This is a genomic window from Ralstonia flaminis, assembly GCF_958415495.1.
In the GTDB taxonomy this organism is placed as follows: Bacteria; Pseudomonadota; Gammaproteobacteria; order Burkholderiales; family Burkholderiaceae; genus Ralstonia; species Ralstonia flaminis.
Map to the genome: position 1 here is coordinate 170,028 of NZ_CATZLL010000008.1, position 99,686 is coordinate 269,713.

Sequence of the window (99,686 nt, forward strand, 5' to 3'; positions counted from 1 at the left end):
CTGCGCCAGATGCTTGGCGCGCAGTACGACCCGCGTCAGTTCGAAGGCCCGCAGATGCGTCGTGATGTGCTCGACGGCATCATTCAGCAGCGTGTGCTGTCCAATGAGGTCGCGCGTGCCAACCTGAGCGTCTCGAACGATAAGATTCGCGACACGATTCTGCAAATCCCGGCCGTGGCAGCGCTGCGCAAGCCGGATGGTTCGTTCGACGAGCAGGCCTACGTGCAACTGCTGGCTGCGCAGAACATGACGCCCGAGCAGTTGGAAAACAACCTGCGCTTTGAGCTCGCGCAGCAGCAGATTCCGCAGTCGATCGTGTCGACGGCTTTTGTGCCCAAGTCATTGGTGGACCACCTCATCCAGGTGCGTGACCAGCAGCGCGAAGTACAGGCCCTGGTGTTCAAGCCGACCGACTACGCTGCCAAGGTCACCGTTGACGACAAGGCCATCCAGGCCTACTACGACGCGCACCAGCAAGAGTTCTCGGTGCCGGAGCAGGTCAAGGCCGAGTACGTCGTGTTCTCGGGCGAAGACATGATGAAGCAGATTCCGGTCACGCCCGAGCAGATCAAGGAGTACTACGATCAGAACGCCGCGCGCTTCAAGACCCAGGAAGAACGCCGCGCTGCGCACATCCTGATCAAGCTGCCGGACAACGCGAAGCCTGCCGACAAGGACGCCGCCAAGAAGAAGGCCGAAGAAGTGTTGGCTGAAGTGCGCAAGAACCCGGCGAGCTTCGCTGAACTGGCCAAGAAGTACTCGGGCGATCCGGGCTCGGCCGCGCAAGGCGGTGAACTGGGCTTCCTGGCCAAGGGCGCGACCGTTCCGCCGTTCGAGAACGCATTGTTTGCGCTCAAGCAGCCGGGCGACATCAGCGATGTCGTGCAGAGCGACTTCGGTTTCCACATCATCAAGCTTGAGGAAGTGAAGGGCGGTGGTGTGCAGCCGCTGGAAGCCGTCAAGCCGGAACTGGAGCGCGAAGTGCGCACGCAACTGGCCAACAAGAAGTACACCGAACTGGCCGACGCGTTCTCCAACGCAGTTGAAGATCAGTCTGACAGCCTGAAGCCGGTGGCCGACAAGCTCAAGCTGCAAATCCAAACCGCTGACAACGTCACGCGCACGCCAAGCCCTGCGCAGTCGGGCAGCCCGATCGGCAACGAGAAGGTGCTCAAGGCGCTGTTTGCCGATGACGTCATCAAGAACCATCGCAATACGGCAGCCATCCAGGTTGGTCCGACCACGCTGGTGGCAGCACGTGCGGCGGAGTATCGCCCGGCGACGGTCAAGAAGCTGGCTGATGTGCGTGAACAGGTCAAGGCCAAGGTAATTGCTGAGCAGGCAGCTGCGCTGGCCAAGAAGGCCGGTGAAGAGAAGCTGGCTGCAGTCAAGCAGAGCAACAGCGCAGATGGCTTCAGCGCTGCGCAGGCGGTGTCGCGTCAGCAGGCTCAGGGCACGCCGGCGCCGGCGCTCACAGCCATCCTGCGTGCCGATGCCACCAAGCTGCCGACCACCATCGGTGTTGATCTGGGCGCCCAAGGCTATGCGCTGTACCGCATCAACAAGGTGCTGCCGCCAGCCAATGTGGATGAAGCCCGCCGCGCTGCCGATGCACAGCAGTTGGCGCAAGCCGCTGGCCAGACCGACTTCAATGCCTACTACGAAGCGTTGAAGGCCCGCTCGAAGGTGAAGATCAACAGCAGCGTGATCGACGCTGCCAAGCCGTCCAGTTCGGGAGATGACTGAGCTAGACGCATCATCGCTGGCCAGACAAAAAGCCCCCTCAATTGAGGGGGCTTTTTTATGCCTACAGGCGCACGGTCAGTTCAATGGTTTACCGATACGCGCGAGACGTGGCAGATACCAGCGGTCCGGATCGAATGACACGGCTACGTGCGAGGCGCGCGCAATCAGGTTCTTGCGTGGGACAAACCCGAAGTAGCGCGAGTCGTGGCTGTTGTCGCGGTTGTCGCCGAGCATCAGGTAGTGGTCTGTCGGCACGGTGATTGGGCCAAAGTTGCGTAGCGCGGCCACGTCAGGCAAGACCATCACAGGGTGCGCCTGCCCCGGCAGGGCCTCAGACCAGAGTTCGTGTGGCAAGGCTGCAGTGGCTTGTGGCAATGCACCGGGGGCAACGTCGGGAGCGACGTGTATGCGATGCGCTGATGGTTGATGAAAAGCGCTTCGCCGCGCATCTCGACAACATCGCCGGGCAGACCAATCAGGCGCTTGACGAGTTTCGTGCCATCTTCGGGCGATGAGAACACGACGACATCGCCGCGCCTTGGCTCGTCGCCACGCTTGAGCCAGACGGTCGTGGCAGGCACACGTATACCGTAGGCCAGCCGGTTCATCAGAATATAGTCGCCCTCGATGAGCGTTGGATTCATCGAGCCGCTGGGGACCACTGCCCAGTCGGCAATGCAGGCCCGGAAGGCAAACAGCAGCGACATGCCGACCAGGAACCGTTTGTTATCTCGCGCCGCACGCAGCGCGCCGGTCAAAAGCTTCATGGCATTCCCCCGTATGAGATGCGGCTGTGATGCGCGTCGAGCTTCTAGCGAGCAAGTCGGCGCGGGTGGGCCGTCACCGTCCGACCCGCGCCTTCAGCAGAGGTTCCAGTTTGGGCCAGACGTTCTCGAGCATCGTCGGTTGAGCCGCGGCGATCGGGTGAATGCGGTCCTCCTGGAACCAGTCGGGACGTTGTGCCACGCCCTCTAGCAGGAAGGGCACCAGTGGCAGCTTGTACTGCTGCGCCAGCTTGCCGTACATGGCGAAGAACCGGTCGCTGTAGTCGGGCCCATAGTTGGGCGGAATGCGCATGCCGACCAGTAGCACCTTGGCGCCTGCCGCCTGTGAGGCATCGATCATTGCCTTCAGATTGGCCTCGCTGGAGGCGAGTGACAGGCCGCGTAGTGCGTCATTGCCGCCTAGCTCCACGATTACCACAGAGGGCTTCTCGCGCGCCAGCACGGCGGGCAGGCGTGAGCGGCCACCGGCCGTGGTATCGCCGCTGATGCTTGCATTGGCGACGCTATAATCGGGCTTCCGTTCTTTGAGGCGCTTGTCGAGCAGTGCGACCCAGCCAGTGCCTTGCGCCAGGCCGTATCCCGCCGACAGGCTATCGCCCAGCACCACCACGCGATGCGCTACGGGCGCGCCTTGTGCCGCTGCTTGCGCGACGGGCAGTATGCCCATCACAGAGCAGCTGAGTACCGCTACCAGTGCCTTCAAGCTGCGCCTTCTACTACCTACCTGTCCAATCATGTCGTCTTCCGCTAACTGGGTGATTGAAGTCGATTCGCTGCACAAGACCGTGCGCGATGCCACCGGTGAGTTGCCTATTCTGAGCGATGTTGGCTTCCGTGTGGAGGCGGGCGAGACGCTGGCCATCGTTGGCGCGTCGGGCTCGGGCAAATCGACGTTGCTGGGGTTGCTGGCAGGGTTGGACCTGCCGAGCGCTGGCAAGGTCAAGCTGCTGGGTCATGACTTGTTCGGGCTGGATGAGGATGGCCGCGCAGCCGTCCGCGGCAGTCACGTGGGCTTTGTGTTTCAGTCGTTCCAGTTGCTGCCGCATCTGACTGCGTTGGAGAACGTGATGCTGCCGCTCGAACTGCAAGGCGATGTGGGCGCTGCGGAAATGCGCCGTCGCGCCACGACGCTGCTGGAACGTGTCGGCCTCGGTGCGCGGCTTTCCCACTATCCGAAGACGCTGTCGGGCGGCGAGCAGCAGCGTGTGGCACTGGCCCGCGCATTCGTGACCGAGCCGGACATCCTGTTTGCGGATGAGCCGACCGGCAGCCTGGACACCGCCACCGGTGAAGCGGTCATCGCCTTGATGTTCGAGCTCAATCAGAGCGCTGGCTCTACGCTGGTGCTGGTCACGCATGACCGCTCTGTGGCGGCACGCTGCAACCGCATCCTCACCATTGAAGCGGGTCACCTGGTCGGCGACGAGTCCGTCACCGAGCTTTGATCGCTTTGATCGATTAGAGCGCTGTCTTGGCGCGGTGGATCAGCGCAGCTGTCGATGCGTCATGCGCTACCGAGGCCGGGGCGCCTTCCAGCTCCGCCTGGATTGGCTTGGCGAGCTTCTTGCCCAACTCCACGCCCCACTGGTCGAACGAGTTGATGTTCCACACCGCGCCTTGCACAAAGGTCCGGTGCTCAGCGCAGGCGATCAACGCGCCAAATGATGCAGCATCGAGACGCTCCATCACGATGGTCGTGCTCGGGCGGTTGCCCTCAAACACCATGTGCGGCACCAACGCCTCGTCAGTCACACCGCCCGCACGGACTTCATCCGCGGTGCGGCCGCGCAGCAGTGCTTCGCCCTGAGCAAAGCAGTTGGCCAGCAGCTTGGCATGGTGGCCGGGCAGATTGCGCACCGGCTCCAGTGTGGTGATGAAATCCACCGGCACGATCTGCGAGCCTTGGTGGATCAGTTGGAAGTACGCATGCTGGCCATTGGTGCCCGCCGTGCCCCAGACGATGGGGCCGGTGTCAGTATCAATGGCAGCGCCCGTGCGCTGGACCGACTTGCCGTTGCTCTCCATCTCCAGTTGCTGCATGAAGTCGGTCAGCAGTTCCAGCGGCGCGCAGTAGGGCACCGTGCAGGCGCTTGCTGCGTTGAAAAAGCCGCGATACCACACCGACAACATCCCGAGAATGAGCGGCAGGTTCTCGCGCGGCGCGGCTGTGGCGAAATGGCGGTCCATTGCGCGCGCGCCGTCGAGCATCGCTTCGAACTGCTGCGGCCCGATCGCCAGCACGATCGACAGACCCACCGCAGACCACAGCGAGAATCGCCCGCCCACCCAGTCCCAGAAGGTGAACATGTGGTCTGGGTCAATGCCGAACTGGGCGACGGCTTCGCGGTTGGTGGAGACCGCAACGAAGTGGTGCTTGAGCTGATCTTCCGCCACGCCGTGCTCGACAAACCAGCGGCGCATGCTATGCGCGTTGGCCATCGTCTCAAGCGTGGTGAACGTCTTGGAGCAGACGATGGCGAGCGTGGTGTCAGGGTTCAGGTGGTCAAGCGTCTCGGCCAGATCTGTGCCGTCGACGTTCGAGACGAAATGCACGCGCACCTGTGGCACGGCCAGATGGTCGAGCGCGCGGCACACCATACGGGGGCCAAGATCTGAGCCGCCAATGCCGATGTTGACGATGTCCGTGATGCGTTGGCCGGAGTGGCCTGTCCAGGCGCCGCTGTGCACGCGGTTGGCGAAATCGTGCATCTGGGCACGCACGCGCAGCACCTCGGGCATGACGGGTTCGCCGTCGGCACGGTAGTCGTCTTCTGCGCGGCCACGCAAGGCGACGTGCAAGACAGAGCGGTGCTCGGTGTTGTTGATGCGGTCGCCGCGCAGCATGGCGTCGCGCAGCGTGAGCACGCCCGCTTCATCGGCCAATTGCAGCAGCAGGGCGAGCGTGTCGGATGTGATGCGGTTTTTTGAGTAGTCGACCGTTAGGCCAGCAGCTTCCAGGGTGAAGGCGCGCACCCGTTCCTCGGCGTCCGGCGCGGCAAACCAATCGCGCATATGGGCGGCGCGGATGGTTTGGGCATGTTGCGTCAGGGATTGCCAGGCAGGAAAGGCTGTGGGCATGCGGTATGACATTGAGTAGCAAAAACGAATGCGCAGTATAACGGCGCAACATGGCGCCTTTCTATCCGCGCGTGTCTGACGCCAGCAGTGCGTTGAGTGCGCGTCGCGCCGGGGCGCACAGTTCACTCGCATGCAGGCCGATCGGGCCCTCGCCCGAAGCGACCAGATCGTCCGCCGCCCGGCCATGTAGCCAGACGGCGGACAGCGCCGCCTCGCGCGCCGCCACGCCCTGCGCAAGCAACGCGCCCACCATGCCGGTGAGCACGTCGCCCGTGCCGCCCGAGGCCAGACCGCCGTTGCCCGTCGGGTTGACGGCGGGTGGCATGCCCGGTGCCGCAATCACTGTGCCTGAACCCTTGAGCACGACAACGGCACCCGTCCGGTTGACGAGCGCCTTGGCGGCGGCCAAGCGGTCGCGCTGGACGGCTTGGGCGTCGAGCTGCAGCAGGCGCGCGGCCTCAAGCGGATGGGGTGTTAGCACCACGGGCACGCCGCTTTGCGCCAACTGCGTCAGATGCGTGAGCAGCGCGGGCACTTTGGCAAACAGGTTCAGTGCATCAGCATCGAACACGGCGGGGATGCGCGACGACAGCATCCGATCCAGCAGATGGTCGAGCGCTGCCTCAGCATCCTTGGCAGTGCTCATGCCTGGGCCCACGGCCAGCGCTTGCATGCTGTCCAGGTCGAGCGCGCCCCACGCATGCAGCATCAGTTCGGGCTGAGCGGAGTCCACACGCGGTGCATCCGCCGCCAACGACACGACGTGCACTTTGCCCGCGCCCAGGTACAGCGCCCCACGCGCAGTCAGCAGCGGAGCGCCCACCATGCCATGTGCGCCTCCGACGATCGCCACGCTGCCATACGACCCTTTGTGACCATCGTGCCTGCGACGCGGCAGATGGGCGAGCCAGCGCGCGGGCGTGTTGACGAGCGCTTCCGCTTCAATCACACCGTCGTACGCAGGTTGTGCGGCCTGTAGATCGGCCAGCGCGATGTCGCCGGTGGCATCGCGGCCGCCGCCGGTCAGCAAGCCCGGTTTGACCGCGAGGAACGTGAGCGTGGCATGTGCATGCACTACGGGTGATCCTGGCGCCGGCGGTTGGCCCGTATCGCCATTCAGTCCGGAGGGAATGTCGAGCGCATAAATCGGCAGGCCGCTGGCATTGAGCGTATCGACTAGCGCCGCATGCAGCCCGGCCAGCGGCCGCGCGAGCCCGATGCCGAACAGCCCATCGACGATGGCCGTGGTTGTGGCCGGCACGGAAGCAGGTGTGTGCAGAAGCTCAATCGGCACGTTGGCAGCGCGCGCCTCGGTCCACGCGCGGCGGGCGTCGTCGGGCAGCTTGGCCGGATCGGCGGCCAGCCACACGGTGACGGCACGGCCCGCCAGGTGCAGCACAGTGGCTGCGACGAGGGCATCGCCACCGTTGTTGCCAGGGCCAGCGATAAAGAGCAGATGGCCGTGTGGCACACGCGTCTGAAGCCAGTCTGCGGCAGCCTCGCCGGCTCGGGCCATCAGGGTGAAGGGGGTGAGGGAGCGGTAAGCAGCGGCTTCCAACGCGCGAACGCCTGCTGTGCCGAAGAGCTGGTCGGCGCCGTGATGCGCGGCCAAAACGCCGCTGATCAGGATTTCACGCCAGGTCGGATGTGCGGACATGATGGGTCTAACCGGGGCAGACATGACGATCTATTCTCTTACAATAGCCCGCGTCTCCGACTGTTTCCGATCCTTTTTCCCTGAGTTGCGCATGTCTAAATCGCCCTCCACCCCGAAAACCGATCTGCCGGAAGCCGCCGCCAATGAAGGAGGCAAGGGCGGGCCGATCGTGTCTTCCTCGCATCTGGTGTCGGCGCGCAGCCCGGAGTTGTCGGAGTTCGAGTTTGCGCTCAACACCGCCTACAACGCCTACAACCGCTGGTGCGTGCGCTGCATGGCCGCCGCAGGCGTGCGCGACCTGACTTTCCTCGATGTGCTGGTGGTGCATCACGTCAACCACCGCGGCCGCGCCAAGCGGCTGGCCGACATCTGCTTTGTGTTGAACGTGGAAGATACCCACCTCGTCACGTATTCCCTCAAGAAGCTGCAGGGGATGGAACTGGTGGAGGGCACGCGCAGCGGCAAGGAAGTCACCTACACCACCACATCTGCCGGTGAAAAGGCCTGCGCCCGCTACCGCGAGATCCGCGAGCAGTGCCTGACCAGCAACATCTCGCCCGGTGGCGAGGAAAATGCGGAAATTGGCGAGCTGGCACGCCTGCTGCGCGTGCTGACAGGGCTGTACGAACAGGCCGCCCGCTCGGCAACATCGCTGTAAAACGCTGGTTTCAGCCTCGGCAAGGGCATTTTGGGGCGCTTTGAGGCTCGGTAAGCGGGGCAGGGCAAGGTACAATGTCGGCTTTCTCGCGCGTGCCCCCGCGCACGCCGGGAAACCCTCCTTCCAGCTACTGCCTGCCTTGCCCACCATGGCGCATTTCTCGTGCTTTCCCGGCGCTCTCGCGCTGTCCGCTTTCCGCCAGCAACGCCTGCTTTCCACCCTCAAGCGCATCGATCCTGATATCGAAGCCGTCAGCGCTCAGTACCTGCACTTCGTGGCCGCTGACACGCCACTCTCGGCCGATGAATCCGCCCGTGTACAAGCGCTGCTGACCTACGGCTCGCCCGCACCGGCGGATGTCGAGGGCGACCGCTTTGTGGTCATTCCGCGCTTTGGCACCATCTCGCCATGGGCCAGCAAGGCGACCGAAATCGCCCGCCACTGCGCGCTGCCGCAAATCCACCGCATCGAACGCGGCGTGGAATTCACCGTCACGTGCAAGAAGGGCCTCATCCGCAGCTTGACGGGTACTGCCAAGCATCTGGACGACGCCACCCGCGCCGCCGTGGCCGCGCATCTGCACGACCGCATGACCGAAACCGTGATCGACTCGCGCGAAGCCGGTTACGGCCTGTTCGACGTGTTGCCCGCCAAGGCGCTGCGCTTTGTGGACATCGGCGGCGGTCGCCAAGCATTGGAAGCCGCCAACATTGAGATGGGCCTGGCCCTGTCCGACGACGAAATCGACTACCTGGTCGACGCCTACCGCAAGCTCGAACGCAACCCGACCGACGTCGAGTTGATGATGTTCGCGCAGGCCAACAGCGAGCACTGCCGCCACAAGATCTTCAACGCCGACTGGACCATCGACGGCGAGCAGCAGGACAAGTCGCTCTTCGCGATGATCCGTAACACGCACCAACTCGCGCCGCAGGGCACGATCGTCGCTTACTCCGACAACGCCGCCGTAATGGAAGGGGGCATGGCCGAGCGCTGGTTCCCGCACGCCGGTACCGAGGCCGCGACGGGCGTGCCGCAATACGGCCGCCGCGAAGCCCTCACGCACACGCTGATGAAGGTGGAGACGCACAATCACCCGACGGCCATTTCGCCGTTCCCGGGGGCATCGACTGGCGCGGGCGGTGAAATCCGCGACGAAGGCGCAACCGGCCGCGGCGCCAAGCCCAAGGCGGGCCTGACGGGCTTTACCGTGTCGAACCTGCTGCTGCCGGACGCCGAGCAATCGTGGGAAAACGCGCGCGATACAGCCCAGCTCGTGGCACACCGCAATCCCGCTGAAGCCGCACCGGGGCCTGTCGGCAAGCCCGACCGCATCGCGTCGCCGCTGCAGATCATGATCGAAGGCCCGATCGGCGGCGCTGCGTTCAACAACGAATTCGGCCGGCCCAACCTGGGCGGCTACTTCCGCGTCTACGAGCAGAACGTGGGCGGCACGGTGCGTGGCTATCACAAGCCGATCATGATTGCCGGCGGCATCGGCAACATCGACGCCGGCCACACGCACAAGCACGGCCTGCCGGCCGGTACGCTGCTGATCCAGCTTGGCGGCCCCGGCATGCGCATCGGCATGGGCGGTGGCGCCGCCAGCTCGATGGCCACCGGCACCAACACCGCAGACCTGGACTTCGATTCCGTCCAGCGCGGCAACCCCGAAATGCAGCGCCGCGCCCAGGAAGTCATCAACGCGTGCTGGGCACTGGGTGAAGACAACCCGATCCTGTCGATTCACGACGTGGGTGCGGGCGGCATCTCCAACGCCTTCCCGGAAATCGTGGACGGCGCGGGGAAGGGCGCACGCTTCGATCTGCGCCAGGTGCATCTGGAAGAGTCGGGCCTCTCGCCGGCAGAAATCTGGTGCAACGAATCGCAGGAGCGCTACACGCTGGCCATTGCCCCGGGCGATTTCCCGCGCTTCCAGGCCATGTGCGAGCGCGAGCGCGCGCCGTTCTCGGTGGTCGGTTTCGCCACGGATGAACAGCAACTGCAAGTGGTCGACAGCGATGCCCCAGTGGATGGTGCCGACCACTACCCGGTCAACATGCCGATGGACGTGCTGCTCGGCAAGCCGCCACGCATGCACCGCGACGTGCGCCGCGTGGCGCAGGAACTGCCGGACGTGGACGTCACCGGTCTGGACCTGGAAGTCGTCGCACGCGATGTGCTGCGCCACCCGACCGTTGCCAGCAAATCGTTCCTCATCACCATTGGCGACCGCACCGTCGGCGGCCTGAACACGCGCGACCAGATGGTCGGCCCGTGGCAGGTGCCGGTGGCTGACGTGGCCGTCACCACGCTCGACTTCAAGGGCTACGCCGGCGAGGCGATGACGATGGGCGAGCGCACGCCGCTGGCCGTCATCAATGCGCCCGCATCGGGCCGCATGGCGATTGGTGAGTCCATCACCAACATCGCCGCCGCGCCCATCGACTCGCTCACGCAACTGAAGCTGTCCGCCAACTGGATGGCGGCCTGCGGCGTGAACGGCGAAGACGCCCGCCTGTACGACACCGTCAAGGCCGTCGGCATGGAACTGTGCCCGGCGCTGGGTATCAGCATTCCGGTGGGCAAGGACTCGTTGTCGATGCGCACCAAGTGGGAAGACGAGGGCGCTGCGAAGGAAGTCGTGGCACCCGTGTCGCTCATCGTCTCGGCCTTCGCGCCGGTGACGGACGTGCGCAAGACGCTTACGCCGCAACTCAAGCAAGTCGAATCGGCCAACGCACCGGTCGACACCACGCTGATCCTCATCGACCTCGGCCGCGGCAAGAACCGCATGGGCGGCAGCATTCTGGCGCAGGTCACGCAGCAGATCGGCAACAGCGCGCCGGACGTGGACGACGCCGAAGACCTCAAGCGCTTCTTCGCGGCCATCCAGCAACTGAATGCCAGCGGTGCGCTGCTGGCCTACCACGACCGCTCCGACGGCGGCTTGTGGGCGACCGTCTGCGAAATGGCGTTTGCTGGCCACTGCGGCGTGTCGATCAACGTCGATATGCTCACGCTTGACGACGCAGCCGATCATGGCGATGCCAAGAACTGGGCGCAGCAGGTCTCCGGCCGCCGCGCCGACCTGACCTTGCGCGCGCTGTTTGCCGAAGAACTCGGCGCCGTCATTCAAGTGCCGCTGGCCCAGCGCGATGCGGTTTTCGCGGTGCTGCGTGAGCATGGCCTGTCTGGCTGCAGCCACGTGATCGGCGCGCCCAACGCCAACGGCCACATTGAAATCTGGCGCGATGCCAAGAAGGTGTTCAGTGCCTCACGCATCGAGCTGCAACGCACTTGGACGGATGTCTCCTGGCGCATCGCCAGCCTGCGCGACAACCCCGAGTGCACGCAGAGCGAGTACGACATCCTCCTGGATGCCGAAGACCCAGGCATTTCGCCCAAGCTCACGTTCGATATTGCGGAAGACGTGGCCGCGCCGTTCATCGCCACGGGCGCCCGCCCGCGCATGGCGATCCTGCGCGAGCAGGGCGTCAACTCGCAGGTGGAAATGGCCTACGCGATGGACAAGGCCGGCTTCGACACCTACGACGTCCACATGAGCGACCTGCTGGCAGGCCGCACGAACCTCGCCAGCTTCAAGGGCTTCGTCGCGTGCGGTGGCTTTAGCTACGGTGACGTGCTTGGCGCGGGTGAGGGCTGGGCGAAGACGATCCTCTTCAACAGCATGCTCGCCGAGCAGTTCGCGGCGTTCTTCAACCGAACCGATTCGATCGCGCTGGGCGTGTGCAACGGCTGCCAGATGATGGCGAACCTCGCCCCGATCATCCCGGGCGCCGGTGCATGGCCGAAGTTCACGCGCAACCAGTCGGAGCAGTACGAAGGCCGTCTGGTGACGGTGCAGGTGGAAGCGTCCCCATCGATCTTCTACGCGGGCATGGAGGGCAGCCGCATCCCCATCGTCGTCGCGCACGGCGAAGGCTATGCCGACTTCTCGCAACAAGGCGACATCGACAAGGTGGCTGTCGGCCTGCGCTATGTCGACAACCGCGGCCAGGTCACGCAAGCGTACCCGTTGAACCCGAACGGCTCGCCGCAGGGCATTGCCTCGGTGACGACGCACGACGGTCGATTCACCGCGCTGATGCCGCACCCGGAACGCGTGTTCCGCGCGGTGCAGATGAGCTGGCATCCGAAGGAATGGGAAGCCGCCGGCGACGGCAGCAGCCCGTGGATGCGCATGTTCCGCAACGCACGCAAGTGGATGGCCTGATGCATGGCTGAGCCGATCAATGCATCACCGGTGCGGCTGGCACGGGCATGGCATGCCGTGTTGGCCGCCGTCATTGTCGTTGCGTTGATCGTGCAAGTCACCTTGACCGCCAGCGGTGTGGGTAGCCAGGTCTCGCTTGCAACGCGACTTGTCCGCTTGTTCAGCTACTTCACCATCCAAAGCAACATCCTGGTTGCGGTGGCTGCCATCTCTCTCGTGATGGACCCTGCGCGAGACGGCAAATGGTGGCGCGTACTCAGGCTGGATGGCTTGCTCGGCATCGCAACGACGGGGCTGGTGTTTCACATCGTGCTCGCGCCGATCTCGAAGGCAACGGGGTTGGCGCGCTTGGCGTCAGACGGCTTTCACTACGTCTCGCCATGGATGGCGCTTGTCGGCTGGCTGCTGTTTGGTCCCCGGCCCCGCATCGGGTGGTCGACCGTGGCGCTATCGCTGATCTGGCCGGCGGCGTGGCTTGCGTACACCTTCATGCATGGCGCGTTGAGTGGGTGGTATCCCTATCCGTTCTTGAATGTGGCGAAGATCGGCTATCCGGCTGCTCTGGCAAATACGGCGGCCGTGTTGGCGGGGTCGGGTGTCCTCGTCTTGCTGTTCAAGTCGCTGGATCGCTGGGTGCCTGCGCCGTTGCTGTCGATGCGACGTTGGCGTGCGGTGGATGAGGGCAATGCGAACGCGTGAAGATGCGTCTGCCAGGCAGCAAAGGAAAAACGCGCCAAAGGGTAACCTTGGCGCGTTTTTCTTTGATGTTTCACCAGAGACCCCAGCGTGGCATGCGGTGTCATAGCTCTCGGCCGAGTTGACCGTTACCGCGCCCTGCATCCACACATCAGGACGCGTGTGTCGATGTCAGATTGAGTGCCACTGCTTGCGCCACTTCAATGCCATCGATGGCCGCCGAGTAGATACCACCGGCATACCCGGCGCCTTCGCCGGCCGGATACAGACCTTCGACGTTCATGCTTTGGTAATCGTCTTTGCGTCGAATCCGGATCGGTGATGACGTGCGCGTCTCCACGCCGGTGAGCACGGCATCGTGCATCGCGAAGCCCGTGATCTTCCTATCGATCTGGGGAAGTGCTTCACGGATGGCTTCGATCACGTAGTCAGGGAGCGCCGTGCTGAGATCGGTCGGGTTCACGCCCGGCTTGTACGACGGCTCCACGGTGCCGAGCGACGTCGATGGCCGGCCTGCGATGAAATCGCCGACCAACTGGCCCGGCGCGCGGTAATCGCCGCCGCCGAGTTCGAATGCCCGCTCTTCCCATTTGCGCTGGAACGCGATGCCCGCCAGTGGCCCGCCGGGATAGTCTTCCGGCGTGATGCCGACGACGATGCCCGCATTCGCGTTGCGCTCGGCCCGGGAGTACTGGCTCATGCCATTGGTGACCACGCGGCCCGGCTCGGAGGTTGCCGCGACCACCGTACCGCCAGGGCACATGCAAAAGCTGTAGACCGCCCGGCCATTGCTGCAGTGGTGGACCACCTTGTAGTCGGCCGCGCCGAGTTCCTTGTGGCCCGCAAACTTGCCGAAGCGGGCGCGATCGATCAGCCCCTGCGGATGTTCGATGCGAAAACCCAGTGAAAACGGCTTGGCTTCGATATAAACACCGCGATCGTGCAGCATCTGGAACGTGTCGCGGGCGCTGTGGCCAACGGCCAGCACGACGTGGTCGCACCGCAGCGTTTCACCGTTCGAGAGCTTGAGCGAGCGCACCTTGCCCTGATCGATTTCGATATCGTCAACCCGGGTTTCGAAACGCACTTCGCCGCCCAGTTCGTGGATGGTCGCGCGCATTTTTTCCACCATGCTGACGAGGCGGAACGTGCCGATGTGCGGCCGGCTCAGATACAGGATGTCTTCCGGTGCGCCCGCCTTGACGAACTCCTCGAGCACCTTGCGGCCGTAGTGGTGCGGATCCTTGATCTGGCTGTACAGCTTGCCGTCGGAAAACGTCCCAGCGCCGCCTTCGCCAAACTGCACGTTGGATTCCGGGTTGAGCACGGACTTGCGCCACAGGCCAAAGGTGTCCTTGGTGCGCTCGCGCACGGCCTTGCCACGTTCGAGGATGATGGGACGGAACCCCATCTGCGCGAGGATGAGCCCAGCAAACAAACCGCACGGCCCCATGCCGATCACCACCGGACGCGGGCGCGTCATGTGCTCGGGTGCCCGCGCGACAAAACGGTAGGTCATGTCCGGCGTCACCCCGCAATGCGGCGTGCCGGCGATCCGCTTGCGCACGGCCGCCTCGTCCTTGACTTCGACGTCGACGATATAGGTCAGCTTGATATCCGAGCGCTTGCGTGCATCGTGGGCACGGCGGAATACGGTGTAACGGACGAGCCCGTCTGCCGCTACGCCGAGATCTGCGAGGCGCGCGAGAACTGCGGCGTCAAGATCGTCTTCGGCATGGTCCAGAGGGAGTTTGACTTCACTTAAACGTAACATGGGTGCTGAGTGCGGTTGCCACGGGAATCGTGGCGAATCCGTATTTTATAGGTTCATCGGCTTCTCAAATGGAAAGGCGCTGACCTGTTCGATTTCTTCGATTCTTTGACGGGCGACTTCCTACGAACCCGACGGCCGCGCCTCCAAGTACGGACCCATCAACCCCTCCATCCAGTTCATAAACACTTGAACCCGCACGGGCAGATTCCGCCGGTTCGGATACACCAACGACACCGGCATCGGCGGCGGGCGCAGGTCGGGCAGCACCTCCACCAGCGTGCCATCTGCAATGGCCGATGACAGCCCGGCATACACCGGCGCCTGGATCATCCCCAGCCCCGCGCGGCACGCGGCGTCATAGCTCTCGGCCGAGCTGACCGTTACCGCGCCCTGCATCGGCCGGAACGCCAAGCGGCCATCCACCGTGTATTCCCACCCTGGCGATTTCGTCCCCAGCGTCTGCACGTAATGGACGATGCGATGGTGGTCGAGGTCTTCCAGCGTTTTCGGCATGCCGTAGCGGGCGATGTACGCGGGACTGGCGCAGTTGATTTGTGACACCTGGCCGAGAGGTCGTGCGATGAGGCTGCTGTCGGTGAGGGTGCCGATGCGCAGCACGCAATCGAAGCCTTCGCGCACTGGGTCCACGCGGCGGTCGGTGCTGGAGAGTTCGATTTCCAGCTCGGGGTGCGCATCCAGCAGGCTGGGCAGGGCGGGGATGACGATGCGGCGTGCGACACCCACCGGCATATCCACACGCAGCCGGCCGCGCAGCGCCTGCGGGCTCTGGCGGAACATCGTCTGCAGCTCGTCCATGTCGGCCAGGAGATCCTGGCAGCGCTCGTAGAAGGCCTGGCCGTCTTGCGTGAGCTGCACCTTACGGGTGGTCCGGTGCAGCAGGCGCGTACCGAGCGTGGTCTCCAACTGCTGCACCGCCACCGAGGCCGCCGGTTTGGGAATGCTGAGGGCTTCGGCCGCGCGCGTGAAGCTGGCGAGTTCAGCCACGCGCACAAAAATCTGCATGGCTTCGAGTTGGTTGGCGGGCATAGCGGGGTGGGTCGATTGTTATCTGTGAGCAAACACAGCAATAGGATAGGCGATATTTATTCTGTGTTTATCGCCCAATACCATGCTCTCACGGTGCTCGGCACCCCTCACTCACTGGAGAGCAAGATGACCCAATCCCACACCCCCATCGCCATCGTGACCGGCGGCAGCCGCGGCCTCGGCAAGAACATGGTGCAGAAGCTGGCCCAGCGCGGCACCGACGTGATCTTCACCTACCGCAGCAACCGCGCCGAAGCCGAGGCGCTGGTGGCTGAACTGACAGCGCTAGGACGGCGCGCCGCCGCGCTGCAACTCGACGCCGGCAAGATCGCCACCTTCCCCGCCTTTGCCGATGCCGTGCGCGGCGTGCTGGCGCAATGGAACGCCGAGCGCTTTGATTACCTCGTCAACAACGCCGGCGTGGGCGTGCACGCCAACCTGGCCGAGACGACCGAGGCCCAGTTCGACGAACTGATGAACGTGCACTTCAAGGGCGTGTTCTTCCTCACACAGATCCTGCTGCCGCTGATGGCCGACGGTGGGCGCATCGTGAATATCTCGTCGGGGCTGGCGCGCTTTGCGCTGCCGGGCTACGGCGCGTACGCGGCGATGAAGGGCGCGGTGGAAGTGCTGACGCGCTATCTGGCGAAGGAACTCGGCCCGCGCGGCATTGCCGTCAACGTGGTCGCCCCGGGCGCCATCGAGACCGACTTCGGCGGTGGGGCCGTGCGCGACAACGCGAATCTCAACGCCATGGTGGCCGCCAACACGGCGCTGGGCCGCGCCGGCGTGCCGGACGATATCGGTGGGGTGGTGGCGTCGCTGCTATCGCCGGATAACCGCTGGATCAACGCGCAGCGCATCGAGGCCTCGGGCGGCATGTTCCTTTAAGCGCCTCGAACTGCCTTGCGTGGAGGTCTGAGGTCCATTCGCGGGCCTCTGAGGTCCAACGGTGGACGTCCAATGGTCCATTGATGGAGCAAAAAGGTCCGCGCGCCGAGCTCGGAGGTCCGATGCCGGGGCTCTGAGGGGCAAAGCTGGACCTCAAAGGTCCGACGTCGGAGGTCGGGAGGTCCGGCGGTGCACCTAAAAGGTGCGCTTGTGAGGGTCTGAGGTCCAATGGTGGAGCTCAGACCGTCGGCTGCCGAGCTAAAAGGTCCATGTGTCGAGGTTTTGAGATGGACTCTGCGCGACGGCGTGTGCTGGTGGTCCATCCCCGGTATCGTCCCCTGCCGGGGCCGACTCACTTTTCTTTGTCTTGCCAAAGAAAAGTAAGCAAAAGAAAGGCGCGCCCGAGATGGCGACACCCTCCTTGGATTTTTGTCGCGGGGAGGGGAAGGAGCCAAACTCGCTGCGCTCAGACAAGGCTCCTTCCTTTTTCCTCCCCGCAACAAAAATCCAAGGCGCCATCAAGGGCAGGAACGTCAAAGGCCAAACCGGCGAGGAATCAGTCGGGTGGGTGAAGCAGGCCGGAAGAGGGCGCGGAGCAAGAGAGGGCTGTGGCAGCCAAGCATGGCGAATGAAGCCGAGAAGGCGGGCGGGCCAAAGGCAGTGCAAGACAAAGTGGAGCACTGGCACAAGAAGGGGTGCCTTGCCCTTGCCCTAGATGGCGCCTTGAATTTGTGTAAGCGGGCGGAAAAAAGACGGGGAACTGTCTGAGCGAAGCGAGTTTTCCCCGTCTCCGCCCGGTTACACAAATTCAAGGGATGGGTCGCCATCTCGGGCGCGCCTTTCTTTGCTTACTTTCTTTGGCAAGACAAAGAAAGTGAGTCAGCCCCGGCAGGGGATGAAACAAGGGATGGACCGGCAACGCTAGCGCATGGCGAAGTGCGGACAAGTAATCAAGCCACCGCCTTAGCCGCCGCCCGCCCGCGCAGCCACTCGAATGTCAGCAGCAGGCAGGTAGAAAACACAATCAGAATCGTCGCCAGCGCAGCAATCGTCGGCGAGATGTTCTCGCGGATGCCGGTGAACATCTGGCGCGGCAGCGTCACCTGATCTGCCCCGGCCAAAAAGAGCGTGACCACCACCTCATCGAACGAGGTGGCGAAGGCGAACAAGGCGCCCGAAATCACGCCCGGTGCAATCACGGGCAAGGTGATGCGGAAGAACGTCATGACCGGATTCGCCCCCAAAGACAGGCTCGCCCGCACCAAGTTGTGATTGAACCCTTGCAGCGTCGCCAGCACGGTCGTCACCACAAAGGGCACGCCCAGCGCCGCATGCGCGAGGATCAGGCCGATGTACGTGTTGGCAAGCCCCAGCGGCGCGAAGAACAGGTACATGCCCACGCCCACGACCACCACCGGCACGATCATCGGCGACACCAGCACCGCCATCAGCAGCCCTTTGCCGCGGAAGTCCGCCTTGTTCAGGCCAATGGCCGCCAGCGTGCCCAGCACGGTCGCCACCACCGTGGCAGCGGGCGCCACGATGAAGCTGTTCTTGGCCGCCATGCGCCACTCGTCTGAGGTGACGAGGTTCTGGTACCAGCGCAGCGAATAGCTCGGGATCGGGTACGAGAGGAAGGTGCTCGACGAGAACGACAGCGGCACGATCACCAGCACGGGCAGCACAAGGTAGAGCAGCGTGAGCACGGCCAGCCCGCGCAGCGTGAAGTACCAGATGCGCTCGACGAGCGAGGTGTGCGGGGCGAACATCGGTTTGGTGAGTTTCATAGTCGATGGGCTCCGTTCAACCAACGCGAACCTTGGGCCGCGTAAAGCGGCCGTACACCGCATACAGCACCAGCGTAGCGAGCAACAGCAGGGCGCCCAGCGCGCAGGCCATGCCCCAGTTGATGGTGACGTTGGTGAAGTAGGCCACGTAGTAGCTGACCATCTGGTCGTTCGGGCCACCCAGCAGCGCGGGGGTGATGTAGTAGCCCAGCGCCAGGATGAACACCAACAGCGCACCGGCGCCGATACCCGGATACGTCTGCGGCACGTACACGCGCCAGAACGCGGCAAACGGATGGCTGCCCAGCGACACGGCCGCGCGCTGATACGTGGGCGGAATCGACTTCATCACGCTGTAAAGCGGCAGGATCATGAACGGCAGCAGGATGTGCGTCATCGAGATGTACACGCCCACGCGGTTGAACAGCAGCGCCAGCGGCTCTTTGATGATCCCCAGGTCCATCAGGCCGTGGTTGATGAGGCCTTCTGTCTGCAGCAGCACGATCCACGCCGCTACACGTACGAGGATGGACGTCCAGAACGGGATCAGCACCAGCACCATGACCAGGTTGGCGCGGCGCTCCGGCAGCGAGGCGATCCAGTACGACAGCGGATACCCCAGCAGCAGTGCGAACAGCGTCACCATCGCGCTGATGACGAAGGTGCGGATGAACACCGTCACGTAGATCTGCTCGTCGGGGTCGGTGGCTTCGATATGGCCGAAGGCGTCTTGCCGGTGGTCCAGCGCAGCCAGCAGGTAGAACGGCGATGTGCGGCTGCTGTTCTTCGCGATGGCCTGCCAGTAGGTGACGTCGCCCCAGCGCTCGTCGAGTTCGAGCAGCTTGGCGCGCGTTTGTGCGGGCGTGAGTGTCAGCGCCTTGCCTTGGTCGTCGGCCAGCGGCATGGCGCGTGCGGTCTTGGCCACCAGCGAGCGGAAGCCGGGGATCTCGGTGTTCAGGCGGCGGGCCAGGGCGCCCATCGCCTCGCCTTCGCTCACGGTGGTCAGGTCGGCGGTGAGTGCAACGTAGGCGTCGTCGGCGGGTGGGGTTTTGCGGTCCCAGTTCTTGAGCGCGACCACTGTCTTGGGCAGTGCGTCGGCCACCTCGGGGTTCTGCACGGCGCGCGTGAGCAGAGCGCCGATCGGCACAACGAAGATCAGCAGCAGGAAGATGGCGAGCGGCGCTACCAGCGCCAGCGCCATGGCACGCCTGCGCGCCTCAGCGCTCTTCAGTTCGCGTTTGAGTTTGGCCGTCGATTCGGGAACCGATTCAGCCGCGATCGTCATGGTGTTCAATGCTGCCTCGCCGAGTGCTGCGGAGATTCATCCGGCGGATGCCGCGCCATGGTGGCTCGGCATCCGCGCAGGTCACTGCATTACGTTTTACTTCGACGCCCACGAGGCGAAGCGCTGTTCCAGCTCGTCGCCATGATCGGTCCAGAACTGCAGGTTCTGCAGCACGGCGTTCTTGGCGTTCTCGGGCGAGTTAGGCATGTTGGCCTGCGTCTTGGCATCCAGCGCCTTGATGGCCGCTACGTTGGCCGGGCCATACGCGATGTGCTTGGCGTATTCCTGCTGCGGCTTCTGCGAGAGCGTGTAGGCGATGTATTGCTCGGCCAGCGCCTTGTTGGGCGTGCCCTTGGGGATGGCCCAGTAGTCCAGGTCGTAGATGCTGCCGTTCCAGACCACCTTCAGGTTCTTGCCTTCGCGCTGGGCGGCGTCGATGCGGCCGTTGAACGCGGTGGACATCACCACATCACCCGCCACCAGGAACTGCGGCGGCTGCGCGCCGGCTTCCCACCACTGGATGTTCGCCTTCAACTGATCGAGCTTCTTGAACGCGCGGTTCTGGCCGTCCTTGGTGGCCAGCACCTTGTAGACATCCTTGGGCGGTACGCCATCGGCCATCAGTGCGAATTCCAGGTTGCCGCGCGCACCCTTGCGCATGCCGCGCTTGCCAGGGAATGTCTTCACGTCCCAAAAGTCGGCCCAGCCGGTGGGCGCGGTCTTGAGCTTGTCGGCGTTGTAGGCCATCGCGGTCGACCACACGAAAAAGCCCACGCCGCAGGTGCTTGGCGACTCGGGGATCAGGTCGCTCTTCTTGGCGATCTTGCTCCAGTCGAGCTTCTCGAACAGGCCTTCGTCGCAGCCGCGGCCGATGTCGCCGGACTCGACTTCCACCACGTCCCAGTTGACGTGCTTGGCTTCCACCATGGCCTTGATCTTGGCCTGCTCGCCGTTGTACTCGACCACGGTGACCTTGTTATTGGTCTGTGCTTCGAACGGCTTGTTGAAGGCGGCCTTCTGTGCGTCGCCATTGGCGCCGCCAAAGTTGACGACGGTGATCTCTGCAGCGTGCGCGCCGAATGCAATGGCGAACGCGCCGGCAAACAGGCTCAGACGCATCTTCGCGATGTGTTTCATCTTGGCTCCTCTTTTGGCTTTGGCTTGTAGTTACGGCTTGTGGTCGTGGCACGCAGCACGTCGGATGACATGCTGCGTGGTTCAGGCAAAAACGCGCAGGTGTTCCGGTGCGAACTCAAGCTGGATCGGGGCGCCCGGCGCAAAGCCTTCGAGCGCGCGCGTGCCCAGCGGCACCTTGACGAAACATTCGGGTTGGTCGGGCAGGGCGCAGCGCATGCGCACGTGGTCGCCAAAGTAGACGAGGCCGCGCGTCTGCCCGGTGATCGCATTGCCGGCCGCCGATGCACCTTCGGCCAGGCGCATGCGCTCGGGGCGGATGCACCCGGTGGCCGTGGCCCCCACGCTGGCACCGGCGATGTTGCGGCCCAGGATGCGGGCGCCATCATTGAGTTGCAGCTCGCAGTAGTCGCCGTCGATGCGGGTGACGGTGCCGCGCAGCGTGTTGCTGTCGCCGATGAAGTTGGCGACGAACTCGTTGCAGGGGCGTTCGTACAGGCTGTCGACGGTGTCGAGCTGCTGCACGATGCCCTTGTCGAACACGGCCACACGGTCGGACATGGTGAGCGCCTCGCCCTGGTCGTGCGTCACGTAGACGAAGGTCACGCCCAGCTTTTCATGCAGAGACTTCAGTTCGTACTGCATGTGTTCACGCAGTTGCTTGTCGAGCGCGCCCAGCGGTTCGTCCATCAGCACGAGCTTGGGCTCGAACACCAGCGCGCGGGCCAAGGCAATGCGCTGCTGCTGGCCGCCCGAGAGCTGCGCCGGATAGCGCTTGGCAAAGCCTTCCATGCGCACCATCTGCAGGGCCTTGTGCACGCGGTCTGCGCGCTCGCTGGCGGGGATCTTGCGCACGGTCAGCGGGTATTCCACGTTCTGCGCCACGGTCAGGTGTGGGAACAGCGCGTAGTTCTGGAACACCATGCCGATGTTGCGCTTGTGCGGCGGCACGTTATTGAGCAACGCGCCTTCCAGGCGGATCTCGCCGCCGGTCGGAAATTCGAACCCGGCCAGCATCATCAGGCAGGTGGTCTTGCCCGAGCCGGAGGGGCCGAGCAGGGTGAGGAACTCGCCCTGGTAGATGTCGAGGTCCAGGTGCTTGACCACCAGGGTCTCGCCGTCATACGTCTTGCGCACACCTCGAAAGCTGACGATCACGTCGTCTGTCTTCATTGCTGCCTCCTGCCGTTTCCCGCGCATGTCGAGCGGGTCAACATGTCGTGTTGTGACGAATTGTGGATGGACTATAGCGGCTCATTGTTTTGCAAAGTGGACCCAATTCTGGTTATTTGATAGAGCCAATTCTGAGCGCGAAACGTGCACCGCAAGCGGGCGAAAGGCCCTCCGGCACCACAATAGGGAAAAGCCCCAACGCCTTGCCCAGGCAAGCACGGCGGGGAGTTAGGGCGAATGACGCAATCGTTGGAGTGTAGGTCGCTGCCCGGGCAGATGCGGCGATGGTCGCCAGGGATCGGATGGAACCAATTCGCGTGCTGAGGCAGGTGGCGCGTACGCCTGGAAATGGTGCGCCGCGTTGTCACGGTAGCGGTGCATGGCGGCTGACGCAGCACGCGATGACGGCCCGACCATGTTGCCCCGCAGCAACCGGCCGTGCGATGCGCGATCAGACTGCCAGTTCGTCTGCCGGGGCCAGCGCCAGACACACACTCACGGTCAACCCACCGCCGGGCGTTTCGGACAGCGCCACCGTGCCGCCATGCACACGGGCGATCTCACGCACGATAGCCAGCCCCAGGCCGCTGCCATCCTGATCTTGCGCCGCGGCCGCAGCGGCACCGCGATAGAAACGGCCGAATACCGCATCACGCTCCGGTACGGCGATGCCGGGGCCGTCGTCCTCTACCTGCAACACGGCCTGGTCGCCCAGCATGACCATCGTCTGGCGTTTGACGCGCAGCGTGACACGGGCGCCGTGGCCTGCGTAGCGGATGGCGTTGTCGAGCAGGTTGCCGGTGAGCTCCTGCAGCCATTGCGGCTCGCCGGCAACCATCACGGGTTCACCTTCGAAGCCGAGGTCGATGCCGGCCTTGCGTGCCACCGGCGCGAGTTCGAGCGCGACATCGCCGGCCAACGTGTCCAGGCGCAGCGGTTGCAGTTGCGGGGCGTAGCCGCTGTCGGGCTCCAGCCTTGAGAGCGACAGGAGTTGCTGCACGCCCTTGGCCGCCTGGCGCACCGTGCCGTGCAACGGCTCAAGGTGGCGGCGGATGCGCTCACCGTCGGGCTCGCGCAGAGCGAGTTCCGATTGCGCCTGGATGACGGCCAGCGGCGTCTTCAGTTGATGTGCCGCGTCGGCAAAGAAGCGCTTGCGGGCCTGCACCATGCGCAGCAGGCGCGCCACGTACAGGTTGATCGCCTCGACCAGCGGTGCGACCTCGGCCGGCAAGCCATGCTGGGGCAAGGGGGCCAGTTCATCGGTGCCGCGGCCAGCCATGCTTTCGCTCAACTGCCGCAGCGGCCGCAGCCCGCGCCGCACGCCCAGCCAGACAATGCCCACGGCCAGCACCACCAGCAGCACCTCCTGCTGCAGCGAGCCCGCCAGGATCTCGTGGGCCAGCGCCTCGCGCGGCTCCAGCGTTTCGCCCACCAGCAGCCACACCAGTTGAATCTCCGAGGACTGCGCGTCGCGCACCGGCACAGGCTGGGCTGCCATGCGTACATGCATGTTGCGGAACGTGGTGTCGTAGAAGACGGTGCGGTACGGCATGGGTTGCCGCCCACCCGGCAAGGGCAGTTCGTTGTAACCGGTGAGCGTGTTGCCGGCGGTATCGGCAATCCGGTAGAAGATGCTGCTGCCGGTTTCCGACTCCAGAATTTCCAGCGCCAGGTAGGGCAGGTCGATGGCGAAGCGCCCCTCGCGCAGGCGTACGCCTTCGTGCATGGCCTTGAGCGAAGCGCCCAGCGTGCGGTCAAACGCGGCGTGCGCGGCGTTCATGGCGCGCGTGTAGGTCAGCCAGGCATCCAGCGCGAGCAGCCCTAACAGCGGCAACAGCAGCCAGAACGAGAGCTGCCGGCGCAGGCTCGGCGGGCTCATGAGGCCGCGTCTGCTGGCGCGCCCGGTGTGGCTTCCAGCAGATAGCCGAGCCCGCGCAGCATGACGATGGCCACACCGCTGCCGTCGAGCTTCTTGCGCAAGCGGTGCACGTAGATCTCGATGGCATCGGCGTTGACGGATTCGTTGATGCTGAAGATCTTTTCCGAGATGGCCGCCTTGTTGACGGCACGGCCGTCGCGCAGCATCAGCACTTCCAGCACGGCGCGCTCGCGGCCGGTGAGGGCGAGCAGTTCTCCATGGAGCGTGAAGGCCCCGCTGATGCCGTCGTAGTGCAGCGGGCCGCATTGCAGTTGCGTGCTCTCGTGACCGTGGCTGCGGCGGATGAGTGCGCGGGCGCGGGCTTCCACCTCAGTCAGGTCGAACGGCTTCGCAAGGTAATCGTCAGCGCCGAGGTTCAGGCCGCGCACGCGTTCTTCCACGGCACCGTGTGCGGTCAGGATCATCACCGGCAGGGGGTTCTTACGGGCACGCAGGCGGCGCAGCACCTCCAGCCCATCCAGGCGCGGCAGGCCGATATCGAGAATGGCCAGGGCGTAGTCCTGTGTGGTCAGCAGCAGATCGGCAGCGTGGCCGTCGTGCACGCAATCGACCGTGAAACCGGCCTGGCTCAGGGCTTCGTCCAGCGTGCTGGCCAGCTTCTGGTTGTCTTCGACCAACAGGATGCGCATATCGGACTTCTCTTAACAAGCCGCAGAGAAATACAGACATCCCCGCATGATTTGAAGCTAGGGGAAACCCCCGATGCCCTAGGCACCCCCTCCCAATTTCCCGGCAATCGAAAGTGAACTGAAAGTGCGCTCCTCATACGATCCGTGCCGCCCCAAGGCCCGTCACAGCGGCGCTTGCGGCAGGACAACGAATAAGGGAGACCTGATGAAAATGACTTCGATGGCGCTGGCGGCAGTTGCGTTTGCCACCGCCGGCACTGCAGCCGCACAATCCTCCAACGTGACCCTGTACGGGATCGTCGACTCGGGCGTCGAGTACGTGAACCACGCCGGCCCGAACGGCGGCGGCGTCACCCGTCTGGTATCGGGCGGCAAGAACACCTCGCGCTGGGGCATGCGCGGCACGGAAGACCTGGGCGGTGGCTTGAAGGCCGTGTTCAACCTGGAAAGCGGCATCGCGGTCGACACCGGTAAGCTCGACACCGACAACACGCTGTTCGACCGCCGTGCAGTGGTGGGTCTGGCGGGTGGCTTCGGCCAAGTGGTGGCGGGTCGCACCTTCACCACCACGTACGACTTCATGCTGCCGTACGACCCGATGGGCTACGCACCGAACTACTCGTGGGCCACGTCGTCCACCGCCACGGGCGACCGCAAGGACGGGTTGTTCTCGCGTTCGTCCAACGCCGTCCGCTATGACGGCACCTTCGGGGGCCTGAAGCTGGGCGCCACGGTGGGCTTTGGCGAGGCGGCGGGCAACTTCAAGAGCTCGTCCAAGTACGACCTGGGTATCGGCTACAGCGTGGGCGGCTTCTCGGCGGCAGCCACGTGGGACCGCCAGAACGGCGCGGGCACGAGCGTGACGCCGGCTGACACGACGGACTACATCCAGGGCATCCACGCCGGTGCCAGCTACGACTTCGGTGCGCTGAAGCTGTTCGCGGGCTACCGCAACTACAAGCGCGCGTTCACCACGACGGCGGCCACCCAGCGCAGCGATATGTACTGGGCAGGCGCCAGCTACGACTTCACGCCAGCGTTCACACTGTACGGCGCGGTGTACAAGCAGAACATCAAGGGCGTGAACAATTCGGCTGACCCGATCATGTTCTCGCTGCGTGGCCAGTACGCGCTGTCCAAGCGCACTACGGCGTATCTGTCGGCGGCCTACGCCAAGGCCCAGAACGGCCAGAACGTGAGCCTGTCGCGTGATGTGGTTGGCTACGGCAACAGCCAGGTCGGTGTGACGGCGGGTCTGCAGCACCGCTTCTGATCGGCGTTTCGATCGCACCAAACAGAGCGGGCACCTTCGGGTGCCCGTTTTTGTTTGACCGGTGGATCACCCGCGGTAGCGCAGGGCGTCAATCAACAGCGCAAATGCTGGTGAGGACTGCCGTCGGCTCGGGTAGTAGATGTGATAGCCCGGGAAGGTCGGGCACCAATCATCCAGCACGCGGACGAGCCGCCCGGCCGCCACGTGCGGCTCGGTCATGTCTGCCGGCAGCAGCGCCAGGCCAAAGCCGGCCAGCGCAGCACGCAGGCGCGGTGTACTGCTGTTGAAGATCAACTGGCCTTCCACGCGCACGTTCAAGGCCTGGCCGTCCTTCTCGAACTCCCAGACCAGCAGGCCGCCATGCGTGGGTAGCCGCAGGTTGATGCACGTGTGCGCGGTGAGATCGTGCGGGGTAGTGGGCTGCGGCCGGTTTGCAAAGTAGCTTGGCGCGCCGACCACCGCTGTACGCAGGTCCGGCCCGATGCGCACCGCAATCATGTCTTTGGCCACCTGGTCGCCCAGGCGCACACCGGCTTCGAAGCGCTCGGCCGCAATATCGGTGAGGCCGTAGTCGACGGAGATCTCGACCTGGATATCCGGATAGTTCGGTAGAAAGCGCTCCAGCACCGGCCAGAGCACGGTGTCGGCCGCATGTTCGGCGGTGGTGATGCGGATCGTGCCGGCGGGCTTGTCGCGCAGCTCGGTCAGGGCGGCCAATTCGGCTTCGATGTCGTCAAAGCGCGGGCCGATGGTTTGCAGCAGGCGTTCGCCAGCTTGCGTCGGCGACACGCTGCGTGTGGTGCGTGTCAGCAGGCGAAGGCCGAGCCGCGCTTCCAGCCCGCGAATCGTATGGCTCAGTGCCGATTGCGACACGCCCAACTGCGCCGCCGCACGCGTGAAGCTGCCTTCACGCGCCACGAGCACGAAGGCCTGCAGGTCATTGAAATTCTCGCGTGGCATGGGCGGCTCCGGGATTCATGAGATCGATTCATAGGCGCTTGCCGATTTTGCCATCTAATCAAAGCGCGGTGCGGTCCGTACATTGGCGTCATTCCAATCGAAACGACATCAACCATGGAAATCACACGCGGTGGCTCGCAAGCCTCCATCCAAGGACCGGCCAACTACTTCACCGGCTCGGTACGCGTCGACCCCTTGTTCGCGGCGAATGCGCCGGCCCGTGCTGTGGGCGTGAGCGTGACATTCGAGCCGGGTGCGCGTACTGCCTGGCACGTCCATCCGCTGGGCCAGACGCTGGTCGTGACGGCCGGCAGCGGCCTCGTACAACGTGAGGGCGGCCCGATCGAGACCATCTGCCCCGGCGACGTGGTATGGATCCCGCCCGGCGAACGGCACTGGCATGGCGCCGCCGCTACCACGGCCATGACGCATATCGCGATCCAAGAGGAGCTTGACGGCTCGACCGCCGACTTCATGGAGCACGTGAGCGACGAGCAATACCGCGCCGGGCAGGGAGCCCTGTAATGCAAGCCGAGGCGTATGCCCGCCGCAACGCCGTGCTTGCGATCGTGCTGGTCAGCTATCTGATGATCGTGCTGGACATCTCCATCGTGATTGCAGCCCTGCCGAAGTTGCGTGACGAACTGGGCTTCTCTGCCACCGGACTGTCGTGGGTACAGAACGCGTACACGCTGGCTTTGGGCGGCTTGCTGCTGCTTGGCGCGCGCGCCGGCGACATTCTTGGACGCCGCCGGATGTTCATCACGGGCCTGGCAGTGTTCTCATTGGCCTCGCTGGCGATCGGGTTGGCGCAGTCGGCCGCCTGGCTATTGGCAGCACGTGCCGTGCAGGGTGCGGGCTCGGCGATCCTGGCGCCGTCAACACTCGCGCTGCTGACCACGCATTTTTCTGAAGGTCCGGAGCGCACCCGTGCCGTGGGCTACTACGGCGCGGTGGCAGGCATCGGCTCCAGCATCGGGCTCGTACTGGGCGGGGTGCTTGCGGGTTGGCTCTCCTGGCGTGTCGGCTTCTTCATCAACCTGCCGATCGGGTTGGGGCTGTTGCTGGCTGCCCGACGCTGGCTGGATGAAACGCCACGGCATGCAGGGCGGTTCGATCTTGTTGGCGCGTTGAGTTCGACGCTGGGCATGAGCGCGCTGATCTACGGCATTGTCCGCTCGGCCAGCGCAAGCTGGAGCGATGCGCTGACGGTGACAACAGTGGTGGCAGGCGTGCTGCTGCTGGCGGGCTTTGTGTGGAACGAAGCGCGTGCGCCGCAGCCTATCATGCCGCTGCGCCTGTTTGCCCATCGCGAGCGGGCCGGGGCCTACGCGGTGCGCGTGCTGTTCCTGGGTGCCATGGTCGGTTTCTGGTTCTTCGCCACACAGTTTCTGCAAGGCGTGCTCGGCTACAGCCCCTTTGAAGCCGGTCTTGCCTTTCTGCCTGCAACGTTGGCGAATTTTGCGGCGGCCATGGCGGTGCCACGGCTTACACGGCGCATTGGCAACGGCCGCTTGCTGGCCTGTGGTCTGACGTTGGCGTTGATTGGTCTTGCATGGCTGAGCAACGTTGGCGCGGATACAGCATACGTGAGCGGGGTGGCGCTACCGATGCTGCTGATCGGGCTCGGGCAGGGCGCTTCCCTCAGTCCGTTGACGGTTGCGGGTATCACTGGTGTGGCGGCGGAAGACGCGGGCGCAGCGTCGGGCGTGGTCAACGTGGCGCACCAACTGGGCGGTTCGTTGGGGCTCGGGATTCTGGTGGTGGTGTTTGCGGCGGCAGGTGGTGTTGGCGATGCGCGGACACTGCTGGCGCATCGGATTGCGTCGTCGTTTGCCGCAGGCTCAGTGATGTTGGCGCTGGCGCTTGTTCTCGTCCTGATGCTGTTGGTGCGGCCGAGACTGGTGCCGGCGAGCGCGCAATGTGTGACCCGATAGCGGAAACCACAAAGAAAAACGGGCGTCTTCGGGTGCCCGTTTTTGCGTGACTGGAGCGCGCCGCTGAAAGCGCCATCAACCAAAGGCAGTGCGCGATTTCAGCATGCGCCTCAGGGCCTTGATGTCGTCAAACGCGGCAAGGTCCTGCTCGATGTTGCGAATATGCAGGTGGAGGACATCGATGTCGGTGGCGAGGTTTCGCAAGACGGCATCCGGAGACAACGCCCCGAACCGCTGGTACCCATAGGTGTACCGGAACGTTGTCTCGACACGGTGGATCTGCCGATCAAGCTCACCCACCTGGTCCTTCAGGATCTCGTTGTAGTGCGTCAGCCGGGCTTCGCTGAGGTGGTTGATCGAGCGCTGGTCGATGTGATCAAGCTCAAGCTGCAACTCCAGCAGGTGCAAAAGGTTGCCCTTGTCGTAGGCCTCGTTGACGCGCTGCATGAGCCGAGTCTTCCGATCGCGTTCCTGCGGATCGGTTTCCCGGTCAGGGTGCAAAGCGCTGGCGAGCTTGCGATAGACCTCGCGAATGGACAGGGTGATCTGCGCTTGCTCCGCTTCCTCGCGTGCTTCTGCTGCGAGCTGCTTGGGGGATTTTTCCCGGGCAGCCCGGCGTGCTTCGCGCTTGCTCGCGAGGGCAGCCTTTTTCGCTGCCTGTTGCTGGATGTGCGCCCGGGCGCGTTGCAGTACGGTGTCCTGCGAATGCGCATCCGCGTCATCCCCCAGATCGACACCGAGCATTGCCTCCAGCCGCGACTTCATTTCCGCGGCTTGCGCTGCAGCTTCACGATCGAAGTCCGTTCCGCTGTATTTGTTGTAGATGGCCTTGAGGCTGGCGTCTTCATCGATCAAGTTGCCGGCCAGATCGACGATGAGGGCGGATATCTTGCGGCGCTCGGGCTTGGTGAGTCCCTCGTGCTCATACGCCTGGTCCAGGGCGTGCACCATGCGGATCTGCAAGGCAACGCTGGTTCGCTTCAGCGGTACAAGCTCGCCGGCATAGCGCGTCTGAAATTGCGTTGTAGCGGCTTCCCAGTCAGCTAGCCGCTTGCGCCGATTCTCGATCTGCTTGATCAGCGCATTGAATGATCTCTGTCCTTTCGACAGCGTTGATGCGTCCTGCTGGTTCTGATTCTGATCGGGCGCAATGCTGATGGCCGGACGGCGTGCCTTGGTCATGGCAGGGGGTTCAAGAATGCGAAAGACGTCAGGATTGACAGAGCATTGTAGGCAGGCGACTTCACGGCGCCTCCATTGGCGCAAAGAAAACGGGCACCCGAAGGTGCCCGTTCTTCATGGTGCGTTGAAGCGCTACGTCGGCATCAACCGAGCAGCAGCGCGTCGTCGTCCACCTTGGCGCCGCGCGTTTCCTCGAACTTCTGCAGCAGGTGCGGCACGTCGAGCCCCTTGCGCTCCTCGCCTTGCACGTCGAGGATCACGTTGCCCTGGTGCAGCATCACCGTGCGGTCGCCGTAGTCGAGCGCCTGGCGCATGGAGTGCGTGACCATCATCGTCGTCAGCTTGGACTCCGAGACGATCTTGGCGGTCAGTTCCAGCACGAAGGCAGCCGTTTTCGGGTCCAGCGCGGCGGTGTGCTCGTCCAGCAGCAGGATGCGCGACGGTTGCAAGGATGCCATCAGCAGGCTCACCGCCTGGCGCTGGCCACCCGACAACAGACCAATGCGATCCGTCAGACGGTTCTCCAGGCCCAGGTCCAGTCGACGCAGTTGCTCGCGGAAGATCTCGCGCCACTTGCGGTTGGTCGCGAACTTGAAACCGCGACGCTGCCCGCGGCACATGGCCAGCGACATGTTCTCTTCGATGGTCAGGTTCTCGCAGGTGCCGGCCATCGGGTCCTGGAACACGCGGGCGACCTTGTCGGCGCGTTGCCAAGCGGTCTTGCGGGTGACGTCTTCACCGTTGATGGTGATGCTGCCCGAATCGACCAACTGGTCGCCGCTGATGGAGTTCAGGAACGTCGATTTGCCGGCGCCGTTCGAGCCGATCACGGCAACGAACTGGCCCGTGGGGATCTCCAGCGACAGGCCACGCAGCGCGCGGGTTTCGATGGGCGTACCCGGGTTGAAGGTGAGGGTGAGTCCTTGTGCGCTCAGCATGTCAGTTCCCCTTGGTCGCAGTCTTGGCGAACTTGCCGAACACCTTGCGGCGCACACCCGGCAGCACGAGGGCGATCACCACCAGCGCAGCGGTCACCATGTTCAGGTCTTGCGCCTGCAGACCGATGAAATCGCTGTTGAGCGCCAGGGCGATGAAAAAGCGATACAGGATCGCGCCCACCACCACGGCCAGCGTGGTCAGCACCAGGCGGCGTGCCGGCAGCACGGTCTCGCCGATGATGACGGCGGCCAGGCCGATCACGATGGTGCCGATACCCATCGACACGTCAGCGCCGCCTTGCGTCTGCGCATACAGCGCGCCGGCAAGAGCGACCAGTGCATTGGACAGCGCCATGCCGGCCAGTGTGGCGCGGCCGGTAGCCACGCCCTGGGCGCGCGCCATGCGCGGGTTGGCACCCGTTGCGCGCAGCGACAGACCGACTTGCGTCGAGAAGAACCAGTCCACCAGTAGCTTGACGATCACCACGACCACACCCAGCAACACCGGGCGGAAGACATAGTCGGGCATCCATTCCGGCTGCAGCAGCGAGAACACAGTCGGCTCGGAGATGAGTGGCACGTTCGGCTTGCCCATGATGCGCAGGTTGACCGAGTACAGCGCGATCATCATCAGGATACTGGCGAGCAGATCCATGATCTTCAGGCGCACGTTGAGCCAGCCGGTGACAAAACCGGCAAACGCACCGGCCAGCATGCCGCAGAAGGTCGACATGAACGGATCGTGGCCGCCCGCGATGAGCGTGGCAGCCACAGCGCCGCCCATGGGGAAGCTGCCGTCGACAGTGAGGTCAGGGAAGTTGAGGATGCGGAAGGAGATCAGCACCCCGAGCGCCACGAGACTGAAGATCAGGCCGATCTCCAGGGCGCCGAGTAACGAAAAAAGTGACATGACAGAGTAGGGCGAGGTGGTTGGGCACCACGCCTTAAGGCAAAGAAGGCGATGAACGGGGACGCTTGAGGGTAGAGCGCGAGCGCCCGGCCATTATGCGGCGGATAGCCGCGTTTGGGCTCGGGCCGCCATGACCCACGCCGGGTGGTCTCCCTTGGGCGGAAACCGACCCGGCGCCTTGCGGCTTACTTGATAACTTCCTTGGCGTCCTTCAGCAGGTCTGCCGACAGGGTCACGCCTTGCTTCTTGGCGGCGCCTTCGTTCACGAACAGTTCCAGGTTGGAGCTGCCGGCCGAGGCGATCGCGCCCGGCTTCTCACCCTTGAGGATGCGAGCGACAACGGCGCCGGTCTGCTTGCCCAGGTCGAAGTAGTTGATACCCAGCGCGGCGATGGCGCCACGCTTCACGCTGTCCGTATCACCGGCCACCAGCGGGATCTTCGCCTCGTTGGCCACCTTCACCAGCGACTCGTACGCCGACACCACGTTGTTGTCGGTGTTCGTGTAGATCACGTCAACCTTGCCGATCAGGTTCTTGGCCGACGGGGCGATGTCCACGGTGCGCGGTGCAGCCGATTCCACCAGCGTCATGCCTTGCGCCGTCAGCAGCTTCTTCAGCTCGTTGACGACCACGACCGAGTTGGCTTCACCCGGGTTGTAGACCATGCCCACGCGCTTGGCATTCGGCACCACGCGCTTGATCAGGGCAATCTGCTTGTCCAGCGGCAGCTTGTCCGACACGCCGGTCACGTTGGTGCCGGCCGGCTCCCAGCTCTTGACCAGTTGTGCGGCAACCGGATCGGTCACGCCGGAGTAGACCACCGGGATCGTCTTCGTAGCAGCCACGACAGCCTGTGCCGACGGCGTGGCGATGGCGATGATGGCGTCCGGCTTGTCACCGATGAACTTGCGGGCGATCTGCGCGGCGGTGGCGGTGCTGCCTTGGGCGCTCTGGTATTCCCACTTCAGGTTCTTGCCGGCATCGAAGCCTTCGGCCTTCAGTTGCTCCTTGGCGCCGTCGCGGATGGCATCGAGTGCCGGGTGCTCAACGATGGCGAGCACTTCGACCGACTTGGTGGCCTGGGCCAGTGCCGGCGGGGCTTGCAGAAGCGCCATCGGAATGGCGGCAAGCGCAGCGAGGCGGAAGGCGTGTTTGAAGCTGGACATACGGATCTCCTGTTTCCCTTTTGGGTGGTTTCGCTCTGACAGCGGGCGGGATGAGCCCGTGCCGGCGTGGTTGGTTTTCAGACGTTCTTGAGCGCACCGAAGCAGTGCAAAGCCGGCGCACGTGGGCGCACATTATGAGACAAATCTCACTGCTTTTCAGCAAACACTTCAGAAGCGCTTTGGGGCATACCTGATCGGCCGGGCAGGAGATTCGCGTTGCACGCGATCGATCTGGAGCCCAAAAATCAAAAAGGGGCACGAGGCCCCTTTTCTACTGCCCCCTGCGGGGCGGTGCTTACTGGATCTTCGCCTTTTCGCGCAGATCCTTCAGCATTGCCTGGAACTTGGTGCGTTGCCAGTTCTGGTCGCCCATCATCATTTCGAGCAGTTGCGGCTTGACCTCCTCGTACGACGGGATCTTCGCATCGCGCGTGTCGTCCAGGCGGATCACGTGCCAACCGAATTGCGTCTTCACCGGCGTTTGGGTGATCTCACCCTTCTTCAGGCCGGTGAGGGCTGCCGAGAACTCCGGCACGTAGGTGCCCGGATTCGCCCAGTCCAGATCACCGCCGTTGGCGCCCGATCCCTTGTCCTTCGATTGGGCCTTGGCGATGGCTTCGAAATTGCCACCGGCCTTCAGCTTGGCGATGATGGCCTTGGCGTCGGCTTCCTTGTCCACCAGGATGTGGTGAGCGTGGTATTCCTTGCCGTTGCCGAACTGGGCCTTGATCTTCTCGTACTGCTTCTGCAGTTCTTCTTCGGTGGCGGGGCTGTTCTTGACGTAGTCTTCGAACTCGGCAGCCACCAGCACGTTCAGGCGGGCAGAGGCGAGTTGCTCTTGCACGTCATCGCGCTCCAGCAGGCCACGCTTGGCGGCGTCCTGCTCGATCAGTTCGCGGTCGATCAGCATGTCGCGAGCACGGTTGCGCAGTTCCGGCGAGTCAGGCTGACCCGACTTCTTGATCAGCGCGTCCAGCTTGGCGCTCGGGATGGCTTTGCCGTTGACCACGGCAGCGTTCTGGGCCAGGGCAGGGGTAGCGGTGACAGCAGCGGTCGCAGCAAGGGCAACAGCCAGCAGGCTGGCGGTAAGGCTGGAAATCTTCATGGGATTGCGTTCGAGGGAAGGACTCAGACGTTTTCTTCGGGTGTGACCGCGCGGATCGCCAGGGCATGAATGGCGGTGGGCCACAGCGTGCGCAGCGCATCATACACCATGCGATGACGCGCAATGCGGCTCTTGCCTGCAAAGGCTGAACTGACGATATCGACGTTGTAATGCCCGCCACCGGAGGCCGCGCCGGCGTGGCCGGCATGCTTGGCACTGTCGTCTTCAACGACGAGGTGAGTGGGCTGGAAGGCCTCGCGCAGCAGGCGCTCGATTTCGCGCGGGTCTGCGGCCATCAGCGGTCGTCCCCGATGTTGGCGTCATTGGCGGCAGCGTCGGTGGCATTTGCTGGGCGCTCCTGCATATGGCGCGCGAGCCAGACGCTCTGCGCCAGGATGAACACCACCATCAGGCCCATCGAGCCGAACAGCTTGAAGTTGACCCAGACGTCGGTATCGAAGTGGTAGGCCACGTACAGGTTCAGGCAGCCCATGGCCAGGAAGAAAATCGCCCAGACTGCGTTCAGGCGGCCCCACATCGACTCGGGCAGCGACACCTGCTGCTCCATCATGGCGCGAATCAGGTTCTTGCGAACGAACACCACGCTGCCCAACAGCACGACGCCAAACAGCCAGTACAGCACCGTCGGCTTCCATTTGATGAAGGTGTCGTTGTGGAAGATGAGCGTAGCGCCGCCAAACACGCCGATGATGAGCAGCGACAGCCACTGCATGGCGTCCACCTTGCGGTGCTTGAACCACACCCAGGCGATCTGCAGCACGGTGGCGACCATTGCGACGGTGGTCGCCACATAAATACCGGCCACCTTGAAGGCAGCAAAGAACAGGATGACCGGGAACAGATCGAACAGGAATTTCATGCGGGAACGCGCTTATGCGGGCCTATACGGGCCATTAGGGAAGATCAATCGCCGAATTTTAGCGCAGCCGAGTTGATGCAATACCGCAGGCCGGTCGGGGCGGGGCCGTCTTCGAATACGTGGCCCAGATGTGCGCCGCAGTTCTTGCACTGCACTTCAATGCGCAGCATGCCGTGCGAACGGTCGGTTTTCTCGGCGATCACCTCGCCGTTGATGGGCTGGAAATAGCTCGGCCAGCCGCAACCGGCGTCGAACTTGGTCGACGATTCGAACAGCGGCGTGCCACAGCACACGCAGTTGTAGACGCCGCGTTCCCAGTGGTCCCAGTACTCGCCGGTGAAGGGGCGCTCGGTGGCGGCTTCGCGGGTGACGCGGTATTCGATGTCGGAGAGCTGGTCGCGCCATTCGGCGTTGGTTTTCTGGACAGTCATGGTGATGAGGCTCCTTGTTGGTCTCGTTGGCGGCTTCGTGGGCGGCCAACGTTGTTTTGTCGTGTTGCGGCGGTGATCCTGACAGGCGCGGATTAGAGCACGGCGTCAGTTCCTCTGCACCACGTGCACCGCATGTCGTATTACGACGAGCAGCTCACTTCCAGCGATGACGCCCAATCCGGTGCGGGCTGCGCGTAGTGCTCGAAGCCTGGGTGATCGTCAAACGGGCGGGCCAGCACGGCACGCAGGTTTTCGACCTCGGAGAAATCCTTCTCTTTGGCACGGCGGATGGCGATTTCGGCCAGGTGGTTGCGCAACACGTATTTCGGGTTGACGCGGTGCATGGCCGTCGCGCGCTCCGCATCCGATTGCGGCTCAGCCTGCAGGCGCTGGCGATACGCGGTCAGCCACACGTCGGCGGCGGCGCGGTCGAAGAAGAAGTCGCGCACCGTGCGCGCTTCTGCCGCGGCGGGTGTGTCGTTACGCCGCACATCGGCGAGGTGGCGGAAGAAGAGCGTGTAGTCCGTACGCTGGGTGTGCAGCAGCTTGAACAGATCGCCGAAGAGGGTTTCATCGGCATCCTGCGCGGTCGACAGGCCCAGCTTGGCGCGGTAGCGGGCGTGGAAGGCTGCGCCGTAGACGTCGCGGTAGGTGAGCAGCGTGTCTTGCGCGGCGTCGATGGCGGGCTGCGCTTGTGCTTCGTCGCTCAAGTCGACGAAAACGTCGGGATCTTCGCCAAACAGCGGCAGCAGGGCCTGCGCGAGGCAGAACAGATTCCAGTAGCCGATCTGCGGTTGCTGGGCGTAGGCGTAGCGACCGCCGGTGTCGGAGTGGTTGCAGATGTGGTTGGCGTTGAAGCCATCCAGGAAGCCGAACGGACCGTAGTCGAGCGTGAGGCCGAGGATCGACATGTTGTCGGTGTTCATGACGCCGTGGCAGAAGCCGACGGCCTGCCATTGCGCCATCAGCTCGGCGGTGCGGCGCGCGACTTCACGCAGCATCGCCAGGTAGGGCTGTGGTGCGGTGCGGCAGTCCGGGTAGAAGCGGTCGATGACGTAGTCGGCCAGGGCGCGCAATTCGGGCAGCTTCTCGTTGGCGCCAAAGTGCTCGAAGTGACCAAAGCGCACAAACGACGGCGCCAGGCGCGTGACGACGGCAGCAGTTTCGATCTCCTCGCGGCGCACCGGGGCATCGGTGCCGGTCACGCACAGCGCTCGCGTGGTGGGGATGCCGAGGCCTGCCATCGCTTCCGAGCACAGGAACTCGCGAATGGATGAGCGCAACACGGCGCGCCCGTCGCCCATGCGCGAATACGGCGTGCGGCCTGCGCCTTTGAGTTGGATTTCGCAGGGGCCGTCAGCGGTTTGCAACTCGGTCAGCAGCAGCGCGCGGCCGTCGCCCAGCTGACCGGCCCACACGCCGAACTGATGGCCCGAGTAGACGGTGGCGAGCGGATCGCTCCATGCGGCAATCGTGTTGCCCGTGAACACATCGAGGCCAGCAGGGGTATCGAGTTCTGCACGCGCAATGCCCAACGGTGTGGCCGCATCGGGTGAGAAGCCCACGAGATACGGCGTGCCCGCCGAGGACATCGGCATGGGGGGCAGGCGCGTCAGAAAACGTTCACCCAGTGCGGAGAATCCGGGCGCGGCGACGGGGCGGCTCGACCAGTCGAATGTGCTGATAAGGGAATCGTCAGGCAGGACAGCAGGGGAAGTCGGCATGGATCGGGCGATCGATTAGCACAGGAAACTGCGCAAAAACAGCGCTGAATCGTCAAGAGTTATGGATTCCGCGGTGCAGAAAAATGCGCTCTGCGTAGGGGAAAACGCCATGTTGAGACGCAGCAACGCTATCGCGTATTGTACTTGGCAGTAAAAAAAGCTGCAGCCTGCGAACCCTTGCACCACAACGGTTCGCAGGGTTTTTCAGATGGCCGGGTAAACATGGGGGCCGATGCGGCAGCGCACAACAACAACCCGTTGACGCGTTAGACGATCACGGGAACAATCGGCCAAAAAATAGAACGGTTGTTCAGTTTTTCTAGGAGACACCATGGCCCTGATGGGACAAATGATGAGCAACCCTTTGCTCATCTCGACCATCATCGAACATGCCGCGCGCAATTCCGGTTCGACTGAAGTCGTGTCGCGCCGTGTCGAGGGCGATATCCATCGCACCACGTACCGGCAAGTGCGGGATCGTCCCAAGCAACTGGCAAATGCGCTGGCCGCACTGGGTGTGCAGCCCGGCGAGCGCGTCGGTACGCTCGCCTGGAATGGCTATCGCCATCTTGAAATCTATTACGGCGTGTCCGGTTCGGGTTCGGTGTGCCACACCATCAACCCGCGGCTGTTTCCGGACCAGATCGCCTACATCGTCAACCACGCCGACGATCAGTACGTCTTCTTTGACCTGACCTTCGTGCCGCTCATCGAAGCCATTGCACCGCATTGCCCGAACGTGAAGGGCTGGGTGGCGATGACCGATCGCGCGCACATGCCCACCTCCAGCGTGCCGATGCTCTGTTACGAAGAGCTGCTGGATGCGCAGACTGCGGAGTACACCTGGCCACAGTTCGACGAGAACACGGCCTCCAGTCTTTGCTACACATCGGGAACGACGGGTAACCCGAAGGGTGCGCTGTATTCGCATCGCTCCACGGTGCTGCATTCGTACGCATCGGCGCTGCCGGATGCGCTGGGATGCTCGGCGCAGGACGTGATCCTGCCGGTGGTGCCGATGTTCCACGTCAATGCGTGGGGACTGCCGTATTCGGTGCCGCTGGTGGGTGCCAAGCTGGTTTTCCCGGGGCCGAAGCTGGACGGTGCTTCCATCTACGAACTGTTCGAGCAGGAGAAGGTGACCTTCTCTGCCGGTGTGCCGACCGTGTGGCTGGGGTTGCTGCAGCACGTGCAGGGCAACAACCTCAAGTTCTCGACGTTCCGACGTACCGTGATTGGCGGCTCGGCTGCGCCGCCGGCCATGATCCGCACGTTGAAATCGCTCGACGTGGAGGTCATCCACGCCTGGGGCATGACCGAGATGTCGCCGCTGGGCACAACCTGCAAGCTGATGGGCAAGCACACCGATCTGTCTGACGAAGCTAAGCAGCATGTGCTCGAACGCCAGGGGCGTGCCATCTATGGCGTCGACATGAAGATCGTCGATGCGGAAGGCCACGAGTTGCCGTGGGACGGGAAGGCGTTTGGCGACCTGTACGTGCGTGGGCCGTGGATCATCGACAGCTATTTCCGTGGCGATCATTCGCCGCTGGTGGACGGTTGGTTCCCCACGGGCGACGTTGCCAATATCGACGCCGACGGCTACATGCAGATCACCGATCGCAGCAAGGACGTGATCAAGTCCGGCGGCGAGTGGATTTCGTCCATCGACGTGGAGAACGTGGCCGCTGCGCACCCCGCCGTGCACATGGCAGCGTGCATTGCCTGCTACCACCCGAAGTGGGACGAGCGCCCGCTATTGGTGGTGATGAAGAAGCCGGGCACCGAACTCACGCGTGAGGAGATGCTCAAGTTCTTCGAGGGCAAGGTCGCCAAGTGGTGGATTCCGGATGACGTGGTGTTCGTCACCGAGATTCCGCTCACGGCCACCGGCAAGATGCAGAAGCTCAAGCTGCGCGAGCAGTTCAAGGACTATCAGTTCCCGGCTGCACAGGCCTAGCAGTCAGAACAGAAACCGCCGCCCGCGCACTGGCAACAAGCCGGGCGTGAGGACGGCGGACGTAAGACAACCGGATCAGGGCCAGCCGCCACGCACCTACCAGCAATAGGGGCGCGGCGGAATGAAGCCCGGGCGCGTTGCAACCTGGAGACGCAAGCAGCCGACGTGCCCATCAATGGCACGCGGGAGAGTGACTCGCCGGCGACTCCACCACCTGAAGGAGACACGCATGACGAAGTTCCGTCCGTTGATTGTGGCTGTGGCAAGTGTGGTGGCAATTGGTGGAGCGCTGGGGAGCGCCGCTGCATCCGCCGCTGAAACCGTCAAGATCGCCTGGATCGATCCGCTGTCTGGCCTCATGGGCGCACTGGGCCAGAACCAGTTGCGCAGCTGGCAGTACATCGCCGACATGGCCACGCAGAAGAACTGGGCTGGCGACGGCACCAAGTTCGAGGTGGTGGGGTTCGACAACAAGCTCTCGCCGCAGGAGAGCCTGACCGTGCTCAAGCAGGTGGCCGACCAGGGCATCCATTACATCGTGCAGGGCAACGGCTCGAGCGTTGGCATGGCGCTGGAAGATGCCGTGGCCAAGTACAACGAGCGTAATCCGGGCAAGGAAATCATCTACCTGAACTACGCGGCGGTCGATCCTGACATGACCAACAGCAAGTGCAACTACTGGCACTTCCGTCTGGACGCCAACTCCGACATGAAGATGGAAGCCCTGACCAGCTACCTGGCCAAGGACCCGAAGGTGAAGAAGGTCTACCTGATCAACCAGAACTATTCGTTCGGTCACCAGGTGGCGCGCGCGGCCAAGGAATACCTCAAGCGCAAGCGTCCGGACATCGAGATCGTGGGGGAAGACCTGCACCCGCTGGCGCAGGTGAAGGATTTCTCACCGTACGTCTCGAAGATCAAGTCGTCGGGCGCGGACACCGTCATCACCGGCAACTGGGGTAGCGATCTGGCTCTGCTGATCAAGGCAGGTAAGGATGCGGGCCTGAACGCCAACTTTTATACGTACTACGGTGCCACGACCGGTGTGCCGACCGCCATGGGCGCAGCCGGTGCCGACCACGTGAAATTTGTCGGTTACTGGAACGTCAACAACGACGGCTACAAGGGCGCAGACATCGTCGATGGCTTCAAGAAGAAGTACAACGACGACTTCTACCTGATGGCCTCGTACACCGGCATTGCCATGCTGGCCAAGGCCATCAAGCAGACCAAGTCAGCCGAGCCCGCCAAGGTTGCCAAAGCTTTTGAAGGCATGAAGGTCGACAGCCTGAACGGCACCTTCGAGATGCGCGCGTCTGACCACCAAGGTCAGCAGCCGCTCTACATCGCCACTTGGGAAAAGACCAACGGCAAGAACGTCAAGTACGACCAGGAAAACACCGGCTACGGTTGGAAGACCGACGCCGTGCTCGACCAGTACGTAGCGTCGCAGCCGACCTCCTGCCAAATGAAACGGCCGCAGTAAAACGGTAGATGGTGCGCCGAAGGGCCGCCCGATGCTATCGTGCGGCGATGTTTTAAACGGAGAAAGGCGTGGACCAGTGCCGCATTTTCGCGGAATGGTCCATGCCTTGCCGAGAGGGCTGTAGCGTGGAATTTCTAGTCATCAATCTCTTGAACGGCATCAGCTACGGGCTGCTGCTGTTCATGTTGTCTTCGGGCCTGACGCTGATCTTCAGCATGATGGGCGTTCTCAACTTTGCGCATGCCAGCTTCTACATGCTGGGGGCGTATTTCGCCTACGTTGTCAGCGGGTACCTGGGCTTCTGGACCGCGCTGATCGTGGCACCGCTGCTGGTGGGTGCATTGGGCGCGGTGGTCGAGCGTTTCGGCCTGCGTACTGTGCACCGCTACGGCCACGTTGCCGAGCTGCTGTTCACCTTCGGCCTGGCGTATCTCATTGAAGAAGGTGTGAAGCTGGTGTGGGGATTGCCCGCTGTGCCGTACCGCGTGCCGGAGGTGCTGGACGGCCCGCTGTTCACGCTGTTCACGTCGTCTTTCCCCAAGTACCGCGCCTTCATGATGCTGGTGTCGCTGCTGATGCTGGTGGGCATTTTCCTGCTGCTCACGCGCACGCGCATCGGCCTTGTCATTCAAGCCGCGCTCACGCATCCGGACATGGTGGAGGCGCTCGGCCACAACGTGCCGCGTGTGTTCATGCTGGTGTTTGGCGGCGGCTGTGCGCTGGCTGGGCTGGCTGGTGTGATCGGTGGCAACGCCTTCGTGACCGAGCCGTCGATGGCCGCAGCAGTGGGCTCCATCGTCTTCGTGGTGGCGGTGGTGGGCGGCATGGGATCGCTGGTCGGCGCCTTCATCGCATCGCTGCTGATCGGATGCATTCAGACCTTTGCCGTCACGCTGGATATTTCGGTGACGAGCGTGCTGCAGGCGATCGGTGTCACGCTCAATCCGGACGTACCGCTCATCTCGGTCTGGAACCTGACGATTGCGCAAGTCGCGCCGGTGCTGCCGTACCTGCTGCTGGTGCTGATGCTGATCTTCCGCCCGCGTGGGCTCATGGGTACGCGGGAGAGCTAAATGGAACGCACTATGCACCAACAAGCGCAACAACAAGGGGCGTTGCCCGCCAATGATCGTGCGCGCGCGATGAAGTTCAAGCCCGTCAACCTCGCCCGCTGGCTGATCTGGAGCACCACTGCGCTGGTGATGATTGTCCTGCCGCTGATCTGGCCGCAGGGTTTTGCCATCACGCTGCTCTCGCAGATGGGCATCATGATCATCTTCGCGCTGTCGTACAACATGCTGCTGGGGCAGTCCGGCATGCTGTCGTTCGGGCACGCGGTGTACGCTGGGCTGGGTGCTTTCATGGCAGTGCACCTGCTCAACAAGATTGGCGCCATGCAGACGCTAGGGGTTGCCGGGCCGCTGGCGGTGGCGCTACTCCCCATTGTCGGTGGCCTGGGCGGTGCGCTGTTCGGCGTGATCTTCGGCTACGTGACCACCAAGAAGGCCGGCACCACGTTTGCGATGATCACGATGGGTATCGGCGAGATGGTCTTTGCCAGCGCGCTTATGTTCCCGGACTTCTTCGGCGGCGAGGGCGGGGTGTCGACCAACCGCAGCATCGGTGATGCGCTTGCCGGCATTACCTTCGGGCCAGCGCGCCAGGTGTACTACCTGATCGCCGCGTGGTGCCTGATCTCGATGGCGCTGATGTACGCGTGGACGCAGACGCCGCTGGGCCGTATCGCCAACGCCGTGCGAGACAACCCCGAGCGTGTGGAGTTCATCGGCTACAACACGCAGCGCGTGCGCTTTCTGGTGGTGATCCTGTCTGCGTTCTTCGCGGGCATTGCTGGGGCGCTGTCGTGCATCAATTTTGAGATCGTGACGGCGGAGAACGTATCGGCCGTGCGCTCGGGGGCGGTGCTGTTGGCCGCGTTTATCGGTGGTATGGGCAGCTTTTTCGGTCCGATCATCGGTGCAGTGCTCACGGTGTTCTTTACCGTGGCGCTGTCGGGGATTACCAAGGCGTGGCTGCTGTATCTGGGCTTGTTCTTCGTGCTGATGGTCATGTATGCACCCGGTGGTATTGCCAGCCTGCTGGTGATGCATCTGCCGATTGCACGACGCGGCAAATTGAAGACGCTGCTGCCGGCCTACAGCGTGGCATTCGTGCCAGCGGTCATCCTGCTGGTGGCTCTGATTTCTACCGTCGAGATGATCTACGCCGTGCAGGACGAGGGCTCGGGCGGCGTGGTAACGCTGTTCGGCATGTCTGTCGAACCAACCACCTGGATGCCGTGGGTTGTGACCGCCGTGCTGTGGCTGGTGGGAGCCTTCGGCCTGCGTGCCGCAGTAAGCAAGCTGCGCACCGCCTGGGACAACGCCTTGCAGGAGCCGCAACCATGAGCCAACCGATTCCAGCACTCGAACTGCGCGACGTCCGCAAGCGTTTCGGCCAGACCGAGATCATCCGAGGCGTTAACCTCACAATCGGCAAAGGCGAGCGCCACGCGCTCATCGGCCCGAATGGTGCCGGCAAGTCGACCACCTTCAACCTGATCTCGGGCCGCTTCCCCGCCAGCTCGGGCAGCATGCGCCTGAATGGGGAAGAGATCAGCGGCCTTGCTCCGTTCGAGATCAACCGCAAGGGCCTGTCGCGCAGCTTCCAGATCACCAACATCTTTCATCGGCTGACGGTGTTCGAGAACCTGCGCTGCGCAGTGCTCTGGTCGCTCGGCTATAAGTATTCGTTCTGGCACAAGCTGGCGGAATTGCGCGATGCACGTGAACGCGCCGAGGAAGTGCTGGAGCAGATCGGCATGACGCACCGGCGCGATGCGGCTGCGGGCATGCTGACGTATGCCGAGCAGCGCGCGCTGGAGATCGGTATCACCATCGCCGGTGGAGCCGATGTGATCTTGCTGGACGAACCGACTGCCGGGATGAGCCGATCAGAATCCGACCATGCGGTCGACCTGATCCGCAAAGTGACGGTCGGCAAGACGCTGGTGATGGTCGAGCACGACATGAGCGTGGTGTTCGGCCTGGCCGATCGCATCTCGGTGCTGGTCTACGGTGAGGTGATTGCCACCGACACGCCCGAGGCCATTCGCAACAACCGCCGCGTGAAGGAGGCCTACCTCGGCACCACGCTGGATACCAACGAAACTGAGTCTGCAGGAGCGCATTGATGGCAACGAATACTCCAATGCTGGAGGTGCGCGACCTGCACGCGTACTACGGCAAGAGCCACATCCTGCACGGCGTCGACATGCACGTGGGCGAGGGCGAGATCGTCGCCCTGCTCGGGCGCAACGGGGTGGGGCGCTCGACCCTGGCGAAATCCATCATGGGGATGGTCAAGCACGAAGGCGAGATCCTGCTGCGCGGCAAGAACGTGAGCGGTCTGCGCACCTTCGAGGTGGCGCATCAAGGCATCGGTTACGTGCCGGAGAACCGCGACATCTTCCCGACGCTGACCGTGCGGCAGAACCTGCTGCTGGGCGAAAAGCGCAACCCGAGTCAACCGAAGCCGCGTTGGCAGCTGGAAGACATGTACCGCATGTTCCCCCGACTGCAGGAACGGGAAAACACGCCGGCAGGTGTGCTCTCCGGCGGCGAGCAGCAAATGCTGACGCTGTGCCGCACACTCATGGGCGATCCGGATTTCATCATCATCGATGAGCCGACTGAAGGGCTTGCACCGCTGATCGTGACGCTGGTGGGCGAGTACCTGAAAACGCTCAAGGAGCGGGGGATTTCGGTGCTGCTGGTAGAGCAGAAGCTGGCGATTGCCCTCGACATTTCACAGCGGGTGTATGTGATGGGGCATGGGCAGATTGTGTTTGAGGGAACGCCCCAACAGTTGAAGGCAGATGCGAAGGTCCGGCAGGAGTGGCTGGAGGTTTAAACCTCGTTCTCTGCGCCAAGCTTAAAGAGTGGCCCGCATGGATGACCGTGCGGGCTTTTTCTTTTGTCGAGCGGCAACCACCAGTTGACAAATCTCTCCTTGAAGTCGGTGCGAACGGTCATTACCACTTCGAGTGGGCCATGCGTTCGACATGGCTTTGTTCATCCGATCACATTCAATGGAGACATCATGCGTAGCAGCGTTCTTCGACAGCGGCTGTGCCGTGTAGCCGCGATTGCCCTGATCTCACTGACCGCTCCAGCGCTACATGCCGATGACGCAAGAGACAGCGGATGGGTAGCCACTTGGACAGCCAGCGCCGACCGCAACAACTACGCCACGACACCGCAGAGTTTTCCTGCCGCAACGACAATTCGGCAGATCGTCCATAGCAGTGTCGGCGGCGACCAACTGCGTATTCTGCTGACGAATGAATTTGGGACGGCGCCGGTGTCGGTCGGGGCGGTTCACGTGGCGCTATCCGCCGGTGGTGCAAAAATCTTTCCGAATACCGACCGGCCCGTGACATTCAGTGGAAAAACGAGTGCCACACTGGCTGCGGGCGCACCGCTGATCAGCGACCCGATCGACCTCCCGATCACGCCGTTGGCGGACGTTGCGATCAGCTTGTTCTTGCCCAATGCCACGAAGCTGGAGACGATCCATCAGCTTGGCAACCAGACGGCCTATATATCGAGCGGGGACAACACCGCCGCCCAGGATCAGCCATCATCGTCGACCCATACCAGCCGGTTCTATCTCTCGGGCCTGTTGGTCAAGGCGCGCAACAATCCACGCACCGTCGTCGCATTTGGTGATTCCATTACAGATGGCGCCTACTCCACGATCGACGCAAATCATCGTTGGCCAGACTATTTGTCTCGGCGGCTCAACAGTCATGGTCCATGGGGCGCGTTTGCCGTGCTCAACCAGGGCATTGCCGGAAATCGCATCCTTTCGGATCTGGCTGGCGTGAGTGCGCTTGCCCGGTTTGATCGCGACGTGTTGAGCCAGTCGGGCGTTCAGTGGGTGGTTCTGCTGGAGGGCGTCAACGATATTGGCTACCCCGGCACATCGCTGGAGCCCACGGCCCCCCTGGTGCCCGCATCAGACATCATCAACGGCTACCGGCAGCTGATTGCGCGTAGCCATCTGCGAGGCATCAAGGTCATGGGGGGCACTATCACGCCGTTCAAGGACGCCGCGTATAAGGGCTACTGGTCACCGCAAAAGGAATCCATCCGCCAAACCGTGAACCAATGGATCCGGATCAGCGGCGCCTTTGATGCCGTTGTTGATTTTGACGCGGCAGTGCGTGATCCGGCCAATCCTGCGGCGCTTCTGGCAGCGTACGACAGCGGGGATCACCTCCACCCCAATGACGCAGGCTACGCGGCGATGGCTAACGCCATCAATCTCTCGGTCCTGCGTGCGGTCGGGCCGTGATCACCGCCTAGTTGGCAGCCACCCCCGAGGCGGGAGCGCCAGCCTTGGGAGGCGCCGCATTGTGCTCGAGATGCTCGGTACTGAATTGCATGTCGGCATAACGCACAAACCGCGTCTTGAACTTCCAGCGGTAAGCCAGCCAGATCGCCACAAACACGACCACACCGCAATATGTCGCGACGAAGGCGCCAAAGTTATCGATCGGCGCGAGCAACGCCTTGGTGTTCTGCCCAAGAATGATCACCACACACACGATCGCAACCATGATCGGCCCGAACGGGAAGAACGGCGACCGGTATGCCAGTTGCTGGACTGAATGCCCTTGGCTGATGAACCCCTTGCGGAACCGATAGTGCGCTAGCGCAATGCCAAACCAGGCAATGAAGCACGTTACTGCAGACGTGTTCAGCAGCCACAGGTAGACCACCTGATCACCAAACAGCGAACTGAAGAAGCACAGCGCGCCCACCGCTGAGGTGGCGACCAGGGCGCGGTGCGGCACGCCGTTGCCTGACACCTTGGCAAACCAGCGCGGCGCCTGACCCTCAAGCGACAGGTCATACAGAATCCGCGTCGACACATACAGGCTCGACGTGCCTGACGACAACAGCGCGGTCAGTACCACCGCGTTCATCATTCCGGCAGCGAAAGCGAGTCCGGCATGCTGGAAGACGAGTGTGAATGGGCTCACGCCGATGTCTGTCGCTTCGTTGCGCAGCAAGTTCGGATCGGTATATGGCAGCACCACACCGATAACCAGGATCGCCAGCACGTAGAACAGAAGGATGCGCCAAAACGTCTGGCGAATGGCGCGAGGGATGGTCAGGGAGGGGTTCTCCGCCTCGCCGGCGGCCACACCGATGGTCTCGACGCCCTGGAACGAGAACCCGGCGATCATCGCCACGCCCACCATGGCTGGTACACCGCCCACGAATGGCGCGTCGCCCACGGTGAAGTTCTGCCAACCCGATTGCGGACCGCCGTGCATGATGCCGAAGATCATTGCCAATCCGATCAGCAGGAACACCACGATGGTTACGATCTTGATCATCGAGAACCAGTATTCCGCCTCACCGAAACCACGCACGGAGAAGGCGTTGATCCCGAACATAAGCAGCAGGAACGCGGCACTCCACACCATGCCGGGCACTTCCGGAAACCAGTACTTCATCACCAGTTGGGCAGCCGCGAGTTCAACGGCAACCGTTACGGCCAATGAGAACCAGTAGTTCCACCCCAGCGCAAAGCCGAAGCCTTCCTCTACATACAACCGGCTGTACGTCACGAACGAGCCCGACACCGGCAAATGCACGGCCAGCTCGCCCAGGCTCGTCATCAGGCAATAGACCATCACGCCGATCAACGTGTAGGTGAGCAGCGCGCCGCCGGGGCCCGCCGTCGCAATCGATGCACCGGAGGCCACGAACAGCCCCGTACCGATGGCGCCGCTCAGGGCGATCATCATGATGTGCCGCGAGCGCAGGCGTCGGCGCAGTTCGGATTGGGCTTCGAGGCCGGTGGGGGTAATGGGTGTGTGCATAGCGGGTGGCGCCAAAGTGGAGCGCGCAAATCAAAACGCCCGCCGAATGCAATGCAAACGGCAGGCGAGGCAAATGTTATTGCTGGGTGCGGGCGGCGACGGTCGGCAGTTCCGGGCCAGGGTCTTGCCCGGCCAGCGGATCACGCACCACGGGCGGGCGCGGAAAGTGCATGTCCTGGTAGCGGACGATGCCGCCACCGCGTACCAGCCGGTAGCCGATCCAGATCAAGAAGAAAACCGGAATACCAATGTACGTGGCAATGACCGCGGGCCAGTCGATCGTGCCGCTAGTGAACGCCTGATAGTTCTGACCCAGCGTGATGACCAGACACAGCCCAAACGCGAACAGCGGGCCGTATGGGAAGAACTTCGAGCGATACGGCAACTGCGCCGGATCATGCCCCTGCGCTACCAGCCCCTTGCGAAAGCGATAGTGGCTGATGGCAATGCCCAGCCACGCCACGAAGCCCGTCATGCCCGAGGTATTCAGCAGCCACAGATAGACCGTTTTGTCGCCGTACAGCGAGCTGAGGAAGCACAGCGCGCCCACGGCAGTCGTCGCCAGCAGCGCATTGCGTGGCACGCCATTCTTGGTGAGCTGGGCAAAGATGCGCGGCGCACGGCCCTCGGTCGCCAGGTTGTAGAGCATGCGCGTGGACGCATACATGCCCGAGTTGCCCGCTGACAGCACGGCGGTCAGGATCACCGCGTTCATCAGCCCGGCTGCAAACGCCAGACCGGCATGTTTGAACACCAGCGTGAACGGACTCACGCCAATGTTGGTGACTTCCGTTGAGAGCAGATTCGGATCGGTGTACGGCACCAGCACACCGATGATGAAGATCGCCAGCACGTAGAACAACAGGATGCGCCAGAACACCTGCTTGACCGCGCGCGGAATCGTCCGTGCAGGATCGGCCGACTCACCCGCTGCCACGCCGATCAGCTCCGTCCCCTGGAACGAGAACCCCGCAATCATCGCTACGCCGATCATCGCCGGTAGCCCGCCCACGAACGGCGCATCGCCCAGCGTCAGGTTCTGCAGGCCCGACTGCGGGCCGCCCTTCATGATCCCGAAGATCATCGCCAGACCGATGCCGATGAAGAAGATGACCGTGATCACCTTAATGAGCGCAAACCAGTATTCCGCCTCGCCAAAGCCACGTACCGAAATGGCGTTGAGCAGGAACATGATGAGCAGGAACACCGCGCTCCACAGCACACCCGGCACATCTGGAAACCAGTAGTGCATGACGAGTTGCGCGGCCGCCAGCTCCACGGCAATCGTCACCGCCCAGTTGTACCAGTAGTTCCAGCCCAGCGCGAAGCCAAAGCCCTCATCGACATAGAGCGCGCCGTAGGTGGCGAAAGAGCCTGAGACCGGCATGTAGGCTGCAAGCTCGCCCAGGCTGGTCATCAGGAAGTAGACCATGGCCCCGATCAGGATGTAGGCGGCGAGTGCCCCTCCGGGGCCCGCCTGCGAGACCGATGCACCCGAGGCCACGAACAGCCCGGTACCGATCGATCCGCCAATGGCGATCATGGTGAGATGGCGCGCGCGCAATGTGCGGCGCAAGCCCGGCGTCTCTGTGGACGGGGTAGCGTGTTCTGACATGGATGCAGAGTGGGCGATTCCGCTCGGATCACGAATGGAATCGACGAAATGTGACGAGACGTCCCCGCGCCTGATGGGCACCCGGCGGACGAAATGCGCGACTCTATCAAAACCGTCATGTGCCGGGCAAAAAATCGATGCTGCAGCACACGCGTTTGAACCTGCCGCAGCCCGCTGCATTGCCCGCCGGACGGCGCCGTGCAGCGCAAAAATAAAAATTGAACGACCGTGCTATTTTGTGTATTCTGTGTCGAGTCGCGGCCTTACCGCGCGTTAAAAAAACGATACTTGAGAGACAGTTCAACCGCGAGGCACGGCGCGCAGTTCTGGCGTCATTCGAGCCGGCCCTCGCATCACCAAAGGAACCAGCATGACAGCGGAGTACAAGGTCCAGGACGGCGTTGCCGTCATTACGCTCAGCAACCCGCCGGTCAACGGTCTCGGCCATTCCACGCGCCTGGGTATTGTCGAGGGCATGGTCAAGGCCAGTGATGACCCCAACGTCAAGGCGGTCGTGATCACCGGGGCTGGCAAGGCCTTCTCCGGCGGTGCAGACATCCGCGAGTTCAATACGCCCAAGGCAACGCAAGAGCCGACGCTGCACGCCGTCATCAAGGCGGTCGAGTCGAGCAGCAAGCCGGTCGTGGCCGCCATTCACTCGGTGGCGATGGGCGGCGGCCTGGAACTGGCGTTGGGCTGCCATTACCGTGTGGCCGCACCGGGCGCGCAGATCGCGCTGCCGGAAGTGAAGCTGGGCATTCTGCCGGGCGCCGGCGGCACGCAGCGTCTGCCACGCGCGATCGGCTTGGAGCCAGCGCTGAACATGATCGTCTCGGGCACCGCCATTCCGTCGGAAAAACTGGCCAAAAGCGGCCTGTTCGACCAGATGGTCGAGGGTGACCTGATGGCTGGCGCCATCGACTTTGCGCTGAAGGCCGCTGCCGAAGGCAAGCTGCCGAAGGTGCGTGATCGCAAGATCGAGCATGACAACCCCGAAGGCTTCCTGCAATTCGCTCGCAACACCGTGGCCGCTGTTGCCAAGAACTTTCCGGCACCGGGCAAGTGCGTGGACGCCGTGCAGGCCGCTGTGCAGAAGCGCTTTGACGATGGCATCAAGTTCGAGCGCGAGCTGTTTATCGAACTGGTGAATACGCCGGAATCGCGTGCACTGCGCCATGCCTTCTTCGGTGAGCGTGCTGCCAGCAAGATCCCCGATGTGCCGGAAGACACGCCGGTGCGCAAGGTGGAGAAGGTGGCCGTGATTGGCGCCGGCACCATGGGCGGCGGCATCTCTATGAACTTCCTGAACGCGGGCATTCCGGTCACCATGCTGGAAACCAAGCAGGAAGCGCTGGACCGCGGCGTTGCCACCATTCGCAAGAACTACGAGAACAGCGCCAAGAAGGGCAAGCTGACGCAGGAGAAGGTCGAGCAGCGCATGGCTCTGCTGACCCCGACGCTCTCGTACGACGATATCAAGGACGCCGACCTCGTCATCGAGGCCGTGTTTGAAGAAATGGGCGTCAAGGAAGTCGTGTTCAAGAAGCTGGACGAAGTCGTCAAGCAGGGCGCGATCCTGGCTTCGAACACTTCTACGCTGGACGTCGACAAGATCGCCAGCTTCACCAAGCGCCCGCAGGACGTGGTCGGCATGCACTTCTTCAGCCCGGCCAACGTGATGAAGCTGCTGGAAGTCGTGCGCGGCAAGGAAACCGCCAAGGACGTGCTGGCCACCGTCATGAAGCTGGCCAAGGCCATCAAGAAGACTGCAGTCGTCTCCGGCGTGTGCGACGGCTTTATCGGCAACCGCATGATCGAGCAATACAGCCGCCAGGCCGGCTACCTGCTGGACGAAGGCGCGCTGCCGGAGCAAGTCGACAAGGCCATCGAGAAGTTCGGCTTTGCGATGGGTCCGTTCCGCATGGGCGACCTGGCCGGTAACGACATCGGCTGGGCCATCCGCAAGCGCCGTGCCGTGGACAAGCCGGACATCGTGTACTCGAAGACGGCTGACCTGCTGTGCGAGATGGGCCGCTTCGGCCAGAAGACCGGCGGCGGCTGGTACGACTACAAGGCGGGCGACCGCAAGCCGTATCCGAACCAGCAAGTCAACGACATGATCGTCCAGCACTCGAAGGATCTGGGCATCACGCGCCGCAAGATTTCCGATGAGGAAATCGTCGAGCGCCTGGTATTTGCGCTGGTCAATGAAGGCGCGAAGATCCTGGAAGAGGGCATCGCCTCCAAGGCGTCCGACATCGACATGGTCTACCTGACCGGCTACGGCTTCCCGCTGTTCCGTGGTGGCCCGATGCTCTACGCAGACACCGTCGGCCTGTACAACGTCGCCCAGACCATGCACCGCTACAGCAAGGGCTACCACGGTGAAGCGTGGAAGGTTGCGCCGCTGCTGCAGAAGCTGGCCGATGAGGGCAAGGGCTTCAATGGGTAAATGAGCGGCTAATCAACCGACAAACGCGACTGAGCCGCCATGCAACGCATGCCCACCGATTGCCTGCTGGTCATCGACGTGCAGAACGATTTTCTGCCCGGCGGTGCGCTGGCCGTGCCGAACGGCGACCAGGTCATCCCGGTCGTCAATCGGCTCGCCAAGGCATTCGGGCGCGTGGTGCTGACGCAGGACTGGCACCCGCGCGAGCATGTGTCGTTTGCCGCCAACCACGCCGGCACGCAGCCGTTCGGCACGATTGATCTGCCATATGGGCCGCAGGTGTTGTGGCCGGTGCACTGCGTGCAGCACAGCACTGGCGCCGCGCTGGCCGACGGGCTGGACGTGCCGCATGCGCAGTTGATCGTCCGCAAGGGCTATCACCCGCACATCGACAGCTACTCTGCCTTCTTTGAAGCGGATCGCAAGACACCGACCGGCCTACTGGGCTATCTGCGCGAGTTGGGTATCGCGCGCGTGTTCTGCGTCGGGCTGGCTACAGACTTTTGCGTAGCGTGGTCGGCACTGGATGCGCGTGCGGCGGGGCTGGAAGTCGCAGTCATCGAAGATGCCTGCCGCGCGATTGACCTGAACGGGTCGCTTGCGCAAGCGTGGCAGCACATGACGGATGCGGGCGTCGCGCGGTTGCAGTCGCACGAGGTTCTGAACGGATAACGGAATACAACGGGCGCGCAACAGAAGCCGCGCCCGCCACCAGATACGAGGAGCAACACCATGACCGAAGCAGTCATCGTTTCCACCGCACGTACCGGCCTGGCCAAGAGCTGGAAGGGCGCCTTCAACATGACGCACGGCGCCACGCTGGGCGGCCACGCGGTCGAGCACGCCATCGCGCGCGCCAAGATCGAGCCGGGCGAAGTCGAAGACGTGCTGATGGGCTGCGCCAACCCCGAAGGCGCGACCGGCGCCAACATCGCCCGCCAGATCGCGCTGCGTGCCGGCTGCCCGGTGACGGTGCCGGGTGCGACCGTCAACCGTTTCTGCTCATCGGGCCTGCAGACCATCGCCATGGCCGCGCAGCGCGTGATTGCCGATGAAGGCGACATCTTCGTGGCTGGTGGCGTGGAATCCATCTCGTGCGTGCAGCAAGAGATGAACCGCCACATGATGACCGAAGGCTGGCTGAACAAGCACAAGCCCGAAATCTACTGGAGCATGCTGCAGACCGCCGAGAACGTCGCCAAGCGCTACAACATCGGTAAGGACCGCCAGGACGAGTACGGCGTGCAAAGTCAGCAGCGCGCCGCCGCCGCTGCCGCTGCCGGCAAGTTCAACGACGAAATCGTGCCGATGACCACGGTGATGGGCGTGGCCGATGCCAAGACCGGCCAGCTCATGACGCGCGAAGTCACCATCTCGGCTGACGAGGGTATCCGCGCCGACACAACGCTCGAAGGCGTGTCGAAGATCCGCACCGCCATGCCCGGCGGCGTGGTGACTGCAGGTAACGCCAGCCAGTTCTCCGACGGCGCATCCGCTGCCGTGGTGATGAACGGCAAGGTGGCAGCCGCCAAGGGGCTGCAGCCGCTGGGTGTGTTCCGCGGTTTTGCGGTGGCCGGTTGCGAGCCGGACGAAATGGGCATCGGCCCCGTGTTTGCGGTGCCCAAGCTGCTCAAGAAGGCCGGCCTGAAGGTCGAAGACATCGGCCTGTGGGAGCTCAACGAAGCGTTTGCCGTGCAGGTGCTGTACTGCGCAGACAAGCTGGGCATCCCGATGGACCGCCTGAACGTCAACGGCGGCGCCATCGCCGTGGGCCACCCGTACGGCGTATCGGGCGCACGCTTGGTCGGCCACGCCCTGATCGAAGGTAAGCGCCGCGGCGTCAAGTATGTGGTCGTCACCATGTGCATCGGCGGCGGCCAAGGCGCTGCCGGCCTGTTCGAGGTGCTCTAACGAAGCAGGCTCCCGCTCAAAACGGGAGCCTGTTTTGTTTCCGCCAGGCTGGCTTCCGTGTCAGCCCATGTACCTAGACGGTTTGGCAGTTGCCGTTCCTGCCCTAGATGGCGCCTTGAATTTTCGTAAGCGGGCGGAAAAAAGAAGGACCGCTGTCTGAGCGCAGCGAGTTTCGGTCCTTCTCCGCCCGGTTACGGAAATTCAAGGGGAAGTCGCCATCTCGGGCGCGCCTTTCTTTGCTTACTTTCTTTGGCAAGACAAAGAAAGTGAGTCGGCCCCGGCAGGGGACGAAACACAAGATGCACCACCAACATCATGTCCTCGAAACTGCTATCCCGCCGCGACCTGAGCTTCCTGCTCTACGAATGGCTCAACGTCGAGTCACTCACAAGCATTCCCCGTTACGCCGACCACTCCCGCGAAACCTTCGACGCAGCGCTCGATACCTGCGAGCGCATCGCGACCGATCTTTTCGCCCCGCATAACAAGAAGAACGACCAGGAAGAGCCGCACTTTGACGGCACCACGGTCCACATCATCCCCGAGGTGAAGACTGCGCTGGACGCCTTCAACAAGGCGGGCCTGATGGCCGCCGGGCAAGACTTCGAACGCGGCGGCATGCAACTGCCGACCGTGGTCGAGAAAGCCGGCTTCGGCTTCTTCAAGGCCGCCAACGTCGGCACCAGCTCGTACCCATTCCTCACCATCGGCAACGCGAACCTGCTGCTCGCGCACGGTACGCCTGCGCAGATCGAGACGTTCGTGCAGCCCGAGATGGAAGGCCGTTTCTACGGCACGATGTGCCTGTCGGAGCCGCAGGCCGGGTCGTCGCTGTCGGACATCGTGACGCGTGCCGAGTACGAAGGCGAATCACCGCTGGGCGCGCAATACCGCCTGACCGGCAACAAGATGTGGATCTCCGCTGGCGAGCACGAGCTGTCAGACAACATCGTCCACCTTGTCCTGGCGAAAATTCCTGGGCCAGACGGCAAGCTGATCCCGGGCGTGAAGGGCATCTCGCTCTTCATCGTGCCCAAGTTCCTCGTCAACGCCGATGGCTCGCTGGGCGAGCGCAACGACGTGGTGCTGGCCGGCCTGAACCACAAGATGGGCTATCGGGGCACGACCAACTGCCTGCTCAATTTTGGCGAGGGCACGCAGTTCCGACCGAAGGGTGCAGACGGCCAGCCGCGTGCGGGTGCCATCGGCTACCTGGTTGGCGAGCCGCATAAAGGCCTGGCGTGCATGTTCCACATGATGAACGAGGCGCGCATCGGCGTCGGCATGGGTGCGACGATGCTCGGCTACACCGGTTATCTGCACGCGCTGGACTACGCGCGCAATCGCCCGCAGGGCCGCCCGATTGGGCCATCGGGCAAGGACGCCGCCTCGCCGCAAATCCGCATCATTGACCACGCCGACGTGCGCCGCATGCTGCTGGCACAGAAGGCCTATGTGGAAGGCGCGCTCGGCCTGAACCTGTATTGCGCCAAGCTCGTCGACGAGGAGCGTGGCGAAACGGATGAGGCCAAGCACGCCAAGCTCGGCCTGCTGCTCGACATCCTTACACCCATCGCCAAGAGCTGGCCATCGCAGTGGTGCCTGGAGGCCAACAGCCTGGCGATCCAGGTACATGGCGGCTACGGCTACACGCGCGAATACAACGTCGAACAGTTCTACCGCGACAACCGCCTGAACCCGATCCACGAAGGCACGCACGGCATCCAGGGCCTGGACCTGCTTGGCCGCAAGGTGGTGATGCAGGACGGCGCGGCATTCAAGGCGCTGGGCGAGCGCGTGCAGGGCACCGTTGGCCGGGCGCTTGAGACGGATGACGAAACGCTGGTGGGCCAAGGTCGCGCACTCGGCATGGCCACGCAGAAGCTCGCCAAGGTCACGCAAGCGCTGTGGGCCGCTGGCGACCCGCGTGTGACGCTGGCCAATGCGTCGGTCTATCTGGAAGCCTTCGGTCACGTTGTCGTGGCATGGCTCTGGCTGGAACAGGCCCTGACCGCAGCCAAGGCACTGCCCGATGCAACGGGTGAAGACGCCGACTTTTACCGCGGCAAGCTGCAGGCGGCGCGGTATTTCTTCCAGTGGGAGTTGCCGAAGATCGACCCACAGATTGCGCTGCTGGGCTCGCTCGACACGACCACGCTGGACATGCAGGACGCTTGGTTCTAACTAAGACAACCACACAGGAGACACCATGGGTACGCTCAAGCATCTGTTCGATCTTTCCGGCAAGACGGCACTGATCACTGGCGGCTCGCGTGGGCTTGGCCTGCAGATTGCCGAAGCACTGGGCGAGCAGGGAGCACGCATCGTGCTGTCGGCGCGCAAGGCCGATGAGCTGAAGGAGGCGCAGGCGCATCTGAAGTCGCTCGGTATCGAGGCGGATTGGATTGCCGCCGACGGTGCCGTCGAAGCCGACATCCAGCGCCTGGCAGACGAGGCGCTGGCCAAGCTGGGGCACATCGACATTCTCGTCAACAATGCGGGCGCCACGTGGGGCTCGCCAGCGGAAGATCACCCCGTCGAAGCCTGGGACAAGGTGATGAACCTAAACATTCGCGGCCTGTTCCTGCTCACGCAGCAGATCGGTAAGCGATCGATGATCCCGCGCAAGTACGGCAAGATCGTCAACGTGGCATCGATTGCCGGCCTGAAGGGCAATCCGCCAGGCTCGCTCGATACGATCGCCTACAACACCAGCAAGGGCGCCGTGGTCAACTTCACGCGTGCGCTGGCCGGCGAATGGGGCGAGCACAACATCACCGTCAACGCCATCGCCCCGGGCTTCTTCCCCTCGAAGATGACGCGCGGCTCGCTGGAAAAGCTGGGTGTCGACAAGCTGACCGAGAAGTCGCCGCTGCATCGCATTGGCGACGACGAAGACCTCAAGGGCGTGGCCGCGCTGTTCGCATCGGATGCTTCGAAGCACATCACCGGGCAGATCCTCGCCGTCGATGGTGGCGTGAGCGTGGTCTAATTTCGGCTGCTTCCCACTCTTTTGAACGCAGCATGAGCGCAGACAACAACGGTTTTCCGATCGACATTCCCTTCCTGAAACTCATCGACATGCGCTGCCTGAAGGCGGCGGATGGCGAGGGCATCGTCGAGCTGACGCTGGAAGATCGCCACATGAACAGCTGGGAGATGGCCCACGGCGGCGTGACCATGACGATGCTGGACGTGGCCATGGCGATGGCCGGCCGCTCGGCTGACGTGCATGGCCGCGGCGTGGTGACGATCGAGATGAAGACGGCGTTCATGCAGCCCGGGCGCGGCACGCTCAAGGCCAGTGCGCGCTGCGTGCATCAGTCCACCACCATGGCCTTCTGCGAGGGTGAGGTGACTGACGACACTGGCAAGCTGGTCGCGCGTGGCTCGGGCACGTTCAAGTTCGTCAAGCGCATGCCGCCGCCGCGCACGCCTGAGCCTGGCGCGGACGGCTGATCACAAAGATTGCAGTTGCAGTACCCAGTTGCACATCCCAGGCCCGGGGGCCTGGACAACAAGAAAAGCAATCACGGAGACAACCATGCAACAACCCGCACGGCGGACGGCGTCTGCCCTTGCCATTACTCTGCTTTGCTGCACCGGATTGATCATGACCCTGGAAGGATGCGCCTCGAATTCTGCGCCGGCCGCAGCGCCGGCTGCTGACGCCCAAACGACCGTACAGGCGCCGTCCGCACCGAAGCCCCCCATGCAGAAGCCGCTCACCGCAGACGAATCCGACCCGAACAAGATGGGCTGGATGCAGGGCTTCCCGCCACCGCCTGATCGCATCATCCGTTTCGATATGGCAGGCAACATGTTCCCGCGTACGCGTTACGGTTTCAGCCACGTGCGTGAGTTCGTGCCCACGCGCGCGGTCTGGCACGGTGACGGCCCGGTCAGCAAGCTGCCGCGCGCCGAACGCGATATCAGCGGCGTGCTGTTCACCGACCCCGAGGGCGTGCGCCGCACTTTTGCTGAGGCACTGAAGCTGACGTATACCGATGGCATCCTCGTCATGCACAAGGGCAAGGTGGTGTATGAGCGTTACTTTGGCGCGCTCGATGCACACACCCAGCACATTGCCATGTCGGTTACGAAATCGTTTGTGGGCACGCTGGCCGCCATGCTGGTGGCCGATGGCAAGCTCGATCCGGCCGCGCCCGTCACGCAATACGTGCCGGAGTTGAAGAACAGTGCCTATGGCGATGCCACCGTGCGCCAGGTCATGGACATGACTATCGGGGTGCACTATTCCGAAAACTACGCCGACCCGAACGCCGATGTCTGGGCCTACGCCCGTGCTGGCGGCATGCTGCCGCGCCCGGCCGGCTACAAAGGACCGGACAACTTCTACGATTATCTCGTCACGCTGAAGAAGGAAGGCGAGCATGACGCGGCGTTTTCGTACAAGACCGTCAACGCAGAAGTTCTGGCCTGGATCGTCCGTCGCGCGTCCAACAAATCATTGGCGGCGCTGCTGTCCGAGCGTATCTGGCAACCGATGGGGGCAGAGAACGACGCGTACTTTGGGGTGGACAGTATCGGCACCGAATCCGGTGGCGGTGGCCTGAACACCACGCTGCGTGATCTGGCCCGCTTTGGCGAGATGATCCGCAACGACGGCCGCTTCAATGGCCGCCAGATTCTGCCCAAGAGCGTGATCGACGACATCCGCCGCGGTGGTGACCCTGCCAAGTTTGCCAAGGCCGGCTACGCCACACTGCCGGGCTGGTCGTACCGCGATATGTGGTGGATCTCGAACAATGCCCACCACGCTTTCGAGGCGCGCGGCATCCATGGTCAAGCCATCTATATTGATCCGGTGGCGCAGATGACGATCGTGCGCTATGCCTCGCACCCCATCGCCGCCAATGGCGCCAATGATCCGATCACGCTGCCAGCCTTTGGCGCGCTGGCGGATTTCCTGATGCACCAGAAGTGATCCATTTGCACACCTAGGAGTGTTTTTTATGTCGAAGACTTATCAGCGCATCGTTCTGGCGTCCCGTCCGCAGGGTGCAGTGACGCTGGACAACTTCCGCCTAGAGACGGCTGATATTCCCGAGCTGCAGGACGGCCAAGTGTTGGTGCGCAACCATTTCCTGTCGCTGGATCCGTACATGCGCGGTCGCATGAACGACAGCAAGTCTTATGCGCAACCGCAGCCGCTGGATGAAGTGATGATCGGCGGCACGGTGGGCGTGGTGGAAGCGTCCAAGAACCCGTCGTTTGCCGTGGGTGACAACGTGGTTGGCATGTTCGGCTGGCAGGAAGTGGGCGTGTCGGATGGGCGCGGCATCCAGAAGGTGGATACGCGCCACATTCCGCTGTCGGCGTACCTGGGCTCGGTGGGCATGCCTGGCGTGACCGCGTGGTACGGCCTGAACAAGATCATGCTCCCGAAGCCGGGCCAGACCGTGGTGGTGAGCGCCGCTTCGGGCGCGGTGGGCAGCGTGGTCGGCCAGCTCGCCAAGCTCAAGGGCTGCCGTGCCGTGGGCTTTGCCGGCGGCAAGGACAAGTGTGACTACGTGGTCAACGAGTTGGGCTTTGATGCCTGCATCGACTACAAGGCCGCCAAGGACCCGAAGGAGCTCTACCAGATGCTCAAGGCCGCTACGCCTGACGGCATCGACTCGTATTTCGAGAACGTTGGTGGCGCCATTCTGGATGCCGTGCTGCTGCGCATGAACGCCTTCGGCCGCATCGCCATGTGCGGCATGATCGCCGGCTACGACGGCCAGCCGCTGCCGCTACAGAACCCGCAACTGATCCTGGTGTCGCGCCTGACCATCGAGGGCTTTATCGTCTCCGAGCATATGGACGTGTGGCCGGAAGCGCTGCGCGAGCTGGGCGGCTTCGTGGCGCAGGGCAAGCTGAAGTTTCGCGAGAGCGTGTCGCAAGGGCTGGCAAGTGCGCCGGAAGCCTTCATGGGCCTGCTCAAGGGTAAGAACTTCGGCAAGCAACTGGTGAAGCTGGTCTGATGTTTTGACCTGACGTTTCGACGTCAATGCGCGGACTGTCAATCGTTTGACAGTCCGCTGGGTGAGGGCCACAACAGAATGGCTCCACCTACAACGACTGCGTGAAGGAGACACCATGAACGCACCCGACACCGCACACGCCAAGCGGCCCGAAGACATGGCCAGCAACCTTAGCCCTGAGGCCGCTGCCCGTTACCGCAACCTGCCGCGGCCGCCGCAGTTCGCCACCGTGGCCGAAGAGCGTTTGCATCGCAAGCAGCGTCTGGCTGCTGCGTTTCGCCTGTTCTCCAAATTTGGTTTCGACGAAGGCGTGGCCGGGCACATCACCGCACGCGACCCGGAGCACCAGGACAGTTTCTGGGTGAATCCGTTCGGCGTGCATTTCAGCCAGGTGACGGTGTCGAACCTGATCCGCTGCGATCACCACGGCAACGTGGTCGAGGGCGACTACCCGGTCAACGCAGCGGCTTTCGCGATTCACTCGCGCGTGCATGGAGCACGGCCTGATGCCGTAGCCGCAGCGCACTCGCATAGCACGTACGGGCGCGCATGGTCGACGCTCGGACGCAAGCTCGATCCGCTCACGCAAGACGTGTGCGCCTTCTATGGCGATCATGCCGTGTACGACGATTTCGGTGGTGTGGTGGTCGAACTGGACGAAGGCCAACGCATTGCCGAGGCACTCGGCGACAACAAGGCCGCCATCCTGCAGAACCACGGCCTGCTGACCGTCGGCAAGACGGTCGACGAGGCCGCCTGGTGGTTCATCACCATGGAGCGTTCCTGCCAGGTGCAGTTGCTGGCCGAGGCCGCAGCCGCGCGCACCGGCGAGGCACCGCGCACGATTTCCGATGCCGCTGCGCGACAGGCGTATTCCATCGTCGGCTCGGCGCAGGCAGGGTGGTTCCAGTTCCAGCCGCTATACGCCCGCATCGTCAAGGAACAACCCGATCTGCTCGATTGATCGGTTCTAAACACCTGGAGCATCCATGACGGACTTGATCCTGCACCACTACGCCACCTCGCCGTTTTCAGAGAAAGTACGTTTGATCCTCGGCTACAAAGACCAGCCGTGGAAATCCGTCACGGTGCCCGTGGTGCTGCCCAAGCCGGATGTGATGCCACTTACCGGCGGTTACCGGCGCACGCCGTTCCTGCAGATCGGCGCAGATATCTACTGTGATACCGCGCTGATTGCGCAGGTGCTGGAGTCGATCCATCCGGTGCCGACGCTGTATCCGGCCGATCATGCCGCTGCCGTGTTTGCCATGGCGCAATGGGCGGATACGACGCTGTTCTGGGCAGCGGCGACCTTTGTCATGCAGCCTGCCGGTTTTCAGAGTCTGTTCGGCAGCATGCCAGAGGCGTTCGTCAAAGCGTTCGTGGAAGACCGCAAGGCCATGCGCGCAGGCGGTACCGGCCTGCGCACACCGCCGCAGGAAGCGACATCCACGCTGCACGTCTTCCTCGCGCAACTGGAGCGGCAACTCGCCACCGGTGAGCACATCTTCCTGTTCGGTGAGCAGCCGAGCGTGGCTGATTTCTCTGTCTACCACTGCCTGTGGTTCATCCGCCGTGCGACGGGCGTGGCGGGCATTCTGGACGCGCATCCGGAGGTTGTGGCGTGGATGCATCGCGTTGCCGCGCTTGGGCATTCGCAGGCCCAGCCGATGACGCCGGCTGAAGCGCTGGACGTTGCCCGCGCCGCCACACCGCACGCGCTGACCGAGCCGAATGCGCCATTCGACGATCGCTACGGCCTGCCCAAGGGTACGCGCGTGACGGTGGCCGCAGTCGACTACGGCGTCGACCCGATCGAAGGCGAGTTGATCGTCTCCACCCGCGACACGGTGGGCCTGCTGCGCGAAGACGCACGCGTCGGCCAGGTGGTGGTGCATTTCCCGCGCGTGGGTTACGCCGTGCGCAAGGTCGAAGCGGCGGGCTAGGCGTTGGACAGGCGGGTTTTGCCGCTTTGATCCCCTTTCATGACAACAACACGAGAGAGACACGTATGAAGCAATTCGCAGGCGGCGTGGCCGTCATCACGGGCGGTGCGTCGGGTTTCGGCAAGGAGTTCGCCAAGAACGCGGCCGGGTTGGGCATGAAGCTGGTGCTGGCCGATATCCAGCAGGACGCGCTGGATGCGGCTGTGGCTGAGTTTGCAGCGCAGGGCGTGGAAGTCATCGGCCTGCGCGTTGACGTGTCGAAGGTGGAAGACGTACAGGCGTTGGCCGATGCTGCCATCAAGACGTTCGGCAAGGTCAACCTGCTGTTCAACAACGCAGGCGTGGGCGCCGGCGGGCTGATCTGGGAGAACACCGAGCGCGATTGGGACTGGGTGCTGGGCGTGAACCTGCACGGCGTGATCCACGGCGTGCGCATCTTCACGCCGCTGATGCTGGAAGCCGCCAAGAAGGACCCGTCGTACGAAGGCCATATCGTCAATACGGCATCGATGGCGGGGCTGTTGAATGCGCCGGCCATGGGCATCTACAACGTGTCCAAGCATGCGGTGGTAGCGTTGTCCGAATCGCTGTATCAGGACTTGAGCCTGGTGACCGAGCAGATCCATTGCTCGGTGCTGTGCCCGTACTTTGTGCCGACGGGCATTACTAAGTCACACCGCAATCGCCCGCAGGACCTTGCCAATACGGCGCCGCCCACGAAATCACAGCTTGTGTCGCAAGCTATGTCGGACAAGGCCGTCAGCTCTGGCAAGGTGACGGCGGAGCAGGTCGGCCAGATGACGTTTGATGCGATCCGCGATGCGAGCTTCTACATCTATTCGCACCCGCACGCGCTGGCACCGGTTCAGCATCGTTTTGAAGACATCGTCTCGCAGCGCAATCCGTCCGATCCGTTCGAAGGTAAGCCGGATGTGCGTGCGCGTCTGGTGGAAGCACTGCGCGACTAACGCATACACCCAAGACTCCGGAGCCGCCATGACGACCGCCGCCATCACTGAATCGCAGTTCGCCGATCTGCCCAACGGCATGCGGCTGCATTACGCCAGCGCCGGCAAGCGCGGTGCGCCGCTGATGCTGTTCGTGCATGGCTTTCCGGAGTTCTGGTACGAGTGGGAGTCACAGCTTGCGGCATTCGGTGATACGCACTTTGCTGTGGCGCCCGATATGCGCGGCTACAACCTGTCGAGCAAGCCAGCGGCAGTGGATGCGTATCGTCCGAAGTTCCTGGTGCAGGATCTGGCGCAGCTCATTACGGCGCTGGGGTATGAGCGCGCCATCGTGGTTGCCCACGATTGGGGCGGGGCGATCTGCTGGAACCTGGCAATCCAGCATCCGGAGTTGGTGGAGCGGCTGGTGATCGTCAATTCGCCGCACCCGTGGGTGTTTGCGAATGCGTTGCTGAGCGATCCGACGCAGCAGGCTTCGTCGGCGTACATGAACTGGCTGCGCAAGCCGGGCTCGGAAGAGGCGCTGGCCGCCAACGAATTCGAGAAGCTGGAAGGTTTCTTCCACGGCATGGGCCAGCCGGTGGCCGAGTGGTTCACGCCGGAGGTGCGGGCACGCTATCACGCTGCATGGAGCCAGCCGGGCGAGGGCGGCTCGCACGGGCTAACTGGGGGCGTGAACTATTACCGTGCTTCACCATTGCATCCGCCCACCGAGGGCACCGCACCGTTGCGCATCGACCAGATGCCGCCCGACGCGTTTGTCGTGAAGGTGCCCACGCTGGTGATCTGGGGCGAGATGGATATGGCGCTGCCGAAAGGCCTGCTCAACGGGCTGGAGCGCTTCATTCCCGATCTGCGCCTTGAGCGCATTCCCAACGGCACGCATTGGGTGGTGCACGAACAGCCGGAGCGCATCACCGCGCTGATCCGGCCGTTCGTTTCGTAACGCGCCGGCTTACATCGACTCCGCAAGCATGCGGCGGTAGTCATCTGCCGTGGCGATGCGCGGGTTGGTCTTGTGGCAGTGGTCGAGCAGTGCGCCTTCCACCACGTGCTCCAGCGCGTCTTCCGGCACACCCATCTGGCGCAGGCTGGTCGGCAGTCCCAAACGCGCCGTTAGATCGTGTACGGCTTGGGCCAGATCAGCGCCCGCGGGCAGGTTCATCACGCGGCGCATGCGCGCGTAGCGGTTGTCCCGCACCACGGTTTCCGCTGTTTCGTTAAAGCGCAGCACGGCAGGCAGCACCACCGCATTGAGCGTGCCGTGGTGCAACCCGGTCTTGCCGTTCACTTTCACACCGCCCAGCGGGTGCGACAGCGAATGCACGCACCCCAGCCCCTTCTGGAACGCCATCGCACCCTGCATCGAGGCGCTCATCATATTGAGCCGTGCATCTCGGTCGGCACCATCACGCGTGGCGCGTTCGATATTGGCCCAGGCGCGCTCCAGTCCATCCAGCGCGATGCCATCGGCGGGCGGATTGAAGGCCGGGGCGAGGAAGGTCTCAATGCAATGCGCGATGGCATCCATGCCGGTGGCGGCCGTGAGCGCGGGCGGCAGGCCGAGCGTCAATTCCGCATCGCAGATCGCCGATTTAGGCAGCAGGTGCCACGAGTGGAATCCAAGCTTGCGACCGTCTTCCAGGATGATGATGGCACCGCGCGCCACCTCGCTGCCGGTGCCGGCTGTGGTGGGAATGGCGATCAGCGGTGCCGCCGCTTCCGTGATCTTTGCGCTGCCGCCCTCGATGGTGGCGTAGGTGGTCAGTGGCTCGGGGTGCGTCGCCGCAATGGCGATGCCCTTGGCCAGGTCGATCGACGAACCACCGCCAATGGCGATCAGCCCGTCGCAGCCGGCGTCCTTGTACTGCGCGGTGGCCTTCAGCACCATCGCCTCGGTCGGGTTGGAGGGCGTTTCGTCGAACACGGTGATGGGCAGCCCGCCCGTGGCATCGATGGCCCGCTGGGCCAGCCCGGCGGCGGCCACGCCCTTGTCGGTCACGATCATTGGCCGGCGGATGCCGACGCGCGCGCATTCGCTTTTCAGTTCGTTGACCGTGCCGAAGCCGAGGTGGACGTGGGTGAGGTAGTAGATGAGGGCCATGCGCTGTCTCCGATGGATGTGTGCATCACCCGTCTTGTCGTGCGGGCGTGGTTCAATGGATACTCCGATGATAGCTAAATTAGAACGATCGTTCAGTTAACGCCCTCATGCAGCACCCGTCTCTCGACCCGCACGTTGCCCAGTTGCTCGACCTGGTTGCGCGTGCCAAGCGTCCGCCGTTGAATGCGCTCGACCCCGCCGACGCCAAGATCGCCTACGAAAAGAGCAGCCCCATTGTCGACATCCCGGCCATTCCGCTGGAAGCCGTACATGACCTGACGGTCACTGCGCGCGACGGTCATGCGATTCCCATCCGTACCTATGCCGCACGTGAGGTGAGCTGGGCCGATCCGCTGCCGTTGCTGGTGTACTTTCACGGTGGCGGTTTCACCGTGGGCAGCATCAGGACGCACGATCAACTCTGCCGATCATTGGCAGCCAAATCCGGGGCGATGGTGTTGTCGGTGGACTATCGGCTCGGGCCGGAGTGGAAATTCCCGACCGCAGTAAACGACGCGTTTGACGTGCTGCAGTGGGTGTTCGATGAAGCCGTCACCATCGGCGCCGACCCCGCGCGCATCGCGTTCGGCGGCGACAGCGCGGGCGGAACGCTAGCTGCCATCAGTGCCATCGAGGCACGTAACCGAGGCCTCGCGCCTGTTCTGCAACTGTTGATCTACCCCGGCACCACTGCGCGCGAGACCACGCCGTCACACCGCAAATTCGCCGAGGGCTACCTGCTCACGCAGGAGATGATCCACTGGTTCTTCTCGCAATACCTGCGCACGGATGCCGACCGCGACGACTGGCGCTTCGCCCCGCTGGATGCCGGTGGCCACGGCGCCGATGTGCAAGGCGTGTGCCCCGCGTGGATTGCGGTGGCTGGCTTCGACCCGATCCGCGATGCCGGCATCGGCTACGCGAACAAGCTGCGCGATGCCGGTGTGCCAGCCGAACTGAAGCTGTACGAAGGCATGATCCACGACTTCTTCAAGATCGGCCGCTTTGTGCCGGCAGTCGAAGATGCACACCGCGACGCCGCCACTGCACTGCGCCGCGCCTTCGGCACCGAGACGGAGTAAGCAACAATGAGAGGAGACCCGCATGGCGATTGAGGATTTCCGCCACAGCACGCCATTGCGTGTGCGCTGGGCCGAAGTCGATGCGCAGAGCATCGTCTTCAATGGCCACTACCTGTTGTATGCCGATGTCTGCATCACCGAGTATTGGCGCAGCATCGGCGTGCGATATCCGGTGGATGTGGTTGATACGTTTGGTGTCGACTTCTACGTGGTCAAATCCACGCTCGAATACCATGCGTCCGCGCGCTTTGACGACGAGCTGGACCTGCGTTGCCGCGTGGCGCGCTTGGGCCGCTCCAGCATGCGTTTTATCATTGAGATGTATCGCGCAGACGAGCATCTCGTTACCGGCGAGGTCATCTACGTATGCGCCGATCCCGCTACGCAGACCTCCGCGCCGCTTCCCGACACGCTGCGCGATCGCATTCTCAATTTTGAAGTTCTCAAGCCTGAAACATGACTGCCCCTGAATCTGTCCGCCCGCTTGCCGGCGTTGAAATCGACCGCTGGGACACCGTGCGAGAAGAAGCGCGCGCCATTCGCTACGACGTGTTTGTGGTCGAGCAGGGCGTGCCTGTTGAACTCGAATGGGATGAGTGGGACGACCAGTGCTGGCACGCCCTGGCGCACGATACGGCCGGCCGCGCAGTTGCTACTGGCCGTCTACTGCCCGACGGCCATATCGGGCGCATGGCAGTACGCAAGGAGGCGCGCGGCACGGGCATTGGCGCATGTGTACTGCAAGCGTTGATCGACAAGGCCCGGTCGCTCGGTTACCCAGAACTGATCCTGAACGCGCAAACCCACGCCATGCCGTTCTATACACGCGCTGGCTTTACCGCCGAGGGCGCAGAGTTTGAAGAGGCGGGCATCCCGCACCGGACCATGCGCCGCGTGCTGTAACAGACCGCCTACACGTTGATCGCGCGGGCGGCGCGCACGATCGCTTCGATCGCAGCCTGTGCCGCCGGCGACGACGTTCTGCCGTGCAGTCGCACAATCCCCGTGATGGACGGCGGCGACAGCCAGCCTTTTACCGCCAGCCGTACAAGTGCGCCGGACTCCAGTTCCTCGCGTAGGGCGGCATCTGTTGCGCCGAGCACGGTGTCGGTGGTGAGCGCGACCGTCTTGAGCACGCCGTAGTTGTCACATTCGAGCGCAATGCTGACTTCCTCGCCCGCAGGCAAACCCAGCAGGGCGGCCAATTCCACCTTCGACGGGCTCAGCAGCTTCGGCACGGCAATGCCGTATTCCCACACTTCGCGCAACGTGTGCTCACGCTGCGCCAGCGGGTGCCCGGCCCGCACGTACAGATGGGGCGGTTGACCGCCGATGGGCTGGATATCCAACGCGGCGTCTTTTGGCATATCGCGCACGTCCGCAGCGAAGAACTCGATGCTTTCCGTGCGCAGGCTTTCTAGTAGTTGCACCCAGTTGCCGACTTCCATGCGCAGCGCCACCTGTGGATGCAGTTGCCGCAACTCACGCAACGCCTGCGGCATCAAGGTGGCAGTCAGCAGCGGCCCCACGCCAAAGGCGGTATCGCCGAGTTGGCTGTCACGGTAAAGGTCTACGTCACGCTGCAGGCACCGCGCCTCGAACAGCAGCTTGCGCCCCCGTGCGATCACGAACTCACCCGCTGCAGTGGGGCGCACGCCGCCCACATCACGGTCGAACAGGCGAATGCCAAGGTCATCTTCGATGGCCTGGATGCTTCGGCTGAAGGCAGGTTGGCTAAGGTGCGCCAACTCGGCGGCGCGGGCGAAATGCAGGGTGTCAGCCAGGGCAACGACGTGACTCAGGCGGCGCAAGTCCATGCTGTTGCGTCCATTGCATTGAATAGATGTTTATTATGCATTGGACGCATTGAATTACCACGCCTAGGCTTGTCTTCATAAAAATTCGCTACAAAAGCGAGGAGACACCCGATGAGTTCACACCTGCAATTGGCACTGATCGTCGCCTGCATCCTGGGCTTCGGCGCCATGGAGTTCGTCACACGGCGCTACCAGGCCAGTGTCAGCGGCAAGGCCACCGCCAACGACGCATGGCTGGAAGTGCTGATGTTCGTTAGCCTGGTCGCCATCACCCAGCCGATTGCGCTGCTGGGCAGCAACGCGCTGTGCAACTGGCTCATGCCTGCGCAGCACAACGCCTGGGCCAATCTGCCGTGGTGGGCCATGACCGGCCTGCTGCTGATCGGCGATGACCTCACTCAGTATCTTTGGCACCGTGCCTCGCACACACCGCTGCTGTGGCCGTTGCACCGCGCGCATCACAGCTCGTCGTACATGAGCGTGCGAGTCACATACCGCAACAACTTCTTCTACTACCTGATGATGCCCGGCCTGTGGATTGGCGGTGTGGCGGTGTATCTGGGTTTCGGCAGCGTCTACGGGGTGTATCTGGTGGTGAAGGTGGCCGTCATTCTGGGCGCGCATTGCGCCTGGCCGTGGGATGCGCCGCTGTACCGCATTCGCGCGCTGCGCCCACTGATGTGGGTGATTGAGCGCGCCATTTCCACGCCTGCTACGCATTGGGCGCACCACGCGCTTACTAACGCCGATGGCATCGGCCACTACAAGGGCAATTTCGGCAACCTGCTGTTCTTCTGGGACGTGCTGTTCGGCACCGCCCACATCACGCGCAAGTACCCCGCGCAGATCGGCTTGCAGGACGACGTATTGTTTGGCGAGGAGCGCTGGACCGCGCAAATGTTCTACCCGCTGGTGCAGTCCAAGCGTGAGCATTCTGCGCTGCGTCCGGGCGGTGCGGCCATCACCGAAATCGACCAGCTTGTTGCCGCCAAACAAGAGACGGCATGAGTCGATGCGCGCTTACATATCGGCGTGCGTAACGGTATCGAGCACGCCGAGGTAGCGTGTCTCGCCAATCTGCCCTTGCGCGTCGAAGCGGCGCTCGGTCACGTCGAAGCAGCCATCGTGGCGGATGCGCAGCACGGTAGTGGCACGCGTGCCGTAGCGCGGCGAGCGGATGAATGCGGCGGAGAGCAGCTTTTCCCACTCTGGTGCCACGCCGGTGGCAGGCAGGGCGCCGGTGGGGGCTTCTCGTGTCTCGGCCATCAGGTTGATATAGCGGGACACGTCCAGCGCGTTGCCGTGTCGGCCGGTATCAGCGGCCAAGGCCTCGGCAAACGCGGCCATGCGGTGGCGTACCTTGAACCACGGCGTGTCGAGCAACGCATTTGACAGCCCGTATACGCCGGGCGCCAGCTTGAGCGGGGCATCTGCGCGGTTGCTGGTCCACCAGAGTTCGTCGCGCGTGGCGGTCAGCAGGTTGTAGCCATTGTAGGCGCGGTCGCGAGTGGTCAGGCTATCGAGGTACGTCGGGATCGACGCCTCATCGGCCGTCAGGAAATTGGAGACCAATTCACCGCGTGAGCGCGCATCGGGGCGGCGCTCGGACGGCGCACGGTAGTTGGTCAGCGCTGCAAAACGGCCGTCGCGTGTCATCCCCATCCACGTGCCTGCGTGGCCGACAACCTGGGCCAGATCGCGCCCGGCGAGTACGTTGGGCGCATCGCTCCACCACGCCAGCGGCGCCGCGGGGCGGTCATAGAATTCGTCCCGGTTGGCGGCCACCACTAGCGCGTAGGCGGGGTGGGCGTGCCAGGCCGTGAGAATCAAACACATGAGCACTTCCTTTGAACGTGCCAAGCGAGTGGTCAATGTGACGACCTGTGTCGCGAGGGCTTCGGCCAAGCATAGCAGCCAGCCGAATTTTTGCGATGACGATTACGCGAGTACGGGGTTAACCGTTCTCCAGATCGACGAAAAGCTCCGCATGGCGTTCGCCCGCAACGAATTCGCGCGGGCCGCCGGTCTCCCACAGGCCGGCCAGCGTAGCGGTAAAGGCAGGCGGGATATCGTGGTAGCACTCCATCCACGTGGCCTGCCCGTCGCGTAGCTCGGGGCGACGCATCACGGTGCCGGTCACGCCGGTCGCTTCTTCCACCGTGTCGAGCCAGCGTTGCCAGCGTGGCAGGGCAGCGGCGGCGTCGCGCTCGGCGATGCGGAAGTAGACGAACAGGTGATCGGCCATGATGGGTGTCCGGTATCAGGCGTTTTCTGAAACGGGAATCGTGTACGGCAGGTTCTGCAACGTCAACACCGGGCCGTCAAACGTGGCGAGGTGGATGACGGTGTCGAGCGCATCCAGCTTCAACTCGACCAGCAAGTCCGTGCCGCCGTCCGGTGCCATTGCCGCATTCACGACCATGCCGCACGGCTGGCTCGGATCGGCTGCGCTGTAGACCTCGGCGCCCGCCGAGGTGGGAGCATTCACGTGGGCGCGTTGCATGCGCCGCTTGAGCGTGCCGCGATACTGGCTGCGCGCGACGATTTCCTGGCCGGGATAGCAGCCTTTTTTGAAATCAACACCGCCCAGCAACTCCAGGTTCACCATCTGCGGCACGAACTGCTCTTGCGTGGGCAGGGTGATTTGCGGCACACCTGCCTGCAGGCTCAACCAGTCCCACACCTCAGTGCCGATCAGCGACAGGCGCGACGACAGCATCTTCCATGCATGCTGGAAATGCTCGGCGTGCACCATCCATTGATAGCGCGGGCGGCCGTCGGCGTCGGGCAGGCGGATCACTGCGCCAACCTGCTGGCCCACCGTGGCCGGCTGCTGTGCAACGGCGTAGATGGCATCCGACTCCGGCAGCACGGCGCCGGCCGCCAGCAGGGCATCGGCCGCATCCGGCCCGGCGACGCCGATGGCGATGAACTCGTCCATCGGACGCAGCTTGGCCTTGGCACGCAGCACGAACATCGACAGGCGCTTGGTAAGCGCCGGGGCGACCAGCTTGTCGGCCTGCAGCACGATCGTATCGGCCTGGCGCCACATCAACAGCGTGGCCAGCAGGCGCCCTTTGGGCGAGCAGTAGCCGGCCAGACGAGCCTGGTCGGGCCCCAGGCCCGTGACGGCGTTGGTCAGCTGGTTATGGAGGAATTCGGCCGCATCCGCGCCTTCAACGGCAATGCGCGCGAGGTTGGTCGGCGCAGACAGCACGCTGCCGCGCGTGGCGGCGTCAAATTGGACGTCGAGCGGAGGAAAGCTGAGCGTATCGACGAAATCCTGGAAAACGACATTCATGGTGTGCAGGCTGCCTGAGATTGACCCGGTATTATATGAGGCTGTCTGAAGGGCAGTTTGTGCCCTCTCAACCCATTTCAATAGTGCGGACAAAGCTGCGGCCGAGTCGTTCCGCACGTGGATTCCGTCAATACGCAACGCAATGTTCTCTTTTCTCAAGCGCTTGATTCTGCTGGCGATCCTGATCGCGCTGGCGGCGGCAGGCGGCGTGGTGTGGTGGGCCCAGCAACCGGTGAGCCTTCCGGCACCGTCGCTGGAAGTGGTGATCAAGCCGAACTCGAGCGTGATCTCGGTCGGCAAGCAGCTCGCCAGCGCGGGCGTGGGCGTGCAACCGCAGTTGTTCTCGCTCGTGGCGCGCGCTACCGGCAACGCCAAGAGCCTGAAGGCCGGCGGCTACGAATTGGAGACCGGCGCCACGCCGTTGTCCATCCTCGACAAGATGGCGCGCGGCGAGGTCACGCACTACGTCGTCACCGTCATTGAGGGCTGGTCGATGCGCCAGATGCGCGCGGTGGTGGATGCGGAGCCAGCGCTCAAGCACGACACGGCGGGCCTGTCCGACGCCGATTTGATGCGCAAGATCGGCGCACCCGAATCCAATCCGGAAGGCCTGTTCTTCCCCGATACCTATCTCTTTGCACGTGGCAGCAGTGATGTGGAGCTCTATCGCCACGCCTACCAGGCCATGCAGAAACGCCTGGCCGACGCCTGGGCCAAGCGGTCGCTCGACCTGCCGTACAAGACCCCGTACGAAGCCTTGACCATGGCCTCCATCATCGAGAAGGAGACCGGCCAGAAGGTCGACCGACCGATGATCGCGGCGGTGTTCGTCAACCGCCTGCGCAAGAACATGCTGCTGCAGACCGACCCGACCGTCATCTACGGCATCGGTGCCGGCTTTGACGGCAATCTGCGCAAGCGCGATCTGCAGGCAGACACGCCGTACAACACCTACACGCGCGCCGGCCTGCCGCCCACGCCGATCTCGCTGCCGGGCATGGCCTCGCTGCAAGCGGCGCTGAACCCCGCGGCGTCCGATGCGCTGTACTTCGTGGCGCGCGGTGACGGCAGCAGCCAGTTTTCGACCAACCTGACGGACCACAACCGGGCCGTCAACAAATACCAGCGCGGCCAACCATGACCGGCAAGTTCATTACATTCGAAGGTATCGACGGCGCGGGCAAGAGCACGCACCTGGCGTGGTTCGCCCAGCAATTGCAGGCCAAGCTCGCGCCGCAAGGCAAGAATGTGGTCGTCACCCGTGAGCCGGGTGGCACGCCCCTGGGCGAACGCCTGCGCGAGGTGCTGCTGCACGAACGCATGCACCTGGAAACCGAAGCGCTGCTGATGTTCGCCAGCCGCCGCGAGCACATCGCCGAGGTGATTCAACCCGCGCTCGATCGCGGCGATTGGGTCATTTCCGACCGTTTCACCGACGCCACCTTCGCCTACCAGGGTGGAGGCAGGGGCTTGGCCATTGACCGGCTTGAAGCGCTGGAGCAGTGGGTGCAACAGGGCCTGCAGCCAACCAAGACCATCCTCTTTGATCTCGCCCCCGAAATTGCCGCCGCGCGCCTGGCAGACGCCCGCACGCCCGACAAGTTCGAGGCAGAGTCCGCCCAGTTCTTCCTGCGCACGCGTGCCGAATACCTGCGCCGCGCCGCCGCCGAGCCGCTGCGTTTTGTTGTGCTGGACGCCAACCGCGAGCGCGGCGAACTCCAGAAAGACTTAGAGAAGTTGCTTGCAGTGCTTTGATTTTGCGTGCAATTTCCGATACTGAAATAATGGTTTCACGGCGAGCTTTCGCATCAACAATCTAGCGCAACCCATTGATTTATGATGCTTTATCCTTGGCAATCCGCTGACTGGGCGCGCCTGCAGGCCATGCGGTCCAAGCTGCCGCACGCCATCCTGCTGAACGGGCAGGCCGGCACCGGCAAGCGCGATTTCGCCATGCACTTTGCGCAGGGCCTGCTGTGCGACACACCCGCGGCCGACGGTCAGCCATGTGGCACGTGCGCGGCCTGCAACTGGTTCGCGCAGGGTAACCATCCGGACTTCCATCTTGTGCGCCCTGAGGCCATGGAAGATGCGCCCGAGACCGAGAAGGACGCCGAGGGTAAGAAGAAGGCGCCCAGCAAGATCATCCGCATGGAGCAGGTGCGCAGCCTGATTGAGGCGATTGGTGTGGGCACGCACCGGGCAGGGCTGCGCGTGGTAGTGCTGTACCCGCTGGATGCGCTGCAGACCGAAGGCGCCAACGCGCTGCTCAAGACGCTGGAAGAGCCGCCACAGGACACCATCTTCCTGCTGGTGACGGATCGTATCGACCGCATCCTGCCGACCATCCTGTCGCGTTGCCGGCAGTTTCCGCTGCAGCCGCCTCAGCCCGACGCCGCGCGCCAGTGGCTGGAGCAGCAGGGCGTACCGCACGCGCAAAACCTGCTGGCTGAATACGGCAATGCACCGCTGGCTGCGCTATCGGCCGCCGAGTCCGAAGACCGGCCACTGTTGCAGTTTTTGCTCGAGCAGCTGGGCCAAGGTTCGAAACTCGACGCACTGGCCACCGCCGATCATTTACAGAAATTGTCGGTTCCCGCCGTTCTCAGTACCATGCACCGATGGGTATTTGATCTGATGGCTGCAAGGCTGGCAGGGCGCCCACGGTATTTCCCGGCCCAGCGCGACGCATTGCAGCGTTGCGCAAGCGCCATCCCGCTGGACCGCCTGGAGCGTTTCGCCCGTGCCTTGCCCGAACGGCGCCGTACCGAGCAGCATCCGCTGGCTGCACGGCTCGTCATCGAAAGCCTTTTGCTGGATTACCGGCAGCTTTTTCCTGCTGCCTGAAACTGAACTCCTGGAACCTCTGTGAGCACTGCACCTCTTCGTACGCCTGGTACACCGGTCACCCCTGGCGCTCCTGCTGCCCCAGGCATGGCTGCTGGCGCCCCGACGCGCCCGGGCATTGTCTCCCTGGCCATCAAGGATGAAGCCGGCCTGCACGCCGCCTATATGCCGTTCCTGAAGAACGGCGGCATCTTTGTGCCTACCCAGCGGCCTTACCGCATCGGTGAAGACGTCTTCCTCGTGCTATCGCTGCTGGACCGCCCGCAGAAATATCAAGTGGCCGGCAAGGTGGCCTGGATCACGCCCGTTGGCACGCCAAACAGAACACCGGGGATCGGCGTGCACCTGGGGGAAGACGAACCCTGCCGCGTGCTGCGCCGCGTGGTTGAGGAGCTGCTGGGCAAGCAGATCAACTCGCAACGCCCCACGCAAACGCTCTGATACCTTTTATGAGACGGCGCATGAAATTTGTGCCGTAACTTGCTGATTTTCTGATGTTTGTTGATTCCCACTGCCATATCAATTTTCCGGATCTCCGGGCGCGCCTTCCGGATCTGCTGACCCGCATGCGCGAAAACCGCGTTACGCACGCGCTGTGCATTTCCGTCACGCTGGAAGACTTCCCGAGCGTACTGGAGATCGCCGAGCAGGAGCCGAACGTGTACGCCACTGTGGGTGTGCACCCGGATGCCGAAGCCGATATTGAAGAAGGCACGCGCATTGAAGAGCCAACGCTGGAGCGCCTGCTGGCGCTGGCGGACCACCCGCGTGTGGTCGGCATTGGCGAGACGGGGCTCGATTACTACCGCTTGGGCGATCGCACCGTGGCCGACATGGAGTGGCAGCGCGAGCGTTTTCGCACGCATATCCGTGCCTCCAAGCAGACCGGCAAGCCGCTGGTGATCCATACGCGCTCGTCGGCGGACGACACGCTGGCCATCATGCGCGAAGAGGATGCCCAGGCCGCACGCGGCGTCATGCACTGCTTTACCGAAAGCTGGGACGTGGCGAAGGCCGCGCTGGATCTTGGGTTCTACATCTCGTTCTCGGGCATCGTCACGTTCAAGAACGCGGTGGACCTGCAGGAAACCGCCAAGAAGGTGCCGCTGGACCGCATGCTGATCGAGACCGATTCGCCCTACCTTGCGCCGGTGCCATTCCGCGGCAAAACCAACGAGCCAGCATACGTACGGCACGTGGGTGAATTTATCGCAACGCTCCGTGGGGAACCGTTGGATCGTATTGCCAACACCACGACAGAGAATTTTTTCAATCTATTCAACGCAATACCGCAATAACTTGAAGTTCGGCATGAAAAAAATTGCATTGACCGTCGGGCTGACGATGGCCCTGTCGGGCGTCGCACTCGCCACGCCACAGGACGACCTGCGTGCTGCCGTCGAATACAACCGGCCAGTGCTGGTGCAGAAGTACGTTGCGCAGGGCGTCGACCCGAACCTGAACACGCGCGAAGGCACGCCGCTGCTGGTGGACGCGCTCAAGGACAAGAACATCGAAGTGGCCGAGGCGCTGATCCGTGCCAAGAACCTCGATTTCGAGCGCACCAACGCCGCCGGCGAGAACGCGCTGATGATGGCCGCCTACCAGGGCCTGCTGCCCATGGTGAAGCTGATGGTGGAAACGTACGAGGTGGAGGTCAACAAGACCGGCTGGACCGCGCTGCACTACGCCGCCACCAACGGGCACGACGACGTCGTCAAATACCTGCTCGACCACGCCGCCTACATTGATGCGGAAAGCCCCAACGCCACGACGCCGCTGATGATGGCGGCCATGAACGGCCACATCACCACGGTCAAGCTGCTGCTGGACGAGGGCGCGGACATGAACCTGCGCAATCAGCAGAAGATGGACGTGATCGACTTTGCCAAGCGGTATCACCAGGACGAGATTGCCGCGGGGCTGGAGTCACGCCGGCGCAAGCTGGCTGCGCAGTCTGGCCAGCCCGCGCCTGCGGCCAAGCCTGCAGCACCAGAGGCACCGACGCCGATGGCGGCCCCTAAGCCAGCGCCTCAGCCGGCCGCAGCGCCATCCGGCAATCGCGATGCAATCGGTACCCCAACCGATGCGCTGTTCAACAGCAATGGCAGCAGCCGCGTGGCGCCGGGCGAACTGCGTGGTAACTAAGCCCGACAATGCGGGACGGGTGTGATGCCTGTGATACCTGTCACACCCGCCGCGCCAACCGCACTCCGGTGAACTGCCAGCGCTGGTGCGGATAGAAGAAATTTCGGTACGTCGCCCGCAGGTGCCCCTCGGGCGACACGCATGACCCGCCGCGCAGCACCATCTGGCTGCACATGAACTTGCCGTTGTACTCGCCCACGGCGCCCTCGGCCGGCTGAAAGCCCGGGTAGGGGCCATAAGGGCTGGCAGTCCACTCCCATACATCTCCGAAGAGTTGCCGAAGTCCGCCGGCCTGGGCGATGCCGTGGTCGGGCAATGGCATGAGCGCGCCGCGATCGGCGAAGTTGCCTTGCACCGGCATGCCCTCGGCGGCGTGCTCCCATTCGGCTTCCGTGGGCAGGCGAGCGCCGGCCCAGCGGGCATAGGCATCGGCCTCGTAGAAACTGACATGCGTGACGGGTGCATCCAGGTCAACGGGGTGCAGACCGTGCAGTGACATCTGCTGCCAACCCTCCGCGCCATCTACGTCAGAGCGCCAATAAAGCGGGGCGTCGATCCCTTCGCGCTGCACCCAAGCCCAGCCATCGGATAGCCACAGCGTGGGCTGGCGATAGCCGCCGTCCTGCATGAAGGCGATCCACTCGCGGTTGGTGATGGGGTGTGTTGCCAGTGCGTAGGGCTCCAGCCAGACGGTGTGGCGCGGGCCCTCGCAGTCGAACATGAAATCGGCGCCGGAATCGGTTTTGCCGATTTGTGCGGCGCCGCCCTGGAATGCGACCCAGCCTGGTTGGGCTCCAGTCGCGCGTACGGGTGCGGGCCGTGTCTGCGCGTAGGCCGGACACAGTGGGTTCTGCGCAAACAGGTGCAGCAGATCGGTCAACAGCAACTCCTGGTGCTGCTGCTCGTGATGCAGACCGAGCGTAATCAGCCGGGCAAGCTCCGCAGACACGCCTTCGGCCAGCAGGCGCTGCATGGCCGCATCCACATGCGCGCGATAGGAGCGCACCGCATCGAGTGTCGGGCGCGTGAGCATGCCCCGGCGTGGGCGTGGATGCCTTGCGCCAACGGTCTCGTAGTACGAGTTGAACAGGTAGCGGTAGCGCGCATCCGGCGAGCGGTAACCGGCCACGTTGGGGCCGAGAATGAACTCTTCGAAAAACCACGTGGTGTGGGCCAAGTGCCATTTGGCGGGGCTGGCGTCGTCCATCGACTGGACGGTGGCATCGGCGTCCGACAGCGGCGCAGCCAGTGCCAGGGACTGTGTCCGCACGGCGCTGTAGTGCTGCAGGAGGTCGGGCAGGGCAGGCCGGGTATTGGCGGGCACATCGAAGGCGGGCGATACGCGCATGACGTCTTCAGTCTCCAGGCTGGCGGCAAGAACAGGCGATCAGAACGGCAGAGCAGCAAGTGGGCCATGCTGCAGAGCGCACGCTGGCGCGCCATGCTCACCCGCGCATGTCTCGGTTTCGTAAGAAGCATATGCGAGCTTTGTAACTTTTCTATGCGCAACAGTGGCCATGCTGCGTTGCAGTGATGGCTGCAGCGCAGCATCGCTTGTCATGAAACAGTCACTCCGGTCACCTAGGATGTAAACGTTTACAAATTCAAATGAGGGCGCCGTGGCAAGCAGCATCAAAGACGTGGCAACGCGGGCGGGCATCTCCATCGCCACCGTGTCGCGTGCGGTCAATACGCCGGAACGTGTGAGCGCTGAGACGCTCGCCCGCGTGCAGGCCGCCATGGATGCGCTGCAGTACCGCCCCAACGCGTTGGGCCGCCAGCTACGCGCAATGCATACCGGTCTGCTGGGCGTGGTGCTGCCCTCGCTGGCCAACCCGGTGTTTGCGGAGTGCATGCAGGGCATTGAGGACGCGGCGTCCGTCACGGGCCAGCGCGTCATGCTCATGACCACCGCCTACGACCTCGAGCGCGAAGCACGCGCCATCGAGACCCTGCTGGAGCAGCGCGTCGATGGGCTGGTCCTGACGGTGGCCGATGCCGCGGCCAACCCCCACCTCGATCGCCTGGACGCCGAGCACGTGCCGTATGTGCTGGTCTACAACGACACCGTCGGCCAGCCGCGCATTCCCGCTCGCTGCTGCGTGACGGTCGACAACCGGGCCGCTGCGCGTGATGCCATCCGTGCACTGCTGGCGCAGGGCCACAAGCAGATCCGCATGCTGACCGGCACGCTGTCGGCGTCCGACCGTGCGGCGCTACGACACGACGGCTACCGCGAGGCGTTGGAAGCCGCCGGCATTGCCCCGCAGCCACCGGTGGAAATCGACTTCAACGCCGATGTCATGCTGCCCGCCGAACTGGCCCGCCTGCTGGCGCCGCCGCGCCCGACCGCCATCTTCTGCAGCAACGACCGCCTGGCATTGCTCACGATCCGCTCGCTGCGCGAGATGGGCCTGCGCGTGCCGGAAGACGTGAGCGTGATCGGCTTTGACGGCTTGGCGATGGGGCAGTGGCTCATGCCCACGCTTGCTACGGTGGCCCAACCGCATCGCCAGATTGGCGAGGGTGCCGCCCAAGCGCTGGCGCGCCGCATCGCGGGTGAGGTCGTGCCATCGATCACGCTACCGCATCGCCTGCTGCATGGCGGCACGCTGGCCCGAGCGCCAGCAGCGCCCGCATCGCTTTCTGTTGTGCCTTCTTCCCTCACGTCTGATACGCAAGGAGCGTCTCGATGAAACGTCTCGTTCAATGGCTGCGCGCGTGCGGCCTTGCTGGTGCCACCATCGCTGCTGGCGCCTTCGGCCTGGCCGCGCCAGTGCAGGCCCAGCCGGCCGGCCAGCAGGTCGCCATCTGCTACAACTGCCCGCCGGAGTGGGCCGACTGGGCCAGCCAGATCAAGGCCATCAAGGACAAGACCGGCATTACCGTGCCGTTCGACAACAAGAACTCCGGCCAGGCCATCGCGCAGATGCTGGCTGAGAAGTCGCACCCCGTGGCCGACGTGGCCTACCTGGGCATTACGTCCGCCTACCAGGCCAAGGAGAAGGGGCTGGTCGCCAACTACAAGCCCAAGCACTGGGAAGACATTCCGGCCGGCATGAAGGACCCGGACGGCGCGTTCTTCTCGATCCACTCCGGCACGCTGGGCTTCTTCGTCAACAAGGACGCGCTGGAAGGCAAGCCGGTGCCGCGCTCGTGGAAGGACCTGCTCAAGCCTGAGTACAAGGGCATGGTCGGCTACCTGGACCCGAGCAGCGCATTCGTTGGCTATGTGGGCGCCGTGGCAGTCAACCAGGCGCTGGGCGGCACGCTGGACAACTTCACCCCCGGCATTGAGTGGTTCAAGCAACTGAAGAAGAACGCGCCGATCGTGCCGAAGCAAACGGCCTACGCCCGCGTCGTGGCCGGTGAAATCCCCATCCTGCTGGACTACGACTTCAACGCCTATCGCGCCAAGTACAAGGACCACGCCAACGTGGAGTTCGTGATCCCGCAAGAAGGTTCGATTGCTGTGCCGTACGTGATGAGCCTGACCGCCGGCGCGCCGCATGCGGACAACGCCAAGAAGGTGCTGGACTTCGTGCTGTCGGATGAAGGCCAGGCGCTGTGGGCCAACGCCTACCTGCGCCCGGTGCGCGCCAATGCCATGAGCAAGGAAGCGGCATCACGCTTCCTGCCGGCCAGTGAATACGCCCGCGTGAAGACGGTCGACTTCAACAAGATGGCAGCAGGCCAGCAGGCCTTCGGCACGCGCTATCTGGACGAGGTCCGCTGAGCATGAGCACCGTCACCCGAACCACCTTGCCAGAGGATGCGGTACTGCCCGCACGGTGGCGGGTGGCGTTGCTGGCGCCGGCCGTTGCGTTGTTCTGCGCATTCTGGTTGCTGCCAATGGCTGCGCTGCTGCGTGTGAGTGGCAGTGAAGGCTTGATCGCCACCTACACGGCAGCGCTGACCACGCCGCGCTATCTGAGTAGCCTTGTCTCCACGGTCGTGTTGTCGGTGGCCGTGACGCTGGCAACGCTCGTGCTCTCGACCATTGCTGGACTGTTCCTGGTGCGCCATAACGTGCCGGGCAAACGGCTGATTACCGCCATGCTGACGTTCCCGCTGGCGTTTCCGGGCGTGGTGGTCGGCTTCATGGTGATCCTGCTGGCCGGGCGTCAAGGCCTGCTGGGTGACCTGACGCGTGCGCTGACCGGCGAGAAATGGGTCTTCGCCTATTCGATCGGCGGGCTGTTTCTCGGCTACCTGTATTTCTCGATCCCGCGCGTGGTGCTGACGGTGATGGCGGCGGCGGAAAAGCTCGATCGCTCGCTGGAAGAGGCCGCGCGCTCGCTGGGGGCATCGTCTTGGCAGGTCACGCGCGACGTGCTGGTGCCGGGGCTCGCACCCGCGCTCATCGCCTCGGGGGCCATCTGCTTTGCGACCTCGATGGGCGCATTCGGCACGGCCTTCACGCTTGCCACCGAAATCGACGTGTTGCCGATGACGATCTACACCGAATTCACGCTCAACGCAGGCATTGCGATGGCAGCAGCGCTGTCGGTCGTGCTGGGTGTGGTGACATGGCTGGTGCTGGCGATTGCGCGTACTGCAAGCGGCGGGCAAACCGGAGCGGCGGCATGAAACGCCTGCTTTCTCTCTCGCAGTGGTTGATTACGCTGCTGCTGTGCCTGTTCCTGATCGTGCCGGTTGTGCTGTCAATGGCTGTGGGCCTGACGCGCAACTACATCCGCGGTTTCAAGAGCGGTTGGACGTTGGATTGGGTCGCCCAGGTGTGGGACATGTACCAGGCGTCGATCTGGATGTCGTTGCTGGTGGCGCTGTGCACGCTGGTGATCGTACTGGCCGCTGGTGTGCCGGCCGGTTATGTGCTGGCCCGCCGTCAGAGCCGCACGAGCCGCCTGATCGAAGAATTCCTGACGCTGCCTGTGGCGCTGCCGGGCTTGGCGACAGCACTGGGGTTGATCGTTGCGTATGGCGGGTTCGGCGGCTTTCGCGAAAGCCTGTGGTTCATCGTGGTCGGGCACGTGGTGTTCACGCTGCCGTTCATGGTGCGCTCGGTAGCGGCGGTGTGTGCGGGGCAGAACCTGAAGACGCTGGAGGAGGGCGCCGCCAGTTTGGGTGCGTCGTTCTGGCAGCGCTTTCGCACCATCGTGCTGCCCAATGTGCAGCCCGGCATCCTGGCCGGCGCGCTGACGGTGGTGACGCTGTCAGTGGGTGAATTCAACCTGACCTGGATGCTGCACACGCCGCAGACCAAGACCCTGCCGGTCGGCCTGGCCGACACCTATGCGTCGATGCGCCTGGAGATTGCCAGCGCCTACACGCTGATCTTCTTCGTCATGATCGTGCCGCTGCTGGTACTGATGCAGCGCTTTGGCGGGCTGCGCACGAGCGACACCCGCAACGGAAAGACCTCCCGATGAGCAAAGACTCTCTCAATCTCGCACCCGTGCCGATCCAGCTGCGCGGCTGCGGCAAGCACTTCGGCGGCCAGCGTGTGCTGGACCCACTCGACCTCGATATCAGCGCCGGTGAAACCGTCGTGCTGCTCGGCCCCTCGGGTTGCGGCAAGACCACCACGCTGCGCATCGTAGCCGGGCTGGAAGCGCCGGATGCGGGCGGCACCGTGCGCTTTGGCGACGAGGATGTCACCGCGCGCCCCATCGAGCGCCGCCGCGTCGGTATGGTGTTCCAGAACTACGCGCTGTTTCCCAACCTGAGCGTGCGCGGCAATGTGGAATACGGCCTGCGCATCCAGCGCCGCCTGAATGGCCTGTCTGACGCACAGATCAGCGTCCGTGCGAACACGCTGCTGGAGATGATGCATCTCACACCGTATGCCGATCGCGCTGTCGACCAGCTCTCCGGCGGCCAGCGCCAGCGCGTGGCCTTGGCACGCGCCTTGGCGCCGGAGCCACGCGTGCTGCTGCTCGACGAGCCGCTCACGGCACTCGACGCCAAGCTGCGCGAATCTGTGCGCGCCGAAATGGACCGCCTGCTGCGTAGCCTCGGCATCACCACCATTTACGTGACGCACGATCAGGAAGAAGCGATGGCGCTGGCGGATCGCATCGTCGTGATGGAAGCCGGCCGCATCGCGCAGATCGGCACGCCACGCGAGATCTACTTCCAGCCCGCCAACCGGCATGTGGCCGATTTCATCGGCATCATGAACCGGCTCGATGGCCTGCTGCGCGATGGTGCATTTGTCTGCGCGGGTGGTCGTGTGCCCGTGCTGGCAGGCGAGGGCAAGGATGGAACCGATACGGTGTTCTTCCGCCCGGAAGACGCCGTACTGGCCGATCCGGCGCACGCTGCGCTCAAGGGCACGGTGGAATCGGCGGTGTTTCTCGGGTTCCGCACCCGTGTGCGCGTGGCGGGCGTTTCGGCCATGCCGTTGTTCATTGACGTGCCCGGCCGCCAGCACTTTGCGCCGGGCCACGCGGTCGGCTTTGATGTTCCGGCAGACCGGCTCCTCACCTTGCAAGCGTGATGCACTTTCTGCAACTGACCGACCTTCATATCAAGCGCCCGGGGCGGCTGGCATATCGGCGTGTGGATTCTGCCGCCTATCTGGCACACACCGTGGCGCACATCCTTGCACAGCCTGAGCGCCCCGAGGCCATTGTGCTGACCGGTGATCTGGTGGATGCTGGCTCCCCCGAGGAATACGCGCACCTGCGCGCCGTGCTGGCGCCGCTGGATGCGGCAGGCATCCGCATGCTGCCTGTGCTCGGCAACCATGATGCCCGCGATGCCGCACGCGACGCCTTTGCCGACTGGCTCGCGGCCATTCCGGCTGCCGCACAAGACCCGCATGCATTCCAGTACTGGGCCGACCTTGGCGATGTGCGTCTGATCGTGCTCGACACGCTGGACACCGGCCACCCGGGCGGCCGCCTGGGTGTGCAGCGCCTGGACTGGTTGGCCGAAGCGCTGGCGCAGGAAACGCTGCGTCCGACGGTGATTGCCATGCACCATCCGCCGTTTGCCACCGGAATCCATCACATGGATGTGCAGTCGCTGGCCGAAGACGACATCCCGCCGTTTGCGCAGATCGTGCGTGCGGCGGGCAACGTCGAGCGCATCATCTGCGGCCATTTGCATCGCTCCATTGACGTGCGCTTTGCGGGCACGGTGGCATCGACCTGCCCATCACCGGCGCATCAGGTGGCGTTGGACCTGAACCCCGCGGGCGAACCCGGCTTTGTGATGGAGCCGCCCGCCTACAAGGTGCATGCCTGGGTGCCAGGCCAGGGGCTGGTGAGCCATCTCGCTTACGTTGGCGAATTCGATGGCCCGCACCCGTTTTTTGAGGCCGATGGAAGATTAATTGATTGAGTCGTTTTGAGGAGTAATGCTGGCCGCCGATGAGGCCAGCTTGCGCCTTACGCAGCATACGAAGAACTTTCAATTTCTTGTGCATCCAGGCCAAGATTCATTTTCCAAGCGGTTCGGTGGGTTTTCGCCATCATTAAAAAAGAAGCGCCCCTTCATTTTTTGACGATGGGCTGTTCTCTGCATAGCCTTCGACAGTGCCGGAAATGATTGCCTGAGCATCATTGACTCACAATGTGTGCACTATTTTTGTGCGCGCATCCGGCGCGACCCAACCTGTCTTTGCTTGTCTTAAATGTATTGATTGCCCGATGCTAAATTTGGCATGGGTTCATATCTGCATCATTTGGAGGTTATATGGCAGACGGAAATTTGGTGAGCGACTGGACACCGAAAGAAGGCGACGTCGTCTTCGTTGTTGACGATGAAGGTACCATTATTGCAGCCAAACCCAGAACACTGAGCAGGGGTGACACTTTAACTATTTCACACAACGGCGCGGCGAAGTTGGTTGCGGCACGAATTCCAGAGTGGAAAGAGTTTAAAGGCGGTATTGAAAGCGTGATCAAGAAGCCATTTAACCTTCCAGTGACTTTTGATTTTATGGCGGGCACGGATATGGTTTTCGTGCGGCTTACGCCATTAGCTTATGACTCCAGTGGAAATATAATTGATGCCAGCGCGGTCTGCGAGCTTGTGAAATCAAATTTTAATGGAGAAATTCAAACCGGAGTTACTCTGAGGCGATCACCGTATGTGAAAGATGGAGAAGTGGTGCGCTATCAAAAGAAAAGAATACCGGATGGAACGCTGGTGAGCGATTGGACGCCGAAACAAGGTGCTGCCGTGTACATTGTTGAAGACGCAGGCGCGCTGTGCCAGAATGGCTTGATTAAAGGAGACAAGTTGACAATCTACCCTGATTCCACCGTGAGCATGGTCAATACGCAACTCAGATCTTCGCTGGAGGAAAATGAGGGTCATCAGACTTTTAAGCGAGAGAATCCGGAACGTCGCAATAACTGGAGTTCCTTTCCCGGGTCTTTAATTGGGAGTGAATCTTCTCCTGTGATGGCTCATTTTGGAATTGAAACAACAGATATGCATTTGAATTTTATATCACCAACTTATGACTCAAGTGGAAATATAAATGGCATCAATGCGGAACTTTGGTACGGATCCGGTGGGGCGAGTGCCCCCATTCAAAGGCGAGTTATTTTAAAACTGGAATCATAATACAATTATCCTTCGCGCTGCCATTCGTGAAAATTTTACGTTGCGGATGGTAGTGCTGCCGAAAAAACACTTGGCGCGCCAATAATCAATCGATATTTGTTTGTGCTCCCGAGCATCGCGTGTATTCACGCCAGCACACAAAACTAAACCCAGATGGACGGTTGATCGACTAAGCTGCCTTAGCGGCGGTGCTTGCCGCCATGCGCGCCACCAGCGCATCGACATCGGCTTCAGCAGACACAATCGACGCATGCAGCCGATCGTCCGCAAACTCGTCGTACTCGATGGCGACGGACGCCACGTCGGTGATGCCGATGTAGCCGAACGCCGTGGCCACGCCGCCTTCCACATGGTTCAGGTGGGCGATGCGCTGGCCAGGGCCATAGCCGAAGTCACCGCGCGAACTGAGGATGACGAGGCGCTTGTTCATCTCAGCCAGCAGGGGCCAGTAGGGCTCGCCTGCGCGGCTGCGGTCGAAGCCGAACGTGCGGCCTACGCGCACGATGTTGTCGATGTAGGCCTTGAACTGCGCGGGCATGCCGAAGTTGTACATGGGCACACCGGCCACGATCACGTCTGCGGCAAGCAACTCGTCGACCAGCGCATCGCTTTGCGCCAGCGCTTCGTGCATCCACGGTTCCCGCTGCGCGGGCGGCGTGAATGCGGCATGCACCCAGTGGCCATCCACGGGCGACGGCGGTTGGGCGCCGACGTCTCGGTAGACGATATGCGCATCGGGCTCACGTTCGCGCCAGCGCGCCACGAAGCGGGCCGTAAGCCGGCGGGTGTGCGAACCGTGGCGGGCCGTGTCGGAACTGCCCGGCCGGGCGCTGGAGTCGAGGTGCAAAAGACGGGTCATGTCGAATCCGTTATGAGTGGAGGTGTGCCCACTCTATGAACCGCGCTGCACTGCGACAAACGACATGTTTTGCGCGCGACGGATGACTTGAAATCATCCATGCAGACCATGAGGACACGGCACCCGTGACACAATCCGCGCATGCGAAAACTCCCGCCCCTGAGCGCGCTGCGTGCCTTTGAGGCCACTGCACGCCATCTCAGCATGAAGCGCGCCGCCGACGAACTGTCGGTCACGCCCACGGCCATCAGCCACCAGATCCGCCGCCTGGAAGAGGCGCTGGGTGTGACGCTGTTCGAGCGGCAGGTGCGCGCGCTGCGGTTGTCGGAGGCCGGCGAGCGACTGTATCCGGTGCTCAACACCGGCTTTGATGCGTTTGCGCAGGCCATCGATACCATCCGCGCTCCCGCGGTGCAGCCGGTGCGCCAGCGCGTCACACTCACCGCGCCAATGGGGCTGGCCGCGCGTTGGCTCGTGCCCAGACTCGGTGAGTTCGCCACGCAGCATCCGGAGGTGGATCTGCGCATCCATGCGTCCGATACGGTGGTCGACCTGCATGGCGGCAGTGCGGATCTGGCCGTGCGCTATGGCGAGCCGCCTACCGCCAGCGCTGGCCTCGTCTCCGAACACCTATTTGACGATGCCTATGCACCGGTCTGCCACCCAGGGCTGAACATCCGTTCGCACGACGATCTGGCGCGTGTGCCGCTTATCCACTCGGAATGGCAGCGCACATTGCCGCAACCCATCGGCTGGCCTCTGTGGGCCCGTGCCGCGCGCATCGAACACGTGCTCAAGATCGCGTCGGGCATCGTGCTGTCTGACGACGGGCATGCCATGTCTGCGGCCGTGGCGGGGCAGGGCGTGGTGCTGGCGAACCTGCCGTTGGTGCGCGACGCGCTGGAGGCGGGCACGCTCGTGCAGCCGTTCGACGGGCCGGTCATCCGCCGTTATGCCTTCTGGGCGGTCGCGCCGGCAACGCGCCTGGAGGAAGGCGCCGCACGGGCCGTGTGGGATTGGCTACGGCTGGCCGGAAGCCGTAGCCTTTGAAGATTCGACCCACTCGCGCAGGCTGACCACCTGACCACCGGCCCGCGACGCAGTGGCAGCTTTGGGCGCGCGCGGCTCGTGGTCATGGATGGTGGCGCGCACCATCGGGTAGATCTGCGTTTCCCACTTGCGGCCGTTGAATACACCGTAGTGCCCCACGCCGGTCTGCACGTGGTGCCGCTTCATGTACGGGCGAAGACTGCTGCACAAGTCCTGTGCGGCCATGGTCTGGCCCACCGCGCAGATGTCGTCCTTCTCGCCCTCGATGGTCAGCAGTGCGGTATGGCGGATGGCACGCGGCTCGACCCGCCGACCGCCTACGTGCAGCTCCCCCAGTGGCAGCGCGTACTGCTGAAACACAGTGCTCACGGTTTCCAGGTAGAACTCGGCCGTCAGATCCGTGGTGGCGAAGTACTCCTCGTAGAACCTGCGGATTGCCTCAGCCTTGGCCGGGTCACCCTTTGCGCGCTCGTGGTGCAGGTCAGAGAACGACGCCGCGTGCCGATCCAGGTTCATCGACATGAACGCGCACAACTGCACAAAGCCCGGATACACGCGCCGCTGTGCGCCCACAAAGCCCGCCGGCACCACGCTGATGAGGTTGCGCTCGAACCACTCGATCGGCCGGCTGTTGGCCAGTGCGTTGACCTTGGTCGGATTGATGCGGCAATCGATCGGCCCGGCCATCAGCGTCATGCTGGCGGGCTGGGCGGGGTCGCCGTCTTCGGCCATGAGCGCCACGGCAGCCAGCGCGGCCACGGTGGGTTGGCAGATCGCCACGAGGTGGGCATCGGGCCCGAGTTGCTGCAGGAACCTGATGACGTGGCCAACGTAGTCCCCAAAGCCGAAACTGCCTGCGGAAAGCGGAATGTCGCGCGGGTTGTGCCAATCGGTGATGTACACATCGTGGTCGGCCAGCATGGTGCGCACGGTGCCGCGCAGCAGTGTGGCGAAGTGTCCGGACATCGGCGCGATGATCAGCACGCGCGGTTGTTGTGGACCGCTTGCCTTGCGGAAATGAAGCAAGGCACCAAAGGGCGTGTTGCAGACGACCTCTTCCGTCACGGCGACGTGCTCACCGCACGCGTGCACGGTGTCAATGCCAAAGGGCGGCCGGTGGTGCGATAGGCCGGCCATCTGTACGAGCTCACAGCAGGCATCGATGTAGCGGCCTTGCGGGCTCTCGGCCAGTGCGGGGGTCGCGGCAATCGTTGCCCGTGCAATGGCTGCAGCATCCCGCCACGGCCGCATCAACTCCGTGATGGCCTGGTAGGCGGGATAGGCAAGGATGTTCATGGCGTCGTTGGCGCAAGCCTGCAGCGTGGGCGCATTGGTCAGACATGAGGCAAGGCAAGTCATGTGCCAGACCGGTTTGCACTGGCATGGTGTTTGCGAATCGCCAGACACGGCGCGCCATCCAGGGCAACCTAGCGCGCGCCAGGGCATGGCGGCGCGCTTTGCGCGGGCTGCGTGCCACGTCATGCAATGGTGCGCATGCGGCGTTTCGGTGCAGAACGTCCAGATTTGGTGAAGCGCGCCCAGGCAGGCAACCACGGAGACCGCCATGAGCCGGACGACCACTACGCTGACCATCAGCAGCCGCAACTATTCGTCGTGGTCGTTCCGTGGCTGGCTGCTTGCCCGGCTGGCAGGCATCGAATTCGAAACGGTGGTGGTGCCGGTCGATGATGCGGCCGCGCGCGCGGAGTTGCTGCTGCTCTCGCCGTCCATTCTCGTGCCGTGTCTCCACCACGAGGGCATCAAGGTGTGGGACACCCTTGCCATTGCCGAATATCTCAACGAGATCCGTCCGCAAGCGCATCTGCTGCCGGCCGACCGCGCGGCGCGCGCGCATTGCCGCGCCGTCTGCGGCGAAATGCACTCTGGCTTCAGCGCACTGCGCTCTGCACTGCCGATGAACCTGCGCGCGCAGTTTCCAAACTTCCGGGTCTGGTCGCGTGCGCAGGACGATATCGAGCGCATCGTCGCCATCTGGCGCGAATGCCTGCAGCGCTATGGTGGCCCGTGGCTGTTCGGTAAGGCGCCCGGCATGGCCGATGCGATGTACGCCCCCGTCGTCACGCGCTTTCTCACCTACGATGTCAAGCTCGACCCGGACATCGCCGGGTACTGCGCGACCGTGCTCAAACATCCGTTCGTGCGCGAATGGATGGAAGCCGCCCAGCTTGAGACCGAGGACATTGACGAGCTGGACGTGGAGTTCTGAGCGCCGTGCGGGCTCAGGCGCGCAAGATGGTGCGAAGCTTATCCTCAAGCATCCGCTTTTCGCGCTTGAAGCCTTCCAGAACCGTGGTGGCTACCGGCCGGATATTGGCTTCCATGTTCTGAATATGCACGCTCAGCACTTGGTGGCGGCGGAACAGCTTGGAGAACTGCGCATCCTCGCTCTTGAGTTGCGTGACGCGCTCGCGGTACTCAGAAAACATCATGGCTCCGTGAAAGGAAACGAGGCGCTATTGTCCCGTCACGCTTTTTCGCCGAACTGGAGTTGTGTTACGCAGCATGTGGAAAAGTGCTACGGCGCGACCATCAAGCGCCACGCAAGATCAGGAAAGCGGCGATCTGGCACGCTGCACCGCAAAAACGAAATCGCCACCCCGACTCAGCCAAAAGGCTGGGCTGGCTTGTTTTCGGTCGCCCAGCGTCTAGTGTGGGAAGGAGACCAAAAGAACAAAAGGGGCTGCAGTCATGACCACGGTCGGCAGCTTTCAGATCGACTATCTGCAGGTCCTGGACCGCGAGGGCAAGCCGGTTCAGACACTCCCGGCGTTTGCGCAGGATGTGCAAACGCTTCTCGCGCTGTATCGCGCGATGGTGCTCACCCGTGCATTCGACACCAAGGCGGTTGCGCTGCAGCGTACCGGCAAGCTCGGCACGTTTGCGTCTTCCGTGGGGCAGGAGGCGATTGGCGTGGGCGTCGCCAGCGTCATGCACCCGGACGACGTGCTGTTTCCGTCCTATCGAGACCACAGCGCGCAATTGCTGCGCGGCGTCACAATGGCCGAGAGCCTGCTGTACTGGGGCGGTGACGAGCGTGGCAGCGCGTTCAGCAGGGTGCCCCATGACTTTCCGAACTGCGTGCCGATCGGCACCCAGGTCTGCCATGCGGCGGGGGCGGCCTATGCGTTCCAGTTGCGCGGCGAGCCACGTGTGGCGGTCGCCATCATCGGTGACGGGGGCACATCCAAGGGCGATTTCTACGAAGGCATGAACTTCGCGGGCGTATGGAATGCGCCGCTGGTCATCATCATCAACAACAACCAGTGGGCAATCTCGATGCCGCGCAGTCGCCAGACCATTGCGCAGACGCTGGCGCAGAAAGCCGTTGCCGCCGGGATTGCCGGCTTGCAGGTCGACGGCAACGATGTGATTGCAGTGCGGCAAGCCGCGCAGGAAGCGTTGGATCGCGCCAGGGCAGGGGGCGGCCCCACCCTCATCGAAGCCGTGACGTACCGCCTGGGCGACCACACCACCGCCGACGACGCCACGCGCTACCGCGATTCCGACATCGTCAAGCAAGCCTGGGAAGCCGAGCCCATCCTGCGACTGCGCAAGTACCTGACCAGCATGAATGCGTGGGACAAGGCGCAGGAAGAACAACTCGGCCGCGCCTGCTATGCGCAGGTGGAAGAGGCGGTTGCCGCGTACATGGCCGTCGACCCCCCTGGGCCGGATGCGATGTTCGACCACCTGTACGCGACCTTGCCCAGCGCACTGGAATGGCAGCGCGCCATGGCGCTGGCATTCGCCTCCAACGGAGGCAGCCATGGCTGACGTCAACCTCGTCGAGGCCGTCAACCTGGCACTGGCGCATGCGCTGGAGCACGATCCATCCGTCGTGCTGCTGGGCGAGGATATTGGCGTCAACGGCGGCGTGTTTCGTGCCACGGCGGGCTTGCAGGCGCGGTTTGGGGCGCAGCGTGTGATGGATACCCCGCTGGCGGAAACGGCGCTGGCCGGTACGGCCATCGGCATGGCGGCGGTCGGGCTCAAACCGGTGGTCGAGATCCAGTTCAGCGGCTTCATCTATCCGGCCATCGACAACGTGCTCAACCATGCCGCGCGGCTGCGCAACCGCACGCGCGGGCGGCTGTCGTGCCCGATGGTGATTCGCGCGCCCAGCGGTGGCGGCATCCACGCGCCTGAGCACCACTCGGAGAGCCCGGAGGCGCTGTTCACGCATATGCCGGGGTTGCGCGTGGTGGTGCCGTCGTCTCCAGCGCGGGCGTATGGGCTGTTGCTGGCAGCCATTCGCGATCCGGACCCGGTGATCTTCTTCGAGCCGACGCGGCTATATCGTGTGTTCAAGCAACCGGTGGAAGACGACGGCCAAGCCTTGCCGCTGGACACCTGTTTCGTGCTGCGCGACGGCACCGACCTCACGCTGGTGAGCTGGGGCGGTGCCTTGCAGGAAACGCTGGCCGCCGCAGACACGCTGGCCGAAGAGGGCATCGCCGCCGAGGTGATCGACGTGGCCACGCTCAAGCCGTTGGATATGGATTCGATCCTGGCATCGGTGGCCAAGACCGGCCGCTGCGTCATCGTGCACGAGGCCGCCCGCACGTCAGGCGTAGGCGCGGAGATTGCCGCCAACATTGCCGAGCATGGCTTGTACTCGCTGCTGGCGCCCGTGCAGCGCGTGACAGGCTACGACGTGGTCATGCCACTGCCCCGGCTTGAACACCACTACCTGCCGAGCGAAGAGCGCATTCTCGCGGCGGCCAGGAAAACGCTGGAGGGCACCTGAACAATGATCGTCTTCAAACTGCCGGACCTCGGTGAGGGGCTGCAAGAGGCGGAGATCGTGCAATGGCACGTCAACGTGGGTGACACCATCCAGGCGGATCAGCCGCTGGTGTCCGTCGAAACCGCCAAGGCGATCGTGGAAATTCCGTCGCCGCAATCCGGCCGCATTGCCAAGCTATTCGGCCAGCCCGGCGACATCGTGCACCTTGGCGCGGCACTGGTCGCTTTTGAGGGCGCCGGTGGGGGCGATGCCGATGCCGGCACGGTGGTCGGCCAGATGCCGGCGGGGCAGCACGTGGTGCACGAAGCGCCCGCCGTGGTGGGCCGGGGCGCTGCAGTTGCCGGCGCAGGCACGGGTGGTGTCAAGGCGATGCCTGCTGTCCGGGCGCTGGCACGCAAGCTTGATGTGGACCTCTCGATGGTGACGCCATCGGGGCCGGATGGCGTGATCACCGCCGCCGATGTCGAACGCGCAGCCAAGACGTTTGCCGACCTGGGCCCGCCCGAAGTGCTGCGCGGCGTGCGGCGAGCGATGGCACAGAACATGGCCCGTGCGCAGAACGAGGTGGCTGCCGCCACCGTCATCGACGATGCGGACATTCACGCCTGGGCACCGGGCACCGACGTGACGATCCGCCTGATTCGCGCGCTGGTGGCTGGTTGCCGTGCGGTGCCTGGCTTGAACGCTTGGTTTGACGGCAATGCCGGACGGCGCCACGTGCTGGAAAAGATCGACGTGGGCATTGCCGTGGATCTGCCCGACGGATTGTTCGTGCCCGTGCTGCGCAACGTGGCGCATCGGGATGCCACCGACCTGCGCGCGGGGCTTGACCGCATGCGTGCTGACATCAAGGCGCGCAAGATTCCACCGGAAGAATTGCGCGGCAACACGATCACGCTGTCGAACTTCGGCATGATCGCGGGCAAATATGCCGCGCCGATCGTCGTGCCGCCCACGGTGGCCATTCTGGGCGCGGGGCGTATCCACGAACAGGTGGTTGCGGCCGGCGGCGCGCCTGCCATCCACCGTGTCTTGCCGCTGAGCTTGACGTTTGACCACCGCGTCGTGACCGGCGGTGAGGCTGCAAGATTCCTGGCGGCAGTGATTGCCGATCTGGAAGCGGCCGCGTAGTCCGTTCTGTCGGCGATCAGCGCAGCAAGGGCGATGTGCTGTGCGCTGGCGCAAACGCCTCGTGCCATGCGGCAGCAAGCTGCAGCAAGGCAAAGTCTGAGCGCGGTGGTGCAATCACCTGCAGGCCCAGTGGCAGACCATCGGCTGTGAAGCCCGACGGCAAGCTTGCCGCTGGAACACCGGCAAGCGTTGGGCCGATGACGACCTCCATCCAGCGGTGATACGTATCCATCGCGCGGCCGGCAACCGTCTTGGGCCAGTGCTCCTCGGCCGGGAACGGCGCGATCTGGCTACTTGGCAGTACCAGGAAGTCGTACTCGGCAAACTGCGCCAGTAACGCTTGATACCAGCGCGCGCGGGTCGCGGTGGCGCGGTTGATGTCTGCCACGCCACGGCCATGACCTTGCTCGACTTCCCAGATCGCTTCGGGCTTGAGCAGCGCTCGCGTTGCCGCGTTGGCGTACAGCTGACCCAGGTTGCCGGTCACAATCATGGAACGCAGCGTGCACCAGCATTCCCATAGCGCCTCCATCGGGAAGAACGGCTGCACAGCTTCAACCTGGCAGCCCAGGTTCCGGAAGGTGTTCAGTGCGCGCTCGTTGACGGCCATCACCTCCGGCTCAACGGCCAGATAGCCGCCAAAGTCGCCCAGCCAGCCAATGCGCATCTGCCGGTAATCCCGATGCAGCGGCTGCGTGAAACCGGCAGGATCGTCTTGCAATGAAAGCGGCGCGCGCGGGTCGTAGCCCGCCTGCGTGGCGAGCAGCCAGGCGAGGTCTTGCGGGCTACGCGCCATCGGGCCTTCGGTGCCCAACTGCTGAAAGAACACGTCGCCGGTGGGGCCGTAAGGCACGCGGCCAAGACTGGGGCGCAAGCCATAGATGTTGTTCCACGCGGCGGGATTGCGCAGCGAACCCATCATGTCGCTGCCGTCCGCCACGGGCAGCATCTGCAGCGCCACCGCAACTGCCGTACCGCCGCTGCTGCCCCCAGCCGAGAGTGCGGGGTTCCACGCGTTGCGCGTGATGCCGTAGACCTGGTTGTAGGTATGCGAGCCCAGGCCGAACTCAGGCGTGTTGGTCTTGCCGATGAACACCGTGCCCTGCCGGCGCAGGCGCTCCGCCATGATGCTGTCATGTGCCGGCACATTGCGCGCCAGCGCACGGCTACCCATCGTCGTCACCATGCCGGCGACAGCCGTCAGATCCTTGGGCGCCTGCGGAAAGCCATGCATCCAGCCGCCCGACAGACCTTGCGATAGCAGCACATCGCGCTCGCGCGCCTGGTCGATCGCCCACGCGGGATCGACACGGGCCACCACGGCGTTGACCGTTGGGTTGAGGCGGTCGATCTGGGCCAGGAAGGCTTCCATGACCTCCACGCAGGAAACATCACGCGCGTGAATGCGCCTGGACAGCTCGATCGCGCTCCACTGCACGATCTCCTGCTGGGTCATCGAATGCGTTGCTGCGGGGGGCAGGGCGGTGTTCTGCATGGCTCTCTTCTGCGGCTCAGGCGCTCATCGGGCAATCAGGCGGTCAGGTAGGTTTGCGCCAGTCGCACCCAGCAGGCTGCGCCCAGCGGCAACACCTGATCGTTGAAATCGTAACCGGGGTTGTGGACCATGCAGCCGCCGAATTCGCCTTCGCCGTTGCCCAGAATCAGGTAGCAGCCGGGCACCTGATTGAGCATCCAGGCGAAGTCTTCGCTACCGTTGAGCCCCTTGGGCGCTTGCGTGACGACCTTGTCTGCGCCGACCAGCTCAGTGCAAACCTGCTGCGCAAGCTGGGTCTCTGCCAAGGTATTGACCATGGGCGGCGTGAGCTGGCGATAGTCGATCTGCGCTTCCACGCCATGTGCCTGTGCGGTCAGGCTGACGATCTCGCGGATACGCTTTTCCACCATGGCGCGCGTTTCCGGCCGTGCCGCGCGTACGTTGACGCCGATCGTCACAGACTCGGGAATCACGTTGTGCGTCATGCCGCCACGGATGAAACCAACCGATACCACAGCGGTGTCATCCGGTGCCACATTGCGTGCCACCACGGTTTGCAGCGCGGTGACGATGGCCGCAGATGCCACGATCGGATCGCTCGCGCGGTGCGGCATCGCACCGTGTCCGCCCACCCCCTTGATGGTCACATCGGCCACATCGGAAGACAGGCTGACCGGCCCCGGCAATACGCGGAAGCTGCCGGCCTCCACGCCCGGCATGTTGTGCAGCGCGAACACCGCATCGCATGGAAAACGCTCGAACAATCCGTCTTCGATCATGGCGCGTGCGCCGCACAGGTTTTCTTCGTCGGGCTGGAAGATCAGGTTGAGCGTGCCGTCAAAGTTGCGGCTGTCGGCCAATGCCTTGGCTGCCGCCAGCAGGATGGCGGTATGCCCGTCATGACCGCAGGCGTGCATCTTGCCGTGGTTGCGGCTGGCATAGGGCAGACCAGTCGCTTCAATGATGGGCAGGGCGTCCATGTCAGCACGGATGCCGAGCTTGCGCGTGCCGCTGCCGAGCTTCAACTGGCCAACCACGCCGCTTTTGCCGATGCCGGTGTGCACCTCGTAGCCCCAGCTTTTCAGCAGATCGGCGACCAGCGTGCTCGTGGCGCCCACCTCGAAACCCAGTTCGGGCTGGGCATGGATCTGGCGGCGGATGTTGACAAAGGTTTCTGCGTCGATGTGGACAGGGGGCAGCAGATGCGGCAACAGTTGGAAGGGCGTGAGCGTAGGCGCTTTGGTCATGTTGGGGTCCTTGTCGAAATAGGGGGTTAGTGGGACTCGCGCGCTTCGCGCAGGCTCAGTACGGTCAGCAGCGTGATGGCACTGCACGCCATCATGTAGAAGGCAGGGGAGAGCGGATTGCCGGTGCGGGCCAGCAGCCAGGTCACGACAAACTGGCATGAGCCGCCAAACACCGTCACCCCAATCGCGTAGATGACCGACAGGCCGCTGGCGCGCACCTTGATGGGCAGCAGCTCCATCATCATGAGCAGCATCGGCGTGGTGCCCAGGTACAGGCTGCCGGTCAGCAGCGCCGACAGCGCCAGCACCAGCGGCACGCTCGGGGAATGCGTCATCAGCCAGAAGGCCGGATAGAGCAGCACCACGGTCACCAGCGTTGCACCCACCACCAGCGGCTTGCGGCGCGGCAGACGATCTGCCAGCCAGCCGGAAAGCAGCGCAGCGCCAAAACTGGTCAGCCCGGTTACGCAACCTGCGAGCAATGACAGCGACGCTGGCAGATGCAGCTCGCGGATCATGTAGGTCGGCATGAAATAGATCACCAGGTATGTGCCCACCGTCCCGCCGATGATGGTGAGAACGCCCTTGACCACCAGCCCACCGTGCTCGCGGAACAGCATGCCGAGCGGGCTGGGTGCGTGCGCTTCGGCCGTATGGGTTTCATCCAGGTGCGAGCGGATATAGAGCCCGACGGGCGCGATCAGCAGGCCCAGGAAAAACGGTACGCGCCAGCCCCAGCTCTGCAGCGCTTCCGACGACAGACTGCCGTACAGAATGGCCGCAGTCAGCGCGCCACACAGTGCGGCGATGCCCTGGCTGCCCAACTGCCAGCTCACGCGAAAACCACGCCCCTTGATGCCGCCGGACTCCATCAGCATGGCGGTCGATGCACCGATCTCACCGCCCAATGAGAAGCCCTGCAGCAGACGTCCCGCCAGAAGCACCAGGGGCCCAAACAGGCCCGCGCTGGCGTATGTGGGCGCCACCGCCAGGCACAGCGTGCCGATCACCATCAGACCGATCGTCAATGTCATCGCGGCCTTGCGCCCGTGGCGGTCGGCATAGTTGCCGATCACGAAACCACCCAGCGGCCGCATCACAAAGCCAATGCCGAACGTCGCCACCGCCAGCAGCAGCGAGCCATACGCGCTATCCGACGGGAAGAACAGCTTGCCGATCATCAGCGCGAAGAAGCTGTAGACCGTGAAGTCGTACATCTCCAGCGCATTGCCGATCGAACACGCGGCAATCAGCCGGGCCTGACTGGCGGGCTTGGGTGCGGCAATGGCCGAGGCGGGCAGGGCCGGCTGCAGGGTGGCGTCGTTCATGGGGGTCTCCGTCCATGATGTTGAGGAAGGGCTTCTGTGAGTCCTTGGGCGTTTGCAGTATTCCGGGAACGCGCGCGCAGAAAAAATCGCAAATATTCATCCCGATAACCAAATAGAATCACTGTCATAACCGGTGCATATCCGCCATCAGGGAAAGCCCGCGAAGCCTTGCCCGACAGGCATCAGACGTGCAGAGACGGCCGCGTCACCTATCGCCGGGGCGCACCGTGGTGAAGTGGCTTGCCCCGCGCGAGGGCCCAGCCCAGGAGAAAAAGAGGAGGAGCCACATGAAGCTGCACCAATTGCGCATCCTGCTGGCGGTGGCACAGCACGGCAGCATCCATGAGGCGTCGCGCAGCCTGCACGTATCCCAGCCGGCGCTCTCCAAGGCCATTGCTGAATTGGAACGCGAGCTTGGCGTCACGCTGCTGTCGCGCTCGGTGCGTGGTGTGAGCCTGACGGCGTATGGGATGGCGCTGGTCAAGCGCGCCAGCGTGGTCGAGCAGGAGTTGCGTCACGCGCTGGAAGATATTGAATCCATCCGCGGGCATGCGGAGGCCGAACTGAACATCGGCTTTACCGCCGTGGCGTCCAGCGGGCCGCTGCCTGATGCAATGGCAGCGCTGCGCACGCGTTTTCCCAACGTTGCACTACGCGGCTTCGAGCAACGTCCACAGCAGCTTCTGGAAGGCTTGCGCGAAGGGCGGCTCGATCTCGCACTGATCTCAAGCAACAGCGGACCCGGCACGAGCAGCTTCCAGTGGGAGCCGTTGTTCTCCGTACCGATGCGCCTTGCGGTACGGCCGGGCCATCCGCTACGACGCGTGCGCCGGCTGCGCCCGCTGCTGGATGCCGACTGGCTGGTGCTGGACCCGTTGGATGACCCCGGCAGCCCGATGGTCAGCCTGATGCGGTTGCACCGGCTCGACATTCCACGGCGTATCGTGCTGAGCGGATCCAATCTGCTCGGGCTGCAATTGGCCACCAAGACCGATCTCATCAGCATGTGGTCGGACTTTGTCTTCAGCGGTACCGGCGGCCCCTTGCGCATGGTGCCTGGCTCGCTGGACGTGCTGCCGATGGAAGACGAGTTACCGGATTTCCACGTCTACATGGTCTATCGGTCGGCTGACCTGATGACGCATGCCTGTGCGGAGTTCAGCAAGGAGATTCGGCACTTCGCGCAGAGCTATCGCCAACGCTGAACGTCGGCAAGACGACGGCCGGCACGCGTGGTGCATCACGCGCCGCTTTCTGCGCGTACCGCTCCCGGTGGCCGTCCGACCACCCGCTTGAAGGCACGGCTGAACGCGGCGAGCGACCCATAGCCGAGCCGGTAAGCAACGGCTTCGATCGTCTCGCGGTCGCGCGCGATCCATTGTGCGGCAAGCCGCATCCGCAGCTCGGTCAGGTAGCGCACCGGGGTCATTCCGGTCGCCGCAAGAAAGCGCTCGGCAAACACGGAGCGTGACACGCCCGCCTGCGCGGCCAACTCTGCAACGCTCCAGTTGCGGCCCGGATCACGATGCAGCGCGACGATCGCGCGGCCAAGCTTCGGCTCGCGCAGTGCCTGCACCCAGCCTGTGGCATCGCCGCAGCCGCACTCGACCCAGCCACGCACGATGAATGCAGCCACCACATCGGCGAGCCGCGCCAGGATGCCCGCAAAACCCGCGCGCTCCGAGCACGATTCACGCTCCATCGCATCAAGCATCGGGCGGATTTCGGGGTAGCGCGCGAGCAGGGTGCCGACATGCATGAACTCCGGCATCGTGCCGACGAGCGGCTGCATACCGCCCAGATCCAGCTCCATGCACGCGCTGAAGATCAGCGCATCGCCGGCCGTCTGCTCCGTCCCGGCGCACGTCGGCGACACACCGACCGACGCAACCGTGTCGCAGATCTTTGCAGCCTCAAAGCCAGCGATCTCGCGGCACGGGGCATCCACGTCGGACATCAGCGCATGCGTGCTGCCGTGCGGCAGCAGGATCGCATCACCGGCTTCAAGCCATGTCGTTGCGCCGGTCGCGTCCCGCAGCAGCACGGGGCCACGCCCAACGAAATGGAACTGCGCGCGACCCGGCGCATGGCCGAAGCTCAACCCGAAGGGCCGTGCAACCTGGATGCGGCGGTATTGGACGCCGCTCAGCCGCATGCCCAGCAACAACTCGCTGACAAGGTCATGCACGTCGGGCAGGGGAGACAGCAGGGGCTCGGACATGGGTTCCGGACGATCAATCAACAATAACGGATTGTATGTCATAGACCGTCCCATCATCGGCCCCTACCATGTGGCCCTATTGGTACTTTCCCTGATGTTTCCTCATACGGAACGACGCATGAATCCCGGAATCTCCGCTGCCGCCTCCATCGCGGCTCCCCGTGAACCGGCCTGGGGCGCAGTCTTTGCAATGACGCTCGGCGTGTTCGGGCTCGTCACGGCCGAATTCCTGCCCGCCAGCCTGCTCACGCCAATGGCCGAAAGCCTGGGCGTGACCGAAGGCGTTGCCGGGCAGGCCGTCACGGCGACTGCTGCGGTGGCCCTCGTTACGAGCCTGCTGACCGCCGCCGCGACCCGCACGATCGACCGCCGCCGCGTGCTGCTGGCATTCTCGGTACTGCTCGTTGCATCCAATCTTGCGGTTGCATTTGCGACCAATCTGACGACGATTCTCATCGGCCGCGTGGTGCTCGGCATTGCACTCGGCGGCTTCTGGACCATGGCAACCGCGACGGCGATGCGGCTCGTGCCAGCCGCGATGGTGCCGCGCGCGCTGTCGATCATCTTCAGCGGGGTGGCCGTCGCCACCATCGCCGCCGCGCCGCTCGGCAGCTATTTCGGCCACCTGATCGGCTGGCGCAACGTGTTCATGGCTGCAGCAGTACTCGGTGTGGTGGCTTTCATGTCGCAGGTCGCAACGCTGCCGTCGATGGCACCGAGTGGCACAACGCGGCTGCGCACGCTGATTGACGTGCTGCGCCGGCCGACCGTCGGTGTGGGCATGTTTGCGACGATCTTGGTATTTACCGGCCATTTCGCATTCTTCACGTATTTGCGGCCGTTCCTCGAACAGGTTGCCGGTGTTGGCGTGAACGGGCTGTCGGCGATCCTGCTTGGTTACGGCATCGCCAACTTCGTCGGCACATCGCTTGCAGGCCGCGTGCTTGAGCATCGGCTGCGGCCAATGCTGATCGCAATGCCGGCGCTGATGGTGGTGCTCGGCATCGCGCTGGTCGCGCTGGGGCGTGCGCCGGTGATCGACGCCGTGCTCATCGCGCTGTGGGGAATGGCGTTCGGCGGCGTGCCGGTGGCGTGGTCAACGTGGGTGACGCGCACCGTGCCCGACGAGGCGGAAAGCGCGGGTGGCCTGATCGTCGCTGCTGTGCAGCTCGCGATTGCGACCGGCGCTGCTGTTGGCGGGGTCGTGTTCGATGCGAACGGCGCCTCTGGCGTGTTTATCGGTGCGGCCGTGGTGCTGGCCATTGCTGTTGCTACGATTGTGACGGGGGTGCCGAAGCGTGTGGAGACGGCGGCAGTGCTGGTTGAGTGATCAGTGGCTGCGTGCTGGCGGGCTAACCAGCTTGCCAGCTGCACTGCTGCTTGGCTTGGGCTGCTATTGTCCAGCCGAGGTTGAAGTGTCGCCCTCCCAGCCACATTCAAATGTCGGCACGGGCGTGCACTTTGTGCGGGGTTCGGTTCTTCTTGGGGGTGATCGGTAA

The 99,686-nt window shown here is 63.5% G+C and carries 88 protein-coding genes and 1 pseudogene (1 of these 89 only partly in view); 52 read left to right on the top strand and 37 right to left on the bottom strand.

Features of this window, described 5'->3' with window-relative positions; all coding sequences use genetic code 11:
- Positions 1–1,746 carry the 3' portion of a SurA N-terminal domain-containing protein gene (locus R2N11_RS14370; RefSeq protein WP_316681498.1) on the top strand. 195 nt of this gene lie to the left of the window's left edge, so the window shows 1,746 of its 1,941 coding nt (coding positions 196–1,941); its start codon lies off the left edge, out of view; its stop codon occupies positions 1,744–1,746.
- 75 nt (positions 1,747–1,821) lie between these two features.
- On the opposite strand, the pseudogene lepB reads toward R2N11_RS14370, so the two are convergent.
- Positions 1,822–2,513, bottom strand: a pseudogene (gene lepB, locus R2N11_RS14375) (signal peptidase I).
- A gap of 73 nt (positions 2,514–2,586) precedes the next feature.
- On the bottom strand, positions 2,587–3,198 hold the full coding sequence (locus R2N11_RS14380; protein WP_199031743.1) for an arylesterase: 612 nt from the start codon (positions 3,196–3,198) through the stop codon (positions 2,587–2,589).
- 67 nt (positions 3,199–3,265) lie between these two features.
- On the opposite strand from R2N11_RS14380, the gene R2N11_RS14385 reads away from it, so the two are divergent.
- Positions 3,266–3,976, top strand: coding sequence for an ABC transporter ATP-binding protein (locus tag R2N11_RS14385; RefSeq protein ID WP_316681499.1), 711 nt, complete (start codon positions 3,266–3,268; stop codon positions 3,974–3,976).
- 13 nt (positions 3,977–3,989) lie between these two features.
- Here the strand turns inward: R2N11_RS14385 and pgi are convergent, their stop codons facing one another.
- The gene (gene pgi / locus R2N11_RS14390) at positions 3,990–5,609 is read right to left on the bottom strand and encodes a glucose-6-phosphate isomerase (RefSeq protein WP_199031741.1); all 1,620 of its coding nucleotides are present in this window, start codon (positions 5,607–5,609) and stop codon (positions 3,990–3,992) included.
- A 61-nt stretch (positions 5,610–5,670) separates the two neighbouring features.
- Positions 5,671–7,266, bottom strand: coding sequence for an NAD(P)H-hydrate dehydratase (locus tag R2N11_RS14395; protein WP_316681500.1), 1,596 nt, complete (start codon positions 7,264–7,266; stop codon positions 5,671–5,673).
- A gap of 91 nt (positions 7,267–7,357) precedes the next feature.
- Here R2N11_RS14395 and R2N11_RS14400 point away from each other — a divergent pair, with 91 nt between their 5' ends.
- The 3 genes from R2N11_RS14400 to R2N11_RS14410 all read left to right on the top strand — a co-directional run bounded on the left by R2N11_RS14400 (position 7,358) and on the right by R2N11_RS14410 (position 12,860).
- The gene (locus tag R2N11_RS14400) at positions 7,358–7,924 is read left to right on the top strand and encodes a winged helix DNA-binding protein (RefSeq protein WP_199031739.1); all 567 of its coding nucleotides are present in this window, start codon (positions 7,358–7,360) and stop codon (positions 7,922–7,924) included.
- 148 nt (positions 7,925–8,072) lie between these two features.
- Entirely contained in the window at positions 8,073–12,161 is a 4,089-nt protein-coding gene (purL, locus tag R2N11_RS14405) for a phosphoribosylformylglycinamidine synthase (protein WP_199031738.1), read from the top strand.
- A gap of 3 nt (positions 12,162–12,164) precedes the next feature.
- Positions 12,165–12,860 carry a Pr6Pr family membrane protein gene (locus R2N11_RS14410; RefSeq protein WP_316681501.1) on the top strand — a complete coding sequence of 232 codons (696 nt, stop codon included), beginning with the start codon at positions 12,165–12,167 and terminating at the stop codon, positions 12,858–12,860.
- 148 nt (positions 12,861–13,008) lie between these two features.
- Here the strand turns inward: R2N11_RS14410 and R2N11_RS14415 are convergent, their stop codons facing one another.
- Positions 13,009–14,631 carry an NAD(P)/FAD-dependent oxidoreductase gene (locus R2N11_RS14415; protein WP_316681502.1) on the bottom strand — a complete coding sequence of 541 codons (1,623 nt, stop codon included), beginning with the start codon at positions 14,629–14,631 and terminating at the stop codon, positions 13,009–13,011.
- Positions 14,632–14,751: 120 nt separating this feature from the next.
- Complete coding sequence (locus tag R2N11_RS14420; protein WP_316681503.1) at positions 14,752–15,678, bottom strand: LysR family transcriptional regulator; 927 nt, start codon at positions 15,676–15,678, stop codon at positions 14,752–14,754.
- Between the two features lie 126 nt (positions 15,679–15,804).
- Here R2N11_RS14420 and R2N11_RS14425 point away from each other — a divergent pair, with 126 nt between their 5' ends.
- Positions 15,805–16,569 carry an SDR family NAD(P)-dependent oxidoreductase gene (locus R2N11_RS14425; RefSeq protein WP_199031734.1) on the top strand — a complete coding sequence of 255 codons (765 nt, stop codon included), beginning with the start codon at positions 15,805–15,807 and terminating at the stop codon, positions 16,567–16,569.
- A gap of 950 nt (positions 16,570–17,519) precedes the next feature.
- Here the strand turns inward: R2N11_RS14425 and R2N11_RS14430 are convergent.
- From R2N11_RS14430 to R2N11_RS14455, 6 genes are all read right to left on the bottom strand, one after another.
- Positions 17,520–18,356 carry an ABC transporter permease gene (locus tag R2N11_RS14430; RefSeq protein ID WP_316681504.1) on the bottom strand — a complete coding sequence of 279 codons (837 nt, stop codon included), beginning with the start codon at positions 18,354–18,356 and terminating at the stop codon, positions 17,520–17,522.
- A 16-nt stretch (positions 18,357–18,372) separates the two neighbouring features.
- A complete protein-coding gene (locus R2N11_RS14435) occupies positions 18,373–19,641 on the bottom strand; it encodes an ABC transporter permease (RefSeq protein WP_316681505.1) in 1,269 nt (422 codons plus the stop codon).
- Positions 19,642–19,737: 96 nt separating this feature from the next.
- The gene (locus tag R2N11_RS14440; protein WP_199031257.1) at positions 19,738–20,778 is read right to left on the bottom strand and encodes an ABC transporter substrate-binding protein; all 1,041 of its coding nucleotides are present in this window, start codon (positions 20,776–20,778) and stop codon (positions 19,738–19,740) included.
- Between the two features lie 81 nt (positions 20,779–20,859).
- Complete coding sequence (locus R2N11_RS14445) at positions 20,860–21,948, bottom strand: ABC transporter ATP-binding protein (RefSeq protein ID WP_048932448.1); 1,089 nt, start codon at positions 21,946–21,948, stop codon at positions 20,860–20,862.
- A 451-nt stretch (positions 21,949–22,399) separates the two neighbouring features.
- Complete coding sequence (locus R2N11_RS14450; RefSeq protein WP_199031256.1) at positions 22,400–23,827, bottom strand: sensor histidine kinase; 1,428 nt, start codon at positions 23,825–23,827, stop codon at positions 22,400–22,402.
- Positions 23,824–24,516: a response regulator gene (locus R2N11_RS14455; protein WP_316681506.1), complete on the bottom strand. Its 693-nt coding sequence runs from the start codon at positions 24,514–24,516 to the stop codon at positions 23,824–23,826. The genes R2N11_RS14450 and R2N11_RS14455 overlap by 4 nt, the downstream gene beginning before the upstream one ends.
- Positions 24,517–24,721: 205 nt before the next feature.
- Between R2N11_RS14455 and R2N11_RS14460 the strand changes: the two genes are divergently transcribed.
- Entirely contained in the window at positions 24,722–25,789 is a 1,068-nt protein-coding gene (locus R2N11_RS14460) for a porin (RefSeq protein WP_199031254.1), read from the top strand.
- Between the two features lie 66 nt (positions 25,790–25,855).
- Here R2N11_RS14460 and R2N11_RS14465 read toward each other — a convergent pair whose 3' ends face one another.
- Positions 25,856–26,749 carry a LysR family transcriptional regulator gene (locus R2N11_RS14465; protein WP_199031253.1) on the bottom strand — a complete coding sequence of 298 codons (894 nt, stop codon included), beginning with the start codon at positions 26,747–26,749 and terminating at the stop codon, positions 25,856–25,858.
- A 114-nt stretch (positions 26,750–26,863) separates the two neighbouring features.
- Between R2N11_RS14465 and R2N11_RS14470 the strand changes: the two genes are divergently transcribed.
- A complete protein-coding gene (locus R2N11_RS14470; RefSeq protein WP_316681507.1) occupies positions 26,864–27,274 on the top strand; it encodes a (R)-mandelonitrile lyase in 411 nt (136 codons plus the stop codon).
- Positions 27,274–28,686, top strand: a complete 1,413-nt coding sequence (locus tag R2N11_RS14475; protein ID WP_316681508.1) for an MFS transporter — start codon at positions 27,274–27,276, stop codon at positions 28,684–28,686. Before R2N11_RS14470 ends, R2N11_RS14475 begins: the two co-directional genes overlap by 1 nt.
- 75 nt (positions 28,687–28,761) lie before the next feature.
- On the opposite strand, the gene R2N11_RS14480 is transcribed toward R2N11_RS14475, so the two are convergent.
- The 9 genes from R2N11_RS14480 to R2N11_RS14520 form a co-directional block, all read right to left on the bottom strand.
- Positions 28,762–29,868, bottom strand: a complete 1,107-nt coding sequence (locus R2N11_RS14480; RefSeq protein WP_316681509.1) for a J domain-containing protein — start codon at positions 29,866–29,868, stop codon at positions 28,762–28,764.
- Between the two features lie 143 nt (positions 29,869–30,011).
- Entirely contained in the window at positions 30,012–30,806 is a 795-nt protein-coding gene (locus R2N11_RS14485) for an ABC transporter ATP-binding protein (protein ID WP_064803186.1), read from the bottom strand.
- A 1-nt stretch (position 30,807) separates the two neighbouring features.
- A complete protein-coding gene (locus tag R2N11_RS14490; RefSeq protein ID WP_199031249.1) occupies positions 30,808–31,716 on the bottom strand; it encodes an ABC transporter permease in 909 nt (302 codons plus the stop codon).
- Between the two features lie 185 nt (positions 31,717–31,901).
- Entirely contained in the window at positions 31,902–32,882 is a 981-nt protein-coding gene (locus R2N11_RS14495) for an ABC transporter substrate-binding protein (RefSeq protein ID WP_316681510.1), read from the bottom strand.
- A 295-nt stretch (positions 32,883–33,177) separates the two neighbouring features.
- Positions 33,178–33,987, bottom strand: coding sequence for a peptidylprolyl isomerase (locus tag R2N11_RS14500; protein ID WP_199031247.1), 810 nt, complete (start codon positions 33,985–33,987; stop codon positions 33,178–33,180).
- Positions 33,988–34,010: 23 nt separating this feature from the next.
- Positions 34,011–34,283: a BolA family protein gene (locus tag R2N11_RS14505; protein ID WP_199031246.1), complete on the bottom strand. Its 273-nt coding sequence runs from the start codon at positions 34,281–34,283 to the stop codon at positions 34,011–34,013.
- Positions 34,283–34,867: a septation protein A gene (locus R2N11_RS14510; RefSeq protein WP_316681511.1), complete on the bottom strand. Its 585-nt coding sequence runs from the start codon at positions 34,865–34,867 to the stop codon at positions 34,283–34,285. Before R2N11_RS14510 ends, R2N11_RS14505 begins: the two co-directional genes overlap by 1 nt.
- Positions 34,868–34,911: 44 nt before the next feature.
- A complete protein-coding gene (gene msrB, locus R2N11_RS14515; protein ID WP_021194541.1) occupies positions 34,912–35,298 on the bottom strand; it encodes a peptide-methionine (R)-S-oxide reductase MsrB in 387 nt (128 codons plus the stop codon).
- 140 nt (positions 35,299–35,438) lie between these two features.
- On the bottom strand, positions 35,439–37,022 hold the full coding sequence (locus R2N11_RS14520; RefSeq protein ID WP_316681512.1) for a protein adenylyltransferase SelO: 1,584 nt from the start codon (positions 37,020–37,022) through the stop codon (positions 35,439–35,441).
- A gap of 331 nt (positions 37,023–37,353) precedes the next feature.
- Between R2N11_RS14520 and R2N11_RS14525 the strand changes: the two genes are divergently transcribed.
- From R2N11_RS14525 to R2N11_RS14555, 7 genes are all read left to right on the top strand, one after another.
- Complete coding sequence (locus R2N11_RS14525; protein ID WP_316681513.1) at positions 37,354–38,982, top strand: 3-(methylthio)propionyl-CoA ligase; 1,629 nt, start codon at positions 37,354–37,356, stop codon at positions 38,980–38,982.
- A 229-nt stretch (positions 38,983–39,211) separates the two neighbouring features.
- Positions 39,212–40,468 carry a branched-chain amino acid ABC transporter substrate-binding protein gene (locus tag R2N11_RS14530; RefSeq protein ID WP_199031242.1) on the top strand — a complete coding sequence of 419 codons (1,257 nt, stop codon included), beginning with the start codon at positions 39,212–39,214 and terminating at the stop codon, positions 40,466–40,468.
- A gap of 125 nt (positions 40,469–40,593) precedes the next feature.
- Positions 40,594–41,541 (top strand): branched-chain amino acid ABC transporter permease, encoded by a 948-nt coding sequence (locus R2N11_RS14535; RefSeq protein ID WP_316681514.1) that lies wholly within the window; start codon positions 40,594–40,596, stop codon positions 41,539–41,541.
- A complete protein-coding gene (locus tag R2N11_RS14540; protein WP_316681515.1) occupies positions 41,542–42,876 on the top strand; it encodes a branched-chain amino acid ABC transporter permease in 1,335 nt (444 codons plus the stop codon). It begins immediately after the preceding gene.
- Positions 42,873–43,661: an ABC transporter ATP-binding protein gene (locus R2N11_RS14545; protein ID WP_199031239.1), complete on the top strand. Its 789-nt coding sequence runs from the start codon at positions 42,873–42,875 to the stop codon at positions 43,659–43,661. Before R2N11_RS14540 ends, R2N11_RS14545 begins: the two co-directional genes overlap by 4 nt.
- Positions 43,661–44,380, top strand: coding sequence for an ABC transporter ATP-binding protein (locus R2N11_RS14550; RefSeq protein ID WP_199031238.1), 720 nt, complete (start codon positions 43,661–43,663; stop codon positions 44,378–44,380). The genes R2N11_RS14545 and R2N11_RS14550 overlap by 1 nt, the downstream gene beginning before the upstream one ends.
- Positions 44,381–44,569: 189 nt before the next feature.
- Positions 44,570–45,826: an SGNH/GDSL hydrolase family protein gene (locus tag R2N11_RS14555; RefSeq protein WP_316681516.1), complete on the top strand. Its 1,257-nt coding sequence runs from the start codon at positions 44,570–44,572 to the stop codon at positions 45,824–45,826.
- Positions 45,827–45,833: 7 nt separating this feature from the next.
- Here the strand turns inward: R2N11_RS14555 and R2N11_RS14560 are convergent, their stop codons facing one another.
- Together R2N11_RS14560 and R2N11_RS14565 are read right to left on the bottom strand one after the other, a co-directional pair.
- Positions 45,834–47,366, bottom strand: coding sequence for an amino acid permease (locus R2N11_RS14560; protein WP_316681517.1), 1,533 nt, complete (start codon positions 47,364–47,366; stop codon positions 45,834–45,836).
- Positions 47,367–47,442: 76 nt separating this feature from the next.
- Positions 47,443–48,981, bottom strand: a complete 1,539-nt coding sequence (locus tag R2N11_RS14565; protein WP_316681518.1) for an amino acid permease — start codon at positions 48,979–48,981, stop codon at positions 47,443–47,445.
- A gap of 370 nt (positions 48,982–49,351) precedes the next feature.
- Between R2N11_RS14565 and R2N11_RS14570 the strand changes: the two genes are divergently transcribed.
- From R2N11_RS14570 to R2N11_RS14625, 12 genes are all read left to right on the top strand, one after another.
- Positions 49,352–51,433, top strand: a complete 2,082-nt coding sequence (locus R2N11_RS14570; protein WP_199028316.1) for a 3-hydroxyacyl-CoA dehydrogenase NAD-binding domain-containing protein — start codon at positions 49,352–49,354, stop codon at positions 51,431–51,433.
- Between the two features lie 39 nt (positions 51,434–51,472).
- Positions 51,473–52,105 (top strand): bifunctional nicotinamidase/pyrazinamidase, encoded by a 633-nt coding sequence (gene pncA / locus R2N11_RS14575; RefSeq protein ID WP_316681519.1) that lies wholly within the window; start codon positions 51,473–51,475, stop codon positions 52,103–52,105.
- A gap of 60 nt (positions 52,106–52,165) precedes the next feature.
- Positions 52,166–53,344 carry an acetyl-CoA C-acyltransferase gene (locus R2N11_RS14580; protein ID WP_199028312.1) on the top strand — a complete coding sequence of 393 codons (1,179 nt, stop codon included), beginning with the start codon at positions 52,166–52,168 and terminating at the stop codon, positions 53,342–53,344.
- 315 nt (positions 53,345–53,659) lie between these two features.
- Positions 53,660–55,528 (top strand): acyl-CoA dehydrogenase, encoded by a 1,869-nt coding sequence (locus R2N11_RS14585; protein WP_316681520.1) that lies wholly within the window; start codon positions 53,660–53,662, stop codon positions 55,526–55,528.
- A gap of 25 nt (positions 55,529–55,553) precedes the next feature.
- Positions 55,554–56,336: an SDR family oxidoreductase gene (locus tag R2N11_RS14590; RefSeq protein WP_199028309.1), complete on the top strand. Its 783-nt coding sequence runs from the start codon at positions 55,554–55,556 to the stop codon at positions 56,334–56,336.
- 32 nt (positions 56,337–56,368) lie between these two features.
- On the top strand, positions 56,369–56,803 hold the full coding sequence (locus tag R2N11_RS14595; protein ID WP_199028307.1) for a PaaI family thioesterase: 435 nt from the start codon (positions 56,369–56,371) through the stop codon (positions 56,801–56,803).
- An 85-nt stretch (positions 56,804–56,888) separates the two neighbouring features.
- Positions 56,889–58,292: a serine hydrolase domain-containing protein gene (locus R2N11_RS14600; protein ID WP_316681521.1), complete on the top strand. Its 1,404-nt coding sequence runs from the start codon at positions 56,889–56,891 to the stop codon at positions 58,290–58,292.
- Positions 58,293–58,320: 28 nt separating this feature from the next.
- On the top strand, positions 58,321–59,331 hold the full coding sequence (locus R2N11_RS14605; protein WP_199028303.1) for an NADP-dependent oxidoreductase: 1,011 nt from the start codon (positions 58,321–58,323) through the stop codon (positions 59,329–59,331).
- A 115-nt stretch (positions 59,332–59,446) separates the two neighbouring features.
- Positions 59,447–60,295, top strand: coding sequence for a class II aldolase/adducin family protein (locus R2N11_RS14610; protein ID WP_199028301.1), 849 nt, complete (start codon positions 59,447–59,449; stop codon positions 60,293–60,295).
- A gap of 25 nt (positions 60,296–60,320) precedes the next feature.
- On the top strand, positions 60,321–61,277 hold the full coding sequence (locus tag R2N11_RS14615) for a glutathione S-transferase family protein (RefSeq protein ID WP_316681522.1): 957 nt from the start codon (positions 60,321–60,323) through the stop codon (positions 61,275–61,277).
- A gap of 65 nt (positions 61,278–61,342) precedes the next feature.
- Complete coding sequence (locus tag R2N11_RS14620) at positions 61,343–62,245, top strand: SDR family oxidoreductase (RefSeq protein WP_316681523.1); 903 nt, start codon at positions 61,343–61,345, stop codon at positions 62,243–62,245.
- A 28-nt stretch (positions 62,246–62,273) separates the two neighbouring features.
- Positions 62,274–63,191, top strand: coding sequence for an alpha/beta fold hydrolase (locus tag R2N11_RS14625; protein WP_199028295.1), 918 nt, complete (start codon positions 62,274–62,276; stop codon positions 63,189–63,191).
- Positions 63,192–63,200: 9 nt separating this feature from the next.
- Here R2N11_RS14625 and R2N11_RS14630 read toward each other — a convergent pair whose 3' ends face one another.
- Positions 63,201–64,349: an iron-containing alcohol dehydrogenase gene (locus R2N11_RS14630; protein ID WP_199028293.1), complete on the bottom strand. Its 1,149-nt coding sequence runs from the start codon at positions 64,347–64,349 to the stop codon at positions 63,201–63,203.
- Between the two features lie 107 nt (positions 64,350–64,456).
- On the opposite strand from R2N11_RS14630, the gene R2N11_RS14635 reads away from it, so the two are divergent.
- The 3 genes from R2N11_RS14635 to R2N11_RS14645 are packed head-to-tail and all read left to right on the top strand — an operon-like array spanning position 64,457 to position 66,334.
- Positions 64,457–65,431, top strand: a complete 975-nt coding sequence (locus R2N11_RS14635) for an alpha/beta hydrolase (RefSeq protein ID WP_316681524.1) — start codon at positions 64,457–64,459, stop codon at positions 65,429–65,431.
- 22 nt (positions 65,432–65,453) lie between these two features.
- Positions 65,454–65,891, top strand: coding sequence for an acyl-CoA thioesterase (locus R2N11_RS14640; RefSeq protein ID WP_316681525.1), 438 nt, complete (start codon positions 65,454–65,456; stop codon positions 65,889–65,891).
- The gene (locus tag R2N11_RS14645) at positions 65,888–66,334 is read left to right on the top strand and encodes a GNAT family N-acetyltransferase (protein WP_316681526.1); all 447 of its coding nucleotides are present in this window, start codon (positions 65,888–65,890) and stop codon (positions 66,332–66,334) included. Before R2N11_RS14640 ends, R2N11_RS14645 begins: the two co-directional genes overlap by 4 nt.
- A gap of 8 nt (positions 66,335–66,342) precedes the next feature.
- Here R2N11_RS14645 and R2N11_RS14650 read toward each other — a convergent pair whose 3' ends face one another.
- Positions 66,343–67,248: a LysR family transcriptional regulator gene (locus R2N11_RS14650; protein ID WP_199028285.1), complete on the bottom strand. Its 906-nt coding sequence runs from the start codon at positions 67,246–67,248 to the stop codon at positions 66,343–66,345.
- Between the two features lie 111 nt (positions 67,249–67,359).
- On the opposite strand from R2N11_RS14650, the gene R2N11_RS14655 reads away from it, so the two are divergent.
- Complete coding sequence (locus R2N11_RS14655) at positions 67,360–68,256, top strand: sterol desaturase family protein (RefSeq protein ID WP_316681527.1); 897 nt, start codon at positions 67,360–67,362, stop codon at positions 68,254–68,256.
- Positions 68,257–68,268: 12 nt separating this feature from the next.
- Here R2N11_RS14655 and R2N11_RS14660 read toward each other — a convergent pair whose 3' ends face one another.
- From R2N11_RS14660 to ygfZ, 3 genes are all read right to left on the bottom strand, one after another.
- Entirely contained in the window at positions 68,269–69,084 is an 816-nt protein-coding gene (locus R2N11_RS14660; RefSeq protein ID WP_199028282.1) for an NRDE family protein, read from the bottom strand.
- Between the two features lie 118 nt (positions 69,085–69,202).
- Complete coding sequence (locus R2N11_RS14665) at positions 69,203–69,493, bottom strand: DUF4936 family protein (RefSeq protein ID WP_199028280.1); 291 nt, start codon at positions 69,491–69,493, stop codon at positions 69,203–69,205.
- A gap of 15 nt (positions 69,494–69,508) precedes the next feature.
- Positions 69,509–70,549: a CAF17-like 4Fe-4S cluster assembly/insertion protein YgfZ gene (gene ygfZ / locus R2N11_RS14670; protein ID WP_316681528.1), complete on the bottom strand. Its 1,041-nt coding sequence runs from the start codon at positions 70,547–70,549 to the stop codon at positions 69,509–69,511.
- A 142-nt stretch (positions 70,550–70,691) separates the two neighbouring features.
- Between ygfZ and mltG the strand changes: the two genes are divergently transcribed.
- The 6 genes from mltG (at position 70,692) to R2N11_RS14700 (ending at position 75,544) form a co-directional block, all read left to right on the top strand.
- A complete protein-coding gene (gene mltG / locus R2N11_RS14675; protein WP_316681529.1) occupies positions 70,692–71,690 on the top strand; it encodes an endolytic transglycosylase MltG in 999 nt (332 codons plus the stop codon).
- Entirely contained in the window at positions 71,687–72,304 is a 618-nt protein-coding gene (gene tmk / locus R2N11_RS14680) for a dTMP kinase (protein ID WP_199028274.1), read from the top strand. Before mltG ends, tmk begins: the two co-directional genes overlap by 4 nt.
- 81 nt (positions 72,305–72,385) lie before the next feature.
- The gene (locus tag R2N11_RS14685; RefSeq protein ID WP_199028272.1) at positions 72,386–73,396 is read left to right on the top strand and encodes a DNA polymerase III subunit delta'; all 1,011 of its coding nucleotides are present in this window, start codon (positions 72,386–72,388) and stop codon (positions 73,394–73,396) included.
- Positions 73,397–73,483: 87 nt separating this feature from the next.
- Complete coding sequence (locus tag R2N11_RS14690; RefSeq protein WP_233176784.1) at positions 73,484–73,837, top strand: PilZ domain-containing protein; 354 nt, start codon at positions 73,484–73,486, stop codon at positions 73,835–73,837.
- A 53-nt stretch (positions 73,838–73,890) separates the two neighbouring features.
- The gene (locus R2N11_RS14695) at positions 73,891–74,694 is read left to right on the top strand and encodes a TatD family hydrolase (protein WP_316681530.1); all 804 of its coding nucleotides are present in this window, start codon (positions 73,891–73,893) and stop codon (positions 74,692–74,694) included.
- Positions 74,695–74,707: 13 nt separating this feature from the next.
- On the top strand, positions 74,708–75,544 hold the full coding sequence (locus R2N11_RS14700; protein ID WP_316681531.1) for an ankyrin repeat domain-containing protein: 837 nt from the start codon (positions 74,708–74,710) through the stop codon (positions 75,542–75,544).
- 40 nt (positions 75,545–75,584) lie between these two features.
- Here the strand turns inward: R2N11_RS14700 and egtB are convergent, their stop codons facing one another.
- On the bottom strand, positions 75,585–76,892 hold the full coding sequence (gene egtB / locus R2N11_RS14705; protein ID WP_199028266.1) for an ergothioneine biosynthesis protein EgtB: 1,308 nt from the start codon (positions 76,890–76,892) through the stop codon (positions 75,585–75,587).
- 271 nt (positions 76,893–77,163) lie between these two features.
- Between egtB and R2N11_RS14710 the strand changes: the two genes are divergently transcribed.
- From R2N11_RS14710 to R2N11_RS14740, 7 genes are all read left to right on the top strand, one after another.
- Entirely contained in the window at positions 77,164–78,240 is a 1,077-nt protein-coding gene (locus tag R2N11_RS14710) for a LacI family DNA-binding transcriptional regulator (protein WP_316681532.1), read from the top strand.
- Positions 78,237–79,280, top strand: a complete 1,044-nt coding sequence (locus R2N11_RS14715) for an ABC transporter substrate-binding protein (RefSeq protein WP_199028262.1) — start codon at positions 78,237–78,239, stop codon at positions 79,278–79,280. Before R2N11_RS14710 ends, R2N11_RS14715 begins: the two co-directional genes overlap by 4 nt.
- A gap of 2 nt (positions 79,281–79,282) precedes the next feature.
- On the top strand, positions 79,283–80,134 hold the full coding sequence (locus R2N11_RS14720; protein ID WP_316681533.1) for an ABC transporter permease: 852 nt from the start codon (positions 79,283–79,285) through the stop codon (positions 80,132–80,134).
- Positions 80,131–80,937 (top strand): ABC transporter permease, encoded by an 807-nt coding sequence (locus tag R2N11_RS14725; RefSeq protein ID WP_316681534.1) that lies wholly within the window; start codon positions 80,131–80,133, stop codon positions 80,935–80,937. The genes R2N11_RS14720 and R2N11_RS14725 overlap by 4 nt, the downstream gene beginning before the upstream one ends.
- Positions 80,934–82,007, top strand: coding sequence for an ABC transporter ATP-binding protein (locus R2N11_RS14730; protein WP_316681535.1), 1,074 nt, complete (start codon positions 80,934–80,936; stop codon positions 82,005–82,007). The genes R2N11_RS14725 and R2N11_RS14730 overlap by 4 nt, the downstream gene beginning before the upstream one ends.
- Complete coding sequence (locus tag R2N11_RS14735) at positions 82,007–82,855, top strand: phosphodiesterase (protein WP_316681536.1); 849 nt, start codon at positions 82,007–82,009, stop codon at positions 82,853–82,855. The genes R2N11_RS14730 and R2N11_RS14735 overlap by 1 nt, the downstream gene beginning before the upstream one ends.
- Before the next feature lie 354 nt (positions 82,856–83,209).
- Entirely contained in the window at positions 83,210–84,088 is an 879-nt protein-coding gene (locus tag R2N11_RS14740) for a hypothetical protein (protein ID WP_199028253.1), read from the top strand.
- A 169-nt stretch (positions 84,089–84,257) separates the two neighbouring features.
- On the opposite strand, the gene R2N11_RS14745 is transcribed toward R2N11_RS14740, so the two are convergent.
- Positions 84,258–84,947 carry an FMN-dependent NADH-azoreductase gene (locus R2N11_RS14745; protein ID WP_316681537.1) on the bottom strand — a complete coding sequence of 230 codons (690 nt, stop codon included), beginning with the start codon at positions 84,945–84,947 and terminating at the stop codon, positions 84,258–84,260.
- A gap of 141 nt (positions 84,948–85,088) precedes the next feature.
- Here R2N11_RS14745 and R2N11_RS14750 point away from each other — a divergent pair, with 141 nt between their 5' ends.
- Positions 85,089–85,997 carry a LysR substrate-binding domain-containing protein gene (locus R2N11_RS14750; protein ID WP_316681538.1) on the top strand — a complete coding sequence of 303 codons (909 nt, stop codon included), beginning with the start codon at positions 85,089–85,091 and terminating at the stop codon, positions 85,995–85,997.
- Here R2N11_RS14750 and R2N11_RS14755 read toward each other — a convergent pair.
- The gene (locus R2N11_RS14755) at positions 85,968–87,293 is read right to left on the bottom strand and encodes a polyhydroxyalkanoate depolymerase (protein ID WP_316681552.1); all 1,326 of its coding nucleotides are present in this window, start codon (positions 87,291–87,293) and stop codon (positions 85,968–85,970) included. The genes R2N11_RS14750 and R2N11_RS14755 overlap by 30 nt on opposite strands.
- Before the next feature lie 268 nt (positions 87,294–87,561).
- On the opposite strand from R2N11_RS14755, the gene R2N11_RS14760 reads away from it, so the two are divergent.
- Entirely contained in the window at positions 87,562–88,224 is a 663-nt protein-coding gene (locus R2N11_RS14760) for a glutathione S-transferase family protein (RefSeq protein ID WP_021194492.1), read from the top strand.
- A 13-nt stretch (positions 88,225–88,237) separates the two neighbouring features.
- Here R2N11_RS14760 and R2N11_RS14765 read toward each other — a convergent pair whose 3' ends face one another.
- Positions 88,238–88,447 (bottom strand): HP1242/YdcH family protein, encoded by a 210-nt coding sequence (locus tag R2N11_RS14765; protein ID WP_316681539.1) that lies wholly within the window; start codon positions 88,445–88,447, stop codon positions 88,238–88,240.
- 259 nt (positions 88,448–88,706) lie between these two features.
- Here R2N11_RS14765 and pdhA point away from each other — a divergent pair, with 259 nt between their 5' ends.
- The 3 genes from pdhA to R2N11_RS14780 are packed head-to-tail and all read left to right on the top strand — an operon-like array spanning position 88,707 to position 91,896.
- Complete coding sequence (gene pdhA, locus R2N11_RS14770) at positions 88,707–89,792, top strand: pyruvate dehydrogenase (acetyl-transferring) E1 component subunit alpha (protein ID WP_316681540.1); 1,086 nt, start codon at positions 88,707–88,709, stop codon at positions 89,790–89,792.
- The gene (locus R2N11_RS14775) at positions 89,785–90,765 is read left to right on the top strand and encodes an alpha-ketoacid dehydrogenase subunit beta (RefSeq protein ID WP_316681541.1); all 981 of its coding nucleotides are present in this window, start codon (positions 89,785–89,787) and stop codon (positions 90,763–90,765) included. Before pdhA ends, R2N11_RS14775 begins: the two co-directional genes overlap by 8 nt.
- A gap of 3 nt (positions 90,766–90,768) precedes the next feature.
- Complete coding sequence (locus R2N11_RS14780) at positions 90,769–91,896, top strand: dihydrolipoamide acetyltransferase family protein (protein WP_316681542.1); 1,128 nt, start codon at positions 90,769–90,771, stop codon at positions 91,894–91,896.
- 16 nt (positions 91,897–91,912) lie between these two features.
- On the opposite strand, the gene R2N11_RS14785 is transcribed toward R2N11_RS14780, so the two are convergent.
- Genes R2N11_RS14785 through R2N11_RS14795 form a run of 3 tightly spaced genes read right to left on the bottom strand, consistent with a single transcriptional unit; the run spans position 91,913 to position 95,966 of the window.
- Entirely contained in the window at positions 91,913–93,391 is a 1,479-nt protein-coding gene (locus tag R2N11_RS14785; protein ID WP_316681543.1) for an amidase, read from the bottom strand.
- Between the two features lie 35 nt (positions 93,392–93,426).
- Positions 93,427–94,638: a M20 aminoacylase family protein gene (locus tag R2N11_RS14790; protein WP_316681544.1), complete on the bottom strand. Its 1,212-nt coding sequence runs from the start codon at positions 94,636–94,638 to the stop codon at positions 93,427–93,429.
- Between the two features lie 26 nt (positions 94,639–94,664).
- Positions 94,665–95,966, bottom strand: coding sequence for an MFS transporter (locus R2N11_RS14795; RefSeq protein ID WP_316681545.1), 1,302 nt, complete (start codon positions 95,964–95,966; stop codon positions 94,665–94,667).
- 287 nt (positions 95,967–96,253) lie between these two features.
- Between R2N11_RS14795 and R2N11_RS14800 the strand changes: the two genes are divergently transcribed.
- Positions 96,254–97,171: a LysR family transcriptional regulator gene (locus R2N11_RS14800; RefSeq protein WP_199028232.1), complete on the top strand. Its 918-nt coding sequence runs from the start codon at positions 96,254–96,256 to the stop codon at positions 97,169–97,171.
- 35 nt (positions 97,172–97,206) lie between these two features.
- On the opposite strand, the gene R2N11_RS14805 is transcribed toward R2N11_RS14800, so the two are convergent.
- The gene (locus R2N11_RS14805) at positions 97,207–98,229 is read right to left on the bottom strand and encodes an AraC family transcriptional regulator (protein WP_316681546.1); all 1,023 of its coding nucleotides are present in this window, start codon (positions 98,227–98,229) and stop codon (positions 97,207–97,209) included.
- Between the two features lie 76 nt (positions 98,230–98,305).
- Between R2N11_RS14805 and R2N11_RS14810 the strand changes: the two genes are divergently transcribed.
- Positions 98,306–99,517 carry an MFS transporter gene (locus tag R2N11_RS14810; RefSeq protein WP_199028228.1) on the top strand — a complete coding sequence of 404 codons (1,212 nt, stop codon included), beginning with the start codon at positions 98,306–98,308 and terminating at the stop codon, positions 99,515–99,517.
- Positions 99,518–99,686 lie beyond the last annotated feature (169 nt).

What these genes read in the sequence shown, in the direction of transcription:
- R2N11_RS14380 (WP_199031743.1), bottom strand. Translation starts at nt 3,198, where the DNA reads ATGGGCATACTGCCCGTCGCGCAAGCAGCGGCACAAGGCGCGCCCGTA.
- R2N11_RS14385 (WP_316681499.1), top strand. Translation starts at nt 3,266, where the DNA reads ATGTCGTCTTCCGCTAACTGGGTGATTGAAGTCGATTCGCTGCACAAG.
- pgi (WP_199031741.1), bottom strand. Translation starts at nt 5,609, where the DNA reads ATGCCCACAGCCTTTCCTGCCTGGCAATCCCTGACGCAACATGCCCAA.
- R2N11_RS14395 (WP_316681500.1), bottom strand. Translation starts at nt 7,266, where the DNA reads ATGTCCGCACATCCGACCTGGCGTGAAATCCTGATCAGCGGCGTTTTG.
- R2N11_RS14400 (WP_199031739.1), top strand. Translation starts at nt 7,358, where the DNA reads ATGTCTAAATCGCCCTCCACCCCGAAAACCGATCTGCCGGAAGCCGCC.
- purL (WP_199031738.1), top strand. Translation starts at nt 8,073, where the DNA reads ATGGCGCATTTCTCGTGCTTTCCCGGCGCTCTCGCGCTGTCCGCTTTC.
- R2N11_RS14410 (WP_316681501.1), top strand. Translation starts at nt 12,165, where the DNA reads ATGGCTGAGCCGATCAATGCATCACCGGTGCGGCTGGCACGGGCATGG.
- R2N11_RS14415 (WP_316681502.1), bottom strand. Translation starts at nt 14,631, where the DNA reads ATGTTACGTTTAAGTGAAGTCAAACTCCCTCTGGACCATGCCGAAGAC.
- R2N11_RS14420 (WP_316681503.1), bottom strand. Translation starts at nt 15,678, where the DNA reads ATGCCCGCCAACCAACTCGAAGCCATGCAGATTTTTGTGCGCGTGGCT.
- R2N11_RS14425 (WP_199031734.1), top strand. Translation starts at nt 15,805, where the DNA reads ATGACCCAATCCCACACCCCCATCGCCATCGTGACCGGCGGCAGCCGC.
- R2N11_RS14430 (WP_316681504.1), bottom strand. Translation starts at nt 18,356, where the DNA reads ATGAAACTCACCAAACCGATGTTCGCCCCGCACACCTCGCTCGTCGAG.
- R2N11_RS14435 (WP_316681505.1), bottom strand. Translation starts at nt 19,641, where the DNA reads ATGACGATCGCGGCTGAATCGGTTCCCGAATCGACGGCCAAACTCAAA.
- R2N11_RS14440 (WP_199031257.1), bottom strand. Translation starts at nt 20,778, where the DNA reads ATGAAACACATCGCGAAGATGCGTCTGAGCCTGTTTGCCGGCGCGTTC.
- R2N11_RS14445 (WP_048932448.1), bottom strand. Translation starts at nt 21,948, where the DNA reads ATGAAGACAGACGACGTGATCGTCAGCTTTCGAGGTGTGCGCAAGACG.
- R2N11_RS14450 (WP_199031256.1), bottom strand. Translation starts at nt 23,827, where the DNA reads ATGAGCCCGCCGAGCCTGCGCCGGCAGCTCTCGTTCTGGCTGCTGTTG.
- R2N11_RS14455 (WP_316681506.1), bottom strand. Translation starts at nt 24,516, where the DNA reads ATGCGCATCCTGTTGGTCGAAGACAACCAGAAGCTGGCCAGCACGCTG.
- R2N11_RS14460 (WP_199031254.1), top strand. Translation starts at nt 24,722, where the DNA reads ATGAAAATGACTTCGATGGCGCTGGCGGCAGTTGCGTTTGCCACCGCC.
- R2N11_RS14465 (WP_199031253.1), bottom strand. Translation starts at nt 26,749, where the DNA reads ATGCCACGCGAGAATTTCAATGACCTGCAGGCCTTCGTGCTCGTGGCG.
- R2N11_RS14470 (WP_316681507.1), top strand. Translation starts at nt 26,864, where the DNA reads ATGGAAATCACACGCGGTGGCTCGCAAGCCTCCATCCAAGGACCGGCC.
- R2N11_RS14475 (WP_316681508.1), top strand. Translation starts at nt 27,274, where the DNA reads ATGCAAGCCGAGGCGTATGCCCGCCGCAACGCCGTGCTTGCGATCGTG.
- R2N11_RS14480 (WP_316681509.1), bottom strand. Translation starts at nt 29,868, where the DNA reads ATGACCAAGGCACGCCGTCCGGCCATCAGCATTGCGCCCGATCAGAAT.
- R2N11_RS14485 (WP_064803186.1), bottom strand. Translation starts at nt 30,806, where the DNA reads ATGCTGAGCGCACAAGGACTCACCCTCACCTTCAACCCGGGTACGCCC.
- R2N11_RS14490 (WP_199031249.1), bottom strand. Translation starts at nt 31,716, where the DNA reads ATGTCACTTTTTTCGTTACTCGGCGCCCTGGAGATCGGCCTGATCTTC.
- R2N11_RS14495 (WP_316681510.1), bottom strand. Translation starts at nt 32,882, where the DNA reads ATGTCCAGCTTCAAACACGCCTTCCGCCTCGCTGCGCTTGCCGCCATT.
- R2N11_RS14500 (WP_199031247.1), bottom strand. Translation starts at nt 33,987, where the DNA reads ATGAAGATTTCCAGCCTTACCGCCAGCCTGCTGGCTGTTGCCCTTGCT.
- R2N11_RS14505 (WP_199031246.1), bottom strand. Translation starts at nt 34,283, where the DNA reads ATGGCCGCAGACCCGCGCGAAATCGAGCGCCTGCTGCGCGAGGCCTTC.
- R2N11_RS14510 (WP_316681511.1), bottom strand. Translation starts at nt 34,867, where the DNA reads ATGAAATTCCTGTTCGATCTGTTCCCGGTCATCCTGTTCTTTGCTGCC.
- msrB (WP_021194541.1), bottom strand. Translation starts at nt 35,298, where the DNA reads ATGACTGTCCAGAAAACCAACGCCGAATGGCGCGACCAGCTCTCCGAC.
- R2N11_RS14520 (WP_316681512.1), bottom strand. Translation starts at nt 37,022, where the DNA reads ATGCCGACTTCCCCTGCTGTCCTGCCTGACGATTCCCTTATCAGCACA.
- R2N11_RS14525 (WP_316681513.1), top strand. Translation starts at nt 37,354, where the DNA reads ATGGCCCTGATGGGACAAATGATGAGCAACCCTTTGCTCATCTCGACC.
- R2N11_RS14530 (WP_199031242.1), top strand. Translation starts at nt 39,212, where the DNA reads ATGACGAAGTTCCGTCCGTTGATTGTGGCTGTGGCAAGTGTGGTGGCA.
- R2N11_RS14540 (WP_316681515.1), top strand. Translation starts at nt 41,542, where the DNA reads ATGGAACGCACTATGCACCAACAAGCGCAACAACAAGGGGCGTTGCCC.
- R2N11_RS14545 (WP_199031239.1), top strand. Translation starts at nt 42,873, where the DNA reads ATGAGCCAACCGATTCCAGCACTCGAACTGCGCGACGTCCGCAAGCGT.
- R2N11_RS14550 (WP_199031238.1), top strand. Translation starts at nt 43,661, where the DNA reads ATGGCAACGAATACTCCAATGCTGGAGGTGCGCGACCTGCACGCGTAC.
- R2N11_RS14555 (WP_316681516.1), top strand. Translation starts at nt 44,570, where the DNA reads ATGCGTAGCAGCGTTCTTCGACAGCGGCTGTGCCGTGTAGCCGCGATT.
- R2N11_RS14560 (WP_316681517.1), bottom strand. Translation starts at nt 47,366, where the DNA reads ATGCACACACCCATTACCCCCACCGGCCTCGAAGCCCAATCCGAACTG.
- R2N11_RS14565 (WP_316681518.1), bottom strand. Translation starts at nt 48,981, where the DNA reads ATGTCAGAACACGCTACCCCGTCCACAGAGACGCCGGGCTTGCGCCGC.
- R2N11_RS14570 (WP_199028316.1), top strand. Translation starts at nt 49,352, where the DNA reads ATGACAGCGGAGTACAAGGTCCAGGACGGCGTTGCCGTCATTACGCTC.
- pncA (WP_316681519.1), top strand. Translation starts at nt 51,473, where the DNA reads ATGCAACGCATGCCCACCGATTGCCTGCTGGTCATCGACGTGCAGAAC.
- R2N11_RS14580 (WP_199028312.1), top strand. Translation starts at nt 52,166, where the DNA reads ATGACCGAAGCAGTCATCGTTTCCACCGCACGTACCGGCCTGGCCAAG.
- R2N11_RS14585 (WP_316681520.1), top strand. Translation starts at nt 53,660, where the DNA reads ATGTCCTCGAAACTGCTATCCCGCCGCGACCTGAGCTTCCTGCTCTAC.
- R2N11_RS14590 (WP_199028309.1), top strand. Translation starts at nt 55,554, where the DNA reads ATGGGTACGCTCAAGCATCTGTTCGATCTTTCCGGCAAGACGGCACTG.
- R2N11_RS14595 (WP_199028307.1), top strand. Translation starts at nt 56,369, where the DNA reads ATGAGCGCAGACAACAACGGTTTTCCGATCGACATTCCCTTCCTGAAA.
- R2N11_RS14600 (WP_316681521.1), top strand. Translation starts at nt 56,889, where the DNA reads ATGCAACAACCCGCACGGCGGACGGCGTCTGCCCTTGCCATTACTCTG.
- R2N11_RS14605 (WP_199028303.1), top strand. Translation starts at nt 58,321, where the DNA reads ATGTCGAAGACTTATCAGCGCATCGTTCTGGCGTCCCGTCCGCAGGGT.
- R2N11_RS14610 (WP_199028301.1), top strand. Translation starts at nt 59,447, where the DNA reads ATGAACGCACCCGACACCGCACACGCCAAGCGGCCCGAAGACATGGCC.
- R2N11_RS14615 (WP_316681522.1), top strand. Translation starts at nt 60,321, where the DNA reads ATGACGGACTTGATCCTGCACCACTACGCCACCTCGCCGTTTTCAGAG.
- R2N11_RS14620 (WP_316681523.1), top strand. Translation starts at nt 61,343, where the DNA reads ATGAAGCAATTCGCAGGCGGCGTGGCCGTCATCACGGGCGGTGCGTCG.
- R2N11_RS14625 (WP_199028295.1), top strand. Translation starts at nt 62,274, where the DNA reads ATGACGACCGCCGCCATCACTGAATCGCAGTTCGCCGATCTGCCCAAC.
- R2N11_RS14630 (WP_199028293.1), bottom strand. Translation starts at nt 64,349, where the DNA reads ATGGCCCTCATCTACTACCTCACCCACGTCCACCTCGGCTTCGGCACG.
- R2N11_RS14635 (WP_316681524.1), top strand. Translation starts at nt 64,457, where the DNA reads ATGCAGCACCCGTCTCTCGACCCGCACGTTGCCCAGTTGCTCGACCTG.
- R2N11_RS14640 (WP_316681525.1), top strand. Translation starts at nt 65,454, where the DNA reads ATGGCGATTGAGGATTTCCGCCACAGCACGCCATTGCGTGTGCGCTGG.
- R2N11_RS14645 (WP_316681526.1), top strand. Translation starts at nt 65,888, where the DNA reads ATGACTGCCCCTGAATCTGTCCGCCCGCTTGCCGGCGTTGAAATCGAC.
- R2N11_RS14650 (WP_199028285.1), bottom strand. Translation starts at nt 67,248, where the DNA reads ATGGACTTGCGCCGCCTGAGTCACGTCGTTGCCCTGGCTGACACCCTG.
- R2N11_RS14655 (WP_316681527.1), top strand. Translation starts at nt 67,360, where the DNA reads ATGAGTTCACACCTGCAATTGGCACTGATCGTCGCCTGCATCCTGGGC.
- R2N11_RS14660 (WP_199028282.1), bottom strand. Translation starts at nt 69,084, where the DNA reads ATGTGTTTGATTCTCACGGCCTGGCACGCCCACCCCGCCTACGCGCTA.
- R2N11_RS14665 (WP_199028280.1), bottom strand. Translation starts at nt 69,493, where the DNA reads ATGGCCGATCACCTGTTCGTCTACTTCCGCATCGCCGAGCGCGACGCC.
- ygfZ (WP_316681528.1), bottom strand. Translation starts at nt 70,549, where the DNA reads ATGAATGTCGTTTTCCAGGATTTCGTCGATACGCTCAGCTTTCCTCCG.
- mltG (WP_316681529.1), top strand. Translation starts at nt 70,692, where the DNA reads ATGTTCTCTTTTCTCAAGCGCTTGATTCTGCTGGCGATCCTGATCGCG.
- tmk (WP_199028274.1), top strand. Translation starts at nt 71,687, where the DNA reads ATGACCGGCAAGTTCATTACATTCGAAGGTATCGACGGCGCGGGCAAG.
- R2N11_RS14685 (WP_199028272.1), top strand. Translation starts at nt 72,386, where the DNA reads ATGATGCTTTATCCTTGGCAATCCGCTGACTGGGCGCGCCTGCAGGCC.
- R2N11_RS14690 (WP_233176784.1), top strand. Translation starts at nt 73,484, where the DNA reads ATGGCTGCTGGCGCCCCGACGCGCCCGGGCATTGTCTCCCTGGCCATC.
- R2N11_RS14695 (WP_316681530.1), top strand. Translation starts at nt 73,891, where the DNA reads ATGTTTGTTGATTCCCACTGCCATATCAATTTTCCGGATCTCCGGGCG.
- R2N11_RS14700 (WP_316681531.1), top strand. Translation starts at nt 74,708, where the DNA reads ATGAAAAAAATTGCATTGACCGTCGGGCTGACGATGGCCCTGTCGGGC.
- egtB (WP_199028266.1), bottom strand. Translation starts at nt 76,892, where the DNA reads ATGCGCGTATCGCCCGCCTTCGATGTGCCCGCCAATACCCGGCCTGCC.
- R2N11_RS14715 (WP_199028262.1), top strand. Translation starts at nt 78,237, where the DNA reads ATGAAACGTCTCGTTCAATGGCTGCGCGCGTGCGGCCTTGCTGGTGCC.
- R2N11_RS14720 (WP_316681533.1), top strand. Translation starts at nt 79,283, where the DNA reads ATGAGCACCGTCACCCGAACCACCTTGCCAGAGGATGCGGTACTGCCC.
- R2N11_RS14725 (WP_316681534.1), top strand. Translation starts at nt 80,131, where the DNA reads ATGAAACGCCTGCTTTCTCTCTCGCAGTGGTTGATTACGCTGCTGCTG.
- R2N11_RS14730 (WP_316681535.1), top strand. Translation starts at nt 80,934, where the DNA reads ATGAGCAAAGACTCTCTCAATCTCGCACCCGTGCCGATCCAGCTGCGC.
- R2N11_RS14735 (WP_316681536.1), top strand. Translation starts at nt 82,007, where the DNA reads ATGCACTTTCTGCAACTGACCGACCTTCATATCAAGCGCCCGGGGCGG.
- R2N11_RS14740 (WP_199028253.1), top strand. Translation starts at nt 83,210, where the DNA reads ATGGCAGACGGAAATTTGGTGAGCGACTGGACACCGAAAGAAGGCGAC.
- R2N11_RS14745 (WP_316681537.1), bottom strand. Translation starts at nt 84,947, where the DNA reads ATGACCCGTCTTTTGCACCTCGACTCCAGCGCCCGGCCGGGCAGTTCC.
- R2N11_RS14750 (WP_316681538.1), top strand. Translation starts at nt 85,089, where the DNA reads ATGCGAAAACTCCCGCCCCTGAGCGCGCTGCGTGCCTTTGAGGCCACT.
- R2N11_RS14755 (WP_316681552.1), bottom strand. Translation starts at nt 87,293, where the DNA reads ATGAACATCCTTGCCTATCCCGCCTACCAGGCCATCACGGAGTTGATG.
- R2N11_RS14760 (WP_021194492.1), top strand. Translation starts at nt 87,562, where the DNA reads ATGAGCCGGACGACCACTACGCTGACCATCAGCAGCCGCAACTATTCG.
- R2N11_RS14765 (WP_316681539.1), bottom strand. Translation starts at nt 88,447, where the DNA reads ATGATGTTTTCTGAGTACCGCGAGCGCGTCACGCAACTCAAGAGCGAG.
- pdhA (WP_316681540.1), top strand. Translation starts at nt 88,707, where the DNA reads ATGACCACGGTCGGCAGCTTTCAGATCGACTATCTGCAGGTCCTGGAC.
- R2N11_RS14775 (WP_316681541.1), top strand. Translation starts at nt 89,785, where the DNA reads ATGGCTGACGTCAACCTCGTCGAGGCCGTCAACCTGGCACTGGCGCAT.
- R2N11_RS14780 (WP_316681542.1), top strand. Translation starts at nt 90,769, where the DNA reads ATGATCGTCTTCAAACTGCCGGACCTCGGTGAGGGGCTGCAAGAGGCG.
- R2N11_RS14785 (WP_316681543.1), bottom strand. Translation starts at nt 93,391, where the DNA reads ATGCAGAACACCGCCCTGCCCCCCGCAGCAACGCATTCGATGACCCAG.
- R2N11_RS14790 (WP_316681544.1), bottom strand. Translation starts at nt 94,638, where the DNA reads ATGACCAAAGCGCCTACGCTCACGCCCTTCCAACTGTTGCCGCATCTG.
- R2N11_RS14795 (WP_316681545.1), bottom strand. Translation starts at nt 95,966, where the DNA reads ATGAACGACGCCACCCTGCAGCCGGCCCTGCCCGCCTCGGCCATTGCC.
- R2N11_RS14800 (WP_199028232.1), top strand. Translation starts at nt 96,254, where the DNA reads ATGAAGCTGCACCAATTGCGCATCCTGCTGGCGGTGGCACAGCACGGC.
- R2N11_RS14805 (WP_316681546.1), bottom strand. Translation starts at nt 98,229, where the DNA reads ATGACATACAATCCGTTATTGTTGATTGATCGTCCGGAACCCATGTCC.
- R2N11_RS14810 (WP_199028228.1), top strand. Translation starts at nt 98,306, where the DNA reads ATGAATCCCGGAATCTCCGCTGCCGCCTCCATCGCGGCTCCCCGTGAA.